General features: G+C 72.8%; 101 protein-coding genes (2 of these 101 cut by a window edge). 25 read left to right on the top strand and 76 right to left on the bottom strand.

Features of this window, described 5'->3' with window-relative positions; genetic code table 11:
- The 14 genes from BM223_RS30000 to BM223_RS01010 form a co-directional block, all read right to left on the bottom strand.
- A protein-coding gene (locus tag BM223_RS30000) for a hypothetical protein (RefSeq protein ID WP_038682286.1) crosses the window boundary here: on the bottom strand, positions 1–2,689 show its 5' portion. It extends 1,778 nt beyond the left edge of the window; the window shows 2,689 of its 4,467 coding nt (coding positions 1–2,689); it begins with the start codon at positions 2,687–2,689; its stop codon lies beyond the left edge, outside the window.
- Between the two features lie 138 nt (positions 2,690–2,827).
- Complete coding sequence (locus BM223_RS01070; protein WP_038682288.1) at positions 2,828–3,892, bottom strand: PLP-dependent cysteine synthase family protein; 1,065 nt, start codon at positions 3,890–3,892, stop codon at positions 2,828–2,830.
- Positions 3,885–4,622 (bottom strand): VOC family protein, encoded by a 738-nt coding sequence (locus BM223_RS01065; protein ID WP_038682290.1) that lies wholly within the window; start codon positions 4,620–4,622, stop codon positions 3,885–3,887. Before BM223_RS01065 ends, BM223_RS01070 begins: the two co-directional genes overlap by 8 nt.
- Positions 4,619–5,629 (bottom strand): zinc-binding dehydrogenase, encoded by a 1,011-nt coding sequence (locus BM223_RS01060; RefSeq protein ID WP_038682293.1) that lies wholly within the window; start codon positions 5,627–5,629, stop codon positions 4,619–4,621. Before BM223_RS01060 ends, BM223_RS01065 begins: the two co-directional genes overlap by 4 nt.
- 58 nt (positions 5,630–5,687) lie before the next feature.
- On the bottom strand, positions 5,688–6,119 hold the full coding sequence (locus BM223_RS01055; RefSeq protein WP_038682295.1) for a PaaI family thioesterase: 432 nt from the start codon (positions 6,117–6,119) through the stop codon (positions 5,688–5,690).
- Positions 6,116–7,651, bottom strand: a complete 1,536-nt coding sequence (locus tag BM223_RS01050; RefSeq protein ID WP_038682297.1) for a class I adenylate-forming enzyme family protein — start codon at positions 7,649–7,651, stop codon at positions 6,116–6,118. The genes BM223_RS01055 and BM223_RS01050 overlap by 4 nt, the downstream gene beginning before the upstream one ends.
- Before the next feature lie 82 nt (positions 7,652–7,733).
- Entirely contained in the window at positions 7,734–9,320 is a 1,587-nt protein-coding gene (locus BM223_RS01045) for an ABC transporter substrate-binding protein (RefSeq protein ID WP_082003832.1), read from the bottom strand.
- On the bottom strand, positions 9,317–11,179 hold the full coding sequence (locus tag BM223_RS01040; protein ID WP_052139099.1) for a dipeptide ABC transporter ATP-binding protein: 1,863 nt from the start codon (positions 11,177–11,179) through the stop codon (positions 9,317–9,319). The genes BM223_RS01045 and BM223_RS01040 overlap by 4 nt, the downstream gene beginning before the upstream one ends.
- Positions 11,172–12,059 carry an ABC transporter permease gene (locus BM223_RS01035; RefSeq protein WP_052139100.1) on the bottom strand — a complete coding sequence of 296 codons (888 nt, stop codon included), beginning with the start codon at positions 12,057–12,059 and terminating at the stop codon, positions 11,172–11,174. Before BM223_RS01035 ends, BM223_RS01040 begins: the two co-directional genes overlap by 8 nt.
- Positions 12,056–13,021, bottom strand: a complete 966-nt coding sequence (locus BM223_RS01030) for an ABC transporter permease (RefSeq protein ID WP_038682302.1) — start codon at positions 13,019–13,021, stop codon at positions 12,056–12,058. The genes BM223_RS01035 and BM223_RS01030 overlap by 4 nt, the downstream gene beginning before the upstream one ends.
- Before the next feature lie 353 nt (positions 13,022–13,374).
- Complete coding sequence (locus BM223_RS01025) at positions 13,375–14,136, bottom strand: GntR family transcriptional regulator (protein ID WP_082003833.1); 762 nt, start codon at positions 14,134–14,136, stop codon at positions 13,375–13,377.
- A gap of 40 nt (positions 14,137–14,176) precedes the next feature.
- Positions 14,177–15,427 carry an acyl-CoA thioester hydrolase/BAAT C-terminal domain-containing protein gene (locus BM223_RS01020; protein ID WP_052139101.1) on the bottom strand — a complete coding sequence of 417 codons (1,251 nt, stop codon included), beginning with the start codon at positions 15,425–15,427 and terminating at the stop codon, positions 14,177–14,179.
- Complete coding sequence (locus BM223_RS01015; protein WP_052139102.1) at positions 15,424–17,349, bottom strand: S9 family peptidase; 1,926 nt, start codon at positions 17,347–17,349, stop codon at positions 15,424–15,426. Before BM223_RS01015 ends, BM223_RS01020 begins: the two co-directional genes overlap by 4 nt.
- A gap of 36 nt (positions 17,350–17,385) precedes the next feature.
- Positions 17,386–18,774, bottom strand: coding sequence for a M20 family metallopeptidase (locus BM223_RS01010; RefSeq protein ID WP_038682306.1), 1,389 nt, complete (start codon positions 18,772–18,774; stop codon positions 17,386–17,388).
- 97 nt (positions 18,775–18,871) lie between these two features.
- Here BM223_RS01010 and BM223_RS01005 point away from each other — a divergent pair, with 97 nt between their 5' ends.
- On the top strand, positions 18,872–19,777 hold the full coding sequence (locus BM223_RS01005) for a LysR family transcriptional regulator (protein ID WP_038682308.1): 906 nt from the start codon (positions 18,872–18,874) through the stop codon (positions 19,775–19,777).
- A gap of 31 nt (positions 19,778–19,808) precedes the next feature.
- Positions 19,809–20,357, top strand: a complete 549-nt coding sequence (locus tag BM223_RS01000; protein WP_038682310.1) for a DEAD/DEAH box helicase family protein — start codon at positions 19,809–19,811, stop codon at positions 20,355–20,357.
- Between the two features lie 268 nt (positions 20,358–20,625).
- Here the strand turns inward: BM223_RS01000 and BM223_RS00995 are convergent, their stop codons facing one another.
- The 5 genes from BM223_RS00995 to BM223_RS00975 all read right to left on the bottom strand — a co-directional run bounded on the left by BM223_RS00995 (position 20,626) and on the right by BM223_RS00975 (position 25,294).
- On the bottom strand, positions 20,626–21,774 hold the full coding sequence (locus tag BM223_RS00995; RefSeq protein ID WP_141267608.1) for a metallopeptidase domain-containing protein: 1,149 nt from the start codon (positions 21,772–21,774) through the stop codon (positions 20,626–20,628).
- Positions 21,771–22,400 carry a 2OG-Fe(II) oxygenase gene (locus tag BM223_RS00990; protein ID WP_052139103.1) on the bottom strand — a complete coding sequence of 210 codons (630 nt, stop codon included), beginning with the start codon at positions 22,398–22,400 and terminating at the stop codon, positions 21,771–21,773. Before BM223_RS00990 ends, BM223_RS00995 begins: the two co-directional genes overlap by 4 nt.
- Complete coding sequence (locus tag BM223_RS27740; RefSeq protein WP_052139104.1) at positions 22,397–22,996, bottom strand: LPXTG cell wall anchor domain-containing protein; 600 nt, start codon at positions 22,994–22,996, stop codon at positions 22,397–22,399. Before BM223_RS27740 ends, BM223_RS00990 begins: the two co-directional genes overlap by 4 nt.
- A 704-nt stretch (positions 22,997–23,700) precedes the next feature.
- Positions 23,701–24,954 (bottom strand): low temperature requirement protein A, encoded by a 1,254-nt coding sequence (locus BM223_RS00980; protein ID WP_038682315.1) that lies wholly within the window; start codon positions 24,952–24,954, stop codon positions 23,701–23,703.
- A 4-nt stretch (positions 24,955–24,958) separates the two neighbouring features.
- Positions 24,959–25,294, bottom strand: coding sequence for a nuclear transport factor 2 family protein (locus BM223_RS00975; protein ID WP_038682318.1), 336 nt, complete (start codon positions 25,292–25,294; stop codon positions 24,959–24,961).
- 268 nt (positions 25,295–25,562) lie between these two features.
- Between BM223_RS00975 and BM223_RS00970 the strand changes: the two genes are divergently transcribed.
- From BM223_RS00970 to BM223_RS00960, 3 genes are read left to right on the top strand one after another with little or no spacing between them, the layout of a single operon-like run.
- A complete protein-coding gene (locus BM223_RS00970) occupies positions 25,563–26,600 on the top strand; it encodes a CARDB domain-containing protein (protein WP_038682320.1) in 1,038 nt (345 codons plus the stop codon).
- 27 nt (positions 26,601–26,627) lie between these two features.
- Positions 26,628–27,755, top strand: coding sequence for a sensor histidine kinase (locus tag BM223_RS00965; protein WP_052139105.1), 1,128 nt, complete (start codon positions 26,628–26,630; stop codon positions 27,753–27,755).
- Positions 27,752–28,408 carry a response regulator gene (locus BM223_RS00960; RefSeq protein ID WP_038682322.1) on the top strand — a complete coding sequence of 219 codons (657 nt, stop codon included), beginning with the start codon at positions 27,752–27,754 and terminating at the stop codon, positions 28,406–28,408. Before BM223_RS00965 ends, BM223_RS00960 begins: the two co-directional genes overlap by 4 nt.
- A 7-nt stretch (positions 28,409–28,415) precedes the next feature.
- Here the strand turns inward: BM223_RS00960 and BM223_RS00955 are convergent, their stop codons facing one another.
- The 7 genes from BM223_RS00955 to BM223_RS00925 form a co-directional block, all read right to left on the bottom strand.
- Positions 28,416–29,732, bottom strand: a complete 1,317-nt coding sequence (locus BM223_RS00955) for an alpha/beta fold hydrolase (RefSeq protein ID WP_052139106.1) — start codon at positions 29,730–29,732, stop codon at positions 28,416–28,418.
- Between the two features lie 95 nt (positions 29,733–29,827).
- Complete coding sequence (locus BM223_RS00950; RefSeq protein WP_038682324.1) at positions 29,828–30,835, bottom strand: Ig-like domain-containing protein; 1,008 nt, start codon at positions 30,833–30,835, stop codon at positions 29,828–29,830.
- 10 nt (positions 30,836–30,845) lie between these two features.
- Complete coding sequence (locus BM223_RS00945; protein WP_075018435.1) at positions 30,846–32,303, bottom strand: sensor histidine kinase; 1,458 nt, start codon at positions 32,301–32,303, stop codon at positions 30,846–30,848.
- A complete protein-coding gene (locus BM223_RS00940) occupies positions 32,300–32,980 on the bottom strand; it encodes a response regulator transcription factor (protein WP_038682326.1) in 681 nt (226 codons plus the stop codon). The genes BM223_RS00945 and BM223_RS00940 overlap by 4 nt, the downstream gene beginning before the upstream one ends.
- On the bottom strand, positions 32,977–33,522 hold the full coding sequence (locus BM223_RS00935; RefSeq protein ID WP_038682328.1) for a DedA family protein: 546 nt from the start codon (positions 33,520–33,522) through the stop codon (positions 32,977–32,979). The genes BM223_RS00940 and BM223_RS00935 overlap by 4 nt, the downstream gene beginning before the upstream one ends.
- Before the next feature lie 67 nt (positions 33,523–33,589).
- Positions 33,590–34,861 (bottom strand): dihydrolipoamide acetyltransferase family protein, encoded by a 1,272-nt coding sequence (locus tag BM223_RS00930; protein ID WP_038682330.1) that lies wholly within the window; start codon positions 34,859–34,861, stop codon positions 33,590–33,592.
- Between the two features lie 43 nt (positions 34,862–34,904).
- Positions 34,905–37,088, bottom strand: coding sequence for an alpha-ketoacid dehydrogenase subunit alpha/beta (locus BM223_RS00925; protein ID WP_038682332.1), 2,184 nt, complete (start codon positions 37,086–37,088; stop codon positions 34,905–34,907).
- A gap of 124 nt (positions 37,089–37,212) precedes the next feature.
- On the opposite strand from BM223_RS00925, the gene BM223_RS00920 reads away from it, so the two are divergent.
- Entirely contained in the window at positions 37,213–37,740 is a 528-nt protein-coding gene (locus tag BM223_RS00920) for a VOC family protein (RefSeq protein ID WP_038682334.1), read from the top strand.
- Between the two features lie 11 nt (positions 37,741–37,751).
- Positions 37,752–38,468, top strand: a complete 717-nt coding sequence (locus tag BM223_RS00915) for a GntR family transcriptional regulator (RefSeq protein ID WP_075018434.1) — start codon at positions 37,752–37,754, stop codon at positions 38,466–38,468.
- On the opposite strand, the gene BM223_RS00910 is transcribed toward BM223_RS00915, so the two are convergent.
- The 8 genes from BM223_RS00910 to BM223_RS00875 form a co-directional block, all read right to left on the bottom strand.
- On the bottom strand, positions 38,429–39,463 hold the full coding sequence (locus tag BM223_RS00910; protein WP_038682337.1) for a ketopantoate reductase family protein: 1,035 nt from the start codon (positions 39,461–39,463) through the stop codon (positions 38,429–38,431). The two genes, BM223_RS00915 and BM223_RS00910, sit on opposite strands and share 40 nt — an antisense overlap.
- Entirely contained in the window at positions 39,460–40,392 is a 933-nt protein-coding gene (locus tag BM223_RS00905) for an NAD(P)-dependent oxidoreductase (protein WP_200887029.1), read from the bottom strand. The genes BM223_RS00910 and BM223_RS00905 overlap by 4 nt, the downstream gene beginning before the upstream one ends.
- Positions 40,389–41,771 carry a M24 family metallopeptidase gene (locus tag BM223_RS00900; protein ID WP_038682338.1) on the bottom strand — a complete coding sequence of 461 codons (1,383 nt, stop codon included), beginning with the start codon at positions 41,769–41,771 and terminating at the stop codon, positions 40,389–40,391. The genes BM223_RS00905 and BM223_RS00900 overlap by 4 nt, the downstream gene beginning before the upstream one ends.
- A gap of 50 nt (positions 41,772–41,821) precedes the next feature.
- Complete coding sequence (locus tag BM223_RS00895; protein WP_052139108.1) at positions 41,822–42,142, bottom strand: Dabb family protein; 321 nt, start codon at positions 42,140–42,142, stop codon at positions 41,822–41,824.
- Entirely contained in the window at positions 42,139–44,676 is a 2,538-nt protein-coding gene (locus BM223_RS00890) for an ATP-binding cassette domain-containing protein (protein ID WP_052139109.1), read from the bottom strand. The genes BM223_RS00895 and BM223_RS00890 overlap by 4 nt, the downstream gene beginning before the upstream one ends.
- Positions 44,673–45,848 carry a substrate-binding domain-containing protein gene (locus BM223_RS00885; protein ID WP_052139110.1) on the bottom strand — a complete coding sequence of 392 codons (1,176 nt, stop codon included), beginning with the start codon at positions 45,846–45,848 and terminating at the stop codon, positions 44,673–44,675. The genes BM223_RS00890 and BM223_RS00885 overlap by 4 nt, the downstream gene beginning before the upstream one ends.
- 122 nt (positions 45,849–45,970) lie before the next feature.
- Positions 45,971–47,026 carry an ABC transporter permease gene (locus BM223_RS00880; protein ID WP_052139111.1) on the bottom strand — a complete coding sequence of 352 codons (1,056 nt, stop codon included), beginning with the start codon at positions 47,024–47,026 and terminating at the stop codon, positions 45,971–45,973.
- A complete protein-coding gene (locus BM223_RS00875) occupies positions 47,023–48,390 on the bottom strand; it encodes an amidohydrolase family protein (protein WP_158510238.1) in 1,368 nt (455 codons plus the stop codon). The genes BM223_RS00880 and BM223_RS00875 overlap by 4 nt, the downstream gene beginning before the upstream one ends.
- A gap of 238 nt (positions 48,391–48,628) precedes the next feature.
- Here BM223_RS00875 and BM223_RS00870 point away from each other — a divergent pair, with 238 nt between their 5' ends.
- On the top strand, positions 48,629–49,390 hold the full coding sequence (locus BM223_RS00870) for a helix-turn-helix domain-containing protein (protein WP_052139112.1): 762 nt from the start codon (positions 48,629–48,631) through the stop codon (positions 49,388–49,390).
- A 46-nt stretch (positions 49,391–49,436) separates the two neighbouring features.
- Here BM223_RS00870 and BM223_RS00865 read toward each other — a convergent pair whose 3' ends face one another.
- From BM223_RS00865 to BM223_RS00850, 4 genes are read right to left on the bottom strand one after another with little or no spacing between them, the layout of a single operon-like run.
- A complete protein-coding gene (locus BM223_RS00865; protein ID WP_052139113.1) occupies positions 49,437–50,636 on the bottom strand; it encodes a M24 family metallopeptidase in 1,200 nt (399 codons plus the stop codon).
- Between the two features lie 19 nt (positions 50,637–50,655).
- Positions 50,656–52,278: an amidohydrolase gene (locus BM223_RS00860; protein WP_038682344.1), complete on the bottom strand. Its 1,623-nt coding sequence runs from the start codon at positions 52,276–52,278 to the stop codon at positions 50,656–50,658.
- Complete coding sequence (locus BM223_RS00855; RefSeq protein ID WP_052139114.1) at positions 52,275–52,862, bottom strand: TetR/AcrR family transcriptional regulator; 588 nt, start codon at positions 52,860–52,862, stop codon at positions 52,275–52,277. Before BM223_RS00855 ends, BM223_RS00860 begins: the two co-directional genes overlap by 4 nt.
- A gap of 17 nt (positions 52,863–52,879) precedes the next feature.
- Positions 52,880–54,391, bottom strand: a complete 1,512-nt coding sequence (locus BM223_RS00850; RefSeq protein ID WP_075018433.1) for an APC family permease — start codon at positions 54,389–54,391, stop codon at positions 52,880–52,882.
- Positions 54,392–54,507: 116 nt separating this feature from the next.
- Here BM223_RS00850 and BM223_RS00845 point away from each other — a divergent pair, with 116 nt between their 5' ends.
- Complete coding sequence (locus tag BM223_RS00845) at positions 54,508–54,963, top strand: GNAT family N-acetyltransferase (protein WP_038682346.1); 456 nt, start codon at positions 54,508–54,510, stop codon at positions 54,961–54,963.
- Here BM223_RS00845 and BM223_RS00840 read toward each other — a convergent pair.
- On the bottom strand, positions 54,950–55,873 hold the full coding sequence (locus BM223_RS00840; protein WP_235319069.1) for a helix-turn-helix domain-containing protein: 924 nt from the start codon (positions 55,871–55,873) through the stop codon (positions 54,950–54,952). The two genes, BM223_RS00845 and BM223_RS00840, sit on opposite strands and share 14 nt — an antisense overlap.
- A 117-nt stretch (positions 55,874–55,990) precedes the next feature.
- On the opposite strand from BM223_RS00840, the gene BM223_RS00835 reads away from it, so the two are divergent.
- Genes BM223_RS00835 through BM223_RS00825 form a run of 3 tightly spaced genes read left to right on the top strand, consistent with a single transcriptional unit; the run spans position 55,991 to position 59,720 of the window.
- Positions 55,991–57,787, top strand: a complete 1,797-nt coding sequence (locus BM223_RS00835) for an FAD-dependent oxidoreductase (RefSeq protein WP_038682350.1) — start codon at positions 55,991–55,993, stop codon at positions 57,785–57,787.
- Entirely contained in the window at positions 57,784–58,839 is a 1,056-nt protein-coding gene (locus tag BM223_RS00830; RefSeq protein WP_038682352.1) for a maleylacetate reductase, read from the top strand. Before BM223_RS00835 ends, BM223_RS00830 begins: the two co-directional genes overlap by 4 nt.
- Entirely contained in the window at positions 58,836–59,720 is an 885-nt protein-coding gene (locus BM223_RS00825) for a dioxygenase family protein (RefSeq protein WP_038682354.1), read from the top strand. The genes BM223_RS00830 and BM223_RS00825 overlap by 4 nt, the downstream gene beginning before the upstream one ends.
- A gap of 3 nt (positions 59,721–59,723) precedes the next feature.
- On the opposite strand, the gene BM223_RS00820 is transcribed toward BM223_RS00825, so the two are convergent.
- Positions 59,724–60,911, bottom strand: a complete 1,188-nt coding sequence (locus BM223_RS00820) for an ROK family transcriptional regulator (protein WP_235319070.1) — start codon at positions 60,909–60,911, stop codon at positions 59,724–59,726.
- 86 nt (positions 60,912–60,997) lie between these two features.
- On the opposite strand from BM223_RS00820, the gene zwf reads away from it, so the two are divergent.
- The 3 genes from zwf to eda are packed head-to-tail and all read left to right on the top strand — an operon-like array spanning position 60,998 to position 64,939.
- Complete coding sequence (gene zwf / locus BM223_RS00815) at positions 60,998–62,464, top strand: glucose-6-phosphate dehydrogenase (protein WP_235319071.1); 1,467 nt, start codon at positions 60,998–61,000, stop codon at positions 62,462–62,464.
- Positions 62,461–64,314, top strand: a complete 1,854-nt coding sequence (gene edd / locus BM223_RS00810; RefSeq protein ID WP_038682356.1) for a phosphogluconate dehydratase — start codon at positions 62,461–62,463, stop codon at positions 64,312–64,314. Before zwf ends, edd begins: the two co-directional genes overlap by 4 nt.
- Positions 64,301–64,939: a bifunctional 4-hydroxy-2-oxoglutarate aldolase/2-dehydro-3-deoxy-phosphogluconate aldolase gene (eda, locus tag BM223_RS00805; RefSeq protein ID WP_038682358.1), complete on the top strand. Its 639-nt coding sequence runs from the start codon at positions 64,301–64,303 to the stop codon at positions 64,937–64,939. Before edd ends, eda begins: the two co-directional genes overlap by 14 nt.
- Before the next feature lie 3 nt (positions 64,940–64,942).
- On the opposite strand, the gene BM223_RS00800 is transcribed toward eda, so the two are convergent.
- The 26 genes from BM223_RS00800 to BM223_RS00675 all read right to left on the bottom strand — a co-directional run bounded on the left by BM223_RS00800 (position 64,943) and on the right by BM223_RS00675 (position 92,284).
- Positions 64,943–65,305, bottom strand: coding sequence for a cupin domain-containing protein (locus BM223_RS00800; protein WP_038682360.1), 363 nt, complete (start codon positions 65,303–65,305; stop codon positions 64,943–64,945).
- Positions 65,306–65,383: 78 nt separating this feature from the next.
- Entirely contained in the window at positions 65,384–65,647 is a 264-nt protein-coding gene (locus BM223_RS00795; protein ID WP_038682362.1) for a hypothetical protein, read from the bottom strand.
- Positions 65,644–66,753 carry an S-(hydroxymethyl)mycothiol dehydrogenase gene (locus BM223_RS00790; RefSeq protein ID WP_038682364.1) on the bottom strand — a complete coding sequence of 370 codons (1,110 nt, stop codon included), beginning with the start codon at positions 66,751–66,753 and terminating at the stop codon, positions 65,644–65,646. The genes BM223_RS00795 and BM223_RS00790 overlap by 4 nt, the downstream gene beginning before the upstream one ends.
- A gap of 17 nt (positions 66,754–66,770) precedes the next feature.
- Positions 66,771–68,066 carry an NAD(P)/FAD-dependent oxidoreductase gene (locus tag BM223_RS00785; protein WP_038682366.1) on the bottom strand — a complete coding sequence of 432 codons (1,296 nt, stop codon included), beginning with the start codon at positions 68,064–68,066 and terminating at the stop codon, positions 66,771–66,773.
- A gap of 130 nt (positions 68,067–68,196) precedes the next feature.
- Entirely contained in the window at positions 68,197–69,606 is a 1,410-nt protein-coding gene (locus BM223_RS00780; protein WP_038685488.1) for an FAD-binding oxidoreductase, read from the bottom strand.
- Positions 69,606–70,520 carry an alpha/beta hydrolase gene (locus tag BM223_RS00775; protein WP_218030683.1) on the bottom strand — a complete coding sequence of 305 codons (915 nt, stop codon included), beginning with the start codon at positions 70,518–70,520 and terminating at the stop codon, positions 69,606–69,608. Before BM223_RS00775 ends, BM223_RS00780 begins: the two co-directional genes overlap by 1 nt.
- Positions 70,521–70,606: 86 nt before the next feature.
- On the bottom strand, positions 70,607–71,848 hold the full coding sequence (locus BM223_RS00770) for a metal-dependent hydrolase family protein (protein ID WP_038682368.1): 1,242 nt from the start codon (positions 71,846–71,848) through the stop codon (positions 70,607–70,609).
- Complete coding sequence (locus BM223_RS00765) at positions 71,845–73,155, bottom strand: MFS transporter (RefSeq protein ID WP_158510239.1); 1,311 nt, start codon at positions 73,153–73,155, stop codon at positions 71,845–71,847. The genes BM223_RS00770 and BM223_RS00765 overlap by 4 nt, the downstream gene beginning before the upstream one ends.
- Before the next feature lie 148 nt (positions 73,156–73,303).
- Positions 73,304–74,083 carry an ABC transporter ATP-binding protein gene (locus tag BM223_RS00760; protein WP_052139117.1) on the bottom strand — a complete coding sequence of 260 codons (780 nt, stop codon included), beginning with the start codon at positions 74,081–74,083 and terminating at the stop codon, positions 73,304–73,306.
- Positions 74,080–75,981, bottom strand: coding sequence for a dipeptide/oligopeptide/nickel ABC transporter permease/ATP-binding protein (locus BM223_RS00755; RefSeq protein ID WP_038682371.1), 1,902 nt, complete (start codon positions 75,979–75,981; stop codon positions 74,080–74,082). The genes BM223_RS00760 and BM223_RS00755 overlap by 4 nt, the downstream gene beginning before the upstream one ends.
- Positions 75,981–76,955, bottom strand: a complete 975-nt coding sequence (locus tag BM223_RS00750; RefSeq protein WP_038685496.1) for an ABC transporter permease — start codon at positions 76,953–76,955, stop codon at positions 75,981–75,983. Before BM223_RS00750 ends, BM223_RS00755 begins: the two co-directional genes overlap by 1 nt.
- Before the next feature lie 10 nt (positions 76,956–76,965).
- Complete coding sequence (locus BM223_RS00745; protein WP_038682373.1) at positions 76,966–78,546, bottom strand: ABC transporter substrate-binding protein; 1,581 nt, start codon at positions 78,544–78,546, stop codon at positions 76,966–76,968.
- 202 nt (positions 78,547–78,748) lie between these two features.
- Entirely contained in the window at positions 78,749–79,981 is a 1,233-nt protein-coding gene (locus BM223_RS00740; protein WP_038682375.1) for a PucR family transcriptional regulator, read from the bottom strand.
- 56 nt (positions 79,982–80,037) lie between these two features.
- Positions 80,038–80,562, bottom strand: a complete 525-nt coding sequence (locus BM223_RS00735; RefSeq protein ID WP_038682377.1) for a flavin reductase family protein — start codon at positions 80,560–80,562, stop codon at positions 80,038–80,040.
- On the bottom strand, positions 80,559–81,056 hold the full coding sequence (locus tag BM223_RS00730; protein ID WP_038682379.1) for an NAD(P)H-dependent oxidoreductase: 498 nt from the start codon (positions 81,054–81,056) through the stop codon (positions 80,559–80,561). Before BM223_RS00730 ends, BM223_RS00735 begins: the two co-directional genes overlap by 4 nt.
- Positions 81,053–81,778 (bottom strand): alpha/beta hydrolase, encoded by a 726-nt coding sequence (locus BM223_RS00725; RefSeq protein WP_038682381.1) that lies wholly within the window; start codon positions 81,776–81,778, stop codon positions 81,053–81,055. The genes BM223_RS00730 and BM223_RS00725 overlap by 4 nt, the downstream gene beginning before the upstream one ends.
- Positions 81,779–81,791: 13 nt before the next feature.
- Complete coding sequence (locus BM223_RS00720; protein WP_082003839.1) at positions 81,792–82,373, bottom strand: cysteine dioxygenase family protein; 582 nt, start codon at positions 82,371–82,373, stop codon at positions 81,792–81,794.
- Positions 82,370–82,981, bottom strand: coding sequence for an enoyl-CoA hydratase/isomerase family protein (locus BM223_RS00715; protein WP_075018498.1), 612 nt, complete (start codon positions 82,979–82,981; stop codon positions 82,370–82,372). Before BM223_RS00715 ends, BM223_RS00720 begins: the two co-directional genes overlap by 4 nt.
- The gene (locus tag BM223_RS00710) at positions 82,978–84,129 is read right to left on the bottom strand and encodes a CaiB/BaiF CoA transferase family protein (protein WP_038682383.1); all 1,152 of its coding nucleotides are present in this window, start codon (positions 84,127–84,129) and stop codon (positions 82,978–82,980) included. Before BM223_RS00710 ends, BM223_RS00715 begins: the two co-directional genes overlap by 4 nt.
- Before the next feature lie 3 nt (positions 84,130–84,132).
- The gene (locus tag BM223_RS00705; RefSeq protein ID WP_038682384.1) at positions 84,133–85,278 is read right to left on the bottom strand and encodes an LLM class flavin-dependent oxidoreductase; all 1,146 of its coding nucleotides are present in this window, start codon (positions 85,276–85,278) and stop codon (positions 84,133–84,135) included.
- Entirely contained in the window at positions 85,275–86,369 is a 1,095-nt protein-coding gene (locus BM223_RS00700) for an ABC transporter ATP-binding protein (RefSeq protein WP_082003840.1), read from the bottom strand. Before BM223_RS00700 ends, BM223_RS00705 begins: the two co-directional genes overlap by 4 nt.
- Entirely contained in the window at positions 86,366–87,364 is a 999-nt protein-coding gene (locus tag BM223_RS00695; protein ID WP_038682386.1) for an ABC transporter ATP-binding protein, read from the bottom strand. Before BM223_RS00695 ends, BM223_RS00700 begins: the two co-directional genes overlap by 4 nt.
- Positions 87,348–88,232 carry an ABC transporter permease gene (locus BM223_RS00690; protein WP_038682388.1) on the bottom strand — a complete coding sequence of 295 codons (885 nt, stop codon included), beginning with the start codon at positions 88,230–88,232 and terminating at the stop codon, positions 87,348–87,350. The genes BM223_RS00695 and BM223_RS00690 overlap by 17 nt, the downstream gene beginning before the upstream one ends.
- On the bottom strand, positions 88,229–89,287 hold the full coding sequence (locus BM223_RS00685) for an ABC transporter permease (protein ID WP_038682390.1): 1,059 nt from the start codon (positions 89,285–89,287) through the stop codon (positions 88,229–88,231). The genes BM223_RS00690 and BM223_RS00685 overlap by 4 nt, the downstream gene beginning before the upstream one ends.
- On the bottom strand, positions 89,284–90,840 hold the full coding sequence (locus tag BM223_RS00680) for an ABC transporter substrate-binding protein (protein WP_038682391.1): 1,557 nt from the start codon (positions 90,838–90,840) through the stop codon (positions 89,284–89,286). Before BM223_RS00680 ends, BM223_RS00685 begins: the two co-directional genes overlap by 4 nt.
- Positions 90,841–90,925: 85 nt before the next feature.
- Positions 90,926–92,284, bottom strand: a complete 1,359-nt coding sequence (locus BM223_RS00675; RefSeq protein WP_038682393.1) for an LLM class flavin-dependent oxidoreductase — start codon at positions 92,282–92,284, stop codon at positions 90,926–90,928.
- A 133-nt stretch (positions 92,285–92,417) separates the two neighbouring features.
- Between BM223_RS00675 and BM223_RS00670 the strand changes: the two genes are divergently transcribed.
- On the top strand, positions 92,418–93,275 hold the full coding sequence (locus tag BM223_RS00670) for a LysR family transcriptional regulator (RefSeq protein ID WP_038682395.1): 858 nt from the start codon (positions 92,418–92,420) through the stop codon (positions 93,273–93,275).
- A 9-nt stretch (positions 93,276–93,284) separates the two neighbouring features.
- Here the strand turns inward: BM223_RS00670 and BM223_RS00665 are convergent, their stop codons facing one another.
- From BM223_RS00665 to BM223_RS00655, 3 genes are all read right to left on the bottom strand, one after another.
- On the bottom strand, positions 93,285–94,463 hold the full coding sequence (locus tag BM223_RS00665; protein WP_038682396.1) for a GGDEF domain-containing protein: 1,179 nt from the start codon (positions 94,461–94,463) through the stop codon (positions 93,285–93,287).
- A 169-nt stretch (positions 94,464–94,632) separates the two neighbouring features.
- A complete protein-coding gene (locus BM223_RS00660) occupies positions 94,633–95,076 on the bottom strand; it encodes a hypothetical protein (protein ID WP_038682398.1) in 444 nt (147 codons plus the stop codon).
- Between the two features lie 142 nt (positions 95,077–95,218).
- Positions 95,219–96,445 carry a PucR family transcriptional regulator gene (locus tag BM223_RS00655; protein WP_200887030.1) on the bottom strand — a complete coding sequence of 409 codons (1,227 nt, stop codon included), beginning with the start codon at positions 96,443–96,445 and terminating at the stop codon, positions 95,219–95,221.
- A gap of 114 nt (positions 96,446–96,559) precedes the next feature.
- Between BM223_RS00655 and BM223_RS00650 the strand changes: the two genes are divergently transcribed.
- Positions 96,560–98,095, top strand: a complete 1,536-nt coding sequence (locus tag BM223_RS00650; RefSeq protein ID WP_052139120.1) for a flavin-containing monooxygenase — start codon at positions 96,560–96,562, stop codon at positions 98,093–98,095.
- Positions 98,096–98,232: 137 nt separating this feature from the next.
- Positions 98,233–100,464, top strand: a complete 2,232-nt coding sequence (locus BM223_RS28160; protein WP_038682403.1) for an ATP-binding protein — start codon at positions 98,233–98,235, stop codon at positions 100,462–100,464.
- A gap of 19 nt (positions 100,465–100,483) precedes the next feature.
- Here BM223_RS28160 and BM223_RS00640 read toward each other — a convergent pair whose 3' ends face one another.
- A complete protein-coding gene (locus tag BM223_RS00640; RefSeq protein WP_038682405.1) occupies positions 100,484–101,224 on the bottom strand; it encodes an SDR family NAD(P)-dependent oxidoreductase in 741 nt (246 codons plus the stop codon).
- A 108-nt stretch (positions 101,225–101,332) separates the two neighbouring features.
- Here BM223_RS00640 and BM223_RS00635 point away from each other — a divergent pair, with 108 nt between their 5' ends.
- On the top strand, positions 101,333–102,268 hold the full coding sequence (locus BM223_RS00635) for an AraC family transcriptional regulator (protein ID WP_038682406.1): 936 nt from the start codon (positions 101,333–101,335) through the stop codon (positions 102,266–102,268).
- A gap of 103 nt (positions 102,269–102,371) precedes the next feature.
- Positions 102,372–103,634 carry a hypothetical protein gene (locus tag BM223_RS00630; protein WP_075018431.1) on the top strand — a complete coding sequence of 421 codons (1,263 nt, stop codon included), beginning with the start codon at positions 102,372–102,374 and terminating at the stop codon, positions 103,632–103,634.
- Positions 103,635–103,852: 218 nt separating this feature from the next.
- Here the strand turns inward: BM223_RS00630 and BM223_RS00625 are convergent, their stop codons facing one another.
- The 3 genes from BM223_RS00625 to BM223_RS00615 all read right to left on the bottom strand — a co-directional run bounded on the left by BM223_RS00625 (position 103,853) and on the right by BM223_RS00615 (position 107,491).
- Entirely contained in the window at positions 103,853–104,347 is a 495-nt protein-coding gene (locus tag BM223_RS00625; RefSeq protein WP_143128538.1) for a hypothetical protein, read from the bottom strand.
- A 354-nt stretch (positions 104,348–104,701) separates the two neighbouring features.
- The gene (locus BM223_RS00620) at positions 104,702–106,192 is read right to left on the bottom strand and encodes an aldehyde dehydrogenase family protein (protein ID WP_038682412.1); all 1,491 of its coding nucleotides are present in this window, start codon (positions 106,190–106,192) and stop codon (positions 104,702–104,704) included.
- Positions 106,193–106,237: 45 nt separating this feature from the next.
- Positions 106,238–107,491 carry an acyl-CoA dehydrogenase family protein gene (locus tag BM223_RS00615; protein WP_038682414.1) on the bottom strand — a complete coding sequence of 418 codons (1,254 nt, stop codon included), beginning with the start codon at positions 107,489–107,491 and terminating at the stop codon, positions 106,238–106,240.
- Between the two features lie 283 nt (positions 107,492–107,774).
- Here BM223_RS00615 and BM223_RS00610 point away from each other — a divergent pair, with 283 nt between their 5' ends.
- Positions 107,775–108,767, top strand: a complete 993-nt coding sequence (locus BM223_RS00610; protein WP_082003841.1) for a helix-turn-helix domain-containing protein — start codon at positions 107,775–107,777, stop codon at positions 108,765–108,767.
- 12 nt (positions 108,768–108,779) lie between these two features.
- On the opposite strand, the gene BM223_RS00605 is transcribed toward BM223_RS00610, so the two are convergent.
- Together BM223_RS00605 and BM223_RS00600 are read right to left on the bottom strand one after the other, a co-directional pair.
- Positions 108,780–110,381 (bottom strand): sensor histidine kinase, encoded by a 1,602-nt coding sequence (locus BM223_RS00605; protein ID WP_141267551.1) that lies wholly within the window; start codon positions 110,379–110,381, stop codon positions 108,780–108,782.
- 50 nt (positions 110,382–110,431) lie between these two features.
- Positions 110,432–111,118, bottom strand: coding sequence for a response regulator transcription factor (locus tag BM223_RS00600; protein ID WP_038682420.1), 687 nt, complete (start codon positions 111,116–111,118; stop codon positions 110,432–110,434).
- 79 nt (positions 111,119–111,197) lie between these two features.
- Here BM223_RS00600 and BM223_RS00595 point away from each other — a divergent pair, with 79 nt between their 5' ends.
- From BM223_RS00595 to BM223_RS00580, 4 genes are read left to right on the top strand one after another with little or no spacing between them, the layout of a single operon-like run.
- The gene (locus BM223_RS00595) at positions 111,198–111,872 is read left to right on the top strand and encodes a hypothetical protein (protein ID WP_075018430.1); all 675 of its coding nucleotides are present in this window, start codon (positions 111,198–111,200) and stop codon (positions 111,870–111,872) included.
- Positions 111,869–112,945, top strand: coding sequence for a peptidoglycan-binding domain-containing protein (locus BM223_RS00590; RefSeq protein WP_038682424.1), 1,077 nt, complete (start codon positions 111,869–111,871; stop codon positions 112,943–112,945). The genes BM223_RS00595 and BM223_RS00590 overlap by 4 nt, the downstream gene beginning before the upstream one ends.
- A 44-nt stretch (positions 112,946–112,989) precedes the next feature.
- The gene (locus tag BM223_RS00585; RefSeq protein ID WP_307723168.1) at positions 112,990–113,601 is read left to right on the top strand and encodes an ABC transporter ATP-binding protein; all 612 of its coding nucleotides are present in this window, start codon (positions 112,990–112,992) and stop codon (positions 113,599–113,601) included.
- The gene (locus BM223_RS00580) at positions 113,598–114,755 is read left to right on the top strand and encodes an ABC transporter permease (RefSeq protein WP_038682427.1); all 1,158 of its coding nucleotides are present in this window, start codon (positions 113,598–113,600) and stop codon (positions 114,753–114,755) included. Before BM223_RS00585 ends, BM223_RS00580 begins: the two co-directional genes overlap by 4 nt.
- Positions 114,756–114,882: 127 nt before the next feature.
- Here the strand turns inward: BM223_RS00580 and BM223_RS00575 are convergent, their stop codons facing one another.
- On the bottom strand, positions 114,883–115,343 hold the 3' portion of the coding sequence (locus tag BM223_RS00575) for a zinc-binding dehydrogenase (protein ID WP_082003842.1). It continues 100 nt past the right edge of the window; the window shows 461 of its 561 coding nt (coding positions 101–561); its start codon lies off the right edge, out of view — the gene reads right to left on this strand; its stop codon occupies positions 114,883–114,885.

Here is a 115,343-nt window from a genome sequence, read left to right as displayed (position 1 = left end):
GGTCGGCGTTGCCGGCCTGGAACCAGCGGTAGGTGAAGGCGTCCGGGGCCGGGGCCCAGGTGCCGTCACCCGCGGTGACGGTCGAGCCGACCTTGAGGTCGCCGGAGATCGTCGGCTTCGCGCTGTTGGCGAGACCGCCGGGGGCGACCGCGGCCGACGGGTCCGAGCTGGCGACGCCGTCGGTGAAGCCGGCGCGCTTGGCCGTCACCTCGACGGTGAGCGCCTTTCCGGCCGCGCCGGCCGGGACGACCAGCTCCTTGCCGGTGCCGATCGAGGCGGCGGTGCCGGCCTGGAACCACCGGTAGGTGTAGGCGTCCGGGGTCGCCGACCAGGTGCCCTCGAGCGCCTGGACGGTGCTGCCCACGGTGACCGCGCCGGAGATCGTCGGCTTAGCGGTGCTGGTCAGCACGCCCTGGGCGACGGCGTCCGACGGCGCGGACGTCGCGACGCCGTCGGCGTGCGCGGCCTTCTTGGCCGTCACCTCGACGACGAGCTTCTTGCCCAGCGCACCCGCCGGGACGACGAGGTCGCGCTCGGTGCCGATCGTGGTCAGCGTGCCGGCCTGGAACCACCGGTAGCTGTAGGCGTCGGGCGTGACCGACCAGGTGCCGTTGCCGGCGGTGATCGTCTCGCCCACCTGCGGGTCGGCGTCCGGGATCGTCGGCACGGCCGTGTTGACGACCTGCAGCCCGAGGGTGGCGTCGATGCCGGGCACGTCCGCGCCGCCGACGGCGATCGTGTCGGCACCGGCCAGGGTCAGGCTGTCGTCGTAGAACTCCTCGGTGAACCGGGCGTCGGCGTCGGAGAAACCGACGCGGACGTCGCCGTCGGGCACGAGGACGGCGTACTTGCCGTCGGCGCCGGACGTGACGCTGGCCAGGGGCTTCCAGGCGCCCGCCTGCTGGCGGTACGCGGTGACCTTGGCGCCGGCGACGGCGGCGTCCGCCTTCCCGGTGAGCTTGCCGGAGATCAGCGAGCCGGAGGCCAGCGCGGCGTCGATGCCGGGCGTGGTGGCGCCGGCCGCGGTGACGGTGACGCCGGTGGCCGCCTCGATGGTGGCCGCGTCGTCGTAGAACTCGCCGAGGTAGCGGCAGGCCGCGCCCGAGCAGGTCTGCGAGAACTCGATCTTGTGCGTGCCGGGCGCGGCGGGCAGCGTGTAGTGCCCGTCGGCGTCGGTGGTCGCGCGGCCGACCGTCACCCACTCGGTGCGGGTCTGGCCGCCGGACTGGTAGGTCCGCTGGTCACGGGCGACCACGGCGATGCCGCGCAGCGGCGCACCACCCGTCTGCGCCGTGACGGTGCCGGTGATCAGGCCGTTCTTCGCCAGCGAGCCGTTGCGCTCGCCGAAGGTGCCCGAGCCGGCCACCACCACGTTGGCGGCGCTCTCGACGTCGGTCGCGTTGTTCCAGTACTCGGTCTGGTAGACGTCGGCGCACGCCGTCGCGTCGCACGGGTCGTCGAACGACACCCGGTAGGTGCCGGCCGGCACGGCGAGCTGGTAGGCACCGGCCGCGTCGGCCTTGGCCCACGCCACGGCCTCCCAGACCGTGCGGGTCTCGCCGCCGACCTGCTTCGTCACCTGGCGCAGCGCGGCGACCTGGGCGCCGGCGATGGGCGCGCCGCCGGCCTCGGCGGTGACCGTGCCGGTGATCTTGGCGTTGCGCGTGAGCAGCGGGCTGATGCCCGCCACGGTGGCGCCGTTGGCGACCGTCACGTCGGTCGCCGTCGCCACGGAGTCCTTGCCGTTCCAGAACGTCGCCTGGTACGTCGAGCCGGCGTCGAAGCCGAGCCGGTAGGTGCCGTTGTCGAGGTAGATCTCGTAGCTGCCGGCGGCGTCGGTGGTCGTCGTCCGCGTCTGCTGCCAGGTCGAGCCGGTGCCGTTCGCGACGAGCTCGTGGACCCGGACCTGGGCGCCGGGGATGGCCGCGTTGGTGCCCTGGACCCGGACCGTGCCGGTGACCTTGCCGTTGCCGACCATCTTCACGTTGATGCCGGTGCGCCCGGCGCTGGTCAGCGCCAGGTTGGTGGCCGTCTCGACCGTCGCGGCATTGGGGTAGAAGACCTCGCGCAGGCGGTTGTCCGGGACCGAGAAGCCGACCCGGTAGGCGGCGCCCGGCTTCGCCCAGAGCGTGTAGGTGCCGTCGCTGCGCGTGGTGGCGCCGGTGACGCACATCCACGTCGAGGTCGCCCCGGTGGTGACCTTCTCGTAGAGGCACACGTCGACGTTCGGCACGGCCGCGTTCAGCAGGCCCTGGCCGACCCGGCCCTTGACCGTGGCGTTGGGCGCCATGGCCAGGTCGATGTCGGTCGCGGGCGGCACGACGTCGGCCGCGTCGGCCTTCGTCGTACCGCCGAAGAACGCCGGTGCGTACTGGTTGTCAGTGCTCGACGCCCCGATCCGGAAGGTCCCGGCGGGCAGGTCGAGCGTGTACGCCCCACCCGCCCCGCTGGTCGTCTCCTCGCACTGCGTCCAGCCCGCGCCCTCGTCGCAGTAGGCCACCACGGACATGCCCACGAGGGGCGCCCCCGTGCCGGCCACCGTGACCTTGCCCTTGACGGTCCCCGCCGCCGCCTGCGCGGACGGCGCGGCGGCCGTGGACAGCGCCACCAGCCCCGCCAAGGTGAGCGCGGTGGTCAGCACCGCGGTGAGCAGGCGGACCAGTGGTCCGCGGGCGTGCGTCAGCATCATGCGAGTCCCCATCGTCGTGCGCCGTCCGAGGTGGAGCAGACGACTGCTCGCGGAGGCTAACCCTGCAACGAGCGTGGCTGTCCGAGGTTCCGGGCAATTGGCAGAGGGGTCGTCAAGAACAGTTGGTCGCGTGCCCGCTCAGCGGGCGTCGAACCCCGCCAGGAACCCCTGGTACGGCGCCAGGTCCAGTCCCTGCTCCCGCAACCACTCGTCGTTGTAGTACGTGTGCGCGTACCGCTCGCCGCCGTCGCAGAGCAGCGTGACGATGCTGCCGGTCTGGCCGGCGGCGCGCATGCGCTCCACCACCTGGAGGCTCGCCCAGACGTTGGTGCCGGTGGAGCCGCCGACCTTGCGGCCGAGGACGCCGGAGATCCAGCGGGCGGCGGCGACGGAGGCAGCGTCGGGGACGCGGACCATGTCGTCGACGACGCCGCCGACGAAGGACGGCTCGACGCGCATCCGGCCGATGCCCTCGATCCGCGAGGGCACCGAGGTCGTCGCGTCGGAGGTGTCGCGGGTCCAGCCGTCGAGGAACGCGGAGTTCTCCGGGTCGGCCACGAGGACCTGGGTGTCGAAGCCGCGGTAGCGGACGAAGCGGCCGATGGTGGCGGAGGTGCCGCCGGTGCCCGCGCCGACGACGATCCAGGACGGGCACGGGTGCGGCTCGGCGCGCATCTGCTCGAAGATCGACTCGGCGATGTTGTTGTTGCCGCGCCAGTCGGTGGCCCGCTCGGCGTAGGTGAACTGGTCGAGGTAGTGGCCGCCGGTCTCGGTCGCGAGCCGGCGCGCCTCGTCGTACACGGTGGCGGCGTCGGCGACGAGGTGGCAGCGGCCGCCGTAGAACTCGATCAGCGCGATCTTCTCGGGGCTCGTCGACCGCGGCATGACCGCGACGAACGGCAGCCCGATCAGCCGGGCGAAGTAGGCCTCGCTCACCGCCGTCGAGCCGCTGGACGCCTCGATGATGGTGCTGTCCGGACGGACCCACCCGTTGCACAGCGCGTAGAGGAACAGCGAGCGGGCGAGCCGGTGCTTGAGGCTGCCGGTGGGGTGGACCGACTCGTCCTTCAGGTAGAGGTCGATCCCCTCCACCCCCAGCGGTACGACGTGCAGATGGGTGTCCGCACTCCGGTTCGCGTCGGCGTCGAGACGCCGGACGGCCTCGGCGATCCAGGCGCGCTGCTCGCCGCTCCCCCTAGCCACGGGAGACCGAGGCCACGGGGTCGGGGTGCCAGCGGACGTTGCAGACGAGGCCGTCGAGGAGCACGTGGGGCTCCGGTGGGGCGATCGCCCAGTCGACGGCGACGACGCCGGCGCTCCCCTCGCGCAGGCGCACGGTGAGGTCGCCGTCAGTCACGGCCGGCGTGCCCGGCACGCTCTCGTCGCGCGTGAGCCCGCAGCGGACGAGGAGCTCCTGCAGCCAGGCCGGCTCGGGCACCTCCAGGTCCAGCGAGCTGATCACCGGGCCGCGGAGCGGGCCGCGCGGCATCCCCGACTTCCACCGGATCAGGAACGGGACGAACGGGTGGAGCGCGTGGCCCGCGATCTCGCACGTCTCCCAGACGTAGGTCTCGCCGTCGGGCGCGACCCGGCTGCTCTCGACGGGGTCGGCCGTCGCCAGGCCGAAGTCGAGGAGCCGCCGGCGGCAGGTCTCGAGGTCGGGGACGCTGATCGCCCAGGTGAGCGGGCCCGGGCGGTCCCGGACCGCCTGCGCCGTGGCGTGCGTCGACTCCTCGACGACGTCGATCAGCTCCAGGTAGGCATCGCGCGGGCCGCGGACGAGTGCGTTCGCCGTCCCGGTCGGATGGCTGCCGCCCGGGATGGCCGCCAGGCCCGCCCGGCTCCACCTGCTGATGGCGTCGTCGAGCCCGCGCACGGACACGACAACGTGGTCGACCTTGCTCTGCCGGCCCAGGGCATCCGTGGCGTTCACCGGTCCGGAGCCACGACGATCTTGCCGAGCACCTGCCGCTGCTCGAGCAGGTCGAAGGCGGTGCGGACCTCCGACAGGGGCAGCACCCGGTCGATGGGGGGACGCAGCCTGCCGACGCGCACGAGCTCGATCAGGGACTCCAGGTCCGCACGGAGCCAGCCGTCCGAGCCGCGGATGTCGAGCTCGTAGGACCACACGTAGCGGAGGTCGGTCTCGACAGCGAAGCCCGCGGTGGCGCCGCAGTTGAGCAGGCGGCCGCCCTTCTTCAGCGAGCGGAGCGACGGCGCCCAGGTGTCGCCGCCGGTGAAGTTGACGACGACGTCGAGGCCGCCCTTGCCGGAGACGCGCGGCTTGCCGTGCCGCTCGTGCACGACCCGCATGAAGTCGGCCTCGCGGTAGTTGATGCCCTCGTCGGCACCGAGCGCGGCCAGCTGCTCGAGCTTGGCGTCGGTCGACGCCGCCGCGATGACGTGGGCGCCGGCCAGGCTGGCGAGCTGCACGCAGCCCGTGCCCACGCCACCGGAGGCGCCGAGGACCAGCACCTTCTCGCCGGCGGCGACCGCACCGCGCGTCACCATCATCCGGTACGCCGTGCCGTAGGCCACCGGCAGCGCGGCCGCGGCGTCGTACGTGACGTCGTCCGGCAGCCGGATCAGCGTCCGCGCCGGGACGGCGACCAGCTCGGCGAGCCCGCCGTCGACGGTCTCGCCGATGAGCTTGTTCTCGACGGCGTCCCAGGGGTCGACGAGGACCCGGTCGCCGACCTGCCACCCCTCGACGTCCGCACCGATCTCGGCGATCTCGCCGGCGATGTCGATGCCCATGATGAGCGGGAACGGGATGGTGATCCCGGGCATCCCGCGCAGGGTGAACAGGTCGTGGTAGTTCAGGGCACAGGCCTTGACCCGGACGACGACCTCGCCGGTCCCGGCGACCGGGTCCGCCCAGTCGTCGTGGACCGTGATGAGGTCCGACGTGCCGTGCTCGGTGATGACTGCAGCCCTCACGCTGCTCTTCCTTCCGTCGGTGGTGCAGATGCGGTGGTCGTGCCTGCGGGTCGGCTGGTCAGCCGGTCGCGGTGCTCAGGGTCGCCCGGCCGATCGCGGTCAGCCGGCCCTGGTCGTCGGTGACGTCGACGTCGGCGACGCCGATGCTCCGGCCGGCCCGGCGCACGGTCGCGGTCGCGACGAGCAGCGTGCCGCTGGAGGGCCGCAGATAGTCGACGCGCAGGTTGACCGTCGGCGGGACGACGCCGCTGGCGAGGATCGTCGCGAACACGGCGGCGGTGTCGATCAGGGACGCGACAGGCCCGCCGTGGAACTGCGGCTCGCCGCCGATGCGCGCCAGCTCGGGGCGCAGCGGCATCTCGAGCACCAGCCGGCCCGCGTGCGCGTCGGCCGCGGTGCAGGTGAGACCCAGGAACTCGTTGTACGGCGAGGTGCGCAGCAGCGCGTTCAGCCCGGCGGTGCTGGTGTCCACGGTGTCGGTGCGGGTCATGCCACCCATCCTTCGTTGCTGGTCTCGAGGTGCTCCGCGAGCTCGTGGAGCCTGCGCTTGTCGATCTTGTTGGTGCCGGCCAGGGGCAGCTCGTCGACGACCGCGACCCGCCGGGGGTAGAGGTAGGCGGGCGCCTGGTCGATCACGAACGCCTTGACCGCGGCGGCCGTCAGGTCGGCGCCCGCGGTGGTGACGAGGAAGGCGACCGGGATCCGGCCGCGCTCGTCGTCCGGCAGCGAGACCACCGCGGCATGGGCCACGGCGGGGTGCCGCTCGAGGATCGTCTCGAGCTCGCCGGGGTAGATGTTCTCGCCCCCGCACACGAACATGTCGTCGGCGCGGCCGACGAAGTAGTAGAAGCCGTGCTCGTCGCGGCGCATGACGTCGCCGCTGGAGTACCACCCGTCGGTGAACGCCGCCTCCGTCAGGTGCGGCAGCCCGCGGTAGCCGTCGGTCACGGCGGGGTTGCGCATCACGAGCACGCCGTGGTCGGCGTCGGGGCCGTCGACGAGCCGGACCTCCGAACCGGGCAGCGGGTGGCCGAGGGCGAGCGGCGGCCGGGCGATCCCGTCGGGGTGCGCCCCGAAGATGGCCGGTCCGGTCTCGGTCGTGCCGTAGGAGACGACGACGTCGGCGTCGGGGATCGCGTCGGCGATCCGGGCCACCTGCTCCTCGGTGATCGGCGCCGAGCCGAGCGACAGCGCCCGCACGGAGCGCAGCCGGGTGCGGTCGTCGCCGACCACGCGCAGGACGCGGATCCACATCGTGGGGACCGCGGCCACGGCCGTCACCCCGTAGCGCTCGATCGCGTCGACGTACGCCGCCGCGTCGAACCGCGGGCAGAGCACGGTCGTGAAGCCCAGCAGGAGGCCCCGGCCGAGCGTGACCAGACCGTTCATGTGGAAGAGCGGCTGGGCGATGATCTGGGTCTCGATCCGGGCCGGTGGCACCGACGAGATCGTGCGCAACGCCCACAGCTGGCCCTCGTGCGTGAGGGGGACGCCCTTGGGCAGACCGCTCGAGCCCGACGTGTAGAGGATCTCGGCGAGCCCGTCGGCCGGCGGCGCGATCCCGGCGACGGCCGCGCGGGCCTCGTCGTGGGGGACGGCGGCCAGGTCCGCGAGGAGGGGCGTCTGCGGGTCGTCGAAGTCGATGCTGGGGGTGCGCCCGGCCAGCGCGTCACGGCCGGCCGCGTCGACGAACGTCAGCACCACGCCGGCGTCCGCGACCACGTGGTCGAGAACGTCGCTGCCGGCGCGCACATTGATCGGGACCGCCACGAGGCCGGCCTTCATGATGGCGAGGTACGCCACGACGTACTCGACGCGGTTGGCCGACATGATCCCGACCCGGTCGCCCGCGGCCCAGGGCCCGGCGGCGAGCCGGGCGGCGAGTGCCGTGACCAACCTGCTGAGCTCGGGATAGGTGTAGCCCTCCGGCGCGCCCGGGACCCGCAGGTCCACGAACGCCAGCCGGTCGGTCGATCCTGCGTGCACGTCGGCGAGATCGCCGAGGTTGGCAACCGTCTCCATCAACCCTCCTCCTGTGCTGGGTGACGTCGGTGTGCCGGTCCCCGCGCGGGGACCGGCACACCGACGCTGCTGCTGCGATGCGCTACTTGACGTAGAGCGGGTACGGCGAGCCCATCGCGTACTGCGAGAAGCCGTCGAACGAGAGCTTCGGGTCGTGCGCGAACACTGCCTGCTGCGTGTAGATCGGGATGTACGCGGCCTGCGAGGCGTTGGCCTTGAGGGCCCCCACGACCGCCTCGAGCTGCTCCTTGCTCTGCGCCTTCGCGGTGCTCGCGGACCGGACGAAGCCGTCGAGGCCGGGGGCGTCGAGGTTGGCGTAGTTCGACCCACCGACGGGGATGCCGTCGGCACGCATCAGCGTGTTCGGGTAGAAGTTCGGGTCCGGCGACAGGCTCGAGTACGTCGACACGGTCATCTCCGTCGTGTGGTTGCTCGAGTTGGTCAGCCACTCGGCACCGGGCAGGCCCTTGATCTCGATCTCGAGACCGATCTTGGCAGCCTCCTCCTTGAGGATCTCGGTGGCCCGCACGAACGACGGGTAGGTCGAGATGACCTCGGCGACGATCTTCTCGCCGTTGTACTCCGACTGCTCCAGCTCGGCCTTCGCAGCGTCGACGTCGTAGTCCAGGTTCTCGATCTGGTCGTAGGCGGCGGCGACCTCGTCCTCGGGCAGGTCGGTCCAGACCCGCTCGGAGACCATCTGGGTGGCCGGGTCGCCGAAGCCCTTCAGCGCCGACTTGATGATCGCCTCGCGGTCGACCAGGTGGGCCAGGGCGCGGCGCACGTGCACGTCGGCCAGGGGGCCCTTGTCGGTCAGCAGGGTGAGGTAGCCGAGCGTCTCGGTCGGGGCCTTGGTGAGCTTGACGCTCGAGCCCGACGAGAACGCGGTGCCGTCACCGCCGACGACGCCGTCGACGTCGCCCGCCCGGACGGCGGCCGCACCGGGGACGGCCGCGGCGAAGACCAGCTTGACCGTCTTCCACGACTCCTTGAAGTCGTCACCGGCCTCGGGGGCGCCCCACCAGGCGTCGTTCTTGACGAACGTCATGCCGGCGCTGGAGTTGAAGTCCTTCGGCTGCCACGGGCCGGTGCCCATGGTCAGCACACCGGGACCGCCGAGGTCCTTGTCGTGCTCCTCGGCGAACTTCTTCTCGACGATCTGGCCGGCGTAGGCCGGGGTGTACTGCCACGACGAGTCGGCCTGCTTGAGCGTGACGGTGACCTCCATCGGTCCCGTCGCCTTGATCGTGTCGACCGAGGCGTACTTGCTCGCGGTCTGCGCGGTCTCGTCCTGGTAGCGGGTCAGCGAGTAGACGACGTCGTCGGTGGTGACCTCGGCGCCGTTCCAGAACTTCACGCCCTCACGCAGGGTGTAGACGTAGGTGAGGGGGTCGGGGTTGTCGACCTTCGTGGCGAGCGCGGGCTGCACCTTGCCGGTGCTGTCGAGCTTGATCAGGCCCTCGAGTGCGAGCCCGTTGACCCACAGGGCCGGCTGGTCGTACTGACGAGCGGGGTCCATGCTGCGGATACCGCTGGTGGCGATCGTCAGGGTGCTGTCGGAGTGGTCTCCGCCGGGGCTGTCGTCCGAGGACGAGCCACAGGCACCAGCGATCAGGACGATCCCCAGGGCAGCGATGCCCATGCGGAGCGTGCGGACGGATTTCTTCATGACTTACCCATCTGTGAGCGCTTCCCCAGCCAGTCGGATGACGTTCGGGGCACTGCTTCGAGCAGCTGCTTCGTGTATCCCGAGGTCGGAGAATCCAGAATCTCCGCGGACCCCGTCTCCACGACCCGGCCCTTTTCGAGCACGTAGACGGTGTCCGCAACCTGGCGCACCACGGCCAGGTCGTGCGTGATGAAGAGCAGGGCGATGCCTGTCTCCCGGCGGATGTCGTTGAGCAGGTTGAGCACCTGCGCCTGGACCGACACGTCCAGGGCGGAGACCGGCTCGTCGCAGATCAGCAGCTCGGGGTTGAGCGCCAGCGCACGGCCGATGGCGACCCGCTGCCGCTCGCCGCCCGAGAGCGCGGACGGACGCCGCGCGGCGTACTGCGGCCGGAGCCCGACGCGTTCGAGCACCTCCTCGACCGACAGCACGCGGGTGTCGCCGAAGAGGGCGGCCTGGCGGCCGGCCTCGGCCAGCGTCTGCCCGATCGTCATCCGTGGGTTGAGCGAGGAGTAGGGGTCCTGGAAGACGTACTGCACCTTCGAGCGCCAGGCCCGCACGTCCGTGCGCGGCAGCCTCGACCCCTGCGTGATGTCGATCCCGAAGACCTCGGCCGCGCCCTGGGTGACGGACTCGAGCCCGACCAGGCACCGCCCGAGCGTCGTCTTGCCCGAGCCCGACTCACCCACCAGCGCGACGGCCTGGCCCTGCCGGATCGTCAGCGAGACGTCCGCGAGCGCGGTCACCGCGCCGCTGCCGTGGCCGTACTGCTTGGACACGCCGTCGAGCGAGACGATCACCGGTGCCGAGAGGTCCTGGAGCGCGGGCTCCTCCGCGCCGTGCTCGACCGTCTCGAAGCGGGCCGCCAGGTCGCTCCCGATCTCGTCGACCCGGAGGCACGCCGAGGCGCGGTCGTCGCCGATCGGCGCCAGCCGGACGGTCTCCTCGGAGCAGGCCGGGACGGCCCACTCGCAGCGGTCCGCGAACCGGCAGCCGACCTCGCGCGCCCGCACGCTCGGCAGCTCGCCCTTGATGACGGGCAGCCGGGCGAGCCGGCGGTCGAGCGGCGGCTCCGAGGCCAGCAGGCCCAGCGTGTAGGGGTGCCGCGGCGAGCGGGAGAGCTCGTCGGACGGACCGGCCTCCATCATCGCGCCGGCGTACATGACGTAGACCCGGTCGCAGGCCGCGAACGCGACCCGCAGGTCGTGGGTGATCATGATCATCGACATGTGCCGCTGCCGCTGGATCGAGATCAGCAGCTCGAGGATCTCCTGCTGCGTCACGGCGTCCAGCGCCGTCGTCGGCTCGTCGGCGATGATCAGGGCCGGGTCGGTCGCCAGCGTCGCGGCGATGCCGACCCGCTGGCGCATGCCGCCGGAGAGCTGGAACGGGTAGCGCCGGGCGACGCTGGGATCGGTGATGCCGACCTCCTCCAGGCGGCGCAGCACCTCGGCCGCCCGCTCCGGCTTCGACATCGCGCGGTACTGCGGCTTCTCGCGCAGCACCTCCTCGAGGTGCCGACCGACCCGCATGAGCGGGTTCAGCATGGTGAAGGGGTCCTGCAGGATCATGCTGGCCTGCCGGCCGCGCACCCGGCGCATGTCGCGCTCCGACGCGGTCAGCACGTTGACCCCGCTGAGCTGGGCGGCACCCGTCGCGGTGAACCCGGCCGGGAGGAGCTGCAGCAGCGACCGCACCGACAGCGACTTGCCGCTGCCGGACTCGCCGACGATCCCGATCGTCTCGCCGAGGTCGAGGTGCAGGTCGACGCCGTCGACGAGGACCCGCTCCTCCCCGCCGGCGCGGAGGCCGATGGTGAGGCCGGCAACGTCGAGGAGCCGGGTGGCGTGCTCAGTCATTGCGGCCTTCCTTCGTGGACAGCCGGTCGAAGACGTAGTCGCCCAGGACGTTCACGCTGACGGCGGCGAAGATGATCGCGAGCGCCGGACCGATCGCGATGAGCGGGTTGTCGAGCAGGCTCGCCTGGCTCTCGGCCAGCATCGTTCCCCAGTCCGCGCTGCCCGGCGTCGAGCCGAGCCCCAGGAACGACAGGGCCGACAGGTTGATGAGCGCGAAGGCGAAGCTCAGGAACGCCTGCGAGACAGCCAGCGGGAGGACGTTGGGCAGCAGGTGCCGGAACATCACGCGGGACCGGGACATCCCGAGGGTGCGCGCCGCCTCGACGTACGGGCGGCCCTTCTGCTCGATGGTGACCGCGCGGACGAGCCGGGTGTCATAGGGGGCCGAGAGAATCATGATCACCGCGACGGCGACCCAGTAGCCGCCTCCCAGGACGCCGATCGCGACGATCGCGACGAGGACGCCGGGCAGCGCGTACATGAGGTCGACCCAGCGCATGATGATCCCGCCCGGGATCCCGCCGACGTAGCCGGCGGTGAGACCCAGCACGCAGCCGATGACGAACGCGCCGAGCGCGATGAGGAGCGGCCCGTACAGCGCCGTCCTCGCGCCGAGGACGACCCGTTCGAAGATGTCGCGACCGAGGTCGTCGGTCCCCAGCCAGTGCTGGGAGGACATCCCCTGCAGCCCGTCGGTGAGCGACTGCACGTTGGCGTGCGGCACCAGTAGCGGACCGAAGACGCCCGCGACGACGATGCACGCCAGGTAGGCGATGCTCAGCAGGACGGCGATCGACGGGAGCCGCCGGCGGCGGCGCCGCGCGGCCCGGAAGGCGAGGGGGGCCGGCGCCTCGGTGCCGGCGGTGGTCTCGATGCTCATCGGCTCGCTCCGTCCACCGCGATCCGCGGGTCGACCGCGAGGTAGGCGAGGTCGGTGACCAGGTTGATCAGGAAGACGGTCGCCGCGATCACGAGCGTGACTCCCTGCACGATCGGGAGGTCCTTCTGCTGGACCGCGCTGACGAGCAGGCTGCCCAGGCCCGGCAGGGCGAAGGTGGCCTCGACCACGACCGCCCCGACCATCACGAAGCTCAGCACCACACCGGCCGCCGTGATGACCGGCACCAGGGAGTTGCGCAGGACGTAGTTGAAGAGCAGCCGCGACGGCTTCACCCCGCGCGCCCGGGCCGCGATGATGTAGTCCTGCCCGGCGACCTCGATGACGGCGGTCCGGGTGTAGCGGACCACCAGCGCGATCGTGGCGGTGCTCAGCGCCACGGCCGGCAGGACGAGGTGCCGGAACCGGTCGGCCCCACCCTCACCCGCCCCGATCGACGGCAGCCAGTTGAGCTGGCCGGCGAACACGATGATCAGCAGGATGCCGACGGCGAAGGACGGCGCGCTCACCGAGAACATCGCGAGCTGCGAGACGAGGCGGTCCGCGAACCGGCCGCGCCGCAGCCCGGCCAGCATGCCGAGCGGGATGCCCAGCCCCATCGTGATGAGGAAGGTCAGCAGACCCAACTGCACGGTGACCCCGGCGCGCTCCATGATCGCCGACGAGACGTCCTGCCCGGTGAGGACCGACTGGCCCAGGTCGAGGTGCAGCGCGTCGGTCAGCCAGTTCCAGTACTGGACGAAGAAGGGGTCGTCCAGGTTGTAGCGCGCGCGGATGGCGTCCATCGTCTCCGGGGTCGCGGGGAGGTTGCCCAGCAGCAGCCGCACCGGATCGCCGGGCGCGAGCGCCAGCAGCGAGTAGATCCCGAACGAGTAGACGACCAGCAGCACGGCCGCGCCGGCGAGACGTCCGAGGACGTACCGGAGCGTGGAGCGCAGGGTCATGGGTCGATCGCTCTCTTCCGTGGTGGCAGGGGGGCTCGCCGGTCTTCGGCGTGGTGTGAACGTACTAGCATGTTTATGAACATGTCAACGGATTCCGAGCTGTCGTTCACGGCGAATTGGGGCACGCTGACCCGCCTCGCCGATCACCCCGGAGCAGGGGTCGGTGGCAGGGGTCGGTAGCAGGGCGCACCGGCCCCTCAGGCCGGGCGCGCCGGGCGTGCGCGCCGAGGTGGGGTAACACGCTGTCCGCCGCACTACGCGCCGCTTGTCGTCGCTACCACGCCGTTACAGACCGCCGTCCGGGACGACGAGCGCCGACCAGTGCGGTGGACAGCGTGTTACCCCGCGGGGAGCTAGCCGCCCTGCTGAGCCCAGCGCGGGTCGTCGGCGACGTCGGCGAGCGGGTCGACCGAGGGGTCGATGGGCGGCTCGTCCGGGAACAGCGCGTCGAACAGGTTGTGCAGGTTGTCGCGCAGGTGCCGGACGACGGACGCGCGGGCGCGGTGGGCGTCCTTGGCCGCGATGGCGTCGTACGTCTCCTGGTGCTCGGGGTCGTTGAAGAAGACGTAGGACTGGCTGAGGTAACCCGGCACCAGGGCCCAGAACCGCTGCATCTCGTCCTGGAGCGTGCCGATCATCGTGGTCAGCCGGCGGTTGCCGGACATGGCCGCGACCATCTGGTGGAACTGCCGGTGCAGCCCGCTCATCGTCTCGACGACCTCGGGGTCGTTCGGCGAGCGGCCCTCGAGCCGCTTCACCTCGGCCATCGCGTTGGCGTGGGCGAGCTCGAACGCCGACGCGTGCGCCGGCGTGAAGGACGCCGCCGCCAGCTCGGCGGCCAGGCACTCGAGCCGGACCCGGATCTGGAAGAGGTCGCGGATCTCGTCGAGGTTGATCGGGGTGACGGTGTAGCCGATGCGCGGCTGGGCCACGAGGTAGCCCTCGGCGACCAGCCGCTTGAGCGCCTCGTGCGCGGGCGTGCGGCTGACCTCCATCTCCTGCGCGATCTGGTGGGCGGCCAGGACGTCGCCGGGGCGGACCTGGCCGGTCAGGATGCGGGCCTTGATATCGGCGTAGACCATGGCCGCCAGGCCACCGTGCGCGGCGTCCCTCATCGTGCCTTCTCCCACCACTTCCGACGTACGAGCGGGCCCATCATGACAGCGACCTCTCCAGGAAGTCGATCAACGCCGCCCACGCCTCGGCCCGGGCGCGCGCCGTCCCCGGGCGGGTCCCGCCGTAGGCATAGGCGACGCCGTTGACCGGGTGGACGGACGTCGTCACGACCGGCGTGAACGGCAGTCCGAGGTTGTGGCCGGCGTCCGGGAAGACGAGCCGGCAGGTCTCCGCGGCGGTGCCCGCCGCCTGCCGGCGGCGCAGCAGGACGTCGCTCAGCTCGACCGAGTCCCACATCAGGTCGTCGCCCCCGCAGAGGAGGAGCACCGGCCCGGCGAACCGCTCGACCGGGATGGTCGCCCGCTCGAGGTCGGCCTCCGGGGTGGCCGCGACGGCGGCCCGGAAGCCCGGTGCGGCGGCGACCCCGCGTGCCGTCGCCTCGGAGCGACGGCCGACCAGGCCGTCGTCCCGCACGGTCGGCACCGGCTCGCCGTGCAGCGTCCACGCCGCACCGTCGCGCCCGTCCGAGGTGAACGATCCCCAGGCGTAGCCGGACGGGACGACGGCCGCCACGGCGCGGACGCCCGGGACGTGCGCCGCGACCAGCAGGCTGAGCTCGGCGCCGCGGGACTGACCCTTGACCGCGATCGCTCCCGGCCGCACGTCGTCGCGGGCCGCGAGCCAGGCGACCGCCTCCGCGACCTGCTCGACCGGCAGCTCGAACAGGTCGTCCGGACGGCCCGGGTAGTTGAAGCACGCCAGCGCCAGGCAGACGAAGCCGTGGCTGGCGAGCAGCTCGGCCTCCTCGTGGTTGAGGCCGCCGCCCGAGCCGGACAGGGTGATCACGGCGGGCCGCGGACCGGGCTCGGCCGGGAGGTAGAGCCGACCGGCCAGGGGCGCGGCCAGCTCGTGGACGCGGACGCCGGGCGCTCGGTGCTCGCGGACGTACCGCGCCGCGGCGGTCCGGTCGTCCTGGCGCACCTCGAGGCTCCAGACGAGGGCGCTGTCCGGACGCACCGGACCGGCCGCCGGGCCGGGACGCGCGTCCAGGGCCCAGAGGAGGGCGGTCGGATCGGGCTCGGCGAAGCCGTCGAGCGCCGTCGTCGCGAGGTCGACCACGCCGTGCTCGTCGGCGACCGCCGTGAACCGGCCGGCCCAGTCGGCGCCCTGGTGGCCCGCGAGCTCGACGGCGAAGGTGACGGGTGCGTGCGGCACCGCACCCGTGACCCGGACGCCGAAGGGGGTGTCCGCCAGCGAACGCTCGGGCGGGCCCTCGATGGTGAGGCTCACGGCGCATCGCTCCGCTCGCCGTCGCGGGGCGGCATGGTCGCGTCGAACCAGTCGATGATCGCGTCGAGCCGGAGCTTGCGGTGGCTGGGCAGCCCGCTGTCGTGGAACAGGTGGCTCGCGCCCGGGAACGACAGCAGCTCCGCGTGCCGGCCCGCGCGCAGCAGCGCCGAGAAGAACCGGCGTCCCTGTGCCGGGGGACAGCGGAGGTCCTGCTCGGCCACCACCACCAGCACGGGGATCGTCACGTCCTCGGCGTAGGTCAACGGGGACTTGGCCCGCAGCGTCTCCGGATCGGTGCCGAGGTAGAGGTGCGTGTAGTCGACGTCGTCGTCGATGTCGGCGTCGTCCCACTCGACGGTGGCGCGGTCGACGATCGCGGACGCGAACCGGTCGGAGGTCGCCGCCAGCCAGGCCGCCATGAAGCCGCCGTAGGACGCGCCGACGACGCCGATCCGGTCGGGGTCGCCGTCGAAGTCGGCGACCGCGATGTCGACGAGCGCCGTCAGGTCGAGGACGTCGACCTCGCCGAACGAGTGGCGCACCGCCCGGCCGTGCGCGGCGCCGTAGCCGGACGAGCCCCGCGGGTTGCCCATCACCACGACGTAGCCGGCCTCGACGCACGCCTGGGCCTGGTCGAGCAGCCGCCAGCCGAAGGCGCGGTGCGGGCCGCCGTGCACGGCGAGGATCACGGGGAACGGGCCCGCGCCGGGGGGCCGCAGGACCCACCCGTGCACGGGATGCCCGTCGGCAGCGGTGCCCGTCACCTCGTGCATCGGCGCCACCGGTCCGGCCGCGGCGAGCGCCGCGCCGAACGTGGTGAGGCGCCGCGGCCCGGCGGGGGTGACGTCGTACAGCTCGCCGGGCTGGGTGTCGCTCGCGACCGCGGCGACGATCCGTCCGCCCGCGACGTCGTACCCGAGGACCTGGGTGGGCCCGGACAGCACGTCCACGACGGCACCGCTCGGCTCGACCCGGACGAGGTCGACGGCACCGCGGCGCCCGGCCAGCCCGAGGACGCCGTCGTCGGTCGCCACGAGCGGCGGGGCCAGGTCGATGGTGTCGCCGTCGGTGAGGCGGGTCGCCGGTCGCGCGCCGGAGAGCTCCGCGACCCAGAGCGACGTCGGGTTCAGGTAGGTCTCGTTGCAGGGCCCACCGATCTCGGTGCCGAGGAAGTAGACCCGGTCGCCGTCGGCGCCGAAGACCGGGTGGCTCGCCCGCAGGCTCGTCCCCGTCACGGCCGTGGTCCGGCCGTCGCCCAGCGACAGCACGAAGACGTCGCGCGCGGGCACGGTGTCGCGGTCCGGATGGCGCGCGGCGACGAACGCGAGGCGGGTGCCGTCGGGGCTCCACGCGGGGCCGTCGTGGTCGGCGTCCCCCGTGGTGCGCTGGACGGTCGTGCCGTCGGCGACGACCACGGTGAAGACCTGCTTGCGGCGGTCGTTCGTGTAGCCGACGCCGTCCTCGCGGTAGCGCAGCCCGGTGATCCGGCGCGGGGGCTCGGTGGCGGCCGTCTGCGCGACCGGCGCGACGTAGCGCCCCTCCTCGGGCACCCGGGCGACGTAGGCGAGCGTCGTCGAGTCGGGCGACCAGCGCGGCGCGGAGACGCCCAGGGGGTGGCGGGTGAGCACCCGCGGCTCGCCGCCGCCGGAGGGGAGCAGGTGCAGCTGGGGGCCGGAGCCCGGCACCGAGCGGGTGAACGCGAGCCAGCGGCCGTCGGGCGACCAGCACGGCTCGCGGTCGAGCCCTCCGGACGTCAGCTGCGTCGGGGGGATCGCGTCGTCGAGCGGGACCAGCCAGAGGTCCGCGTAGTAGCGGTCCGAGGCGAGGTCCGCCCGCTCCGCCGCGACCACCGCGCGCTGCCCGTCCGGGGACAGGGCCGGCGAGCCGAGCACCTGGATCAGCCCGAGGTCGGCTGCCTTCATCGTGCGACTCCCTTGCTTGCCATGTTGATGAACATGTTAGCGCAGCGAGGTGGCCGGCTCCCCGAGGTCCCAGAACAGCCCGGCCATGATCCCGAGGGCCTCCTTCGCCAGGCTCGCCAGCAGGTGCTCGTCGGGGGCGTGCTGCGAGCAGCCCGGGTAGGAGTGCGGGACCCAGACGGTCGGGATGCCCAGGACGTCGGCGAAGCAGTCGTTGGGGAACGTGCCGCCCAGGTTCGGCAGGACCGTCGGCACCTTGCCCGTCGTCCGCTCGACCGAGGCCGCCGCCCACGCGACCCACGCGTCGTCGTGGTCGAGGCGGGTGGCCGCGGTGCCCTCGGCCACCTCGACGTCGATGCTCCCGAAGCCGTGCGTAGCCAGGTGGGTGCGCACCGTCTGCTCGAGCGTGGTCCAGTCGGTGCCGACGACGAACCGCAGCTGGCACCGCGCGGACGCCGTGCCGGGGATCGCGTTCTGCGGGCCGGTCGGCGAGCCGGCGTCCAGGGCCAGGACCTCGAGCGTGTTCCAGCCGTAGAGCCGCTCCGCCGGGCTCAGCCCCGGCTCGCCCCAGTCCTCGACCGGCGGCGCCGAGGGTCCGCCGTCGATCTCGATCCGGCCCAGGATCTCCCGCACCGGCGCGGGGATCTCCGGCGGACGCAGCCCCGCGACCAGGATCCGGCCGCGCTCGTCGACCATCGTCGCGAGCGCGTTCGCCAGCAGGACGGCGGGATTGGCGAGCAGGCCGCCCCAGTTGCCCGAGTGGTATCCCCGAGGACGCAGGCCGGCCCGCAGCGTGAAGGACACCTCGCCCCGCGTGCCGAGCACGAGCGTGGGGCTCTCCTGGGAGACCCGGGTCCCGTCCGAGGCCAGCAGCAGGTCGGCGGCGAGCTCGTCGCCGGCCAGCTCCGTGCAGACCTCGCGCAGCCCGGGCGAGCCGATCTCCTCCCCCATGTCCATCAGGACGGTGACGTTGAAGCCCAGCCGCCCCTCGCGTGCGACGAGCACCTGCTCGAGCGCGGCGAGGTTGATGGCGTGCTGGCCCTTGTTGTCGCACGAGCCGCGGCCGTACCAGCGGTCGCCGTCCACCACGAGCTGCCAGGGCGACCACGGCGCGGTCCAGCGCGCGGCGTCCCCGAGGACGACGTCGCCGTGGCCGTAGACGAGCACCGTCCGCAGCGCCGGGTCCTCGACCCGGCGGGCCAGCAGGTACGGCGGCCGCCCCGCCGCGGGGTTCTCGACGAGCCGCCAGGTGAACCCGCAGCGCCGCAGCACCGGCACGATCTCGTCCGTCAGGTAGTCGACGTGCACGTCGGCGCGCTCGTCCGACTCGCTCTCGGTCGGGTAGGCGACCTTGCGCTGGAGCTCCCGCAGCAGACCTCCCGACTCCAGGTAGTCCTCCGCCAGCTCGATCGCACGCGCACGCGTCATGACAGCCTCCACCGCTCCAGCCAAGCGGAGCCGGCGGCCCGCGACCATCACCGATTCCGCACGCCCCCGTTGCCGGGGCGAGAACTACTGTGTGCGCGTGCACCTCGTCAGCGACTCGCTCCGGTACTTCCTCGAGGTGGCCCGGACCGGCTCGATCGCGGAGGCCTCCGAGAACCTCCACATCGCCGCGTCCGCGATCAGCCGGCACATCGCCCGCCTGGAGCAGTCGACCGGCGCCCAGCTGTTCGACCGGCACCCCCGCGGCATGGTCCCGACCGAGGCCGGCCGGCTGCTGGCCGACCACGCCCGCCGCAACCTCCTCGAGGAGGACGACCTCCTCGAGCGGCTCCGCGACCTCCACCGGTCGGGCCGCTCGCTGATCAAGGTCGCCTGCACCGAGGGCTTCGCCGAGGACTTCCTCCCGGTCGAGATCGCCCGCTTCCGGGACACCCACCCGGCCGCCCGCGTCCAGCTCACCGTCACCGACCCCGCCGCCGCCACCCAGGCCGTCGTCACCGGCGCGTCCGACGTCGCCCTCACCTTCAGCCTCGCCCCCGCCGCCGGCATCCGCATCGCCTACTCCTGCCAGGAGCCCATCGTCGCGCTCGTGCCCGAGGGCCATCCCCTCCTCGACCTGGACGCCGTCTCCCTCGCCGACCTCCGCGACCACCCCCTCGCCCTGATGGCCGGCGGGAGCACGCTGCGCGAGCTCGTCGACATCTGCTGCTCCGCCGAGGGCCTCCACCTCGAACCCGCACTGACGAGCAACTCGTCGGCCGCGCTCATCGCACTCGCCCGTCGTACCGGCATGGTCACGCTGACCGGGCTCCTGAGCTCCCGCCACCTCGTCCAGGACGGCTTCCGCACCGTCGCCCTGACCAACCCCGAGCTGCACCGCCGCAACCTCCAGGTCCACACGATGGCCCAGCGCGCGCTGCCCGAGCCGGTCGGCGCGTTCGTCGACCAGGTCGTCGCGGCGCTCGGGGCCAGCGGGCTCGGCTGAGGCCGCAGCGGCGAGCCCCTAGAGTCGCGCCATGCTCATCGTGGTGTCGGGCACGCACGCCAGCGGGAAGACCTCGCTGGTCGACGCGTTCACGTCCGCCCACCCGGGCTTCGAGGTCCTGCCCGACCCCGTCGAGGAGCTCGGCGAGCACCCCACGGACCCCGGCGCCGGCGTCTTCTTCCAACAGCTCCAGGTCGCCGCGGCCCGCCTGCTCGGCCCCCTCGCCGCGGCGGTCATCGCCGAGCGCGGGCCGCTCGACTTCCTCGCCTACCTCGAGGCCGCCGACCAGCTCGGCCGTCCGGTCCCCTCGGCGGACCACCTCCACCGCGGCACCGAGCTCTGCGTCGCCGCGATGCGACGGGTCGACCTGCTCGTGCTGCTCCCCCTCGACGCCACCTCGCCCATCGGCGTCCCGCCCGACGAGGACCCGGTGCTGCGCGAGGTGATGAACGAGGTGCTCCTCGAGCTGGCCGACGACGCGGACCTCACGGGCGGTGCGGAGGTCGTCGAGCTGACCGGGGACGGCGACGTCCGGCTCGCCGCGCTGGAGCAGGTGGCGGCGACGGCCGGCCACAGCTAGGCAGCGGCCGGGGGCCCGTCGTCTGCGGACGGACCCCCGACTGCCTTGCTCCGCACAAGGGACCAGCACGGAGCTCATCTGTGACGCCCCGGAGGGGCGGGTCGTCACATGTCCTGGGCGGGCGAGGCGGCCCGCTGAACCTCGGTCGTGAAGGGGGCTCGCCTTCCCCCCACCGCATCCTGCAGTGCGGGCGCCCCGTGCGGTCGCCGGTTCCGGGTGTGGTCCCCGAATTGCCCTCCGTTCGGGGGTCCTGGCGTTTTCTGGACGATCACCGGGCGGGGTCGCCGACGTGGGTGACCGTGACGACGGCCGCACCGTCCCGGACCTCGTCCACCCGCACCTGCCAGCCGTCGCCGACCCAGGCGGGCTCGGTCGCCTGCAGCAGGTCGGTGAAGGGCGGCCGCCCGTGCAGCTCGCGCTGGCGGCGCCGCAACGGGTCGCAGGGCACGCCGCACGCGGCGGCCGACGCGTCGACCGAGGTGAGGGCGATGCCCGCCTCCGGGAGGTGCGCATCGACTCCTTCGGGCACCAGGAGCTCGACGGTGATCGCTCTCCTCGGTCCGAGGGGCAGCACGAGGAGGCGGGTTCCCGAGGCCGACGCCGAGGGCCGCAGGACGTACGTCGACCCGGTGCCGTCGGCCGGCGCCACCCGCACGTCGCCGGCCGGGATCCACCCCGCCGCGAGGCGGTTGATCCCCAGGGTCCCGCCCGCGTCGCGCTGCTCGGGCCGGACGGCGCGCGGCGCGGCGCTGTCGCTCATGACGTCGAGCGCGCTGTCGTACTGCCCGGCGCTGCCGAAGGAGTGCGGCCAGCCCAGGGTGTGCCCGAGCTCGTGCTCCACCAGGTCGAGGGCCGGCACCGGGCCCCAGTCCGGGTGGAAGTCGCTGCCTCCGACGTACGCCCCGCGACCGGAGACGCGTGCCGGGCAGGGCCGCGGCGCCGTCGCGCAGATCTCTCCCGGCGTGCCCAGCCCGCCGTGCGCGTCGGCCCGGTGCTCGGCGTCGGCGACGACGAGCACCGCGGTCGCCGACGCCACCGACCGGTCGAGCGCCGCACGGAGGCACGCACGCGGGCCGCCGCCGTCGTCCATCCGCACGACCCCACCCGCGACGAAGCGCGGCTGGTACCGGCCGTTCGACAGCGCGTCGAAGTAGCGCCGGACGGGCTCGTCCAGCAGCCCGGCGATCCGGGCGGGGTCGATCGCGATGCGCAGCGGGGACGGCTGGTAGACGCGGGCGTGGGTCGTGAGCGGGATCCGGCAGGCCCAGACCTCGATCACCTCGTGACCGGCGTACGGGCCGAAGCGCGACGCCGGCTCGGTCGCCCGCTGATCGGGGGACGCCGGCCGGAGCACGAGGAGCGCCCCGGCCAGCAGCACCGCGGCGCCGAGAACCGCGCCCCGCCGTCCGGCTCTCACCGCAGCGGCGGGCCGACCATCCACCCCACCAGGGCGTAGCGCACACCCGCCGTCACGGGGGTGACCTGGTGCCCGACGGTCGACGGGAACACCACCACGGAGCCCTGCTCGCGCAGCTGCGGCTGCGCCAGCAGCTGACCGGTGCTGTTCATGAACTCCAGGTCCCCGCCCTCGTACGACGTCGGGCTCGAGAGGTTCACGGTGACGCTGAGCTTGCGCTCCAGCCCCTCACCCAGCGCCCCGTAGTCCGTCGTGTCGTACGTGAGCGCGTCGACGTGCCAGGCGAACCTGCCGGACTCCTCGTAGCGCAGGATGCTCAGCGTGCCCAGGCCGCTCACGTCGAAACGCCACAGCAGGTTCGCCAGGTGCGCGAAGTGGGACACCAGGCTGCCCGTCCAGTGGCCGGGATCGACGAAGGTGTGGCGGGTCTTGCGGGTGTCCGAGAGCACCTCGACCGGACGGTCGCTGAGCTGCACGGTGGCGTCGTAGAGCTCCTCCTCGTCGAACGCGCCGATGACCGCGTCGCACACCGCCGCCGGAATCGCTCCGTTCCACAGGCGGTAGACGATGCTGCGCGGCGACGGCGTCGCCGGCGCGTCCGGCGCCGGCGACGTCGTCTCGATCACGCGCCCTGCTCCTCGCTGCGGCCGTGGCCGCGGCTGCGCCGGACCACGACGACACCGGCGGCCGTCATCACGCTGCCCAGCGTCAGCATCCCCAGCGTGGACGCGGCCGAGCCCGTCGCCGGCAGCGCCGAGCCGCCACCGGAGGAGTCGTCCACGGCCCCGACCGTGCCGTCGCCGGACCCGTCGGAGCCGTCGGAGCCGTCGGTCTCGCCGCCGACCGCGCCGTCGTCCGGCGCGCAGGACGACGGGAAGGTCTCGACCGTGCCGCTCGTCGCGGCGAGCGCGTGGACCACGCGGCTCGGACCGGCTCCGGGCGGCCCGGGCTCCCCCGGCGCTCCCGGCGCTCCGGCCGGACCGGTCTCGCCCTCCGGACCGCTGGGGCCGTCCTCACCGTCGGCTCCCGGCACGCCGCGGGGACCGGCCGCACCCGTGGGTCCCGCCGGACCTGCCGCGCCGGCCGGCCCCGTCGCCCCCGGCGCACCCGGGGCACCGGGCGCACCCACGACGGTCGCGACGCAGGCAGGGTCGAAGCCGGCACAGTCGTCGGCCACCACGGCGTGCACCACCCGCGACGGGCCGGCTCCCGGCGGGCCCATCGGTCCCGGCGGACCCATCGGTCCGGGAGCACCGGGTGCGCCAGGAGCACCGTCGGTCCCGTCGACTCCCGCCTCGCCCCGGGGCCCCGGCGGTCCCACCGCTCCCTGGGGGCCCTGCGGTCCCGGCAGCCCCTGCACACCGGGGAGGCCGGCCACGCCGTCAGCGCCCGGAACGACCATCACGCAGACATCGGGGACGTCCGCGCAGTCGATCGGTCCCGGTGCGGCGTGCACGGCCCGGCCCGGGCCCCCACCCGGCGGTCCGGGCGGTCCCGGCTCCCCGGGAGGGCCTTGCGCGCCGGGCTCTCCGGGCGCACCCGCCGCGCCGGGGGCACCGTTCGCCCCCGCCGGCCCCTGGGGACCGTCCGGGCCCGCGGCACCGGGAGGGCCCGGATCGCCGGCGGCACCGTCGGCACCGTCGGGACCGGACTGTCCCTGCGGCGCCTCCGGCAGAACACAGGTCACCCCCTCGTCGGCCGGCGACGCCGGCGCGGCGTAGGTGGGACCGACAGCAAGCATGCTGAGCGTCATGACCCCCGAGAAGGTGGCCAGGTAGCCCAATTCCGAACGTGGCGGCATGAGGTGCCTCTCCGTGGATTCCATCGCGGACCGGAAGGAGGGACGTGTGGTGCCCGGACATCTCCCCCGTCAGGAAGTCTGCTGCGAGAACCGGGACGATCGTCCCGATCCGGCCGGACGGACCGTCAAATGGCCCCTGTTCGGAGGTCGTCGAGCACGCCGCGGACGTGCCGGTGACCGACCGTCTCGTAGCCGACGACCGACACCCACGGCGCCAACGCCAGCACGAGCAGGCACCCGGTCAGGTCGGCGCCGGCGCTCGCCATCAGCACCGGGACGACGAGCGTGACCGCCGTGAGCAGCAGCAGGACGAGGTGGAAGCCCCCGAGGGTCCGGGTCAGCCACCAGTAGCCGGCGTAGAACACGGCGACGAACAGCGCCACCGGGACGACGACCGCGACCGCCGTCGCCGTGCGGTCGAGCTTCGACGCCCCCTCGAGGTAGTAGGCCGCGACGTGCAGCCCCGCACCGATGGCGACGATGCTGCCGAAGAGTCCCATCGCGCCGTACCCGAAGCCGAAGGAGCGCTCCCGCCGCGCGTGCAGGATCTCCCCCACCGGGACGACGAAGTAGCACCACCAGATGCCGAACGTGAGTGCCGTCCCCGCGAGTGCGAACAGCGCGATGCGCCACGTCAGGCCGTCGACGGCGAGGGCGTTGATCGCCGCCATCGTGCCGATCATCCCCTCGCCGAGCGTGATGATGACCATCAGGCTGTAGCGCTCGGCGATGTGGTGGGCGTGCCAGGGCGTCCCACCCCGCCGGGTCTCCGCGTACGCCGGGCCGCCGATCTCGACGAGGAACGGGATCACCATGAGCGCGAACGTCGTCCCCACGGGGAGGTCGACGAGGGCCAGGACGCACCACAGGACCTGGGCGATCGCGATCGAGACGATGTAGGTCCGGCACACGTCGCGCCGGCTCTCGTCCTGCCGGGCAGCGCGCCACCACTGCAGGATCATCGCCACGCGCATCACGACGTACCCCGCCACCATGACGTCGTTGTCCAACGTCTCGCCGTGCTCGGTGACGGACGTGAACATGGGGTGCAGCCCGATCGCGAAGATCAGCACGCCCACCATCTGCAGCATCGTGGTGAGCCGGTAGATCCAGTCGTCGGTGTCGTAGGCAGACGCGAACCAGGTGAAGTTGATCCACGCCCAGGTGACGCCGAAGGTCGCGAAGCCGAACGCGACGATGCCGCCGGCGACGTGGTCCGCGGAGAGCGCGTGGGCCAGCTCGTTGGCGGCGGTGCCGAAGGCGACGACGAACGTCAGGTCGAAGAGCAGCTCGAGCGGCGTTGCCACCCGGTGCTCCTCGTGCGGGTCGCGGCCGAGCATCCGGCGGGAGCGGTGGCGCAGGGAACCGCTCTCGTCCACCGGCTCAGGCCTCGCCGTCGCGGATGGTCATCGAGGTGACCTCACCGCCGGCCACCTCGAACTCGAAGCGGCTGACGCCGTTGGCATGGGTGCTGCGCCAGTCGCCGACGACGACCACGTTCCCGGTCTCGGTGGTCGCCACCGACCAGATGGACAGGGTGCCGTGGGCACCGATCAGCTCCTTGCTGCTCCACCCGTCGATCGCCGTGCGGCCGCGGAACACGCGGCCCCAGTCGTCGACGTAGCCGTCCTCGGCGAAGCACGCCAGGAAGGCATCCTCGTCGTGGGCGTTCACGGCGTCGACCAGTGTGGCGACGGGCTCGGGCATCTGCGTGGTCATGGCTTTCCCCCCTTGTTGCGGCCCCACGAACGGCACGCCGCTCGAGGTTCCTCCCTGGTACCTCGACAACCCCAGCATCCTGCCGGAGCCCGGCCCGTCCGGCGGCCTGGCAGCCGGACGACCGGTCGATTGCCCTCCTTTCGGGGGTCGGCAGCGCGCGCCCGGAGCGGTGTCCGGGACATCCGGGACGCCTGGCCCTGCCGCCCGGGCCGCCCGGACCTGCATCGTCGCCCCGACAACTGACGGACGGCAGAAGAGGACGAGAAGCATGCAGGCTCGACGGACGGCGGCCGCGGCTGCCCTCACGGTGCTCGGCGCATCACTGGTGACGGTCGGAACCGGACCGGACGCCGGCGCGGCCGCGCCGCGCGCCGACCTCGTCGTCTCCGCGGTGGGCTCGCCGCCGGCGAAGGTGCGGCACGGCAGCCGCTTCAACCTCGGCGCGACCGTCGCCAACAAGGGCCGGGCGGCGGCGAAGCCGAGCTCGCTGCGCTTCTACCTCTCCAAGGACCGGCTCCGCGGCGCCGGCGACATCAGCGCCGGCACGGTGCCCGTGCCCAAGGTCAAGGCCCGCAAGAAGCGGGCGGTCAGCGGCCGGGTCGACGTCCCGTGGGGGACCGCCGACGGGAAGTACTGGGTGATCGCCTGCGCGGACGCGACCCAACGGGTGAAGGAGACCAAGGAGGGCAACAACTGCCAGGCCGCGAAGACCCAAGTGGAGGTCGACACGGCACTGCACGCGGCCCTGGTCGGCCGGCTCACGTTCGTCGACCAGGGACAGCGCACCGATCCGGCCACCGGACGGGTCGAGACCTGGCGGCACACGGCGACGGCGTCGATCTCCATGAAGATCGACGGCCCGCGCGCCAACCCGCGGTTCGCCAGCACCGGCAGCACGTACGCGCGCAACGGGTCGGTGGTCGGGCGCGAGGTGACGCCGTCGTGCGTGTACGACCGGGAGCGTGATGAGGCCGGCGGTGGGACGCTGCGCTACACCGGCGACCGCTTCACCGACGACATCTTCGGGCACTTCACGCGCACAGATCTGAGCGGCGTCCGGGTCGGCCTGTTCATGCGCGCCGACTGGACCGAGACCAGCAAGCAGACCGGGCAGGGCGAGTTCCCGTGCGACAACACCTCCCGGACCACCACCGGCACCGGGCTCGACGTGAGCGACATCGAGCTCAAGCAGGTGGCCAGCACGACGCACGCGATCACCTACCGCGTGGTCGGCTGGGTCGCGGAGCAGGGGACGACGTCCGACTGGGACAAGGTCGAGGGGACGCTGACGCTCACCTTGCGCTGATCATGGCGCCCTAGACTCGGGCGCACCATGACCACCTCGCCGCGCCACCGCCGGGGCGATCTGCTGCTCGCGCTGGCGATCTGGCTGCTGGGCCTGGCCACCCTGCTCGGGCACCCGGCGAGCGGTCGCGACCAGCTCGCGGCAGCGGTGTTCGGCCTGGCGTGCGCCGTCCCGCTGGTGGGACGGCGGCGGTACGCCGTGCCGGCGATGGTGCTGATCGGGCTGCTCGGTCTCGTCGGTCAGCTGACCCCGATCGCGGCACTGCTGGACGGCCCGTTCCTGCTGGCGTTCGCGACCGCCGTCGGCATCGTCGGGGCGCTGGAGCGGCCCTGGCGGGCGGCGGGGTGGGCGGTGGCGGCAGGTGTCCCGGCCTTCGCGGCAGCGTGGTGGAAGGCGGACGAGCCGGGTGGCGTGATCTCCACGATCGGCTGGCTCGCGCTGGCGTTCGCCGTCGGCCGCGCGATCGGCATCCGCCGGTCGCTGCTGCAGGCGCGGGCGGACGCCGACCACGCCGCGCACCAGGCGGCGATCGAGCGCCGGGTGGCCGACGAGCGGGCCGCGATCGCGCGGGACCTGCACGACGTGATCGCGCAGTCGATCGAGTCGGTGTCGATGCAGGCGACCGTCGGCCTGCACCTGTACGACGACCGGCCGGCGGCGGCCCGCGAGGCACTGGAGCAGATCCGCACCGCGAGCGTCGGTGCGTCACGCGAGATCCGCGAGCTGCTGGGCCTGCTGCGCAGCTCCGAGCGCGAGCCGGCCCGGCCCGCGAGCCTCGACGACCTCGCCGCACTGGTCGCGGCCAGCGCCGTCGACGGACCGGTGGCCACGCTCGAGATCACCGGCACACCGGGCGGCTACGACCCGCTGGCCGGGCTTACCCTCGTGCGGGTGACCCAGGAGGCGCTCACCAATGCCCGCCGGCACGCCCAGGCCGACCACGTGCGGGTCGTGCTCGACTGGCAGCCGGACCGGCTGACGCTCAGCGTCGCCGACGACGGCGCCGGGCCGCCGGCCGGCGGACCGGTCGAGGGCTACGGGCTGCGCGGCATGCGCGAGCGCCTCGACCTGGTCGGCGGCACGCTCGACGTGGGCACCGGCCCCGGCGGCGGCCTCCGGCTCACCGCCACCGTGCCGCGCGAGGACCGCCCGTGATCAGCGTGCTCGTGGTCGACGACCACCAGCTGGCCCGGTCCGGGCTGCGGTCGCTGATCGAGGCCGAGCCGGACCTCGAGGTGGCCGGCGAGGCCGGGGACGGCCCGGCCGCCGTCCGGCTGGCAGGACAGCTGCGGCCGGACGTCGTCCTGATGGACCTCAAGATGCCCGGTGGCGACGGCCTGGCCGCGACCCGGACGATCGCCGCCGACCCCGACCTCGCCGCCACCCGGATCATCGTGCTCACGAGCTACGACAGCGACGACTCGGTGCTGGCCGCGCTGAGGTACGGCGCCAGCGGCTACCTGCTGAAGGACTTCGAGGCGCCCGCGCTGCTGCAGGGCATCCGCACCGTGGCGGCCGGCGAGGCGCTGCTGGCGCCGGCCATCGCCCGCCGGATCGCCGCGACCTGGACGCCGCCCGCGGCCCCCGTCACGCCGGACCCGGCCCTGGACCGGCTGACCGAGCGCGAGCGGGAGATCCTGGTCAAGGTCGCCGAGGGCCGCAGCAACGCCGAGCTGGCCGCCGACCTTCACATCAGCCACGCCACCGCCAAGACCCACGTCAGCCGGATCCTCACCAAGCTCGGCGCCCGGGACCGGGTCCAGCTGGTCATCATCGGCTACCGGTCCGGACTGGTCCGCCCCGGCTGACCCGTGCTCACCGGGCCGGGTCGCCGGCTCCGGTGTAGCCGGCCAGCCGGTCGCCGTCCAGGAAGGCCAGGATCGCCCGCAGGTACGCCGGTCCGGCCTCCCCCGTGATGCCGTGCCCGGCGCCGGGGACGTAGACGAGCGTCGCCTCCGGCAGGGTGTCGCGGTACTCGCGGGTGTCGATCCACGGCACGTAGTCGCACTCGGCGCGCAGCACCAGCGCGGGGGTGCGGATCTCGCGGAGCACCGGGCGCGGGTCCGCGATGGTGTCGAAGTCGGCGTTGGTGAGCTGGTTCGTGTAGAAGCCCTGGGGGTTCTGGTGCACCTCGCCCTCACCCGGCGGGCCGCCCGGGCAGCCGCCGAGGTCGCGACCGGTCACGGCGATCTCGTGCATCCGCGCGTCGGACTCGGCGTCGCCGACGAGGCGGTGCGCCGCCTGCGGGTTGCTCGACAGCAGGAGCGCCTGCAGGAGGAAGCGGGGGCTGGACACCAGCTCGTCGTACCGCTCCCGGTTGGCGCCGGTCAGCTCGCCCCAGGGCGAGACCTCCGTGTCCGGGTGCGCCTCCGGCCAGATCTCGCCGGGCGAGGTGAACGCCACCTTCGCCACCCGGTCCGGGTGCGCGGCCAGGTACTGGGCGGCCAGGGACCCGCCCCAGGACTGGCCGATCAGCACCATCTGGTCGGCACCGACCTGCTTCCGCACCGCCTCGAGGTCGGCGACGTTGCGCGCCACCGTGTAGCCGGTGACGTCGTCGAGCCGGGTGGACCGTCCGGCCCCGATCTGGTCGTAGCTGTAGACGTCGTACCCGGCCGCGTTGAGCTCGGCCGTCCCGAACGGCAGGCCCTCGCCCGGCGTGCCCGGCCCACCGTGCAGGAAGACCACCGGCGTCGGCTTGCGGACGGCCGTCGTGGCCGGGCTGGCGACGTAGGCCAGCCGGCTGCCGTCGTCCAGCTTCCAGAACCGGACGCCGGCCGGCACCGGCTGGTGCGCCATCTCCGGGAACGGCCGCAGGAACAGCAGGCCGAACGCCACGCCGACGAGCAGCGTCCACGCGACACCGCTGACCAGAGCGGGCCGCCAGCCGCGGCGCCGGCCACCGCCGACCACCAGCGCCAGCCGGACCACCAGCGCCGAGACCACGAGCAGGGTCACGGCACCGGCGCCGAGGAAGACCACGGGCAGCGGCACGACGGACGCCGCCAGCGCGATCATCAGGCCGCCGGCGGCGAGGCCGGCGACCACGCCGAGCACGATCACCAGCACGGCAGCGGCACGGCGGAGCAGGGAGACAGAGGCCGTCGGGGCCGGGGGCGAGGTCGTCGTCACGTCGAACGACGCTAGGGCGCCGGGCGGCGCCGATCATCCGCCGCGGGACCGGTCCTCCGTACATCCCGGGATGTACGGAGGACCGGTCCGGGCGCTCAGCGCAGCCGGATCGACTTCGCGGCGGAGGCCGACGGCTTCACGGTCGACGAGCCGGCGTACTGGGCGACGAGGCGGTGCTTGCCCTTGCCGAGCTTGGCCACGACGACGCGGACGACGCCGCGGTGGCCGGCGGTGAGCGTGGCCCGGGCGACGATGCGGCCCCGGCGCGCGAGGTCCCGGACGACGACCTGCCCGGTAGGCGTCTTGCCCGCCCGGACGGTGATGGTCGCCCTGCCCTTCTTGCGGGCCGCCACCTGGTAGCTCGCGCTGGTGGTCGAGGCGACCTTCGCCACGACACCGCCACCCGTCCCACCGGTGGCGGCCGCGAAGAGCGGCACGTACGGCGTCACGTAGGTCTTGTTGCCGCCGTGCCCGTTCACCTTGAACGCGACCTGCAGGTGGTCACCGGAGCTCGCGACCGCGCACGGCCGGGTGCCGGCGGTCCGCTCCGGGCAGCTGGGCGCGGGCGTCGCCGTCCCCTTGAGGGCGCGCTTGGCGACGACCGGGACCTGGAACTCGAAGATCTGACCGCGCTCCAGCGTGATCGCCCGGCCGTTCACCGAGGCGATCGCGATGCCGCCGTTCGGGCCCCGGGTCAGCTGGACCGGGTCGGTCGAGAAGGTGGGCGTCGGGTCGTCGATCTCGTTGATGCCCCACTTGACCGGCTCGTCGGGGTAGCCGAACGCCGTCTCGTCGAAGAGCAGCTCGGGCAGGACGGCCACCCCGCTGCTGCACGGCAGCCCGACCAGCCCGATGTAGCCGTGCAGGAGGAACGGCTCACCGACCTTGGGGACCTGGCCGGTCGGCGACCACCAGCCGGTGTTCGCGGTGACACCGGTGGCGGGGAGGCGGGTCGCGCAGTCGAGGATCGTGTCGGACTGGCTGCTGCCGTCCTGCCACTCCCCCGCGGCGTGCGCGGGGGACGCGAAGGCCACCAGGAAGGCGGTGAGGAGGGACGCCGCGACGGCGAGGGGGGAGATTCTGCGTCGGTCTCGTGAGGTCATGCGGCGGACGCTAGGAGGCCGTCCGTCCCGGCACCGACGGCCGTTGTCCCTCGTCGTGTCCCTGCGATGTCCCGGTTCTGTCCTGGGCCGGCAGCAGGACGGTCGCCGTCATCCGGTCGTCGTGCGTGCAGGCCACCGGCTGGGGGTGTCCGTACGCGTGGTGGACCCCGTCGTGGCAGAGCCGCAGCTCGCCGCCGGCCCGGGTCACGACGGCTTCGACGAGGGCGAGGCCCAGTCCGGCTCCAGGCCGGGAGCGGGCCTCCTCGGCGCGGGCGAAGCGCTTCGTCGCGGTGCCCAGGAGGTCGGCGGGCATGCCGGAGCCGGTGTCCGCGACCGTGATGCGGGCGAGGCCGGGCGCCGGCCGGTCGACGACGACCTCGACCGGAGGGCTTCCGTGCGCGTCGGCGTTCGCGAGGAGGTTGGTGACGAGACGCTCGATGTCGAGCTCGTCGAGCATGACCGGCACTCCGGTGGCGGGGACCTCCAGGACGAGGTCACCGGCCCGCGCCGGCTCGACGAGCCGCCGCCGGTCGACGAGCCGGGAGGTCACCGCGGCCAGGTCTCCGCTCGCCGCACCTGCCTGGGCGGCGGCGCCGAGCGCCAGCAGCTGGTCGGCGAGCCGGGCCAGCCGGGCCAGGTCGATCTCCAGCTCGGCGAGCACGTGCTCGTGCTCCTCGGGAGTGCGGCGACGGCGGCGGGCGAGCTGGATCCGCCCGGTCAGCAAGGTGATCGGCGTGCGCAGCTCGTGGCTCGCCTCGTTGACGAACTGCCGCTCCCGGTCGAGCGCGCGCTCGAGGGCGGCGAGCATGTCGTTGAAGGTGTGCCCGAGCCGGGTGACCTCGTCGTCGCGCCCCGGAGGGACGTCGAGGCGCAGGTCGGTGGCGCCGGCCGCGATCGCCGCGGCCTGCTGCCGGTAGCGCTCGACCGGCCGCAGTGCGGCCCGCGCGAGCCGGTCACCGACGAAGGCGGTGACGAGCAGCGTGCCGAGACCGGCGAGGACCAGCTGCAGCACCAGCTCCCGCAGCGCCTCGTCCCGGTGGTCGCGGCGTGCGCCGACGAGGAGGTGGGCGCCCTGCGGACCCGCGGCGACGATGCGCACGCGGTAGGGCTGGCGGGCCGCCGGCAGGAGGTCGCCGACGTTGACGGTGCGCGCCGTCGTACCGCGCCCGGGGTCGACCATCGGCTCGGCTCCGGCCGGTCCGCCGCGGTCGAGGACGGCGCCGTCGGCGCCGACCACCTGCCAGGCCACCCCGGTCGCCTCGGCCGTCTCGCGGTTCGTCACCGCCCCCGAGGCGCCGATGAGCGGGTCGATGGTGCCCACCGCCTGCGCGAGCTCGGCGTCGAGATCGGCATCGAGGGCGTACTCCACCCGCCAGTAGACGAAGGCGCCGGCCGCGAGCAGCACGACGAACGTGGCGACCGAGAAGCCCGCGACCAGGCGCACGCGGAGCGGGAGCCCGGTGGTCACGGCGGGGCCGGGTCGAGCCGGTAGCCGACACCGCGCAGGGTGCTGATCGTCTGGGTGCCGAACGGCCGGTCGATCTTCGACCGGATCGCTGCCAGGTGCACGTCGATCACGTTGCTGCGCAGGTCGGTCTCGCCGTCCCAGACCTCGTCGAGGATGGTCAGCCGGGTGACGACCTGACCGGCATGCCCGGCGAGCAGGTGCAGGATGTCGAACTCGCGGGCCGAGAGCGCGATCTCCTGGCCGCTCCGGGTCACCCGTCGGGCGACCGGGTCGACGACGAGGTCGCCGACCTGGACCGGCACCGCGCCGGCGAAGGTGCTGCGGCGGTAGAGCGCACGCAGGCGGGCCAGCAGCTCGTCGAGGTCGAACGGCTTCGGGAGGTAGTCGTCGGCGCCGGCGTCGAGCCCGTCGATGCGGTCGCGGACGTCGCTGCGCGCGGTCAGCATCAGGATCGGCGTCGCCAGGCCGATCCCGCGCAGCTGGCGCGCGACGCTGACGCCGTCCTTGCCGGGCAGCATCCAGTCGAGCAGCGCGACGTCGTAGGTCGTGCCGGCGAGCAGCCGGGCGTAGGCGGTCTGCCCGTCGTGGACGACGTCGACCTGCCACCCCGCCTCGGCCAGGGACTCGCGCAGCAGGTCGGCCAACCGCACGTCGTCCTCCGCGACGAGGATCCTCACGCGTCCACCGTAGTCCTGCGTCGCCGGCCCCGGAGGGCGTGCCACGCCAGCAGCAGGACGACCACGGCCGCGGTGGCGACGAGGCCGGCGGTCGAGACGAGGTGCGCCACGTGCTGCCAGCTCGCACCGGCGAGGTAGCCGGCGGCGACCATCGCTCCGCCCCACAGCACGGCGCCGAGGACGTTGAAGAGAGCGAAGCGGCGGTACGGCATCCGGCCCATGCCGGCCAGGCCGGGCACCAGGACGCGGAGGGCCACGGTGAACCGGCCGAGCAGGACGGTCCAGCCACCACGGGTGGACAACGCGTGCTCGGCCCGGTCGAGCCGGACGGGCCGGACGAAGCGGCCGAGCACGGAGTCGAGGATCCGCCGACCCCAGCGACGCCCGACGACGTACCCGATCGCGTCGCCGCTGATCGCGCCGCCGATGCCGGCCGCGGCGACGGCCACCACCGGCAGGTGACCCTGACCCGCGACCACGCCCCCGAGGAGCAGCGCGAGCCAGCCCGGGACGGACAGCAGGTGCTCGACGAACGTGGTCATGGTCCCGACGCTAGGCAGGCGCGGATGAAGGGCTGGTGAAGGGCGGCCTCACGGCACCGCCCCCACCTCACACCAGCAGCGTCATCGGTCGCTCGAGCGCCTCCACCAGGGACGCCATCCAGCGAGCGGCGAGGGCGCCGTCGATCGCCCGGTGGTCGACCGAGAGGACCAGCCGCAGCACGGTGCGGATCTCGATCCGCTGCTCCCCGGGCTCGCCCTCCACGACCGGCTCGGGGCGCGCGGCGCCGACGGCGAGGATCGCGGAGTGGGGCGGGTTGATGATCGCGGAGAACTCCTCGACGCCGTACATGCCGAGGTTGGTCACCGTGATCGTGCCGCCTTCGAGGTCACGCTGCTGCAGGCGGCCCGCGTTGGCCTGCCCGACGTAGTCGCCCACCTGGCGCGCGAGGCCCGACAGGGAGAGCTGGTCGACCCCGCGCACGACCGGCGTGACCAGGCCGCGCTCGGACGCCACCGCGACGGCCACGTCCACCGACGTGTGCTGCACCATCCCCTCCTCGGACCACACGACGTTGGCCTCGGGCACCGCGCGGTGGGCCACCGCGACGGCGCGGAGCACGAGGTCGTTGACCGACACCCGGACCGGTGCGTGCTCGTTGACCTGCGCCCGGAGGGCGAGGAGGTCGTCGATCCGGGCGCTCCGGGTGAGGTAGAAGTGGGGGATCTCCTGCTTGGCCTGCGTGAGCCGCGCGGCCACGGACCGGCGGAGCCGGCTGTGCGGCTCGATCGACAGCCCGGACGCGGGCGCCGCCGGTGCCACCGCCGCTGCTGCCGGTGCCGGTGCCGGTGCCGGTACGGGCGCGGAGGTCGTGGTCGCTGCCGGAGCCGGAGCCGGAGCCCGGTCGGCGAGCGCGCGCTCGACGTCGCGCTTGCGGACCCGGCCGCGCGGACCGGTCCCGGTGATGTCGGCCAGGTCGAGGCCGGCCTCCTCGATCAGGCGCCGGGCCAGCGGGCTGGCGAACCGGCGGGCGCTCTCCGCCGCGGGCTCCACCACCGGTTCCGCCGGCGCCGCGGGCTCCGCGGCGGGCGCGGACACCCCCACCTCCGCGAGCAGCGCGGCCAGCTCCCGGTCGAGGTCGGCCCCGGTCCCCACCAGCATCAGCGGGGCGCCGACGTCGACCCTCTCGCCGACCTGGGCGAGCAGTCCCACCACCACGCCGTCGAACTCGGCCTCGACCTCGACCACGGCCTTGTCGGTCTCCGCCACGGCGATGACGTCGCCGCGGCTCACCTCGGCCCCGGTCGCGACGCTCCACTCGGCCAGCAGCACCTCGGACGCACCTGCCGCCACCTCGGGCACCGACATCAACTGCACCATCTCGAACCTCTCGTCCTTCCTCGTCCGGCCGTCCTGGGCCCGGTCACTCCGCCGCGATGTCGTTCAGTGCTGCCGTCACCTCTTCGGTGCGGGCGATCGCCGCCCGCTCGAGCACCTTGCTGATGCTCGGAGAGGCCTCCGACCCGTGCACCCGCCGCACGGGGGCATCGAGCCAGTCGAAGAGCCGGCGCTGGATCTCGTCCGCGAGCCAGCCGCCGTACGACGTGCCGGCGGCGCCCTGCTCGACGATGAGCACCTGGTTCGTCTTGCGGACGCTCGCCTCGATGGTGTCCCAGTCGAGCGAGGCCCGGTCGAGCCAGCGCAGGTCGATCAGGTCCGCCGAGATCCGGTCGCCGACCTCGTCGAGCGCCTCGAGGCAGTGGCCGACCATGCTGAGGTAGCTGATGATCGTGAGGTCGTCGCCGGTCCGCCGCAGCGCCGCCTTGCCGACCGGGAGGCGGTAGTCGAGGTCGTCCACGGGCCCGGTCCCGGAGGACGCGTAGAGGTCGACGTGCTCGAGCACCACGACCGGGTCGTCGCAGGCCAGCGCCGTGTTCATCAGGCCGACGTAGTCGAACGGGTTGGACGGCGCCACGATGCGCAGCCCGGGGGCCGTGGCGAGCACGCCCGCGGGATCCATCGAGTGCTGGGAGCCGTAGCCGGTGCCCGCGGCGAGCTTGCTGCGCAGCACGAACGGGACGGCGGCCTCGCCCCCGAACATGTGCCGGGCCTTGGCGACCTGGTTGAAGAGCTGGTCGGCCGCGACCCACATGAAGTCGGCGTACATGAACTCCACCACCGGCCGGACCCGGCCGTCGAGCGCCATGCCCCCGGCCAGGCCGGCGAAGGCGTTCTCGCTGATCGGCGTGCCCAGCACGCGGTCCGGGTACGCCGACAGCGCGGCGCGCGTCGCCCCGTTGGTGCCGCCCTTCAGCCCGTCGACGTCCTCACCCAGGACGACGACCGACGGGTCGGTCTCCATCCGGCGGGCCATCACCTCGCTGACGACGTCGATGAACCGCCGCTCCGCGAGCTCGCCGGAGAAGCTCTCCTCCTCCTCGTAGCGGGACCCGGCCAGCTCGCTCAGGTCACCGCGGATGCCGACGTCGACGAAGCCCGGGTCGGGCCAGGCGCTGGCGATGATCCGGCGCTGGCCGGGCTTGCCCTCGGGGTCGGCCTCGAGGAACTGCTCGCCGAGCTCGCGCATCACGGAGCCGACCTCGTCGGCCTGCGCGTCGAGCTCGTCCTGGGTGACCAGCTCGCGACGCAGCACCTCGGCCCGCAGCTGGGCGATCGGGTCCCGCTCGCGCCAGGCCGCCTCCTCCGCCTTGTCGCGGTAGCCGAAGGCGGAGCCCGGGAACGGGCCGTTCTGGTGGAAGTAGCGGTAGACCTCGGCCTCGATGATCGTCGGGCCGTTCCCCGCTCGCATGTGCTCCAGCGCCTCGGTCATCGCGACGTGCACCGCGAGCGGATCCATCCCGTCGACGCGCCACGACGGGATGTTGAACCCGAGCCCGCGACCCGACAGCCGCGGCTCGGCGGTCGCGGCGTCGACGTGGGTCGAGACGGCGTAGAGGTTGTTCTCGATGAAGAAGCAGACGGGCAGCTTCCAGGCGGCGGCGAGGTTGAAGGTCTCGAGGACCGACCCGATGTTGACCGCGCCGTCGCCGAAGTAGGTGACGCTGACGGCGTCGGTGCCGGCGTTGCGCATGGCCCAGCCGAAGCCGGCCGCCTGCGGGACGCCGCCTCCGACGATGGCGTTGGTGCCCATCGCGCCGGCCTCGCGCCACTGGAGGTGCATCGAGCCGCCGCGGCCCCGGCAGAAGCCGTCGGCCAGGCCGCAGATCTCGGCCAGCGTGCGGCGCAGCACCTCGCGCACCTCGCCGGTGACGCGCGGCAGCCCGGTGCCGCCGGCGGGGAGGACGTGCCCGAACGCCTTGGCCAGGAACTGGTGGTGGCCGCGGTGCGAGCCGTTGATCATGTCGTCCGAGCGCAGCGGGAGGATCGAGCCGAGCGCACCGCCCTCCTGGCCGATGCTGGAGTGCGCCGGGCCGTGCACGAGCCCCTGCCCGGCGAGCTCGAGGACGTACTCCTCGAACGTCCGCACCCACTGCATCCGGCCGAGCAGGTCGAGCAGCAGCTGCGGCTCGGCGGCGTCACGGTCGCGCTGGTCGAGCGTCACCTCGACCCACGGTGCGGCCGGCTGGAGACTGACGTGCTTCGGCATGCTGCTGGTTCCCCTCGTCGCGAAAGTGCCTGAATGGATACATTAGAGGAAGAGATTCGGGAATCGCAACGATCTCTAGCGGGGAACTGTCGCGATCGGTCGAGTATATGGATACATTGAACGCATGAGCTCCTCACCTGTGCTGACCGGGCTGCGCCGCGCCGACCACGTCGGCCTGACCGTGCCGGACCTCGACCAGGCGCACCGGTTCCTGGTCGACGTCCTGGGCGCGACCTACCGCTACGCACTCCCCCGGCGTGAGGGCACCGGGGACTGGATGAGCACCCACCTGGGCGTCGACGACCGCGCCGCCATCGCGGAGATCCGCTTCTTCGAGCTCGGCGGGCTGATCCTCGAGGTGTTCGCGTGGGAGGCGCCGGAGCAGCAGCTCGTCCCGCCCCGCAACAGCGACGTGGGCGGTCACCACCTCGCGCTCTACGTCGACGACCTCGATCGCGCCGTCGACGACCTCCGAGCGGCCGGCGTCGAGGTGATGGGCGCCCCCACGGCGAGTGTCGGCGCCCACGAGGGGCAGCGGTGGGTCTACCTGCGCGCACCGTGGGGGCTTCAGCTCGAGCTGGTCTCGTACCCCGCCGGGCGCGCCGTGGACGCCGATCCCGCGCGCTACCGTGCCGACGTCACCCGGCCGTAGTCTCACCTCCCGTGAGCACGACGAGCCAGGTCGCCAGCCAGCGCATCGCCGACGTCCTGGCCGCGCGCATCCTCGACGGCACGCTCGCGCCCGGGAGCCGGATCAAGCAGGACCAGCTCGCCGACGAGCTGTCGACCAGCCGGATCCCGGTCCGCGAGGCGCTCCGCATCCTCGAGACCCGCGGACTGGTCACCCTGCGCGCCAACAGCGGCGCCTGGGTGATGTCGCTGAGCCTGCCGGACCTGGAGATGTCGTACGAGATCCGGGAGCGGATCGAGCCGCTGCTCCTGGCCGACAGCATCCCGCGGCTCACGGACGAGCACGTGGCGCGGATGCGCGAGCTCCAGGCCGAGATCGTCGCCAACGACGACGTCGAGCGGTTCCTGGTCCTCGACCGGGAGTTCCACGAGGTCTCCTACGCGGGCAGCGAGGCCACCCACCTGGCGGGGATGGTCCGCGGCCTGTGGGACACCACGCAGCCCTACCGGCGCGCGTTCGTCCGGCAGGCCGGCACCCAGGAGTCGTGGGTGATCGCGGCCGAGCACGACCTGATCCTCGACGCCGTCGCGCGGCGCGACGTCGACATCGCCACCCGGATGCTGACCGTGCACATCCGCCGCACCCGGCTGGCCCTGCTCGAGCACCCCGAGGTGATCGAGCAGAGCATGGCACCGGCCGGCGGTGCCCCTCAGTCGGTCGAGAGTGCCGCGAGCAGCCGCGGCAGGTGATGCTCGCCGGGGGTCTCGGTGCCGGCCTCGATCCCCAGCGCGATCTCCCGCAGGACGGCGTTCGCCGGCGCGCTCCTGCCCTTCCGGGCCCGTTCGCGCACGACGAGGCCGTTGATCTCCTCGACCTCGCTGCGCCGGCCCTTGACCCAGTCCTGGTGCACGGTGGTGAGCGTCGTCGGGATGGCGTAGTGCTCGTAGACCGCGTCGATCAGCGCGTTGACGTAGGCCTGCGGCCCGTCCTCCGCGCCACCGGTCAGCCCGAACATCGGCAGCGCCCGGTGGCCGAGGTCGAGCGCCGCCTCGAGCGCCTCGACGCCGGCCTCGACCATGAACGCGCGCATCCCGGGCAGGTCGGCGGCCTCGACCATCGGCAGGTCCACGACACCGGCGCTGACCAGCTCGGTGGCGTTGACGACCAGCTTCATCCACTTCGCCGACAGGATGTCGTCGACGACCTCGACGTTGCCGGCCGCGCGGAGGATCTCGGCGACCTCCTCGGCCCGGTCCTGCGGACCGCCGTCGAGGGCGCCGAGCGCGAACCAGGCCGTCTCCTTGGGGGTGTCCCGGTTCACGACGCCGGGCTCGAACATGTTCGACGCCATCTCGATGACGGCGCCGAGCGTGCGCTCCACACCGACGATCGAGGCGATGTCGTCGGCCATCATGCCGTTCTGCAGGCCCACGAGGATGCCGTCCGGCGCGAGCCGCGGCTTGATCAGCTCGGCGGCCCAGCGGGCGTCGTACGCCTTGACCAGCATGAAGACCAGGTCGAAGTCCTCGCGCATCTCGGCGACCTCGCAGAGGTGGTGCGCGCGCACGTCGGTCACCGTCTTCTCGCCCTGGCTCACGACGGTGAGCCCGTTCGCCCGGATCGCCTCGACGTGGGCCGGCCACTGCTCGATGTAGGTGACGTCGTACCCGGCGCGGACGAGGTCGGCGCCGATGCTGGCGCCGTTCGCTCCGGTCCCGAGGACGGCGATGCGTTCGATGCTCATGGGTTCTCCTCCAGCTCGGTGGTGGTCCGGCGCTCGCGCGCCGGGTGATCGGGTTGCCGGGTGACCTCGGCGATCGCGGCCCAGTCGAGGCTCGCCGCCTCGGGGTGCTCGAGAGCCGCGGCGAAGACCTGCTGCAGCACCGGCAGGGACGGGAGGGTCACCCCGGCGTCCTCGGCGACCTCGGCGGCGAGCCCGAGGTCCTTGGCGCCGAGGGGGACGGTGAACCCGGCGGGCTGGTACGCCCGCCGGGCGATCAGCTGCCCGTAGGTGCGGTGCACGACACCGCCGAACAGCGTCGCGCCGAGCAGCTCGGCGAGGTCGTCGGCCGCGACGTCGTGCGCCTCGACGAGCGCGATCGACTCCGCCAGCGCCTGGAGGGCGTGGATGATCTGCAGGTTGACCGCGATCTTCACGACGTTGGCCACCTCGGGCCGGTCCGCGATCGGCCACACCCGCGAGCCGATCGCCTCCAGCATCGGGCGGACCCGCGCCACGACCTCGGGACGGCCGCCGGCGAGGACCTGGAGCCCTCCCGCGGCCGCGACCTCCGGCCGGCCGAGCACTGGTGCCGCCAGGAAGTCCAGGCCGGCCTCGGTGCACCGCCGGTGCAGCTCCCGGCTCGACGACGGGCTGAGCGACGCCATCGAGACGTGCACGCGGCCGGCGGCGCCGGCGAGCGCGCCGGGGGTCAGCACCGCCCGGGCCGCCGCGTCGTCGGCGAGCATCGAGAAGGAGACGTCGGCGGCGAGCGCGGTCGCGGCGTCGGGCGCGACCTCCGCACCCTGGGCCGCCAGCCGGTCGCCGGCCGCCGGGCTGCGGTTCCAGACCCGCACCCGGTAGCCCGCGGCGAGCAGCCGCCCGGCCATCGCCGAGCCCATCGAGCCGAGACCGAGGAAGCCGACCACCCGAGGGTCGCGCTCGGCACTCACGCCTGCGCGCTCCCCCACGGCGTGTTGAGGTGGGACTGCGAGTCGCGCAGGGTCCCGAGCTCGCCACCGACGGTGTAGTACTTGCGCCCGGCGACGATCAGGTCCTCGGCGGGGAACTTCGTGATCACCTGGCAGCCGTCGCGGGTGACCACGACCTCCTCCTCGATGCGTGCGGCCCCGATGCCGTCGGCCGAGGGCCAGTAGGTCTCGAGCGCGAACACCATGCCCTCCTCGAGCACCTCGGGGTGGTCGAGGGAGACCAGGCGCGAGAAGATCGGCTTCTCCCAGATCGAGAGACCGACGCCGTGGCCGTACTGCAGCGCGAAGGCCGCCTCCTCGTCGGGGAAGCCGAACTCCTGGGCGGTCGGCCAGACGCTGACGATGTCCGCCGTCGTCGCACCCGGGCGGACCAGCGCGATCGCGCGGTCCATGTACTCCCGGGCCCGGGTGTAGGCGTCGCGCTGGGCACGGCTGGCCGAGCCGACCGCGAACGTGCGGTAGTAGCAGGTGCGGTAGCCGTTGAAGCTGTGCAGGATGTCGAAGAACGCCGGGTCGCCGGGCCGGATGAGCCGGTCGGAGAACACGTGCGGGTGCGGCGAGCACCGCTCGCCCGAGATCGCGTTGACACCTTCGACGTACTCGGAGCCGAGGTCGTAGAGCGTCTTGGCCACCAGGCCGACGCACTCGTTCTCCCGCACGCCGGGCCGCAGGAAGCGGTAGAGCTCCTCGTAGGCGGCGTCGACCATGGACGCCGCGTGGGTGAGCAGCCCGATCTCGTCGTCGGTCTTGACCCGGCGCGCCTCCATGAAGACCTGCTGGCCGTCGACGACGTCGATGCCCTGCTGCTGCAGGGCGAACAGGATCGGCAGCTCGATGACGTCGACGCCGAGCGGCTGGTCGGCGACCCCGAACTTCTCGAGCTCGCGCTTGATCTTGCGGGCGACGTCCTCGGCCACGCCGGCGTCGGGCGTGAAGGCCCCGCGGAGCGTGGAGATCCCGGCCCGGGCACCCGACTCCAGACGCGGCCGGACGGCGCCGTGGTGGGGCGCGTGCGGGTCGGCGTCGGCCTCGGCGGTCGTGGTGTTCAGCCACGGGTTGTAGAGCGCGTGGTGCTTGGCAGCGGAGCCGAAGTCCCACGAGATCGGGTCGGTCTCGCGGGTGAGCAGCGAGAACCGGATCAGCTTGTCCATCGCCCAGGTGCCGATGTGGGTCGACGTCATGTAGCGGATGTTGGAGAAGTCGAAGGCGAGGATCGCGCCGCAGTCCGACTTCTCGAGCTGCGCCTTCAGCCGCGCGAGCCGCTCGGTGCGCAACCGGTCGAAGTCGATCCGGGCCTCCCAATCGACCGCATTGCTGCCGGTGGTGGCGGTGTTCGACATGAGTTTCCTCCTCGGCCGGTCCGGCCTGTGGGTAGTGGGTGGGTGGCGCGTCAGCGCGCGTCGCGGACGACGGTGAACGGCATGGGCAGCTGCGCGGCGGACCGGGCCGCCGTCATCCGGGTGAGCCACCGCTCCTGGACGGCCTGGTGCAGCGGGTGCGTCAGGTAGGCGCGCAGGCCGTCCTCGTCCCGCACGGCCGCGGCGACGACGAAGTCCGCGGTGCTCGGCGTGATGCCGAGGTTCGGTCCGCAGGCGTACTGCTCGATCGAGTCGAGCTGGTCGGCCATGGCGTGCAGGTCGGCGGTGAGGCCGGTGACGTCGTCCGCGGTGACGTCGCCGGTCCAGGTGAAGAGCGCGAGGTGCAGGATCATGCCGCCGCCCTCCGCGTCCGCGACCGCCGCGCGAGCATCGGCAGCACCGCCGCGACGATCACGAAGATGCCCTGCACCCAGTACTGCCAGGCGATGCTCCACGACAGGAAGGCGAGCGCGTTGGTGATCACCTGCAGCAGCAGGGCCGCCGCGGCCACGCTGATCGCGGAGCCGGAGCCGCCGAAGATGCTGACGCCGGCGATCACGATCACCGTGACCGAGGCCAGGGTGAGCGACTGACCGCTGTTGGCGTCGCCGATGCCCGTCTGCGCGAAGAGCGCGATGCCGGCCCCCGCGCCGAGGGCACCCGAGAGCGCCATCGCGATCACCCGGGTGCGCGCGACGGGGACGCCCATCCGGTTCGCCTTCACCGGGTCCGCGCCGACGGCACGCAGCCCGCGGCCGAGCGCGGTGCGTTGGAGGACGTGCGCCACGGCCGCGGTGACGATGAGGCCGAGCACGAGCAGCATCGGCACGGAGGCCACGGTCGCGCCCAGGAGGTTGAGCGCATCGAGGCCGGCCGCACCGCCCGGCTGGGGCCGCATCACCTGCGCGAGGCCGAGGACCGCGACCGACGACACCAGGGTCGCGATCACCGCCGGCACCTCGAGCCGCGTGACGAGCAGCCCGTTGACGACGCCGACGGCGGCGCCGGCGGCGAGCGCCAGGACGATGCCGAGGCCCAGGGAGCCTGCGCTCCCGGCGAAGAAGGACACCACGACGCCGGAGAGCGCCACGACCGATCCGACGCTGAGGTCGATGCCGCCGGTGATGACGACGACCAGCTGGGCCAGGCCCACCAGGATCAGGACGGACGACGCCAGCAGCAGCTGGCTGATGTTGAGCGGTTCGAGGAACGACGAGTCCCGGCCCGCCGTCGCGAGGACGACGACCACGGTCAGCGCCAGCAGCGCCGCGGGCTGGAGGGCCGCACCGCGCCACCGGCGGCGGGGCGCCACCGGCTGCGGCGTGTCGGCCTCCGGAACGCCCGCCGGAGCTGCGTGATCGGCGTGATCGGCGTGATCGGCGAGCAGGGCACCGCCGACGATGGCGCGCTCGGTGATCTCGGTGCCGTGCAGGTCGGCGGCGATGGCCCCCCGCGACAGGACGAGGACCCGGTCGCACAGACCTTCGAGCTCGACGGCGTCAGTCGACAGCACGACCACCGCGACGCCGGCCTCGGCCAGTGCCCGGAGGCACGCGTAGATCTCCACGCGCGCGCCGGCATCGACGCCCTGGGTCGGGTCCTCGACCAGCAGCACCCGGGGGTCGCCCAGCCGGGCACGGGCGAGCAGCACCTTCTGCTGGCTGCCGCCGGACAGGGAGACGACCGCGCTCTCGAGCGTGGCGGTCTTGACCGCGAACTCGTCGATGGCGCTTCGGGTGAGCTCGTACTCGCGAGCCCGGCGGGTCCACCCTCCGGGCATCGCGTCGCCGAGCGCGGAGGCGACCACGTTCTCGCGGATCGAGAGGTTGCCGAACATCGCGGTGCCGAGCCGGTCGCCCGGGAGCAGCACGATCCCGGCGGCCGCGGCCGAGCGGTGGCTGCGGATCGAGACCGCCTCACCCGCCACCCGGACCTCGCCGTGCGCGCCGCCCGCGCCGCCGAGGGCGTGGAGCAGCTCGCGCTGCCCGTTGCCCTCGACGCCCGCCAGGCCGATGACCTGGCCGCGGCCCACCTCGAACGAGACGTCGCGGAAGGCGGCACCGGAGAGCCCCTCGACCGTGAGCACCGGAGGTCCGGCCTCGGCGGGCTTCTCGGGGAAGGTCGTCTCGAGAGAGCGACCGACGATCATGGTCACGATCTCGTCCGCGGTGAAGTCCGCGACCTCGCCGCGACCGACCACGCGGCCGTCGCGCAGGACCGTCAGGTCCTGCGCGATCGCCATCACCTCGGGGATCCGGTGGGTGATGTAGGCGATGGCCGTGCCGCGGTCCTGGAGCTCGGCAATCTTGCCGAAGAGCCACGAGGTCTCCTCCGCGCCGAGCGCCTCGGTCGGCTCGTCCAGCACCAGCACCTCGGGCTCGCACGCGAGCGCCGCGGCGATCTCGATGAGGTGCGCCTCCCGCTGGCTGAGGTCGCCGACGACCGCCTGCGGGTCGATCGCGAGGCCGAGGGTCGCGAAGTGCTCGGTCAGCCAGCCGATCGCGCGGCCACGGGCCGGCTTCCGGTCGGCCGGCAGCAGGGTGAGCACGGCGTCCACGACGGTGAGCGTCGGCGCGAGCGCCGGCGTCTGGTAGACGATCGCCAGCCCCTGGGCCCGGGCCTGGCCGGGCTGGAGCGAGCGGTGCGCCTGGCCGCCGAGCCCGATGGTCCCCTCGTCGGGAGTCACCGAGCCCGCCGCGACGCCGACGAGGGTCGACTTGCCCGCGCCGTTCTCGCCGAGGATGGCGTGGACCCGCCCCGGGAGCAGCTCGAGGCTGACGCCGTCGAGGGCCCGGACGCCCGGGTAGCTCTTGCCGATCCCGTCGAGGCGCAGCACCGCGGACCGCTCGGTCGGCGTGGGGGTGGTGGCCGTGGTCACCAGGCTCACCCGAAGAGCTTCGCGAACTCGTCCGCCGTCAGGAGCGACGACGGCGAGGCGTCGGACGGCGCTCCGGAGAGGCAGGCGTCGGCCGGGGCCACGCTGCCGTCAGCGGCGCCGGTGGAGTCCTCGAAGAGGGAGAGCTGGTAGATCGACGGCTCGGCGTCGTCGCGGCCGGCACCGGAGGCGAGGGCCTTGCGCAGCGCCACGCGGCCGACCCAGGTGCGGCTCGACACCGTGGCGAGCTCGTACGCCGGGTTCTTCGCCTTGAGGCTCGCGTAGCCGCAGCTCAGCGCGTTGTCGTCGGTGCTGGCCACCAGGGGCAGCTTCTTGCCGGCGCTCTCGTAGGCCCGGATCACGCCGCCCGCGGCGGTTCCGTAGTCCACGATCACCGCGTCGATGTCGTCGTAGCGGGAGAGCAGGCCGGACATCGCCTGCTGCGCGACGGCCGGGTCCCAGTTGGTGACGACGGGCTCGTCGTTGAGCAGCTTGACCTTCGGGTTGGCCGCGAGGACCTCCTTGATGCCGGTCAGCTCCTGCGCGGTGACGCTGGCGCCCGCCGGCCCGCCGAGGAAGACGACGTTGCCGCCGTCGTCGCCGAGGTTGTCGACCACCCACTGCGCCCAGACCTTGCCGCTGTTGGCCGGCTGCCAGTCGGTGTAGTCGAGGTAGTCCGCGCCGGGGCTGCCCGTCGGGTCGGACGCGAACGCGACGACGGTGGAGCCGGACGTCGTGGCCCGCCGCAGCGCCGGGAGGTGGGCCTCGCCCGGGCCGGCGTCCGGGATGACCAGGATGATGTCGGTCTTCTTGGCGGCCATGCTGACGATCGCCTGGTTGGTCGCCTGGACGTCGCCGCGGCCGGCGGCGTAGTCGACCGAGGTGATCGCGTCGCACTTCGCGGCCTCGCTCTCGATCTCCGCCTTCACGGTCTTCGACCACGAGTTGGTGCCGAAGCCGTCGACGATGCCGACGCTCACGTCCTTGCCGCCGCAGACGTCGGCGATGTCGGCGAACTCGTCCGTGCTGCCGACCTTGCCGACGGAGATGTCGGCGTCGCTCGTGGAGGAGTCCTTCGACGCGGTGTCGTTGACCGACGAGCACGCGCTGAGACCCAGGACGGTGACCGCCGAGGCGGCCAGGAAGGCACGCGAGACGCGACGGTGAGAGGTGGTGAGGTTCATCAGGCTTCCTTTGGCTGGAGCTCGGACACCGCGTCCGGGCAGGGCTGATCGCGGCGACCGCCGAACGGTGCCGTTGCTGGGGAGAGGGCAGGGACGAGGACGTCAGCGGGTGACGCCGTGACTCAGGTCGAGGCGGGTCTGCTGCGACCGGGCCGGAACAGGCCGAGGAGCCGTGCGGGCGAGCGTCCCAGGCGGAGCTGGAGGACGATGCCGATGCCGATGATCAGCGCGGTGACGACGTTCTGGACGGCGGTCAGCGACGTGAAGGTCTGCACCAGCTGGGTGAGCTGGGCGAGGAACACCGCGCCGAGCGCCGTCCCCACGAGGCTTCCGCGACCGCCGGTCAGGGCCGTGCCGCCGAGGACGACCGCGGCGATCGACGGCAGGAGGTAGCTGTCGCCGGCGGTGAGGGTGGGCGAGCGGAGCAGCCCGGCGAGCAGCACGCCCGCGGTGCCGGCCAGCAGCGCCGAGAACCAGTACGCGGCGACGCCGTACCCGAGGGTGAGGACGCCCAGGACGTCGGCCGCCCGGCGGCTCTCGCCCACCAGCTCGAACCGACGGCCGGTGCGGGTCAGCTTCAGCAGGACCTGGGCCGCGACGACCACCGCCCCGGCGATCCACACCAGGACCGGGATCCCGAGGAAGCGGCCCAGCGCGAAGTCGCTCAGCCGGGGGTCGGCCTGCGCCCCGAAGCCGCCCGAGACGACCTGGACCACGCCGATGAGCAGCGCGTTGGTGGCGATGGTGACGACGAGCGGCGGCAGCCGGAAGGCGGTCACCACCACGCCGCTGAGCAGGCCGAAGAGCGAGGTCCCGAGGATGGCGACCAGGACGGCGGTCGGCAGGCCCCAGGACTGGTCGCCGCCGTACTTGGCGACGATGAGCGCACCGAGGGTGACGGCACCGGGCACCGAGAGGTCGAGCCCGCCCTGCTGGATGACCAGGGTCTGGCCGACCGCCACGAGCGTGGTGATCGCCGCGAACGGCAGCATCGAGTAGAGGGCGGTGCTGCTGACGCTGCCGGACGCGACCAGGGGACTGATCGCCAGCAGGGCGGCCACCGCGAGGAGGGCCCGGGTGGCCGGCCAGGCCAGGACCTGACCGGTGCGCGGGACGTTGTCGGGGACCCGGCGCCGCGCCGGCGCGGCCGGCACGACGGCGGGCGGGACGGTGGTCATCCGAGCTCCGGGTGCCAGCCACCACCGAGGGCGGCCTCGGGGTAGGCCTCGACGACGTGGTCGCGGGTGCGCTCGGCGAGCGCCCGCACCGCGGCGACGTCGACGCCGACGAGACGGCCGTCCTCCTTGACCCGGCGCCCGTCGACCCAGACGTCCTGGACCAGCCCGGGGTGGGCGTTGTAGACGACCGCGCCGATCGGGTTGTTCATCGGCAGCATCGCCAGCGAGTCGCCGCGGAGGGCGACGATGTCGGCCGCCTTGCCGACCTCGATCGAGCCGGTGCGCTCGCCCAGGCCGGCCGCCACGGCGCCGTCCCGGGTGGCGAACATCAGCACCTCGCTGCAGGTCAGGCCGATCCGCTCGATGACCTCGCCGGTCTCGACCGCGGGGGCGTTGTCGAGGGCGCGCTGCACGCCGATCGCCGAGCGCATCGTCCCGAACATGTCGCCGCCGTTGCTGCTGCAGACGTCGATCGAGAAGCTCGGCCGCACGCCCGCCCGGATCAGCCGGCCGGTGGCCGGGAAGCCGTGGCCCATCTGCATCTCGACGTCGGGCGCGACGGAGGCCTTGCCGCCGGAGTCGGCGATCATGCGGAGCTCGTCGTCGCCGAGCGTGCAGCAGTGGACGTAGGTGGTGCGCTCCGAGAGCAGCCCGTCGCGCTCGAGGGCGCGCACCGGGCCCGACTTGCCCCAGTAGCCGTCACCGACGTGCACCGTGACGTCGAGGTCGAGCTCCTTGGCGAGCGCGAAGTCGTGCAGGTTGACCTCGGGCGTCGTGAACTGGGGGCCGCGCAGGGCCAGCGCCATCGTCACGAGGCCGGCGTCGGAGCTGAAGTGCTCGTCGCGGACCCGGCGGGCGTCGTCCGGGTGCGGGACGGCGGACGGCAGCGGGGCACCCCACTGCTGGGCGCCGCCGCCGTGGGCGAAGACCGCCCGCAGGCCGGCGTCGCGCAGGGCCTGGATCGCCGCGTCGGCGTGCTCCGGGGTGAACAGGTTGTGGGACCAGTCGACCAGGGTGGTGATGCCGGCGTCGAGCGCCTCCAGCGCACCGAGGTAGTTGCCCGCGTAGGTGTCCTCGGCGCGGTAGTGCCGGCTCAGCCCGGTGTGCAGCCCGGCCAGGTACTCCGTCAGCGACCAGTCCGAGGCGATGTTGCGGACCACCGACTGCCAGGTGTGCCGGTGCGTGTCGACGAACCCCGGGAGCACCACGCGGCCGGTCAGGTCGACCACCTCCGCGTCCCCGGCGGTGAGGTCGCGGCCGATGGCCGCGATCCGTCCGTCCTCGACCAGGACGTCGGTCCCGGTCAGCACCTCACCCGCTGCCCGCGAAGTGATCACGTCGCCCCCACGGAGGAGTGTGCGCACGGTCGTCATCCTCGAACCAGCCCTTCAGTCGTCGTGGCCTGCATCACGCCGGAACTGTATGTCCAGTCACACTGAACGTCAAGTGAGGATTACGCAATGTTTATTCTGAGTGAACTCTCCTGCGCTGCCTCAGGCGCGAGACGTGGACAGGAGTTCAGTGAACGGCGCTGAACACCTACACTGAACACGTCGCGCCACCGGGCCCGGCCACGCCTGAGCACCAGGGAGACGATCTCGGATGACCGCCGCGCACGGGGACCCCGACCTCCCCTCGGCCGACCAGCTGGGGAGCCGCGTCCGGGCCGCGCGCACCGCGCGCGGGATGTCGCTGCGCGACCTGGCCCGCCGGGTCGGCGTCTCGCCGAGCTTCGTCTCCCAGCTCGAGAACAACAAGGTCAACGCCAGCGTCGGCACGCTCTACAAGCTCGTCAACGCGCTCGAGGTCTCCCTCGACGAGCTGATGAGCCCCACCCCCGACGCCACCGCCGAGCCCGAGCCGGGGCGCGTCGAGCGGGCACCGCGGCCCAGCGTGCACGACCTCGACGCCCTCCCCCCGATGGCCTGGGACCCCGAGGAGCCGGTCTGGCCCCGGGTGCAGCGCAACGTCCAGCGCGGCGCCTCCCGCGCCCAGATCCGCTTCCCCGGCGTCACCTGGGAGCGGCTCACCCGCGAGGCCGACCCCTTCGTCGACTTCCTCCACGTCACCTACGACCCGGGCAGCGCGAGCTGCCCGGAGGACGACATGATGCGCCACGGCGGGCGCGAGTACGGGTTCGTGCTCGAGGGCCGCCTCGACGTCCAGGTAGGCTTCGACACCCACACCCTCGAGCCCGGCGACTCCATCACCTTCGACGCGATGACGCCGCACCGCCTCTCGAACCCCCACGACGGCGTGTGCCGCGCCATCTGGTTCGTCGTCGCGCGCCGCAACGACGACCGCTCGGCCGCGCTCGACGACCCGTCGCCGCACGTCACCCACCTGCCGGCGCTGCAGGACTGACCGGCGCTCCCGCGTCGCGGGAGCGCCGGACCTCAGGTGCGCGGGTCTACCACCAGATCATGGGGGTGTCGTCGAGCAGCTCGACGCCGCGCTCGGTCACCAGCCCGGTCCGCTCGAAGGTCGCCATGCCGACCCCGGCGTGGCGCAGGAAGATCTCCACGGTGACGGCCATCCCGACGTCGTAGGTGTCCACCAGTCCCGCGTACGAGCCGTGGGCGGGGATGGCCGGGGGCAGGTAGAAGTCCTTGCCGACGCCGTGCCCGTACAGCTCCCAGTAGTCGCCCTCGGCCTCGTTGCCGGCGGCCGCCATCAGCTCGTCGCCCAGCAGGCCGACGTCGGCGCTGCTGACGCCGGGGCGGATGGCGTCGAGGAGGCGCTCGACCACGTCGTTGCCGGCCTCGAGCAGGGTCCGCTGGGCGGCGGTGGGCTTGTTGCCCACGACAGCCGTGCGGCCGGGGTCGAGCCAGTAGCCGCCGTAGATCGGGCCGTAGACCCACCCCCGCACCAGGTCGCCCGTCGCCGGCGTCTCGTCCGAGTAGCCGTACATCGAGGAGCTCCAGAAGACCCGCTCGGAGCGGGCTCCGTGGGCCACGCCGATCCGCTGGAAGCCGCCACCACCGCGGACGATCGCGGCCGCCGCGGCGGCCGAGGCCTCACGCTCGGACTGCCCGGACATCAGGCCGCTCATGAGTGCGGTGAGCGCACTGCTGGCGACGCGCCCGGCCTCGCGCATGACGTCGTGCTCGGCCGGCGACTTGATCCGGTGCGCGCGGTAGATGAGGTGGTCGTCGTGCTCGAAGGTGATGCCCGGCGCCGCTGCCGCGAGCTCGCGACCGAACAGGATCGGCAGGAAGTCGTCGGCGTTGTGGAGCACCGTGCCCTCGACCCCGAGGCCGGCCAGCTGGGCGCCCACCCCGGCGGGGAGGTTGTCGTGGGAGTGGATCGCGAGCGGCGCGATCTCGGTCTCGTCGACGAGCTCGACCGGCTCGGCGATGTGCAGGGTCGGCTCCTGGCGGTCGTGGAAGACCAGCGCCGCGAAGCCCCGGCCGATGCCGGGCCAGGTCGCGACCGACGGCTCCTGCCCCGAGGCGAGCGAGGCGTAGTTGCACAGCCAGTGCAGGTCGCCGGCGCGGTCGTACCCGCCGGCGGAGCGTTGCCACACCACCGCGGTGCGGGCGCCCGCCGCCTCGATGCTGTCGTACAGCCGGTTCCAGCGACCGTGGTACTCGTCCTTGTCGAAGAGCATGTGCTTCCTTCTCGTCCTTCTAGTGGGGGAGGTCGGCGTGCCGGTGGGTCGGCACGCCGCCGACGTAGGTCGCCAGCACCGGGCAGGTGAGGAGCTCGCCCGGCGGGAGCTCCAGGGGGTCGGCGGCGAAGACAGTGAGATCGGCCCGGGCTCCCGGGGCCAGGACGCCGAGCTCGGCGGCCAGGCCGTCCGCGGCGGCCGCGTGGGTGGTGTAGCCCTCGAGCGCCATCCGGGCGGTCAGCCGCTGCTCGGGGCCGACCGGCGCGGCGTCCGGAAGCTCGGCAGGACGGCGCTCCTGCGCGTCCGCCATGACTTGGCGCGGGTCGTAGTGCGCGATCGGCCAGTCGGACCCCAGGGCGACGATCGCCCCGAGGTCGCGGAGGTCGCGGGTGCGCCACGCCTGCCGGGCCTGGTGCTCGGGCAGCCGCGCCGACCAGTTGTCGGAGCCGTCGGCGGCGACGTAGCGGGTGCAGTGGGTCGGCTGCATGCAGGCCGCCGCGCCGACCTCGGCGAAGCGCGGCAGCAGGTGGTCCGGCGCGGTCTCGATGTGCTCGATCCGGTGCACCAGCGTGGATCCCGCGCGCCGCAGGTCACCGATGACGTCGAGGGCACAGCCCACCGAGGCGTCGCCGATGGCGTGGGTCGCGGTGGCCACGCCGTGCCGGTCGAAGAAGGCCAGCGCGGCGGCGTACCGCTCCCGGTCGGGCCACAGGCTGACGTCGGACTGCCCCCACCGGTCGGGCCGCGAGAGCCACGCCGTCCCGTGGTCGATGGTGCCGTCGAGGAACAGCTTGACGCCGCGGACCGCCCAGCGTTCACCCGACCGCCGCTGCAGGTCGACGAGCGCGCGCCAGCCGTCGACGTCGAGGTCCGGGCCGCACCAGGGCGACAGCAGCAGCCGGACCGGCAGCCGGCCGCGCGCCTCGGCCGCGGCGAGGACCGCCAGGGCATCGCCCTCCAGGTCCAGTGCGTGCACGGTGGTCAGGCCGGTCGCGGCCATGGCGGCGAGCAGCGCGTGCAGTCGCGCGGCCTCGTCCGCGACGTCGGCCGGCGCGATCACGGCGTCGAGGTGGGCCAGCCCCGCCGGCTCCCGCACGACGCCGGTCAGGCCCTGGGCGTCGCGCCCGACCAGCCCCGGACCCAGGACGTCGGCGAGGCCGGCCGTCCCGGCGAGCTCCAGCGCCCGGGTGCTGGCGACCACGGCGTGGCCGTCGAAGAAGCGCACCAGCGCGGGCCGGTCGCCGACGATCGCGTCGAGCCAGGACCGGTGCGGCCCAGGAGCGGGCCAGGCGTCGGGCTTCAGGCCCCAGGCCTGGATCCACGCACCGGAGGGGGTGGCCGCTGCGGCCGTGGCCAGGGCGGACCGCAGCTCGTCGGGCGACGTCACGCCCGTGAGGTCGGCGCCGGCCGTCATCCGCAGACCCAGGACCGGGTGGCTGTGCGCGTCGACGAGCCCCGGCGTGATCACGCCGGAACCGTGATCGGTGACCGTCGTCCCCGGCCCGATCCACGCGCGCGCCTGCGCCCGGGACCCGACGGCCTCGATCCGGTCGCCGCGGACGGCGACCGCCTCGGCCACGCCGGCGTCGGGCGCCATCGGGTGCACCCGACAGGCGAGGACGACCTGGTCGGCGTACGTCACGAGGCGCCGGACGCCGCGACGACGTCGGCACGCACGGCGAGCTCCTCGAAGGCCAGGCCGATCCGCTCCCGGTCGCCCGTGATCCAGTAGTCCAGGCACAGCCCGAGCAGGCCGCCGTGCAGGAAGGTGGCCTCGGTCAGCGCGGCCTCGGAGGGCACGCCCGCACTGCGGAGCCGCTCGGCGAAGAGGTCGATCCAGCCCACCCAGAACCGCGCCCCCTCGGAGGCTTCGCCGGCCGGGTCGACCGAGCGCCGCTCGAGGACCTGCCACTCGACCGAGATGCCGAGCAGCGTCGCGGCGCGGGGCTCCTCCAGCGTCCACCGCCAGAACGCGCGCAGAGCGGCACCGACGCCCTCGGCGACGTGCTCCTCCGCGACCCCCCGCATCCGGCGCTCGGCCTCGGCGACGACGGCGGCGACGAGCTCGTCGCGGGTGCCGAACTGGTAGACGAGCACCGGCCCGCTGACCCCGCAGAACTCGGCCGCGCTGCGGATCCGGAGATCGCTGAGGCGGTGGTCCTCGAGGTAGTCGATGATCTGCTGCAGCAGCTGGGGGCGCCGGGTCGGGTCCTCGGGTCGGGCCATGGCGTCGTCCTCTCTCCTCAGGCCGCGTCGGGGGCGGCGGTGTCGTCGGGGTCGTCGGAGTCGTCGGGGTCCTGGCCCACCCGGCGCAGCGCGTCGGGCCGGAACCGGGCGACGGCGGCCACGCCGACGACCGTCACCACGACGAACCCGGCCAGCACCGTCAGGATGGTGGCGTTCTGCTCGGGCCCGCTCGCCGAGAGCAGCTCGAACTGCGTGAGCAGCTCGTAGCCGGCGACCGCGAGCAGGCCGATGGCCACGAGCGCGCACACGATGCCGCGCACCCGGCCCGGGACGTCCGCCCGGCGACCGAGGAAGACCACCACGGCCACGCAGGTCAGCACCTGGAGCAGCAGGATCAGGACCACGGCGAGCGACAGCAGCCACACCGACATCTCGAAGTACGGGTCCCAGCCGAGCAGCGCCGCGACCGCCACCCCGACGAGCGAGACCACCGTCGCGAACGCCCCGGCCACCCAGGGCGCGCCGGTCCGGCGACCGACGACCGCGAGCCGGCGCGGCAGGACGCCGTCGCGGGACAGGGCGTGGAGGTAGCGGTTGCCGGCGTTGTGGAACGCGAGCTGCGCGGCGAGCAGGCTGGTGATGATGAGCCACTGCATCGTCGTCGCCGCCCACCCGCCGACGTACTGGTCGGCGGCGACGAAGAACAGGTCGGCGCCGTGCTGCTCGGCCGCGCCCTGCACCTCATCGGTGCCGAAGGCCTGGACGACCGCCCAGGTGACGAGGATGTAGAACACCGCCATCGAGCCGACGGCGAGCGCCCCGGCACGACGGATGGTGCGGTCCGGGTCGCGCGCCTCGGAGCGGTAGAGCGCGATGCCCTCGATGCCGAGGAAGCCGACGAACGTCAGCGCCAGGGCGGCACCCATGCCCGGCGCGGTGGCCCGGTCGAGCCCGAACGCGTCGAGGCTGAGCCCGTGCGCGCCGCCGTCCAGCAGGACCGCGACGACGACCACGAGGATGATCGCGGTCTCGGCGATCAGCAGCACCCCGAGGAAGCGCGCGCCGAGGTCGATGCCCGCGGCGGCGATAGCGAAGACCGTCAGCGTGGCGGCGACGGCCACCACCGGCCACGGCACGGCTCCACCCACGAGGTCGTCGACGTGGGGCACCAGGTAGGTCGCGATGGCGCCCAGCGCTCCGACCAGCGCCAGGTTGTAGGCGACCACGGCGAAGACCGCCGCGACGGTGCCCACGGCACGCCCGAGGCCGGCCCGCACGTAGGCGTAGAAGGCGCCGGGGCTCTTCACGTACGGAGTCATCGTCGTGAACGCGCCGAGGAAGGCGGCCAGGGCGAGTCCTCCGAGCACGAAGCTGGCGGCGGCACCGGGGCCGCCGATGAGCAGGGCGAGCGGGCCGTAGCCCGCCAGGTAGCCCAGGGGTGCCGCCGCGGACACGATCAGGAACGCCACCGAGAACGTCCCCAACGCCCCGCTCTTCAACGTCGTCGTGCCACTGCCCTTGCCGTCACTGCCGGTCCCCGAGTCCCGTTCCACCGCCACACCAGCCATCACGGACCTCCGCGTGCGAGTTAACTGAACAAGCGTTAAATTAACTCCTCAGCCGTCGTCCGCGCTACCCCCGATTTCGGAGGTAGGGGCGGAGGGCCCGACGAGATGATGGAGACATGACCCCAGCGACCCTGGTGCGCGAGGCGCGGCCCGACGACGCGGCCGGCCTGAGCGTCCTGCTCGACGCCTACCGGCAGTTCTACGCGTGCGCGCCCGACCTCCCCCGCGCCCGTGCCTTCATCGACGACCGGCTGCGCCGGCAGGACTCGGTGCTCCTCGTCGCCGAGCGCGACGGCGACCTCGCCGGCTTCACCCAGCTCTACCCGACCCTGTGCACGGTCGAGGCCGCGCCCATCTACGTGCTCTACGACCTCTTCGTGCACCCCGGCAGCCGCGAGCACGGCGTCGGCCGGACGCTGCTCCGCGCCGCTGCCGAGCGCGGCCGGCGCGACGGCGTCGTCCGGATGGATCTGTCGACCGCGACGACCAACACCACCGCGCAGGCGCTCTACGCCTCAGAGGGCTGGCTGCGCGACGACGAGTTCCACCACTACTCGCTCACCCTGCGGTAGCCGCGGCCCGCCGCACCTCGCCCGCACCGCGGCCGAAACGGCGCCGGAACGCCTGCGAGAAGTACGACGCCGAGGCGAACCCGCACCGCGCCGCGACGTCGGCCGTCCGCTCCGCCGCGCCCGCGGCGAGCAGGGCGTGCGCCAGGTCGAGGCGCCGGGCGAGGATCTGTCGCGGCACCGACGTGCCGGCGTCGGCGAAGACGCGGGAGAGCTGGCGCTCGCTGATGCCCGCCCCCGCCGCCACCGACGATGCGGACAGCGTCGGGTCGGTGAGGTGCTCGTCGATGTGGGCGCGGGCGGCGGCCCGGTGCGCCAGGGTGACGGAGCCGCGCGGTCCGGTGGCGAGGACGGAGACCAGCTCGAGGAGGGCGATCTCCTCGGCCGGCAGGCGGACGCCGGCCGCCACCGTCCGGCCGACCAGCCGGACGAGGGCACGGGCGAAGGGATCGGCCCCGGCGTCGACGACGAGCGGCGCCGCGAGCGAGGTCAGCCCGGTGGCCTCGGCGAACAGCGCGCGCGGGACCTTCACCGCGAGCTCCTCGAGACCGTGCCCGAAGTCCCGCAGGAAGGGGCGGTCGACGTCGCAGAGCAGCACCCGCCCGGGCCGGATGACGTGTCGTCGCCCAGAGGACTCGAGCAGCGCCTCGCCCCGGAGCGTGGCGTACACGGCGATGGCGTCCGCCGGCCGGGCGTCGACGAGGGCCGGCCCGCGGGTGACCGTGTGCGGCGTCCCGGCGACGTGGGCGACACCCATCCGGTCCACCTGCACGTTGACCTCCCGGGCCCGGAAGGCCGTGGCCGGCAGGGAGCAGGCGAGCTCGATCAACGCCTCGGCGTTGTGCCGCTCCCAGTCGGCCACGCCGTCAGCGTCGCCGACCTCGAAGCACTGCACCTGCGGGACAGGTCTCACGGGAGTAGGATGACACGTCAACCAATTTGGTGCCAGGGTGCGCGCGGAGGTGCGCATTTCCGCCATCCCACGGCAAGAGTGTGGCGGTCGCCACAGCCGGGGCCCAGGCTCGGAGCCATGGCTGAGTTCAACGACGGGATCGCCGACACCGAGCTGCCCGCGGTCGAGGACGTGGTCGAGACCGACGTGCTGGTCGTCGGCTCGGGCCCCGGCGGCGCCGCGGCGGCGCTGTTCCTGAGCACCCTCGGGGTCTCCACCATCATGATCACCAAGTACCGGTGGACGGCGAACACTCCCCGCGCCCACATCACCAACCAGCGCGCGATGGAGATCTTCCGCGACCTGGGCATCGAGCAGCAGGTGCTCGCCGACGCGACGCCCCACGAGCTGTGCGGCGACACCGTCTTCTGCACGAGCATCGCCGGTGAGGAGATCGGCCGGATCCACACGTGGGGCACCCGCCCCGACCGCGAGGCCGACTACCAGCTCGCGTCGCCGTGCCTCACCGTCGACATCCCGCAGACGTACCTCGAGCCGATCCTGGTCCGCAACGCCACCGAGCGCGGCGCCCAGACCCGGTTCTCGACCGAGTACCTCTCCCACACCCAGGACGACGCGAAGGTCGACGTCCGGGTGCGCGACCGGCTCACCGGGCGCGAGTACACGATCCGCTGCCGCTACCTGATCGGCGCGGACGGCGCCCGCTCGAAGGTGGCCGCCGACCTCGACCTGCCGTTCGAGGGCGCGATGGACATCGCCGGATCGATGAACATCACGTTCAAGGCCGACATCAGCGCGTACGTCGGGCACCGGCCGTCGGTGCTCTACTGGGTGATCCAGCCGGGCTCCAACGTCGGCGGCATCGGGACGGGCCTGGTCCGGATGGTCCGCCCCTGGGACGAGTGGCTCATCGTGTGGGGCTACGACATCGACGAGCCGCCGCCCCACCTCGACGACGAGGAGGCCGCCCGGATCGTCCGCGACCTGCTCGGCATGCCGGACCTCGAACCGGAGATCACCGGCTACTCGCTGTGGGGCGTCAACGAGATGTACGCGACGCATCTCCAGCGGGGACGGGTGTTCTGCGTCGGCGATGCGATCCACCGGCACCCACCGAGCAACGGTCTCGGCTCCAACACCTCGGTCCAGGACTCGTACAACCTCGCCTGGAAGCTGGCCGCCGTCCTGGCCGGCCAGGCCGCCCCGAGCCTGCTGGAGAGCTACTCCGAGGAGCGGGCGCCGGTGGCGAAGCGGATCGTCACGCGGGCCAACCGGAGCGCCCGGGAGTTCGCGGAGATCTTCGACGCCCTCGGCATCACCGGGCTCACCGACGCCGCCGAGATGGCCGCCGCCATCGAGCAGCGCAAGGACAACACACCGGAGGGCGCGGCCCGCCGGGCAGCACTGGTGACCGCGATGGACCGCAAGAACTACGAGTTCAACGCGCACGGCGTCGAGCTCGGGCAGTTCTACGAGTCGCGCGCGATCGTCTCCGACGGAACCCGGCCGGCACCGAGCCGCGACGAGGACCTCTACCACGTCATGTCGACCTCCCCCGGCGCTCACCTGCCGCACGCGTGGGTCGGCGACCAGGTCACGAAGCAGGCGACGATGGACCTCGCCCCCTACCGCGGCTGGACGCTGATCACCGGCGTCGCCGGCGAGACGTGGGAGCCGGCCGCGGCGCAGGTCGCCGCCGACCTCGGCATCCCGCTCACCACCGTGGTCATCGGCCCCGGCCGCGCGGTCACCGACCTCTACTACGACTGGGCGAAGATCCGCGAGGTCGACGAGAGCGGCGCGCTCCTCGTGCGGCCCGACAAGCACATCGCCTGGCGCGCGCCGTTCCTTCCCGACGCCCCCGAGGCCGCCCTCCGGGACGCGCTGACGCGGTTGCTGGGGAGGGACGCATGAGGTTCGTCCACGACACCCTGCCCCAGCGCGTGCGGCTCGCCACGGGCGAGGCGGCCGCGGCCGTCGCCGAGGAGGTCGCCGCGCTGGGCGCGCGCCGGGTCATGGTGGTGGCGTCCGAGCGGGAGGCCTCGCTCGCGGCGTCGGTGACCGAGGGGCTGCCCGTCGTCCTCACCTACGACGAGGTGGTCATGCACGTCCCCGTCGAGGTCGCCGGCCGCGCCCGGGCCGCCGCCACGGAGGCCGCGGCCGACGTGATCGTCACCGTCGGGGGCGGCTCGACCACCGGCCTCGGCAAGGCGGTCGCCCTGACCACGGGCATCCCCGTCGTCGCCGTGCCGACGACGTATGCCGGCTCCGAGGCCACCGACGTCTGGGGCCTCACCGAGGACGGGGCGAAGACCACGGGCGCCGACCCCCGGGTGCTCCCCCGCGCCGTCGTGTACGACGCCACGCTGATGACCGGCCTTCCGGTGGACCTGTCGGTGGCGAGCGGCCTCAACGCACTCGCCCACTGCGTCGACTCGCTCTGGGCACCGCGCGCCGACCCGATCAACGCGGCGCTCGCCACCGAGGGCGCCCGCGCGCTGTGCGCCGGACTGCCCGCGGTCGTCACCGACCCCCACGCGATCGACGGCCGGGAGCGGACTGTCTACGGCGCCTACCTCGCCGCGGTGGCGTTCGCGTCCGCGGGCTCGGGGCTGCACCACAAGATCTGCCACGTGCTCGGCGGTCGCTACGACCTCCCCCATGCGCAGACCCATGCCACCGTGCTGCCGCAGGTGCTCGCGCTCAACGCCCCGAACGCGCCCGAGGCGGACGCCCGGCTGGCCGGCGCCTTCGGCGCCCCCTCGGCGCTCGCCGGGCTCGAGGAGCTCCGCAGGACCGTCGGCGCCCCACGGGCGCTGCGCGACCACGGCTTCCGCGAGGACCAGATCCCCGGTGCGGTGGCGGCGATCCTGCCCGTCGTCCCACCATCGAACCCGACGCCGGTCACCACCGAGAACCTCACCGCGCTCCTCCGCGCGGTCTGGGAAGGAGCCGATCCCGCATGAGCACGCCCGTCCCCGCCGAGCAGCAGGCCCGCGAGCAGGACCTGGTCGAGCGCGTGCTGCGCTCCTTCGACGCCACCGCCGACCCGCGCCTCAAGCTGGTGATGCAGGCGCTGACCCGGCACCTCCACGCCTTCCTGCGCGAGGTCCGGCTGACCGAGGCCGAGTGGGAGGCCGGCATCGGCTTCCTCACCGACGCCGGCCGCATCACCGACGAGCGGCGCCAGGAGTTCATCCTTCTCTCCGACGTGCTCGGCGCGTCCATGCAGACGATCGCGATGAACAACGAGGCGCACGGCGACGCCACCGAGGCCACCGTCTTCGGGCCGTTCTTCGTCGAGGGATCGCCGCGGATCGAGTCCGGCGGCGACATCGCCGGCGGCGCGGCCGGCGAGCCGTGCTGGGTCGAGGGCACGGTCACCGACACCGAGGGCAACCCGGTGCCGGACGCTCGGATCGAGGTGTGGGAGGCCGACGACGACGGCTTCTACGACGTCCAGTACGCCGACGACCGGACCGCCGCGCGGGCCCACCTGCACAGCGGCCCGGACGGGAGCTATGCGTTCTGGGCGATCACGCCCACGCCGTACCCGATCCCGCACGACGGGCCGGTCGGCCGGATGCTCGCCGCCACGGGCCGCTCACCCATGCGCGCCTCGCACCTGCACTTCATGGTCACTGCACCGGGGCTGCGGACCCTGGTCACCCACATCTTCGTCGAGGGCGACGAGCTGCTCGACCGGGACTCGGTGTTCGGCGTGAAGGACTCGCTGGTCAAGAGGTTCGAGCAGCAGCCGCCCGGGACACCCGCGCCCGGCGGCCGCGAGATCGACGGGACCTGGTCGCGGGCGCGGTTCGACATCGTGCTCGCACCGCGCACCTGAGGCTCACCCGGCCGCCCGCCGCAGCCGCGCGTCGACCGCGGCGGGGCTGAGCACCTCGTCGAGCGCGAGGGCCGCGCAGCCGACCAGGCCGGCCCGGTCGCCGTACGTCGCGGGAAGGAACTGCAGCTCGCGGGTCGCCAGCGCCGTCGACCGGGCGTAGACGGCCTCGCGGACGCCGGCCGCGTAGACGTCGAAGGCCGCCGCCATGTCGCCACCGAGCACGACGGCGCGGGGGTTGAGCAGGTTGATCGCGACGGCGAGGAGCTCGCCGACCATCCGGCCGCTCTCGCGCAGCAGCTGCTTGGCCTCCGGGTCACCGGCGAGCGCGTGCGCGACCAGGTCGCGGACGTGCTCGACCTCGCGGCCGCTCTCGCGGAGCCGGGCGACCAGCGCCCAGCCGGCGGCGATGGTCTCGAGGCAGCCGACGTCGCCGCAGCGGCACGGGCGGCCCGAGGCCTCGGGGACCTTCGTGTGGCCGAGCTCGCCGGCCGCGCCGAGGGCGCCGGCGACGATCCGGCCGCCGGCGAGAACGCCCAGCCCGATGCCGGTCGAGGCCTTGACGACGAGCAGGTCGCGCATCCGCGCGGCGTGGCCGAGGTACTCCGAGCGGGCGAGCGTGTCGGCGTCGTTGGCGACGAGCAGCGGCGCCTCGGTCACGCCGGCGAGGTAGGGCGCGAGGGGGACGCCGTCCCACCCGGCCATCACGGGCGTCTCGACACTGACGCCGCGCTCGGCGTCGACGGCGCCGGGCAGCGACAGCCCGATGCCGAGGACCGGCGGGGTGCCGGGGACGAGCAGGCCGGCCAGCTGGTCGGCGACCGAGGGCATCACGGCGTCGGGTCCCGCGCCGATCTCGTGGTCGACCGCGGAGGCGGCGAGCTCGGCGCCGGCCAGGTCGTGGACGGCCACCTGGGATCGCGAGCGCCCGATCGCGACGGCGAGGACCGTGCCGGCGTCGGTGGCGACCTCGAGCCGGCCGGGCGGGCGGCCGCCGGTGGAGGCGAGATCGGCGCCGACCCGCAGCAGCCCGGACTCGCCGAGGGCGCCGACCCGGGCCACGACCGCGGTCCGGGAGAGCCCGGTGAGCCGGCCCAGGTCGGCGCGGGTGGCCGCCCGTCCGGCACGGACCAGGGCGAACAGGTCGCCGGCCGTGGCCGTGTCCCGACCGCCCGGCGGCCGCATCTCCGTCATGGGGCGAGTCTAAGCGTCACCTCTTTGTTCGCTAAAAGTCATAAGTGCGCTTCCGGAGAACAGGGGTTACCCACTACCGTGGCAGGGTGATCGCTCCTGACCTCACCCTCCCGCCGTGCGACTTCACCGTCTTCGGCGGCACCGGCGACCTCGCCCTGCGCAAGCTGCTGCCCGGCCTCTACGAGCAGGAGCGCCGGGGCCAGCTCCCCGCCGGCACCCGGATCATCGGCGTCTCGCGCAGCCCGCTCGACGACGCCCGCTACCGCGACCTGGTCTCCCAGGCCCTCTTCGACCACGTGGCCGAGGACCACCTCGAGGCCGGCGCCCTGCACCGGCTGATGACCCGGGTGCACCACCTCACGCTCGACGCCGGGTCCGCCGAGGGCTGGGACGCCCTGCACGGGCTGCTCAAGCGGGACGGCGAGGAGGTGGTCCGGGTGTACTACCTCGCCGTGGCCTCCGACCTGTTCGGGCCGATCTGCGACCGGCTCGACGACCTCGGGCTCGTGACGCCGCAGTGCCGGGTCGTGCTGGAGAAGCCGATCGGCTCCGACCTCGCGTCGTCGCGCCGGGTCAACGACGCCGTCGGCCACGTCTTCGAGGAGCGACAGGTCTTCCGGATCGATCACTACCTCGGCAAGGAGAGCGTCCAGAACCTCCTCGTCACCCGGTTCGCCAACGTCTTCCTCGAGCCGATCTGGAACTCCCGCTGGGTCGACCACGTGCAGATCACCGTGTCCGAGACGGTCGGGGTCGGTGGGCGGGGCGAGTACTACGACAAGGCCGGCGCCTTGCGCGACATGGTGCAGAACCACCTGCTGCAGCTGCTCTGCCTGGTCGCGATGGAGCCGCCCACCCATGTCGGCGGGGCGGTGGGCACCGCCGAGGACGCCGTGCGCGACGAGAAGCTCAAGGTGCTGCGGGCGCTCGTGCCGCTCACCGGGCCGGACGTCGACCGCGCCACCGTGCGCGGCCAGTACTCGTCATACGGCGAGGAGCTCGGGCACCCCAGCACCACCGAGACGTTCGTGGCGCTGCGTGCCGAGGTGCAGAACTGGCGCTGGGCCGGCGTCCCCTTCTACCTGCGCACGGGCAAGCGGCTCGGGCGCAAGGAGTCGACGATCGACGTGGCGTTCAAGGAGCCGCCGCACGCCATGTTCCCCGACAGCGAGGGCGTGAGCACCCCCAACCGGCTGACGATCCGGATGCAGCCCGACGAGGGCATGCAGCTGCACCTGACCGCCAAGCACCCCGGCCCCGGGGGGATCCGGCTGCACCCCGCCTCGCTCGGCCTGACCTACGCGGACACCTTCGACGAGCGCAGCCCCGAGCCCTACGAGCGGCTGCTGATGGACGTCATGCGCGGCATCCCCACCTTGTTCATGCGGCGCGACGAGGTCGAGGCCGCGTGGGGCTGGATCGAGCCGGTGCTCGAGCGGTGGCAGGACACCGCGGTCGAGCCCGTCCGCTACCACCCGGGCACCGCGGGTCCCGCCGCCGCCGACCGGCTGCTCGCCCGCGAGGGCCGCGCGTGGCACGGGAGCGAGCGATGAGCGCCGCCGTCCGGCACCCCGTGCTGGCCGAGGTCACCGCGCGGCTCGTCGAGCGCAGCCGGGCCACCCGGTCGGCGTACCTCGACCGGGTGCGCGGCGCCGCCGTGCGCGGGCCCGCCCGCGGCCGGCTCGCCTGCGCCAACCTCGCGCACGCCTTCGCGGCCGCCGAGGGCGGCGCGAAGACCGAGCTCGCCCGCGGGCAGAAGCCCAACCTCGCCGTCGTCACCAGCTACAACGACATGCTCTCCGCGCACCAGCCGTACGGTGCCTACCCGCCGGTGCTCAAGGACGCGGTGATCCGCGCGGGCGGGCTGGCCCAGGTCGCGGGCGGCGTCCCTGCCATGTGCGACGGCATCACCCAGGGGCGCGACGGCATGCAGCTCTCGCTCTACAGCCGCGACGTGATCGCCATGTCGACGGCGATCGCGCTGTCGCACGACATGTTCGACGCCACGCTGCTGCTCGGCGTCTGCGACAAGATCGTGCCGGGCCTGCTGATCGGCGCACTCTCGTTCGGCCACCTGCCCACCGTCTTCGTCCCCGCCGGGCCGATGGCCTCCGGGCTGCCGAACGGCGAGAAGGCCCGGGTGCGCCAGGCGTACGCCGAGGGGAAGGCCGGGCGCGACGAGCTCCTCGAGGCCGAGGCGGCGTCGTACCACTCGCGGGGGACGTGCACGTTCTACGGCACCGCCAACTCCAACCAGCTGCTGATGGAGGTGATGGGCCTGCACCTGCCGGGCTCGTCCTTCGTCAACCCGGACCAGTCGCTGCGGGAGGCGCTCACCCGCGAGGCCGCGGCGGTGGCCGTGCGCCGCGCCGCCGACGGCGCCCCGGGGATCGGCGAGATGGTCGACGAGAAGGTCGTGCTCAACGCCTGCGTGGCGCTCCTGGCCAGCGGTGGCTCGACCAACCACACGCTGCACCTGGTCGCCATCGCCCGCGCCGCCGGCATCCTGCTCACCTGGGACGACCTCGCCGACCTCTCGGCCGTCGTCCCCCTGCTGGCCCGGGTCTACCCCAACGGCGCCGCCGACGTGAACCACTTCCACGCCGCCGGTGGCATCGGCTTCCTGGTCCGGACGCTGCTCGACGCGGGGCTGCTGCACGAGGACGTCGAGACGATCGTCGGCCCCGGGCTGCGGCGCTACCTCGACGAGCCGGTGCTGGCCGACGGCACGCTGACCTGGCGGCCCGGGCCGGCCACGAGCCTCGACCTCGACGTGCTCCGTCCCGTGACCGCCCCGTTCTCCCCGGACGGCGGCGTGAAGGTGGTGCGGGGGCCGCTCGGCACCGGCGTCGTCAAGACGTCCGCCGTGGCGCCCGAGCACCGCCGGGTGTCCGCGCCGGCCCGCGTCTTCGACGACCAGCACGACTTCCTGGAGGCGTTCGCCGCCGGCGAGCTCGACGGCCACGACCTGGTCGCGGTGATCCGGTACCAGGGGCCGGCCGCCAACGGCATGCCCGAGCTGCACAAGCTCACGCCGGCACTCGGCGTCCTCCAGGACCGCGGGCAGCGGGTCGCGATCGTCACCGACGGCCGCATGTCGGGCGCCTCCGGCAAGGTCCCCGCCGCCATCCACCTCACCCCCGAGGCCGCCCTCGGCGGCCCGCTCTCCCGGGTGCGCGACGGCGACCTGGTGACCCTCGACGCCGACGCCGGCGTGCTGACCGTTGCCGCCGACCTCGCCCACCGTCCCCCGTCCGGCGCGCCGCCGGCCGACGGCACCTGGGCGGGCACGGGTCGCGAGCTGTTCGCGGCCTTCCGCGCGAGCGTCGGCCCTGCCGACGAGGGCGCGTCCGTCTTCCCCGCTCCTGCCCGCACCCCGGAGGTCTCCCTTGTCCGCTCCTGAGCCGGCGGCCGGCTCCGTCCTGTCCCTGGTCCCGGTGCTGCCGGTGGTTGTCATCGACGAGCTCGCGGCAGCGGTGCCCCTCGCCCGCGCCCTGGTCGCGGGCGGCCTGTCCGCCATCGAGCTCACCCTGCGCACACCGGTGGCACTCGACGCGATCCGCGCCATCACCACGGAAGTCCCCGAGATCACCGTCGGAGCGGGCACCGTCGTCACGCCGGCGCAGGCGGCAGCCGCGGTCGGCGCCGGCGCCGCGTTCCTCGTGTCGCCCGGCTGCACGCCGGCGCTGCTCGACGGGATTCTGGCGACCGGGGTGCCCGCCCTGCCCGGGACCTCCACCGTCTCGGAGGTGCTCACGGTGCTCGAGGCCGGGCTCACCGAGATGAAGTTCTTCCCGGCTGCGGCATCGGGCGGGGCGCCGTACCTCCGTGCGCTGGCGGGGCCGCTCCCCCAGGCCCGGTTCTGCCCCACGGGCGGGATCACCCAGGAGTCCGCGCCGTCGTACCTCGGCCTGCCCAACGTCGGCTGCGTCGGCGGCACCTGGCTCGCCCCCGCCGACGTCATCGCCGCGGGCGACTGGGACGAGGTGGCGCGCCGGGCCGCGGCGGCGGTGTCCCTCGGCGGCTGACGGTCAGCCGCGGTAGACCACGAAGAACTTGCGGATCTGCTCGGTGATCTCCCAGGTGCCGACCCAGCCGACCGGGAACACGGCCGCGGTGCCGGCGGTCAGCACGAGGGGCTCGCCGTCGTCCGGGGTCACGACCATCCGGCCCGCGAGCACGAGGATGACCTCGCCCCGGTCGAGGAACTCCCAGCGCGAGACACCGGGGTCGGCCTCCCAGACACCGGACAGCACGCGCCCGTCGTCGGACGTGAAGGGCACGGCCGAGCGGACCGGGATCTCGCCCGCGAGGACGACGGCACTCGGCGGGCCGAGAAGGGCCTCGTCCAGGACTCCGTGGAAGAGGTCGGCGGGAGGGAACGTGATCGCCATGGAATGGTCCTTCGGTAGGGGGATCGGATCGGGTCGGATCGGGTCGGGTCGGAGGGAGTCCGGGGACTCGGGTCGTGCTCAGCGCCGCGGGGTCGACCGGACGACGTGCCAGCAGTCCCGGCAGGGCTCGGCCCCGGGCATGGGGAAGTCCTCCGCCCAGAACTTGAACCAGCTGTCCGACCGCTGCCCGCAGGCCGTGGTCAAGGTGCCCATCTCCTTGGCATGGATGGTCGACGTGGGCACGAGCATCGTGTACTCGGTCGAGCGGTCGTAGCGGGCGAACGGGGCGACGACGTGCCACGCCGACCGCTCGGAGGGCGGCGCAGGGGGCTTCCTGCTCACGGCGCCCCCTCCAGGACGACGACCGAGCGCAGGACGTCGCCGTGGTGCATCCGCTCGAACGCGGCCTCGATGTCGTCGATCCCGATCTCCTCGGTCACGAACGCATCCAGGTCCAGCCGGCCCTGCTGGTACAGGTCGACCAGCATCGGGAAGTCGCGGCTCGGCAGGCAGTCGCCGTACCACGACGACTTCAGCGCACCCCCACGACCGAACACGTCGATCAACGGCAGGTCGGGGACCTTCATGTCCGGCGTCGGGACGCCGACCAGGACCACCGTGCCGGCCAGGTCACGGGCGTAGAACGCCTGCTTCCACGTCTCCGGACGGCCGACTGCGTCGATGACCACGTCGGCACCGAACCCACCGGTCAGGTCGCGGATGCCGGTCACCGGATCGGCGCTGCTCGCATCCACCGTGTGCGTGGCACCGAGCGCCGAGGCGGCCCCGAGCTTCTTCGCGTCGATGTCGACCGCGATGATCGGCGACGCACCCGCCAGCGCCGCACCCGCGATCGCAGCCACACCCACACCGCCGCAGCCGATCACCGCGATCGACTTCCCGCGCGTGATCGCACCCGTGTTGATCGCCGCACCGATACCCGCCATCACACCACAGCCCAGCAGCCCCACGGCGGCCGGACGAGCCGACGCGTCGACCTTCGTGCACTGACCCGCCGCGACCAGGGTCTTCTCCGCGAACGCGCCGATGCCCAGCGCCGGCGACAGCTCGGTCCCGGCGTCCGGCCCATCAGCCAGCGTCATCTTCTGCTTGGCGTTGTGAGTGGCGAAGCAGTACTGCGCCTCACCCCGCTTGCACGCACGACACTCCCCGCACACCGCCCGCCAGTTCAGCACCACGAAGTCACCCACGGCCACCGACGTCACGTCGGGACCGACGGCCTCCACGACCCCCGAGGCCTCATGGCCCAGCAGGAACGGGAAGTCGTCGTTGATCCCACCCTCGCGGTAGTGCAGATCGGTGTGGCACACCCCGCACGACAAGACCTTCACCACCGCCTCGCCCGGACCGGCGTCCGGCACGTTGATCGTCACGACCTCGACCGGGGCGCCCTTCACACGGGCGATGACGCCCTTGACCTGCTGCATGGTGGTCTCCTGGTGGTTCAGCCGAGCACGGTCCCGGACGACGCCGCATTGGGCGGGCGTCGTCGCGAGAAGGCGCCGAGGTCGATGACGTGGCCGGTGTGGGGGGCCGTGTAGGTCAGGGGCTGCGCGTCGTGGTCGGCGCCGTTGGCGATGCCGTCGATGAGGGTCGTCATCAGGGAGCCGATCAGCGGGGCGTTCTTGAACTGGTTGCCGCTGGTGCCCATCGCGACGTAGTAGCCGTCGGCCTCGGTCCGGTCGTAGACCGGCGTCCAGTCGTCGCTGGCGTCGTACACGCCGGCGATCCCCCGGGGCCGGTTGGGGACGGCGAGGTCGGGGAGCCGGCGGGCACCGCGGAACACCTGCGCCTCGAAGCGCTCGGTCGTGGGGTGCGGGTTGGCGGCATCGGGGTCGTCGATCCACTCCAACGGGTCGCACGCGGGCTCGGTGCCGCCGATCAGCAGGTTGCCGCCGGACTCGCCACGGATGTAGATGCCGAGGTCGGCGTCCGCGACGACGGGGAAGCCGGCCGGCAGCGACGACGGTGCGGGGACGTGGTGCACCTCCTGGCGCACGGGAGCCACCTTGACCGTGAAGTCCGCGCCGATCCCCGCGAGCCGGTTGAGCCCGGTCGACCAGGGCCCGGCCGCGTTGACGACGACAGCACCTTCGAGGACGTCGCCGTCGTCGAGCGTCACCGCCCACGACCGCGCCCGCTGCTCGACGGCCGTGACGGTCCTCCGGTAGCGGAACGTCGCGCCGAGGTGGGCGGCCGCGGCCGCGAGGTTGGCCGCCGCGAGCTGGGGATCGTCGACGTAGCCGGCGTCCGGCGTGTAGATGGCGCCGAGGACGCCCGTCGGGGCGTCGAAGAACTCGTCGGAGGTGACCGGCTTCGGGGGGAAGTAGCGGCCGGCGTCGACATGGGGGAAGGCCGCAGCGAGCTCGGCCGGTCCCCACTCCTCGAACGGGATGCCGGCCTCGACGAACATCTTCGCCATCCGGTCGCGCGGCATGATGTCGACGTCGAGGAAGGCCAGGCCGCACCGCTTGAACGACGCCAGCCCGGTCGGGTCGACGTGGCCCAGGTGGTCGGCCCAGGCCTCCCAGCGGAACTTCGACTCCCACGCGGCGGCCATGCCGTCCCAGGTCGAGTAGTTGAAGCGGACAACGGCGCTCGACGCGCTCGTGGAGCCGAAGCCGGGCCCTCCCGCCTTGTCGACGACGAGCACGGAGTAGCCGGCTCGGGTCAGCTCCAGCGCGGTGGAGGCGCCCACCACGCCCGCCCCGACGATGATGGCGTCGGCGGTCCTGCTCATGTGTTACCTCCGGAGTCGGTGGTGTGCTGCTCGGTCGCGGCTGCCGAGGGGCATGCCGAGGAGAGGCATGCCCGCCGTAGGGGCATGCCGAGGGTGTGTGTCGAGGTCGTGGGTCCTGGTGTCCGGGACGTCAGCCTCGGTCGGCCGGGCCCGGCGCGCCTCCGTCGGCCGGGGCGGCGATCACCTTGCCGGGGTTGAGGATGCCGTGCGGATCGAGCGCCGCCTTCACCGCGCGGTGCAGGTCGAGCACCGCCGCCGGCAGCTCCTGGACGAGTCCGTCCCTCTTGAGCAGGCCGATGCCGTGCTCCCCCGTGACCGTGCCGCCCAGCGCGATGGCCTCGTCGATGATCTCCTCGAAGGCGCGCTGCGCACGCACCCGGGCCGCGTCGTCGCCGCGCGGGGTGATCAGGAGGGGGTGCAGGTTGCCGTCGCCGGCGTGGGCGATGTTGGCGATCAGGGTCGCGTGCCGCTTCCCGATCGCCTCGATCCGGGCGAGCATCTCCGGCACCGCCGCCTTGGGGACGCAGACGTCCTCGGTCAGCACGGGTCCCAGGCGCTCGAGGGCCGGGTACGCCAGGCGCCGGGCCGCGAACAGCGCGTCGGCCTCGTCCTGGTCGGTCGAGCGGGCGGCCCAGGTGGCCCCCGCCTGCTCGAAGCAGTCGCGGATCGCGTCGGCCTCGTCGTCGCCGGCCGCGCCGGGGACGTCGCACCGCGCCAGCAGGATGACCTCGGCCTCGACCGCCAGGTCCATCTTCTTCCACTGGTCGACGGCCTCGAGGCAGTGCCGGTCGACGAGCTCCAACGCCGACGGAACGATGCCCGCCGCACCCACGGCCGTGACGGCGCGCCCGGCGTCCACGACCGACGAGAAGTACCCGGCGACGGTGCGCTCCGGCGGACGCTGGGGACGCAGCCGGAGGGTGACCTCGGTGATGACGCCGAGCGTCCCCTCGGAACCGACCAGCAGCCGGGCGAGGTCGTACCCCGCGACGCCCTTCGCCGTACGACGGCCGAGCCGGACCAGCTCACCGGTGCCGGTGACGACCTGCAGCCCGAGCACGTAGTCGGCGGTGACGCCGTACTTCACGCAGCACAGCCCGCCCGCATTGGTCGCGACGTTGCCGCCGATCGTCGACCAGGGGGACGACGCGGGGTCGGGCGGGTACCAGAGGCCGTGCTCGGCGCACGCGCTCCGCAGGTGGTCGTTGACGACACCGGGCTGCACCACGGCCAGCCGCTCGACGGGGTCGATCTCCGCGATCGACGTCATCGCCTCGGTCGACAGGACGACGCACCCGTCGATCGCGTTCGCACCACCGGACAGCCCGGTCCCCGCACCCCGGGGGACGACGGGCACGCCGTGCTCGATGCACGCGCGCACGACCTCCTGGACCTCCTCGGCAGTGCGCGGCCGGACGAGGACGAGCGGCGTCCCGTGCGGCGCCCACTCCGCCTCGTCGTGGGCATAGCTCGCCGTCACCGCGGGATCGAGCTGCAGGCGGTCGGCCGGGATCCGCTCCTGCAGGCGTTCGAGGAGCATCACGCAGGACTCGACCAGCAGGTGCGCATGAAGCTGAGGAATGCGGGCTGGAGGCCGGTCAGGTGGGTCTCGCCGAGCACCTGCGTGGTCAGCGCGAGCCCCGAGTCGGCCGAGCGCAGGGAGTCGACGAGCGCGGTGAAGCCGCGCCCGATCGTGCGGTAGATGGCCAGCTCCCCCGTCATCTCGGGCCCGTTGATCGTCAGGTGGAGGCGCTTGCCCGACAGGTCGAGGGGCTTCTCGGCGAGCGCGAGCGCCGTGCTCTCGAGCGAGGCGACGCCGGGGCTCCCGGCGCCGTAGGCAGTGAACAGGGAGCACCCGGTGAGCAGGGTGTACAGGGAGAACAGCCCGCCGTAGGAGTAGCCGAACAGCCCGTGACCCTCGGCCGAGACCCGGTAGCGACGGCTGATCTCCGGGTGCAGCTCGTCGGTGATGAAGGCGAGGAAGGCGTCGGCCCGGGTGTTCGCCAGGTCGGCGAGGTAGGCGTCGGCGTCCTCCTGGGTCATCAGCCCCTTCTCGACCGCGAGGTCCAGCGAGCCCCGCATCGCCGGCGGGACGGGCTCGCCCGGCGGCACGAGGTCGCGGTTGCGCACCCGGGACCAGTCCTGGGCGTCCGCACCGGCGTAGCCCACGGTCACCTGCAGGTAGGGAGCGATCGGGAGCGCCGGGTCACCCTGCATCACGGCCAGCGGCGCGGTCTGGCCGACGCTGTAGTTGCCGTCGGTCACGTAGAGGGCCGGGTAGGTCACCTGCTCGTCCTGGGCGTACGTCGGCGAGGTGGTCACCCAGATCGCGAACCGGGCGCCCACGGACGCCGACTCCAGCTCGAAGTACTCCGTCGCGCCGAACACCTGCTCGGGGGTCATCGCGGGAGCGGTCCCGCTCCCCCGCTGGCCGTTCTCGATGTTCTCGGTCATGCTTCCTCCTCAGTCGTTGGGTACGCCGAACCGCGGGCCGGCGTCGATCGGCCGGCCGGACCGGCTCAGGTCAGGTCAGCGCCGGGTCAGCTCAGCCGGTTGGTGACGATCTCCCCGCCGCGCATGACGAGGTCGAGGTTCCGGGCCCCCGCGGAGAGGAGGCCGATGTCCGCCAGCGGGTCGCCGTCGACGACGAGCAGGTCGGCGTGCGCGCCCGGCTTCACGCAGCCCAGCCGGTCGGTCTGCATGAGGACCTCGGCGCCGACCGAGGTCGCCTGGCGCAGCAGCTCGAGCGGTGTGAAGACCTCGCGACGGAGCTCGAACTCCCGGCTCTGCTGGGGGTAGAAGCCGGCCAGCAGGTCGGTGCCGAAGCCGAGCTTGACCCCGGCGCTCCGCATCACGTCCAGGCCGGACATCGACTGCTCGTAGATGGTGCGGAGATCGCCCATCCGGTCGCTCGGCAGCCCCATCTCCAGGCCCTGCTCGACGAGCGAGAAGAGGCAGACCATCGTGGGGACGACGTAGGCGCCGCGCTCCGCGACGAAGGCGGCCGTCTCGGCGTCGATGATCGCCGCGTGCTCGATGCAGCGCACCCCGAACTCGACCGACCGGCGTGCCGACTCGCTCGTCAGGCAGTGCGCCGCGACATAGGTGCGCCGCTCGGCGCACTCCTGGACGATGGCGCGGATCTCGTCCTCGCGGAACTGGTTCATCCAGATCGGGTCGCTCGGCGACATCACGCCACCGGACGCCACGATCTTGATGCAGTGGGCGCCGCGGCGCAGCTCCTCGCGCGTCGCCTTGATGCACTCGTCGACGCCGTCGGCGATCACGCCTGCCCAGTTCATCGAGGCGCACGAGCAGTAGCCGTGGGTGTGGTGCTTCTCGTTGGGCGTGCGGTAGTCGACGTGGCCGCCGGTCATCGACAGGACCTTGCCGGCGTAGAAGAAGCGCGGTGCCCTGATCAGTCCGTCCGCGATGGCCGCGGCCAGGGGATAGTCGCCGCCGCCGATGTCGCGCACGGTCGTGAACCCGCTGTCGAGCGCGTGGCCGAGCTTCCGGATCGCGTAGGCGGTCCGGTAGGGCGCGTCGCGGTCGTTGAGGACGCGCGGGTCGAGGTCGGAGAAGTAGGAGTGCACGTGCAGGTCGATCAGGCCCGGCATGAGCGTCTTGCCGGCGACGTCGACCCGCCGCGCGTCGTCCGAGCGGATCGGCCGGTCGGAGACCTCGCGGATCGTCCCGTCCTCGACGAGGACCGTCATGCCCTCGGGGCACTCGTCGGAGACTCCGTCGAAGATGCGGGCGTTCTCGAGAATGATCTGCGTCATCGTCGCGACTCATTTCCCAGCTGGGTCGATGCCTGATCAGCCGCCGGCTCACGGTACCAAACCAGCACCACGGCGAGCGCCACGACCGCTGTCGTCGCGACGAAGGCGGGGAAGGCCAGGTGGGAGCCCGTCGCGTCCGTGAGCCAGACGGCGACGAAGGGCATGAAGCCACCGATGATGACCGTCAGGTTGTAGGCCGCGGCACCGGCGGTGACCCGGACCTTCGCGGGGAAGAGCTCCACCACGTTGATGACCGCCGGCGTGATGAACACCGACAGCGGGAGCGCGAAGATCAGTGCCCCCAGCAGGCCCAGCGCGAACGTGCCGGTCGAGCCCAGCAGGAAGGTCGGGACGACGCCGACCGCCATGGCGCCGGCCCCGGCGACCAGGATCGGCTTCCTCCCCACGCGATCGGCCAGACCGCCCGTGAGCAGGATGCCGGCGATGATCGCGAGCCCGGCGACGGTGTTGATCGTCAGCGCCTCCTTCTCCGAGAAGCCGTTGGCGAGCATGAACGCCAGGTACGCGGCGACGCTGACGTAGACCGCGATCGAGTAGAACGTCCCGAACCCCAGGTACAGCAGGATCGCGCGGCCGTTCTCCCGCATGGCCCGCCAGAAGCTCTCCGGGACCGGCGCGACCGGGGTCGTGTCCCGCTGCTCGTGCAGCTGCTGGAACTCGGGCGTCTCCTGGAGGGAGCGCCTGATGTAGAGACCGATGAAGCCGAGCGGCAGGGCCGTCGCGAAGACCACGCGCCATCCCCACGACTGCATCTCCGCGGCCGGCAGGACGACGGTCAGCAGGGTGCCCAGCAGCGACCCCAGGACGATGGAGCAGAACGTGCTCACCCCGAGGAAGCTGACCATCCGGGCCCGGCGATCCGCCGGTGCGTGCTCGTAGAGGAAGGCGGCGGCGCCGGCCAGCTCGCCTCCCGCGGCGATGCCCTGCGCGATGCGGGCACTGATCAGCAGCAGCGGCGCGGCGATCCCGATCGTCGCGTACGACGGGATCAGGGCGACGCAGAAGGTCGCGACCGACATCAGCGTGATCGTGACGTAGAGGATGTGGCGCCGGCCGTAGCGGTCGCCGAGACGCGCCAGGATCACCCCGCCGACCGGGCGCACCAGGAACGAGACGCCGTACGCCGCCCAGGTGTTGAGCATGGCGGCGGTGGGGTCGTCGGTGGGGAACATCGCCTTCGAGATGTAGGCGGCGACCACGCCGTACACGGCGAACTCGTACCACTCCACGAAGTTGCCGACCGAGGCCGCGACCACCGTGCGGCGCAGGCTGGGCTCGTCCGCCACCGCCACCGCCGTCGGAGGCCGGTCTACCTTCTGAACACTCACGGGGCTTTCCCTTCGCTCACCCTGTCGGCCATGGCCCGTCTGATCTCGCCGTTGCTCGGTGCCTGGTCGTCGCAACCTTGCCCGCCTCGGCCCTGGAGAGCAGTAGTCAGTTGTCGTGATTCGCACCGGACTCGGGCGACCTCTGTCGCACGTCGCCACCGGCCGGGCCGGGGATGGACGCGAGCAGCTCCCGCGTGTAGTCGGAGGCAGGGCCGGAGAAGACCTCGGCGGTCGGTCCCTGCTCGACGATGCGCCCGCCGGCCATCACCGCGACATGGGTCGCGACGTAGCGCACCACGGCGAGGTTGTGGGAGATGAAGAGAACGGTGAGGCCGGTCTCCCGCTGCATCTCCCGGACCAGGTTCAGGATGGCGCCCTGCACGGACACGTCCAGCGCCGACGTGATCTCGTCGGCGAGGACGACGTCCGGTCGCCCGGCCAGCGCGCGGGCGATGGCCACCCGCTGGCGCTGTCCGCCGGAGAGGCGCCCCGGCGAGTCGGCAGCCCGGCCGGGATCCAGGTGGACGAGCTCGAGGAGGCGTGCGATCTCGGCCCGTTGCGGCGCTCGGCGGAGGCGCTCGGGCAGCGCCTCGGCGATGCTCCGGCCGATGCTCATCCGCGGGTCGAGCGACGAGAACGGGTCCTGGAAGACCATCTGGATGGGCCGGCGACGTCCCTGGTGCCGGACCGGCTGCCCGTCGAGCAGGACCCGCCCGCTCGCCAGGGGCGCCAGCCCCACCGCCGCCCGGGCGAGCGTGGACTTCCCGGAGCCGGACTCGCCGACCAGTCCCATGATCTGGTGCGCGGGCACGCTCAGGCTCACGCCGTCGAGGACGGTGTGGTGCCCGTAGCGGACCGTGACGTCCTCGAAGTCGAGCCGGCTCATCCGACCGCCACCTCCTCGGTCTCGGCAGGGATGGGATCGTCGACGTGCCAGCACGCCACCGCGCCGACCGGGCCGGCCTGCAGCGTGGGCTCCTCCTGCCGGCACCGGTCGGTCACCAGGGGGCAGCGGGCGGCGAACGCACACCCGTCGGGCACGTGCCGAGGGTCCACCGGTTGCCCGGCGATGGTGGCCAGCGGGGCGTCCAGGTCGGTCGTCATGTCGGGGACCGCTCCGATCAGGGCGCGGGTGTAGGGGTGCCGGGCCTGGGTGTGCAGGTCCGCGGAGGGCAGGTCCTCGACGATCCGGCCGGCGTACATGACGAGCACGCGGTCGCAGACGCTCGAGACGACCGAGACGTCGTGGCTGATCAGCAGCAGTGCGGTGCCGTGCTCGCGGCGGACCTCCTGGAGCACGTCGAGCACCTGCCGCTGCACGGTCATGTCGAGCGCTGTCGTCGGCTCGTCGGCGACGATCAGCCGTGGCGTGCCCATCAGCCCCATCGCGATCATGGCGCGCTGGCGCATGCCGCCCGAGAACTCGTGCGGGTACTGGCGAAGACGACGCTCGGGCTCGGCCAGGTGGACGGCGCGGAGCCGGTCGGCGGCACGCGCGGACGCCTGCCGCCGGGTGAGTCCCTGGTGCCGGCGCGCGGCCTCGCCGAGCTGGGTCCCGACCCGCAGCACGGGGTTGAGGGAGGTCATCGGGTCCTGGAAGACGACCGCGAGGGAGGTCCCGAGCAGCGCGTCGTGGGCGGCGCGCCGACCGGAGCGGAGATCGGTCGCGCAGAAGGCCAGGCGCTCGGCGGTGACCCGGCCGGGCTCCTCGACGAGCTGCGCGACGGCCAGTGCCGTCATCGACTTCCCGGAGCCGGACTCCCCCACCACGCCGACCGCCTCGCCAGCCCGCAGGGCGATCGAGACCCCGCGCACCGGCGGGATCGGGCCGTCCGGCCCCGGGAAGGTGACCGCGAGGTCGCGGACGTCGAGCACGAGGCCGTCGCGGTCGGCGGCGAGGTCGGCGTCGTCCCGGGTGCCGGGTCGCGGCGACGCCGGCGCCGGCCACCGCATCCTGCTGCGCGACTTCGCGCCGAAGGTGCCGGCCGCGGCCTCGCCGGTCAGGTTGAACGCCAGCCCCGTCAGCACGAAGGCGATCCCGGGGGCGAGCGCGGCGAGCGGGTTGTCGTAGATGATCGCGAGCCCGTCCTGCATGAGGCGGCCCCAGTCGTACTGGGGCGCCTGCACGCCGATGCCGAGGAACGACAGCCCGCCGAAGGCGAGGAGCACGCTGCTCGCCGTCACGGTCGCGTTGACCACCAGCGGCTCGGCGACATTGGGCAGCACGTGCCGCACCATGATGCGCGCCGGGGGGACGCCGGCGATGCGTGCCGCCGCGACGAAGTCCCGCTCGGTCACCCCGGCACCGAGCGCGTGGACGAGCCGGGCGAAGGGCGGCGCGATCGCGATCCCGATGGCGAGGAGGGCGCTCGTCGTGCTGACCCCGAGGATGACCGCGAGGAAGAGCACCATCAGCAGGCTCGGGAAGCCGAGGAGCACGTTGACGAACGCGACGACGAGCCGGCCCAGTCGCTGCGGGAGGAGCAGCGGGGCCAGGCCGAGCAGGAGACCGAGGCCGACCCCGAGGGTCGTGGCGACCAGGGTGAGGACGAGGGACAGCCGGGTCGCCACGAGCGTGCGGAAGAGGATGTCGCGACCGAGGTTGTCGGTGCCCGCCCAGTGCTCCGGCGACGGCCCCGCGAGCATGTTGCCGGTGTTGGTCGCGGTCGCGCGGTCGCCCCAGAGCAGGGGCGCGAGGACGGCGAGCAGCACCAGGACGGTCAGCAGGGTCACCCCCACGATGCCGACGGGGGTGCGCAGCACCTCGGGCCGGTGACGGCGCATCAGGAGTCTCCGATCATGGAGCGCGGGTCGATCGCGGCGATGCCCACGTCGACGAGGGTGTTGACCGTGAGCGCGATGGCGCCGTAGACGAGGACGGCGCCCTGCACCAGCGGGTAGTCCCGGCTCTGGATCGACGAGACGATGGTGCCGCCCAGCCCGGGCCAGGCGAAGACGTTCTCGACCAGCACCGTGCCGGCGACCATGGTCGCGAGCATCAGGCCGCTCAGGGTGAGCGTGGCGGTCACGGCGTTGGGCAGCGCGTGGCGCAGGTGGATCCGCAGCGCGCTCAGCCGCTGGGCACGAGCGGTCCGGATGTAGTCGGCGTCCAGCACCGCCAGCATCTCGACCCGGACGATCCGGGCCAGCACCGCGGCCGGTCCGATCGCGAGCGCCAGCACCGGCAGCACGTAGGAGTCGATGCCGCTCCGGCCGGCGGCCGGGACCAGTCCCAGGTTCACCGCGAACACCGCGACCAGTGCGACGCAGACGACGAACTCGGGGATCGAGGCCAGCACGATGCTGGTCCCGACGAACGTGAGCTCGGCGCGGCGCCGCCGTCCCCGCCGGGTCACGACCGCCATCGCGACGCCGACCGGGACGGCGATCGCGAAGGTGAGCACGAAGGCCGGCAGCGCCAGCGAGAGCGTGGCCAGCAGCCGCTGCCCGATCGTCTCGGCCACCGAGAGCTGGGTGAGGATGGACTCCCCCAGATCGCCGGTGAACAGGTTCCGGACATAGGTCAGGTACTGGTCGAGCAGGGAGTCGTCGAGCCCGAGCTGCGCTCTCCTCGTCGCGACGAGCTCGGCCGGCGCACTGGTGCCCAGCGCCGCCCGGACCGGATCGCCGGGCACGAGCTGGATCATCAGGAACGACGCCGTCACCAGGATCCACAGCGAGACCAGCAGCCGCCGCACCCGCCGGAGAGCGAACCTCCCCCAGCGCCCGCGCGTGCGGTGCGCCGATGCGTGAGCCACCGCCACCGGATCAGCCCAGCATCCTGATGCTCGTCGGCACCAGGAGGTTGCCGGCGCGCTCGAGGTCGGCGCCCTTGTGGAAGGTCAGCACGGTGACGTTGGCGAACGGCACGACGTCGGCGCTCTGGAAGAGCGCAGCCTCGGCGGCCTCCCACTCCGAGCAGCTGTCGTTGCCGACCTTGGTCAGCGCCGCCTGCGCGTGGGAGTCGTAGGCGGGATTGGCGACGGACCCGAAGTTGTTGCCGCCCCGGGCCGGCGAGGGGCCGGAGACGAAGGGCATGAGCACCAGGGGGTTCGGGGCCTTCGGCGACGACCAGGTGACGTCCCAGTCGCCGGTCTGGAAGAGCGCCGCGGTGTGCTCGGTGATGTCCAGCGCCCGCGCGTCGACCTCGACGCCCAGCTTCTCCCAGGCCGCGACCACGAGCTCGGCGGCCGCGGTCTGGCCGGGGCCCTGGCTGCTGTAGACGAACGTGAGCGACAGCTTCCTGCCGTCCTTGGTGAGCACGCCGTCGTCGTCCTTGGTCCAGCCGTCCGCGGCCAGCGCCTCGGCGGCCGCGGCCGGATCGGTGCCCGGCAGGTTGCCGTCGACCGTGTTGCCGCTGCAGACGCCGGTGTCGTAGACGGCCAGCGCGGTGGGGGTCGAGCCCCGGCCGGACGTGATCACGCGCTGCAGCTCGGCCAGGTCGAGCGCCTGGGTGAGCGCCTTGCGGACCACCGGGTCGCTGCCGACCCGGTCGGGCGCCTGGTTGTACCACTGGTGGGCGTACGCGCTCTGGGTCTTCACGGCGTCGATGCCCTGCTTCTCGAGCCGGTCGCCGTCGCGCCCCAGGAAGGACGCCGCATTGGCCTGCCCGCTGAGGATCAGGTTGGTGGCCGTGGCCTCGCTGGCCACCACCTTGAAGACGACGGACGAGGGGGTGCCGGCCGCGGAGGTCGTCGCGCCGTCCGGACCCCATGCGTAGTCCTTCCGGACGGCGAGCGTGTAGTGGTCGCCCGGCACGGACTCGGTCACCGTGAAGGGTCCGGTGCCCGCGGTGCCGGCCTTGAGGCTGTCCCGGTCCTTCATCCCCGACTGGCACACCATCGGCAGGTGGGCGAAGCCCTCGAGGACGAACGGGGCGGGCGAGGTGAGCGCGACGGTGACCGTCGAGCCGGACGCGGTGGCCCGGGCGTCGGCCGGCACGTAGACGCCGTGGAAGGGGCTCGCGTTGGCGACGTCTGCGACGTAGTCGATGTTGTCGACCACCGTCTGCGCGTCGAACGCCGAGCCGTCCGAGCAGGTGACGTCGTCGCGGAGCTCGAAGCTGACCGCCTCGGCAGTGACCTTCCACGACGAGGCGAGCTGCGGCTGGATGGTCCCGCGCGGGTCGACGCCCACGAGGGTGTCGTACGCGAAGCTGCCGATCTCGGTCGCGACGAACGAGGCCTGCGGGTCGAGGTTTCCCGGATCGGCCAGCGTGGCCAGGGTGAACGTCTTTCCGTCGACGTAGTCGCCGGAGCCGGTGGAGTCGGGGGAGCCACCGCACGCGGCGAGGCCGGTGGCGGCGAGGAGTAGGGGCAGTACGCGAACAGCCTGGTCACGGATGGACATGATCAGCGGCCCTCGATTCGGCGATGGTGGGGCGGGCGACGGGACACGCGAGAGCCGACGCGATGATCCGGACCGGCTGCGATCGAACCAGTATTGGGGCCCGCGAGCGACCCCTCATAGCGTCGCCTGTCGCTGTTCCGAGGGCTCTTCGGCGACAATCGTCGCTAGCGCCCGGGCCGGGTCGGCCGCCCCGAGCGGGCGGTCAGCCGGCGGTGTCCGCGTTGAGGCGGAAGGCGATCGCGAGGGCGCGCAGCTTGAGGCCGAGGTGGAGGGCCAGGCGGTCGTCGCCGCTCTGCAGGCTACGACCGGTGACCTGCTCGATCCGCCGCAGGCGCTGGTAGAGCGTCGCGCGATGGATGCACAGCGCCTCGGCCGCCTCCTGGGCGCTGCCGCCGTGGTCGAAGAAGGCGGTGAGACTGGCGATCAGGACGCCGTGCACGTCGGCGTCCTCGAGGGCGACGAGGTCCGGCGTCCGGGCGGCCTCGGCCAGGTCGTCGGGAGCGAGGGTGACCAGCAGCTCGTAGGGTCCGAGCTCACCCCAGCGCGCAGTGCTGCCGACACCGGGCACGAGGACCGCCGTCCGCGCGGCGCGCACCGCCTTGCGGTACGCGTCGGCCACCTCGTCGAGACGCTCGACCGTGGGGCCCAGGCCGAAGACGAGGGTGGACCTGCCCCGGGTGAGGTGCTTGAACCGGATCGTGATCCGGTCGGTGATCGTGTCGACGAGGTCGCGGCTCGGCGGCCGTCGCAGGGCGAGCAGGAGCCAGGCCCGGGACCGGTTCGTGGCGAGCAGCGCGACGTCGTCGGTGACCGCGCGGCTGCCCTCCTCGACCGCCGCCTCGAGCTCGACCCCCCGCTCGGCGTGCGTCTCGTCGTCGGCCAGGCACTGCACGGCCAGCACGGTGAGGTGGAGCGGGCTCTCGGGGAACAGCTCCTCCGCGCGCAGGTCGTCGATCGCCTGCGAGCGGATCATCGTGTCGGGCGAGACCAGGTCGCGCAGGATGGCCTCGTGCCGGGCCTGGGAGCGCTGCCGCACCAGCAGGCGCCGGTAGAGCACCGTGCCGGCCCGGTCCGCGGCCTCACCGGCCGCGGCCACCTCGGCATCGCTGAGCGTGCCGCCGTGGTCGAGCAGCCACAGGTAGCCGAGCAGCTGGCCCTGGCAGCGCACGGGGGCGCACAGCCGCGGCGTGGCGTCGAGCATCCCGAGCTCGAGCCGCCCGGGCTCGGTCCACTGCGCCACCCCGTGGGTGAGGATCAGCTCGACGACCTCGGCCGGGACCGTCCGGTTGAGCACCGAACCGATCCGCACCGGGTCCTCGTCGCCGAAGTGCCGGCTCGCCGCCAGGAGCCGGATGCCGGGATCGTCGATCGCCACCGAGCGCTCGAGCCGCTCCGCGAGGTCGTCCACGATGACCTGCAGCTCGTCCTCGGCCATGGCACGCTCCCCTCCGGTGTGGCGACGTGCACATCGTAGGCGTCCCGGGAGCCGGGTCAGGCGCGTGCGTCCAGCCGGCCGAACCCGCTGCGGTGGAACACCAGAGGCGCCAGCACCTCCGTCTGCTCGATGTGGTCGACGGCGTGGAGCTCGAGCAGGACGAGAACGTGGTCGCCGGCCTCGACCTCGCGGTAGACGGTGCAGTCGAAGCGGGCGAGGCCGTCGTCCAGCAGCACCGCCCCCTCGTCGGTGACGCTGTAGGCGACGTCGTCGAAGCGGTGCTCGACGGCGCCCGCGAGCTGGCGGCAGACGTCGGCGTGGTGGTCGGCGAGGATGGTGACGCCGAGGCGCGGCGCGCGCTGGAGGTCCGGCCAGGTCTTCGAGCTGGTGGCCAGGTTGATCGAGACCAAGGGCGGGTCGAGGCTCACGGAGGTGAACGAGCTCGCGGCCAGCCCGACCGGGCGGCCGTCGATCTCGGCGGCGACGGCCACCACGCCGCTCGGGAAGAACCCGAACGCCTTCCGGAGCAGTGCCGGGTCGAGGTCCTGGTTGGTGGCGAAGCGGCCCGCGAGCACGGTCATGCGGCCCTGCCTTTCAGGTAGGAGGAGACGAACGGGCGCACGGCGTCGAGCCAGTCCTGGTACGACGCGGCGTCGTCGTGCGCGCTGTCGAGGACGTAGAGCGCCCGGCCCGGCACGGTTCCGCCGAGCTCGGTGAGGATCGGCCGCAGGCTGTGCTCGGGCGCGAGCGCATGGGCCGGGCCGCCACCGAGCATCAGCGGGACGGCGAGGCCGGAGAGCCCGGTGCCGGCCGCGAAGCGGTCGAGGAACAGCTTGAGCAGCCCCGTGTACGACGTCTTGTACGTCGGGCTCGCGACGACCACCAGGTCGGCGGCACCCACCTGGGCCACCAGGTCGCCGACGCCGGGGTCCGACCAGTCCAGGAGGGCCGGCCCGACGGTGGCGAGGTCGACGACGAGGTCGGGCTCGCCGGCGAGCTCGCGGGCGACGTGCCGGGCGGCCGCGAGGGTGCGGCTGGCCGGCTTCGGGTTGCCGACGACGACGGCGACGCTCATCGGTGCCCGGCCCCCTCGGGCTCGCGGACCACCGCGGGCAGGTCCGCGCCGAGGCGCAAGGACTCGAGGAACAGCACGGTGGTGGCGGCGACCGAGCGGTGCGACGCGTCGTTGAGCACGTCGTGGCGACCGCCCTCGACCAGCCGGACCACGGCGTCGGGCAGGGCGTCGTACGCCGTGAGGGCGGCGCCGACCGGGGTGACCGTGTCGGCGGTCCCGTGCAGCACGAGGACCGGCTTACCGGGCGCGACCAGGCGGACCGAGCGCCACGGCAGCGGCTGGTCGAGCGCGCCGCGGGCGAACCCCTCGTCCTCGGCGATCACCCGGCGGTGCACGGGGCACGCGGTGCGGGCCTCGACCTCCTCCTCCCAGGTCTCCCACGTCGGCGCGCCACCGGCGCGCGGCAGCGCGAGGCCGGCGAGGACGACGCCGTCGACCGGCAGGGTGGGCGCGAGCAGCGCCGCCAGGGTCGCGCCGGTGTCGGTGCCGACGAGCACCTTCGGGGCCGGCAGCGCCTCGTCGGCGAGCACCTTCTCGACGTGCTCACGGGTCGCGTCGAGGTCGTCGAGGTCGACGGGAACGAGCCGGACCCGCCAGGCGTCGCCGGACAGCCGGCGTCCGAACCGCTCGTACGAGACCGGCGTCTCTCCGCGGCCCGGCAGCACGACCAGCGTGCCGCGCGGCGTCCCTCCGGCGGGCTCGTCCCAGGAAGTCACGGTCATCGGCTCTCTCCTCTCAACGCGCCCACGTGGACGTGAACCAGTGCACGGCCCCGGTGTCGGGGTCGTAGGAACGGCGCGGCAGGGTGCCGATGTCCGCGCCGTAGACATGAATGCCGACGACCGGCTCGTCCCCGCCGCACCGGACCTGGTGGACGTCGTCGTCGGTGGTGCAGCACACGGTGACCTGGCCGGCCCCCCACTCGTCGGTGCCCTCGGCGACCAGCGGCACGTCGGGGACGGCCGGCTTGGCGTACCGGGTCTCGACCTCGACGCCGCGGTGGATGCCCACGACTCCCCAGGTCTCGTGCCCGTGCACGGGGGTTCCCTGGCCGACGTCCCACACCGCGCTGGCGATCGAGAACGATCCGTCGGCGGCGACGTGCAGGGGGTACATCACGTAGCGCTCCGGGTCCGGCCGGGTCTTGTCGGCAGGCAGCGTGAAGCCGGCGGCGAGGGTCGCCTCCAGGTCGTCGCGCACGGCGGCCGTCAGCGCGCGCTCGTCGAGGCCGTCCGCGATGAGCGCGGCGACCCGGCCGGCGAACGCCGCGAGCTCGGGGACGTCGGTGTCGACCGGGACGATCTGCTGCTGGGTCATGCGTTCTCCTTCGTCAGGGCCGCTCGGTAGGCGGCGATCCGGTCCCGCAGTCCGGGGACGGCGACCGAGCGGGTCAGCGCCGCGAGCTCGGCGTCGCTGTCGTGGGGCGGGCGGGGCGACGACGGCGCGGCCAGCACGGCCGGCAGCTCCGCCGGCACGCCCGTGGTCAGGGCCGGGCCGAGCTCGGTCCGGCGCACGGTGCCGAGCGCGACCCCGAACGCCGAGCCGGGGAAGCGCAGGGTCACCGCGGGATCCACCAGGCGGTGGTCGCAGGCGAGGACGAGGTCGGCCCCGGCACCGACGGCGGCGCCCCGGGCGACCGCGACCGTGCGGTAGGGGGCCGCGATCAGCCGCTCCAGCAGCAGCCCGATCCGCAGGAACCGGTGCACCAGCGACGCATCGGTCTCGTCCGCGAGACCGGCCAGGTCGAAGCCGGCCGCGAAGTGCCGGTCGTTGCCGCGCAGGACGAGGGCCTCCGGCCTCGCCGCCTCGGCCTGGTCGAGCACGTCGTGGAGGGCCTCGACGAGGCCGGCGGAGAGCGCGTTGGCCCGCTCGGGCCGGTCCAGGGTGACCGTCCAGACGTCACCCCGCGCGACCTGGAGGGTCATCGGGCCGCCGTCCACTCGTCGTGGACGCCGGCGTCGGCGCCGAGCCGCGGCGCACCGCGCTCGAGCCGCGGCGCGAGGCCCTCGACCCGGACCGGGAACACCACGCTCGGCGTGGGCCCGGCGACCGGGACGTCGACCGGTGCGACCAGCGCGGTCGCCTCGACGTGCGGGTCGGCGAGGATCTCGCCGAAGGTGTTGACCGGGCCGCACGGCACCCCGCGCGCCCGCAGCTCGGAGAGCCAGTGCTCCCGCTTCTCCTCGGCGAAGCGCCCCTGCAGCAGGGCCTCCAGCTCCTGCTGGTGGCGCACCCGGTCGAGCTGGGTCCGGAAGCGCGGGTCGTCCACCAGGTCGGGCAGCCCGACCACCGCGGCCACCGCCGCCCACAGCCGGTCGTTGCCGGCGGCGACCGTGAACGGCGCGTCCGCCGCGGTGAACCCCTGGTAGGGCGCGTTGCGCGGGTGCGCGGTGCCGAGCCGGCGCGGCTCGGCGCCGGATCCCCAGTACTCGCTGGTCTGCAGCGCCGAGACGCCGAGCAGGCAGTCGAGCATCGGGCAGTCGACCCGCACCGAGGTGCCGCTCGCACGCACCTGGGGCAGCAGCGCGGCGATCGTGTACGCCGCGTAGAGCCCGGCGGTGAAGTCGCCGACGGGCACGCCGGCCTTGACCGGGCCGCCGTCCGGCTCGCCGGTCACGCTCATCAGGCCCGACATCCCCTGGATGACGACGTCGTACGCGCCGTCGTTGACGTACGGGCTGGTCAGGCCGTAGCCCGAGATCGAGCAGTACACGAGGCCGCGGTGACCCTCGCGGACGGTCGCGTAGCCGAGCCCGAGCCGGTCGAGCACGCCCGGCCGGTAGTTCTCGACCACGACGTCGGCCGCGGCCACGAGCTCGCGCACCCTGGCCAGGTCGGCCGGGTCCTTCAGGTCGGCGACGACCGACCGCTTGTTGCGGTTGACCGAGGCGAAGTTGTGGCTGAACCGCTCGGTCCCGTCGTCGGCGAACGGCGGCCACGCGCGCATCTGGTCGCCGGTCGGCGGCTCCACCTTCACGACGTCGGCACCGAGGTCCGCGAGCAGCATGCCCGCGAACGGCCCGGCGGCGACGTGCGCGAGCTCGACGACCCGCACTCCTTCGAGGGGATACATGGGTCAGACGGCTGCCTTCTCCGTGCGGCGGGTCGCGGCCCGGTGGGCCAGCTCCTGGCGCACCAGCGGCAGCAGGTCGCGGCCGTAGTCGACGGCGTCCTGGAGCGGGTCGTAGCCGCGGATGAGCACGGTGTCGACGCCGATCTCGACGTAGTCGAGGATCGCGGCGGCGACCGTCTCGGGCGAGCCCACCAGGGCGGTGGAGTTGCCGCCGCCCCCGACCGCCTGCGTGGTCGGCGTCCACAGGCAGCGGTCGTGCAGCTCGCCCTTCTCGGCGACGGCCAGCAGCCGCTGCGAGCCGGCGTTCTCGGGCGCACGGCCCTGCGGGTGCATCTGGCCGACCTTCTGCTTGAACTGCGCGCCGACCGCGCCGTTGATGGTGTCGAGGATGCCGTGCGCCCGCTCCCAGGCGGCCTCGTCGGTCGCGCCGAGGATCGGCCGGAACGACACCGAGACACGCGGCCGCTGCCCGCGCCCGGCCTCCGCGGCGCGCGCCGCGACGGTCGCGATCTGCTCGCCGGTCTCCTTCAGCGGCTCGCCCCAGAGCATGTAGGTGTCCGCACGCTTCGCCCCCACGACGTACGCCGCCGGCGAGCTGCCGCCGAAGAACAGCTCGAGGTGCCGGTCCTGGTAGGGGAAGACCTGCGGGGTCGCGCCGTCGAAGCGGTAGTAGCGGCCCTCGAAGTCGTGCGGCCCACGGGAGTCCCAGAGGGCCCGCAGCACCTGGAGGTACTCGTCGGTGCGGTCGTAGCGCTCGTCGTGGGGCAGGTAGTCGCCCTCGCGACGCTGCTCCGCGTCGGTGCTGCCGGTCACGATGTTGAGCGCGACGCGCCCCTTGCTGAACTGGTCGAGCGTGGTGAACGTGCGCGCCGCCAGGGTCGGGTGCACGACACCGGGGCGGTGCGCGATGAGCAGGCCCAGCCGCTCGGTCTGGGCGGCGGCGTACGCCGCGACCTGCGTCCCCTCGGCCCAGCCGGACCCGTAGCCGATGAGGACCCGGTCGAAACCGCCGTCCTCGTGGGCCTTCGCGAACCGCGCCGTGTAGTCGGGGTCGACGACGGCCGCGTTGCCGGGGCGGATCTCCGAGGCGTCGGCGGTGCCGATCATGCCGAGGATCTCGACCTCGTCGTAGGGGGAAGCGGTGCTCATGCTGACTCCTTCTGGGGGTGGGGTGGGTCGAGGCGCTCCCGCCAGACGACGGCGTCGTGGCAGGCGCTCTGCCGCTGGGGAGCGTGCGGGAGCGGGGCGGAGCGCGGCTGCTCGGCGCAGGCGTCGTGCGCGAACGGGCAGCGGTGGGCGAACACGCAGCCGAGGTCGGCCGGCCAGGCCGGCCGGTCCGGGTCCGGGCGCAGCCGGTCCGGGGTGAGCCGGTCCTCGTGCCCGAGCGCGATGGTCGGCGCCGAGGCGGTGAGCAGCGCGGTGTAGGGGTGGGCCGGCTCCTCGAGAACCGCGCGGATCGGGCCCTGCTCGACGATCCGGCCGCGGTAGAAGACCGCCACCCGGTCGGCGATCCCGGCCAGCGAGCTGAGGTCGTGGGCGATGATCACGACGGCCAGGTCGAGCTCGGTGCGCAGCTGGTCGAGCAGGTTGAGGATCAGGTTGCGGTTGGACACGTCCAGCGCCGAGACGGGCTCGTCGCAGAACAGCAGCCGGGGTCGCGTGCTGATGGCGCGAGCGAGCGAGACCCGCTGGCGCTGGCCCCCGGAGAGCTGGCGGGGCCGGCGGTCCGCGACCGCCTCGGGGTCGAGGCCGACCAGCCGCAGCGACTCCGCGACCCGCTGCCCGCGCTCGGCACGGGACAGCGTGCCGGCGATGTCGAGCGGCTCGCGGACCAGCTCGGTCACCGTGAGGTCGGGGTCGAGCGAGCGCAGCGGGTCCTGGAAAACCAGCTGCACCTGGCCGGAGCGCCGGAAGGCGCGCCGGGCCCGGCGGCGCAGCCCGCCGATGTCCTCGCCCGCGAACTCGATCTCGCCGGCCGCGGGCGCGACCAGGCCGACGGTGGCCCGGGCCAGGGTGGTCTTGCCGGAGCCGGTCTCACCGACGATGCCGACGATCTCCCCGGGGCGCACCTCGAGGTCGGCGTCGCGCAGCGCGGCGCCGGTGCCGAGGTGGGTGCCCTTGCGCGGCGGCGTGTACGACACCGACAGCCCGCGGACCCGCAGCAGCGGGGCCGGCGTCGGCGGGAGCGACGCCGCCAGCCGGACGTCGTGGGGGGCGCGGGTCGGGTGGGTCGTGCTCATGCGGGCACCGCCTCGTCGAGGATGGATCGGACGCACCGGGTGGTGCGCCCGCCACCGAGGTCGGTGACGGGGACCGGGCCGGCCGTGCACGCGGCACTCGCCACCGGGCACCGCGGCGCGAACCGGCAGCCGGGCATCTCCTCGCCCGCGGCCGGCGGCTGCCCGGGGATGACGTCGAGCCGCCGGCGCCCCCAGTCGCCGATCGTCGCGACGGCCATCAGAGCGCGCGTGTAGGGGTGCTGCGGGTCGCCGAGCACCTGCGCGGTCGGACCGCTCTCGACGATCTGGCCGCCGTACATCACCAGGACCCGCTCGCAGCTCTCGGCGACCACGGCCAGGTCGTGGGTGACCAGGAGCAGCGACAGGGCGTGGGTCTCGCGCAGCCGGCGCAGCAGCGCGAGGATCTCGGCCTGGATGACGACGTCGAGCGCGGTCGTGGCCTCGTCGGCGATGAGCAGCTCGGGCTCGCAGGAGATCGCGATCGCGATCAGGACCCGCTGGAGCATCCCGCCGGACAGCTGGTGGGGGTACTGGTGGAAGACCGCGGCCGGGTCGTGCAGGCCGACCTCGGCGAAGAGCTCCACCGCGCGGTCGTGCGCGGCGCGCCGCCGCAGGCCGCGCTTGACGCGCAGCTGCTCGGCGAGCTGGTGGCCGACCGTCAGCGACGGGTTGAGGTACGACGCGGGGTCCTGGAACACCGCGCCGATCCGGCCCGCGCGGACGCCGTCCCAGGTCGAGCGGCGCGCGCCGACCAGCTCGACGGCCTGCGGGCCCTCGCCGAGCACGATCCGGCCGCCGTCGACCCGTCCGGTGGTGGGCAGCAGCCCGAGCGCGGCCCGGCAGGTCAGGGTCTTCCCGCTGCCCGACTCGCCGACCAGGCCGACCGACTCGCCGCGCCCGATCTCGAAGGACACGTCCTGGACGGCCACCAGGCCGTCGCCGACGGACACCTGCAGGTCGGTGACCGCCAGGGTTCTCTCACGCGGGGACGCCATCGCGTCGCTCCTCTCGGACGGGCGGGGTGGGCCGGCGCCGGCGTGGAGCCTCCGTCGCACCGGTCGCGTCGCGGATGGCGTCGGCGAGCAGGTTGAGCGAGCCGACGGTCGCCATCATCAGCAGGGCCGGGAAGATCGGGGCCCACGGCTGCTGGGCCAGGTAGCCGAGGTCGGAGGAGAGCATGCCTCCCCAGGTCGGCGCGGGCGGCGTCACGCCGAGCCCGAGGAACGCGAGCGAGGCGACCACCAGCAGGGCGGCGCCGGTGGCGTGCGCCGCGGTGACCGCGACGTTCGGCAGCACCTTGGTCCAGATGTGCCGGCGCAGGGTCCACCACTCGGTCGCGCCCATCAGCTCGGCGGCCTCGACGTACTGCACCTTGCGCAGGCCCAGCGCCGCCGCCCGGGTGACCCGGAAGAAGATCGGGCTGATCAGGATGCCGATCGCGATCATCGCCTGCTGCAGCCCGTTGCCGAGCGTGCCGGCGACGGCGATCGCGAAGACGGTGAACGGGAGGATCACCAGGGTGTCGCTGACCCGCAGGGTGAGCCACTCCAGCCGCGGGCCCAGCCAGGCCGACGCAAGACCGGTGGGGACGCCGAGCACGGCGCCGATCAGCACCGCCTCGACAGCGCCGACGACGGACAGGCGGGTGCCCTCCATCAGCCGGCTCAGCACGTCCCGGCCGACGTAGTCGGTGCCCAGCAGGTGCGTGCTGCTCGGGCCCTGGAGCACGTCGTCGGTGTACTGGTGGAGCGGGTCGTGGGGGGCCAGGGTGCCGCCGAGCACGGCGAGCAGGGCCACGCCCAGCAGGACGACGAGCGCCAGCCGGGCGCTGGGGATCCGCCAGAGTGCGCGCAGGGTCCTCATCGGGCGGCTCCCGTCGCGCCGCTGCCGCGCCGGGCGACCGGGTTGAGCAGCACCTGGAGCAGGTTGACCACGAGGCTCGCGACGACCACGACCACGGCGGTCACCAGCAGCGTGCCGAGGACGACGGGCACGTCGCCCTTCTCGGCGGCCTGCAGCGAGAGCTGGGCGACGCCGGGCAGGCCGAACAGCTTCTCGGTCATCACGGCGCCGCCGATGATGAGCGGGATGGCGAGGCCGATCACCGCGAGCGTCGGCCCGGCGGCATTGCGCAGCACGTGGCCGAAGAGCACGCGGCGGCGCCCGAAGCCGCGCATCGCCGCACCCACGGCGTAGTTCTCGCGCAGCTCGCCGACCAGCGAGGTCCGCAGCTGGCGTGCGATGGACGCCGCGACGTCCAGGCTCAGCGCGAGGGCCGGGAGGATCGCGAAGCGCAGCCACTCCAGCGGGTCCGTCTGGACCGGGACGTAGCCTCCCGCCGGCAGCAGCTGGAGCTTCACGGCGAACACCACGATCAGCGCCATGCCGATGACGAACGGCGGCAGCGTGCCGAGCAGCGAGCAGACCAGCGTCACGGCCCGGTCGACGACACCGCCGTTGCTGAGCGCCGCGCCGATGCCGGCGCCGCCGCCGATCAGGATCGCCAGCACGAGCGCCAGCGCGGCGATCGACAGGTCGACCGGCAGGGCGGTGCGGATGCTGTCGGCGACCGGGATCGTGGTGAACCACGACCGGCCGAGGTCCCCGGTGACGGCGTTGCCGACCCAGGTGGCGTACTGCTCGACGAGCGGGCGGTCGAGGCCGAACTCGTGGTCGAGCCGGGCGATGTCCTCGGCGGTGGCGGTCTCGCCCAGCGCCGCGGCGGCCGGGTTGCTGTCGCTGAGCGCGCCGAGCGCGAAGGTCACGACCGACGCGAGGAAGAGCACCGTCACCGTGACCGCAACGACGCCGGCCAGCGAGCGCAGGGCCGGCAGCGCCCGGCGCAGCGCGGCGGCGGCCCGCCCGGAGGCCTCGGCCGCCGACGGGACCGCCCCCGGTGCGGGGGCGACCACGGTCATGACGTCGTCACCCCCTCGAACCGGCGCAGGCTCGGCGACGCGGGCAGCGCCGAGACGCCCTTGCGCGCGACGATCGACGGCGTCAGGTAGAGGAAGACGTTCGGGAAGGTGGTGACCGCGATCCGGGTCGCCTCCTGGAGCAGCCCCGGGTACGCCGGGTCGTCGGTCGGCGTCTCCTTGACCTTCTTCAGCTGGGCCTCGAGCTGGGGGCTCGACGTGCGGCTGGGGTTCATCAGGCCCTCGGAGCCGAACAGCACCTGGAACGCCTGCACCGGCGACTCGCGGCCCGCGAAGCCGTCGTACGTCAGCGCCTTGGAGCGCTCGATGTAGACGAGCTGGGTGTGCTGGGTCTGCGGGATCGTGTCGATCTTGGCGTCGATCCCGACGTCCTTGAGCTGGGCCTGGATCAGCTCGACCGCGGCGGGGGCGAAGCCCGACGAGGTGAACACGGCGGGGACCGGGTCGGTGTAGCCGGCGTCGGCGAGGAGCTGGCGGGCCTTGTCGGGGTCGTAGGCGTAGACGTCGCCGAGGTCGGGGTCGAAGCCGACGTAGCCCGGCGGGAAGGGCTGGTAGTTGACGTCGCCGATGCCGAAGTTGGCGACCTTCTTGATCTTCTCCCGGTCGATCGCGAACTTGAGGGCCTCGACGACAGCCGGGTCGTCGAACGGCGCCATCCCGGTGTGCACGTCGAGCACGCTGACGAACATCGAGTCGAGCACCTGCACCTCGAGCCCGGCGTCCTTGGCCTGCTGCACCTGGGCGCCGCCGAGCCGGGCCACGTTGTACTGCCCGGACTGGACCGCCGCCACGACGGTCGCCGGGTCGGCCTGCGGGTAGAGGTCGAAGGCGGAGACCTTGATCTCGCCGGCCGCGAAGAAGTGGTCGTTCTTCTTCAGCGAGGCGTGGTCGTTCTGGACGTACTTCGTGACCACGAACGGCCCGGAGCCGGCCGGCTGGGTGGCGAGCGCCGCGGCGTCCTTCTGGAACGCGGCCGGGTTGACGACCATGCCGGTCTTGCCGGCGAACAGCAGCGGGTACTGGTAGTCGACCTCGCTGAGCTCGATCACGACGTCGCGCGCGCCCGAGGCCGAGACCTTCTTGATGGTCTTCATCTGCGGCGCGATCAGCGAGCCCTGCTGGGTGCGGCCGCGCTCGATCGACTTCGCCACGGCGGCCGCGTCGAGCGGGCTGCCGTCGCTGAACGCCAGGCCGGTGCGCAGGGTGAAGGTGACCTGCTTGCCGGACGCGTCGTACTTCCAGGACTCGGCCAGCCACGGGATCGCGTTGCCCTGCTCGTCGAGCGCGGTGATCGGGTCGTAGGCCAGGGCGAGCATCTGCACGTCGGAGCCGGCCGACGAGGTGACCGGGTCCCAGGTGGTGGGGAGCTGCCAGGCCCACTTGATGGTGCCGCCGGCGCCGCTGCCCCCGCTGCTCGTCGACGTGCCGCCGCAGGCCTCCAGCGCGAGGATCAGCCCGGCGCCCAGGCTGGCGCCGAGGAAGGTCCGGCGGTTGAGGTGGGTCGGCTGGGCCGGCTTGCTGGTGCGGAGAGGCATCGAGGTCTCTTTCGGGGGTCTCGGGGGATGGAGCTGCGGAGGTGGTGACCGGGCGCCCGGCGGGTGCGGCCGGGCGCCCGGAGCTCTAGGGGGTGGTCGCCGCCGCCGCGCGCGCGGCGGTGTGGCGGTTGACCGGGACGGGCAGCCCGAGATGCCCGCGCAGGGTGGTGGCGTCGTACTGGGCGCGGAAGACGCCGCGCTCCTGGAGGATCGGCACGACCTCTTCGACGAAGCGCCGGAAGCCGGCCGGGTGGTCGACGCCCACGTTGAAGCCGTCGCAGGCCCGGGCCTCCCACCACTCGACGAGCTTGTCGGCGACCGTCGCCGGGGAGCCGACGAACTCGCTCTTGCGGAAGTACCGGGTCGCCTCGACGGTCTGCCGCAGCGTCCAGCCGTTCTCGACCGCCCGCTCGGTGACCGCCTTGGCCTGGGTGAAGAACGAGCGGCGTCCGTGCTCGAGGGTCTCGGCGGGGAACGGCGCGTCGAGGTCGTACTGCGTGAAGTCGTGCCAGCCGAAGGGGCGGCCGAACTCGGCGAGCGCGGCGGCGAAGGTGTGGTCGCGGTCGTTGTTGAACGCCTCGAGCTCGCGCGCCTCCTCGTCGGTGTCGCCGACGACGACCTTGATCCCCGGCATGATCACCAGCTCGTCGGGGTCGCGCCCGAACTTCGTCTGCGCGCGGGTCTTGAGGTCGTCGTAGAAGGCCTGTCCCGCCGGGATGTCCGGGGCGTGGGTGAAGATCCCCTCCCCCACGCTGGCTCCCAGGTCGCGGCCCTGGTCGGAGTCGCCGGCCTGGAAGACGACCGGGTGCCCCTGGGGCGAGCGGACCAGGTTGAGCGGGCCGCGCACCTTGAAGTGCTCGCCCTCGTGGTCGAGCACGTGCTGCTTGGTGCGGTCGAGGAAGACGCCGCTCGCGCGGTCGCGGACGAAGGCGTCGTCCTCGTAGGAGTCCCACAGGGCCCGGGCCAGCTCGACGAACTCCTGCGCCCGGCCGTAGCGGGTGTCGTAGTCGTAGTGCTCGTCGAGCCCGTAGTTGGTCGCGGTGCCGGCGTCCCCCGTGGTGACGACGTTCCACCCCGCGCGGCCGCCGCTGATCAGGTCGAGCGAGCCGAGCCGCCGGACCAGGTTGAACGGGCTGTTGAAGCTCGTCGTCGCGGTGCCGACCAGGCCGATCCGGCTGGTCTGCGTGGCGAGCGCGCTCAGCAGGGTGAGCGGCTCGAGCCGGTTGAGGTAGTGGGGCGGCGAGTAGGGGGTGATGAACTGGCTGTCCACGACGAAGAGCAGGTCGAAGCAGCCGCGCTCCGCGAGCCGCGCGATCTCGGTGAACCACGCGATGCTCACGCTCGCGTCACCCGGGATCTCGGGGTCCAGCCACAACGTGTGGCTGCCCGGGCCGCCGGTGCCGTAGGGCACCGCACCCAGGTGGATCTGCCGCTTCGAGGCCATGCTCCGGCTCGCTTCCCACACTCATTGGCGATGTTTGTCTACAAAATTACTCGCCTTTGAGAGCGGGGTCCAACGAGGCTTCATGATCCGAACCGATCACGAGGCGTGATGGATCAGGGATTACTCTTGTTTCATGAGCAAGATTCTGGACATTGCCCCGCTGCGCAGCCTCGTCGCCGTCGCGGACTGCGGCGGTTTCCAGCGCGCGGCCGACCACCTGCACCTGAGCCAGGGCGCGGTCAGCCAGCACGTCCGGCGCCTCGAGGGCGTCGTCGGCACCAAGCTCGTCGAGAAGCACGGCCGCGGCTCCCGCTTCACCGCCGGCGGCGAGCGCCTCGTGCACCACGCGCGCCAGATCCTGGCCGCCCACGACGACACCCTGCGCTCGTTCGCGGTCACCCAGGTCAGCGAGTTCACGCTCGGCTCGACCGAGCACGCCGCCGCCCAGCTGCTCCCCTCGCTCGCCGCCGCGCTCGAGCAGGCCGACTCCGGCCACCGCTTCCGCTTCCGCATCGACCGCGGCAACCGGCTCCGCGAGGGACTGGCCTCCGGCTCCATCGACCTCGCCCTGGTCCTCAACGCCGACGACCCGGACGCCGTCCCCGTCGGTGAGCTCGAGCTCGCCTGGTACTCCTCACCCGCCTGGTCGCCGCCGTCCGCGCCCCAGCCGGTGCCCCTCGTCGCCTTCGACAGCCCCTGCAGCCTGCGCAGCCGCGCCCTCGAGACCCTCGCCGCCCACGCCATCCCCGCCGTCATCGGCGCCGAGGCCATCCAGCTCGCCGGCGTCCAGGCCGCCGTCGGCGCGGGCCTCGGCGTGGCCCTCATGGCCACCCTCGGCAGCACCCCCGAGGGTCTCGTCCGCCGCGACGACCTGCCCCTCCCCGAGCCGCTCCGGCTGTCCGTCTGCGCGCGCCCGGCGCTCGACGCGGACGTCGTCCGGCTGGTCGCTCAGGCGCTGACGCCGCTGCTCACCTCGGGAGCGAGCGCCTGAGCGGGTAGGTCAGGCGGTGCGGCGTCCACCGACGAGGAACGCGGGCCGGTCGTCGTGACGGATGGCCTGAGCGCGGCCCGCGGCCTTGGCGCGGTACAGGGCGTGGTCGGCGCGGGCGAGGCCGAGGGCGACGTCGTCGCCCGGCAGGACGGAGGCGATGCCGAAGCTGACCGTGGGTGTCCCGTCGGCCTCGGCGTAGCGGTGCGCGATGGTCGCGGTGAGATCCTCGGCCGTGCCGTGGACGGTGAGGATGACGAACTCGTCGCCGCCGAGACGTCCGACGATCCCGCGGGGTCCGATGACCTCGCGGCAGGCGTCGGCGAACGCGGTCAGGGCGTCGTCGCCGGCGGCATGACCGGCGTCGTCGTTGATGTCCTTGAACCGGTCGAGGTCGGCGAGCACGAGCGCGGCATCGGTGCCGAACCGGCCGCGATCGAGGATGACCTGGCCCTCGCGGTAGAACTCCGCACGGTTGAGGAGCCCGGTGAGTGAGTCCCGGGTGGCGCGGCGACGCAGCTCGGCGATCTGCTGGTCCGCGGCCAAGGCGGACATGCCGAACGTGGCGACGACGAGCAGGATCATGGTGAGCAGCGTGGTGACCTGGCCACCGAACGCGTTCTGGAACACCGGGTGCTGCGGGCCGACGGTGACGAACGCCGTCGCGCGGGCCAGGTAGTAGGCGCCGAGGAGACTCGAGACCACCGCCATCGCCACGAGAGCGAAGCGGTTCTGCGCCGGCGAGTCGACCCCCACGTCCGTCTGACGCAGCAGGAGCACGAGCTCCAGGGTCGAGCGGCCGATGAGGAGCGCCATGCCGGTCAGGAACGCCGCGCCACCCGACCAGGAGTCGACAGTCGGGTCGCCCAGGGCCGACGCGACCGCGACGACTGCGGGCACCGCCGCCAGCTGCCAGCGGGGCACGGGCACGGCGCGCAGGGAGCGCGCGCTGGCCCACACACAGCCGGCACCCAGCACCCCCATCATGTTCCCGGCGGGGTTGCCCACCACCTGGAGCGCGGTGCCGTCGAAGAGGAACAGGGTGGCGCTGAGGATGAAGCAGCCGATCGACACGCACCACCACCCGCTGTAGGCCGAGCGGGTCGTGCGGAACGTGACGCCGTAGACGAGGACCAGGACGCTCAGGGCCACGAGCCCGAAGGCGATGCGCAGGGTGACCAGGTCCAGCATGCTCCCAGGCTAGGTGCATCGGGTTGCCGCGGCAGCCGCCGCGGGTGGGCGAGGCGGAAACATGACCGAGCGTTCTGACGTCCTAGTCATTCGGGGTCGCCACGCAGCTCGACCACCGGGGACCAAGGTCCCCGGTGGTCGACGGCCCCCTTCGTTCAGCTCCGCCGGGTCAGCACTTGCCGACGCGGGCGATGTCGATCGGGCCGCCGTTGCCCATGTTGCCGCCGCCGATGCCGCCGGCGAGCGTGAAGCCCGCCTTCTTGGGCAGCCGCACCGAGCCGACCTTCGAGTAGGTGCCCTTCTTGACCATCGGCGAGCGCCAGGACGACGTCGGGTCGTCGACGCCCTCCTTGAACACGTAGAGGGTGGCGCTGAACTTCCCGGCGCGCACCTTGCGGGTGTCGAGCCGGCCGTACACGCGCCAGGCGGCGCCCTTGCTCACGGAGACCTTGCAGACGCCGAGCTTGGCCTTCTGCATCGTCTGGACGACGGTGAACTGCTTGCCGCTGGGCTTGGCGGCGACCGGGGCCGCCGAGGCGGCCGAGGCGCCGACCGGAGCGATCACGGCGACGGCCATGGCCACACTGGCGATGGAACGGGTCAGGGTCTTCACGTTTCTTCCTCCTGGTTCGCGGCCCGGCCACGGTGGCCGGCCCTTGCGCGCGTGCAGAGATCGCGCGGACTCGTGGCCGCCCGAGCCGCCTCTCCCCACGTCGGCACCGAACCGGCGGAACGTAGACATCCAGGTGATCGGATCAGCTGCCGCCCCGCCACTGGAGGACCGTGAGCGCGGCCGCGACGTCGACCGGGTGCTCGGCCAGGGGCCGCGGCAACAGCTCGTCGGCCCGGGCGAGGCGCCGGATGACCGTGTTGCGGTGGGCGTGGAGCCGTCGCGCGGTCCGGGAGGTGTTGAACTGCTCCTGCACGAAGGCGAGGACGACGTCGCGGGTCTCGGGGTCGGCGGTCGCGAGGTCGCCGAGCACCTCGGCGACGTACTCGTCGGCACTGGCGGGCTCGGTGGTCATGAGGGCGACGAGCTGGATGTCCTGGTAGCGGGCGATGCGCTGGGGCGAGGCGAGGCGCGTCATCATCCGCTGGGTGGTGGAGGCGTCGAGGTGGCTGCGGCGGAACCCCTCGATGTCGCGGCCCGGCCGCCCGACCGCGATGCTCACGCCGGGGTGCCCCACGAGCCTGGTGGCGAGCTCGTGGGCGGTGGGCGCCGTGGCGACGGGCAGCCACACCCAGTGGGACGCCGAGCTCGCGACGACGGTGAGCCGGCGGGTGGCGCCGCTCGCCTGGACGAGGGCCTCGGCGGCGGCGTCGAGCTCGGTGGTGCTCGCCTCGACCGCCGTCCAGACGACGGCCGCGACGTGCGGTCCGGTCAGGGGGTAGCCGAGCTGCGCCTCGGCCCGGGCACGGCTGAGGGGAGCACGCTCGAGGATGAGGGAGACGGCGGCGCGGCGCTCGGCGTGGCTGCCGCTCTTGAGCTGGTCGCGCTCGGCCTCGATGACCGAGGCGACGGCGTCGATGGTGTCGTCGATGAACGTGGAGATCGACAGCAGCGACACGTCGAGGAGCTCGTGGAGGAGGTCGGGGTCCTGGGTGAGCTCGAAGCAGATCGTCATCCACCGCCGCGACGCCCTGCTCTGACCGGTGCGGTAGCTGTCCAGCGCACTGCGGTCGAGGCCGCGCCGGGCGAGGTCGCGTGCGGTCTCCAGGTTGTCCGGGTCGAGGTTCGGGGGCACCCGGAGCCCCGGTGCCTGCACGTTCGCGGCGGCCCAGTGCCGCAGGTTGGCCAGGGTGTTGCGACGGATGCCCTCGGCCAGCACCGGGTCCGCGGCGATCGCCTCCATGCCGGGACTGGCCAGCGCGGCGGAGTCGATCTCGGCCACCCACTCCGGACGCAGGCGGAGCGCGATCTCGGCGCCCTGCCGGATGAGCTCGCGCACCTGCGGCGAGGACGACGGCCAGGACCCGGTCACTGCAGCATTCTGCACCACACGCCGAACGAGCTGAGACGGATTGTCCTGGCGAGCTGGGGCAGAGCCGTCGCACATTGGGTTCGGCCCGGATCGTCCACCCCCTCAGGAGAGAACATGTCCCACCGTCACGCCCGGACCGGTCCGCCGTCGTCCCTCGAGGACGTCGAGCAGGTCGACGTCCTCATCGTCGGCGCCGGCCTCTCCGGCATCGGCGCAGGTCGCTACCTGCGGACCGAGCTCCCCCACAAGAGCTTCGTCATCCTCGAGGGCCGGGCGGCGTCCGGAGGCACCTGGGACCTGTTCCGCTACCCCGGCATCCGCTCGGACTCCGACCTGACCACCTTCGGGTACGAGTTCAAGCCGTGGCGCGAGAAGGAGGCCATCGCCGACGCCGCGCAGATCGTGGGCTACCTGCGCGAGACCGCCACCGAGAACGGGCTGGACGAGCACATCCGGTACCACCACCGGGTGCAGCGCGCGTCGTGGTCCTCGGAGACGGCCCGCTGGCTGGTCGAGGTGGAGCAGACCGACACCGGCGAACGGCGCTACTTCAGCGCCGGCTGGCTGTTCTGCGCCGGCGGCTACTACGACTACGACGAGGGCTACACGCCCGTCTTCGAGGGCCGGGACCGCTTCCGGGGGCAGGTGGTGCACCCGCAGCACTGGCCCGAGGACCTCGACTACACGGGCAAGAAGGTCGTCGTCATCGGCAGCGGCGCCACCGCGGTCACGCTGGTGCCGTCGATGGCCGACGACGCCGCCCACGTCACGATGCTGCAGCGCACCCCGACGTACGTGATGCCCATCCCGCGCGTGGACAAGCTGGCGAACAACCTGCGCCGCTGGTTCGGCGACGACCGCGGCCACGCCCTGGCCCGGCAGAAGAACATCGCCAAGCAGCGCGCCATCTGGCTGTTCGCGCAGAGGTTCCCCGGCAAGGCCCGCCAGGTCATCCGGCGCTTCAACGAGGAGCGGCTGCCCGCCGGCTTCCCCGTCGACGAGCACTTCAACCCGCCGTACAACCCCTGGGACCAGCGGCTGTGCGCCGTACCGGACGGCGACCTGTTCCGGTCGATCCGCAACGGCGACGCCTCCGTCGTCACCGACCGCATCACTACCTTCACCGAAGACGGCATCCTCCTGGAGTCGGGACGCGAGCTCGAGGCGGACATCATCGTCACGGCGACGGGCCTCAACATCAAGCTGCTCGGCGGCATCGACCTGGTCGTCGACGGCCGCGCCGTCGACGTCAGCCAGAGCGTCGCGTACCGCGGCGTGATGCTCAGCGGCATCCCGAACCTCGCCATGGCGATCGGCTACACGAACTCGTCGTGGACCCTGAAGATCGGCCTCCTCTGCGACTACTTCTGCCGCCTCCTCGCCCACCTCGACGAGCACGGCCACGACGCCGTGTGGCCCGTCGCCGACCCCGACATGGAGACCCGCCCGCTCCTCGACTTCGGCGCCGGCTACGTCCAGCGTGCTCTCGACACCCTGCCCAAGCAGGGCGTGGCCGCGCCGTGGCTGATGTCGATGAACTACTACAACGACGCGAAGGTCCTGCGCCGCGGCGCCGTCGTCGACGAGCACCTCGCGTTCGCCAGCGCGACGGCTCCGGTCACCCGGGAGCGTGCCGTGCTGGCCCCCTGACCGCGTCCCTGGGTCCCGGCGGTCCACGTCTCGCTACGCTGCTGCCGCGGGTCGGAGGGCCCGGGGGATCTGGGAGGACGATCTTGGCCCGGACGGGCACGCCGGAGCGTGGGGCACCGGACGAACGCGGGTGGGCGATGGCCAGCTTCCGCGACGCTGTCCGCTGGGCGTTCTTCGCCGGCATGGTGGTGTGGATGCCGCTGGTGGTCGCGGCGTACTTCGTCGGCCCGGAGCGCCATCACGACGGCATGTTGGTGGTGGGGGTCAACGGCGCCCTGCTGGTCGTGGCGGCGGTGGCCTGCGCGAAGCCGGAGTTCCCCGCGTGGCTGGTGTTCTTGCTCCAGTACGCGGTGTTCGTCTTCGACTGGATGCACACCGCCGGCCCGTCCACGCCGTTCGCGGTAGCGACGTTCCACCTCTTCATCATCACGGCGGTCGCCCAGGGTCTGGTGCTGCGACGCCGGATCGACCTGGTCCTCTCGTTGGCGTGCTGCGTGGCGGTCGCCGTGCTGATCTACCTCGCGGACCCGGAGCAGGGGACGCGGTTTCCGCTGTTCCTCCTGGCGAACGGGCCGCTCGCGATCGTGGTCGGCCGGCCGGGGCTGGTGCCGCTGCTGCGGTTCGCCAGATCTCTCGACACCAACCACCACGAAGCGGTGCGCGCGAGGACGCGCCTGGACGTGCAGACGGCGGCCATGCGCCGGGCGGCCGAGGAGCAGCGCCAGGTCCACGACACGGCGATCAACACCCTCGCGGCCGTCGCTCGTGGCGGGTCCGCCGTCTCGGATCTGGGCGCGGTGCGAGCTCGCTGCCACGCGGACACCCAGGTGCTGGAGCACCTGATGAGCTCCTCCGGGCTGGACCTGACGGCCCACGAGTCGCCCGAGGCGCCGCTCGCGCGGCGCACGGTCACGGTGGACCTGACCGGGCTGTCGGGCCAACCGCTCGCCGACCTCTGGGCCGGCATGCCGCTGGGGGTCCGGGCGGCCCTGGGCGGCGCGACAGGTGAGCTGGTGACCAACGCCGAGAAGCACGCGGGAGTGGCGCGGGTGAGCGTCGACATCCGGGCCGACGGCGCCGGCGGTGGCGGTGTTCGCGTGGTCGTCAGTGACCAGGGCAGGGGCTTCGCGCCCGAGGACGTGGCAGAGCGGGGGCTCGCTTCGTCGGTACGCGCGCGGCTGGCCGAGGAGGGCATCGCCTTCGACCTGCGCACTGCCCCGGGGGCCGGGGTGCGCGCCGCCATGTCGTGGCGCGCCGACGGCGATCAGGGTGCGGGCGAGGCCGCGGACTTCCGGGTCGGCGTCGACCGGGTCAGCATGGTGGGCGCGCTCCTGATCAGCGCGCTGCTGGCCGGAGGAGGCATCTTCCTCGGCGCGGCCAACCACCCGGGCGAGCTCACCCCGGACTACCTGCTGGCGGCGCTGGTCATCACGACGACGCTCCTTGCGTGGCGGAGCTGGCGCCGCCACGACCGGCTCACCGGAGCGATGACCGCGGTGCTGGTGGTCACCGCGCCGATCGCCTTCCTGGTCTCCGGCAGCGGCGTGGACTTCGGGCAGGGCTACGTCCTCGCCTGGCAGTGCATCGCGCCCGCGATGCTGCTCTTCATCGTCGTGGCCGGGACCCGCTCCGCGCGCGTCGTCGCGATCGGGACGGCGGCCTACGCAGCGGTCGGCGCGGCGGCCGCGTTCGCCCTCACCGCGACGCCCGCAGCGGGGGCGGTCACCTTCGTCATGCTGGCGACCGGACTCGTGTGGGTCGGTGGCTGGGTCCTGTTCAACCTCCGGCTGCGCCGGATGGCAGCACGCGCGATCCGCGAGCACGAGGCGGCGGTGCGCGCCGACGAGGCCGCCGAGGCCCAGGCCACCGCCGCGCAGGTGAGGGCCCGCTGGCGGTTGGCCGGCATCGAGAGCGCCGCCGACCTGCTGCGGGCCCTCGGCAGCACCCTCGACCCCGCCTCCCCCGAGGCCCGCCACCGCAGCGGCCTCGAGGAGACGTACCTGCGCCAGGTCGTCCTGCTCCCGCCCGAGCTGGTCAACATCGGCGCCTGGTTCTGCCAAGCCCTCTCGACCGCCCGGGAACGCGACGTGAACCTCCAGGTGCGCTCCGGCCCGCACGACATCGCCCCCGGGACCGCCGACCTGCTCGGACAGTACGTCGTCGACGCCACCACCGTGGTCGACCCCGGCACCGATCTGGTCGTCTCCCTCCTCGAGGGGAGGGACGGCCTGCAGCTGCGCCTGGTCGCCACCGACAGCCGGATCGCCGAGCTCGCCCGGGAACGCGACTGGGATTCCGGCCTGGAGCTCGAGATCCAGCAGTATGCCCAGCAGGTGCTCGTCCGCGTCGGCCCGCGGGCCGCCGCCTGAACGAGAGACCCAGAGCCCGTCAGCGCACCTGGGCGAGTGCGACGGCGTCGGGGCCGGCCGGGAACCGCAGCGTCCCCGTGGTGTCGTGGACGGCGCGCCAGACGGCCTCGGCCACGTCGAGGGGGGTGGTGGTGTTGCCCTGCACGCTGAAGGCATCCAGGATCGGGTCCGCGAAGGAGGCGTAGGTCGAGGGGATCATCGCGCTGATGTCACCGCCGTTGGCCGTGAACCGGGTCGTGGGGCAGTAGCCCGGCTGGACGAGCTTGGCCTGGACTCCGAACGCCGCCAGCTCGAGGGCGATCGACGCCGTGAAGCCCTCGGTGGCCATCTTGCTCGCCTTGTACATCGCCGTCAGCGGCATGGCGCCGAGGACGACACTGGAGCTGATGTTGACCACGACCCCCGAGCCGCGCTCGCGGAACTGGGGGATGACGGCCTTGGTCGTGGCCATGACGCCGAACGTGTTGGTCTCGAACAGCTCGCGGGCCTTGTCCATCGGGGTCGCCTCGACGACACCGATCCCGCCGATGCCCGCGTTGTTGACCAGGACGTCGATGGGGCCGGCCGCGGCGAACGCCGCCTCGATGCTGGCGGCGTCCGTCACGTCGAGCTGCAGGACGGTGATGCGGTCGGAGTCGGGGAGGACATCCCTCCGAGGTGTTCGCATCGCGGCGATGACGTTCCACCCCTGCTCGTGGAAGTAGCGGGCAGTCTCGAGGCCGTACCCGGAGGATGCCCCGGTGATCATGATGGTTTCCATGCGGTTGACTCTAGGCACCGGAATCCGGACGATCTATAGTTCAGAATCCGGGTTACATTATCGATAGTCCGGTCATTCCTCGACGATCCCGCCTCACCAGGAGTCTCGATGCCTGACCCGCTCTCCGAGGTCGTCCAGATGCTGCGTCCTCGCGACGTGTTCTCCAAGCGCATCTCCGGAGCCGGGGCCTGGGGCGTCAGGTACACCGCCTTCGGTCAACCCGGGTTCTCCGTGGTGCTCGAGGGCAGCTGCCGGCTGGCCGTGGAGAACGCCCCGGAGATCATCCTCGAGCCGGGCGATTTCGTGCTCCTGCCGAGCACTCCCGAGTTCGAGCTGACGGGCTTCACCCCGGTGGAGCCCGTCGACCTGGACCCCCGGAAGATGGCCGCCGACGACCTGGACGCGGACCACACCAACGGACTGCCCCCGGACGTGCGCCTGCTGGGCGGCACCTTCGTGTTCGACTCGCCGGACGCGGCACTGCTGAGCTCCTTGCTGCCCCCGGTCGTGCACGTGCGCGGCGTCGAGCACTTCCAACCCCTGGTGTCGCTGGTCGCCGACGAGGCGCTGGCCGACAAGCCGGGACGAGAGCTCGTGCTGAGACGCCTCGTCGAGATACTCCTCGTCGAGGCGCTCCGGAGCGACGTCACGCCGCAGTCGCCGCCCGGACTTCTGCGCGGCCTCGCAGACCGCAAGCTCGCTCCCGCCGTCCAGCAGATGCACGAGCACCTGGCCCGCCCGTGGACCGTCTCGCAGCTGGCCGACGCAGCCGCACTGTCGCGATCGGCCTTCTTCGACCGGTTCACCAAGCAGGTCGGGATGCCGCCCATGGAGTACCTGACGGCATGGCGGATGGCCGTGGCCCGCGACCTGCTCCGCCACGAGGACCTCGGGATGCAGGAGGTCGGCCGCCGCACCGGCTACAGCTCGGCCAGCGCCTTCAGCACCGCCTTCACCCGGTACTCGGGTGAGACTCCGAGCCAGTACGCTCGCCGGTCGGCTGCTGGCCAGGCGTCACACGTGCGGTCGGCTGCCGGCACCTGACCGCGGATCGGCGTCCTGTCGTGCCGGATCGGGGCGCGACTCGATCTACGCTCGCGGAATGGGCCTTGATGACGACCCGGGTCGAGATTCTCGGCAGGCGAGGGTGACCTACAACCTCACCGCCTTCAAGCGCGGCTTTCACGGCGGCCAGCAACCGCTGCTTCTCGACACCGCCGCTGACGACACAGCCGCACTCGCCGCCCTGCGCGACACGCTCTCCGAGTGCCGGTCGCACTGGCAGGCCGACGCGACACACGGCCATCCACGACCCTGGGTATCGGGCGCCATCGCGACTCCACACGGACCGATCTGCCGAGTCGGGCACTCCGAACCCAAAGACGCGTTCGAACCGATCCTCGCCGACATCGCCGAGGGCCTCGCGCAACGCGGAATCACCGGAATCCTCAAGCCCGCGCCGCTCGAGCTCCATCCCGTGTTCGGTGGCGGCAAGCCGAACAGCGCGTACACGACCCTGAGCGCAGTCCTGGTCCTCCCCCAGGACCTCGAGGTCCTCTACGCGAACACAGATCCCTACGGACGCCCCCGATACGACTGGTTCGTCGACCGCGACGTGACCCACCAGGTCTGGAAGGCAGCCATCACCTGGTGCCTCGATGCTCCGGGCGACGCCTACCTGTCACGCGCCGTCCAGACCACGCAGGTCTCCCCCGACCCGGACGATCTCCTCGGCGTCCTCACCGACGTTCCACCCACGCCCTGGGGCAGCCAGTTCGCCTTCGCGGTGATGCGGGCCAACCGCACCCGCATGCGCTACCTCAGCGTCGATCACGACGGGCTCGTGACCCTTCAAGACCTCGATACCGCGTCCGATCAAGGATCCGCCCTCACGGAGCTCGCCGCGGTCGCCAACACACTCTCGCCCCACGCCTCCATCACCAGCGTCCGCGAGACAGCCTCCGGTGTCGCTGGGTGGACCACATCACCGACGAGGCCCGATCACCGACCACCGATCGACCTCGTCGACGGGGGTATCGACTGGTGGCAGGTACTGCACCTCCTGCCCGACTACGTTCTCGACGCCCACGTCCATCAGGTCCTGATCGACAGCCAGCTGGCGAAGACCACGCTTCACCCCGACCGATGGACCGTGACGCCACTGGGCAACGGACGTCACGCAGTCACGGCCACCAACCCCCAACCCTGGCTGGATCACAGCGACCACACCCGCCCCGCAACGGCCGACAACCGCCCCACGGGCGTCGACGCAACGACCCTCGCCCGAGCACGCAACGACTTCGGCGACGCCATCCTCACTGCCGCAACCCTCGAGGCGAACCCGCCTCCCCTGCCTGCCGGGGCCTACAGCAGGTACCGCCAACACCATCCACGAGGCAGTCGCAGCTGACCCAGTACGACGACGGGGCCGGGTCTGCTGCAGGTACAGGTGACATCGGATCTGCGTCGATGTGTGCCGGCACTGGACGGATGTGCACCACGCCGAGACTCCCCCGAGATCAGCCGTGCCTCGTCACGGTAGACAGCACGGTAGGCAGTACGGCCCGTCGCGACCGCGGTGAGCGCCCTCGTGGTCGGTATCCCCAGCGCGCCCGCCCGAGCGACGCACTACGTGCCCTGAGGTCGGCTGTCCGGCAGGGAGCCCCAGATCTTCCAGGGGAGCAACCAGGTCAGGCTCAGGGCCCAGTTCAGACGCCAGCGGTCTCGGATGTCCACTCCGACGAAGATCACGGCCATCTCGTCGGCGGCGACCTGTCCGGCAGCTTCCACCGTGAGCGTCAACGAGATCGCGCCGGAGTCATCGGTGTAGGGGATCGTCGTCTCCGAACCGCTGCTTCCGCGTTGGACGACGACGGAGCCCCCCAGTTGCTCGCCGCGCCCCAGCGCGGCGATGCCTCGGTTCACGGCACGGGCGAGGCTCCAGGCATCCTCCATCTCTCCGGCGAGCCCCACCACCACGCCGGCGCAATGCACGACGGCGTGGCGCCCGTATCCGGCCAGGACCACCTCGCGCACCTCAGCCGCCAGAACTTCGATGTCGCGCAGACGCGCCAGCGGAGACGGACACGGAGAGTCACCCACCCACGACCAGGGATTGGCCATGACTGCGGTCGAGACCACGACAGGCGAACCGGTTGTGCCCTGGAGCGCACCACCAGCAGGTATGAGCGTGGAGGTCGACCTTCTGACGCGCATCATCACTGCCGTCGCTTTCAGGCGGGAGGACCGGGCGACTGGGCGCTTCACCGCCGGATCGCCCTCCAAGCGGTCCGAGGAGGCGAGAGGACGCACCCGCGGTTGACGGAGGTGACCACTCGGCCACGACCCCAGGGGTCTCGTGCCTCGCGAGCAGCGGCAGTGCCCTTCGTCATCGAAGATTCCTCTGGGTCGTGACCGATGGAGTCTCCCGTCCGGACAGCCATCGCCGCCCGGACGGGAGAGGTCAGTGGTGGCCGGTCAGGTGGTGGGAACGACGACCGTCTTGGTCTCGGTGTACGAGTCGAAGACAGCGGCGCCGTGCTCCCGGCCCCAACCCGACTGCTTGTAACCCCCGAAAGGCAGCGCCGGGTCGAACACGTTGTAGGAGTTCACCCACACCGTCCCCGCACGGAGCCGGTCGGCCACCGCGTGCGCGCGAGCGACGTTGGAGGTCCAGACGCCGCCGGCGAGGCCGTAGCACGACGAGTTCGCCGCGCGAACGACCTCGTCGACATCGTCGAAGCGCTGCACGGTGATGACGGGACCGAAGATCTCCTCGTCGACCACCTTCATGCCGGGTGCCGTGTCGGTGAGGACCGTCGGCTCGATGAAGTAGCCGGAGGCGCCGAGCTGGGATCCGCCGTAGGCGAAGGTCGCGCCCTGCTGCCGTCCGCTCTCGAGGTAGCCCATCACCGTCGAGAACTGCTGGTCGGAGACGACCGGACCCATCTGCGAGCTCGGGTCGAGGCTGTCGCCCACCTTGATCTGCGCGGCGAACTTGGCCACGCCCTCGACGACCTGGTCGTAGACGCCCGACTGGACGAACAGACGGCTGCCCGCCGTGCACGCCTCACCCTGGTTGAAGAAGACGGCGTTCGCCGCGCCAGCGGCGGCCGCCGCGATGTCGGCGTCGTCGAAGACGATGTTCGCCGACTTTCCGCCGAGCTCAAGGGTGACCTTCTTGAGGTTGCCGGCCGATGCCCGCACGATGTGGCGGCCGACCTCGGTGGATCCGGTGAACGAGACCTTGTCGACACCCGGGTGCGCGGTCAGAGCGGCGCCCACGGTCTCGCCGTAGCCCTGGACGATGTTGACGACGCCGTCGGGGAAGCCGGCGTCCCGGATGACCTCGCCCAGCAGGGCGGCGGTCAGCGGGGTCTGCTCGGCGGGCTTGAGGATCACGGTGTTGCCGGCCGCGAGCGCGGGGCTGAGCTTCCAGGCCGCGAGCATGAGCGGGAAGTTCCAGGCGATGATCGCGGCGACGACGCCGACCGGCTCCCGCTTGGTGTAGGCGAAGTAGTCGCCCGGGGTGGCGACGGCGGAGATCGGGATCGTCGATCCGACCAGCTTGGTCGGCCAGCCTGCCATGTAGCGGAACCAGTCGACCGTGAGGGGCAGGTCGACAAGTCGCGCGTAGGTGACGGGCTTGCCGGTGTCGAGGGCCTCGAGGTGGGCGAACTCCTCGGTACGGGCCTCGATGAGGTCAGCGAGACGCCACAGGATCTTCCCGCGCTCCGAGGGCGTCATCCGGCCCCACGGGCCATCGAGGGCAGCGCGGGCCGCGGCAACGGCCCGGTCGACGTCGGCCTCGGTGCCGGACGCGACCTGCGCCAGCACCTCCCCGTTGCACGGGTTGACCGTGGCGAAGAAGTCGTCCGCCGCGTCGATGCTCGCGCCGCCGATCAGGTGGCCGATCGGCCTCGACAGGATGTCCGCGGCAGCCGCCGGGGCGTCAATCGAGAGGGTCATCTTTCCTGCTCCTATGGGATGGGTGAAGGGATGGAGAACGGGAGGTCAGCCAGCGACGCGGCCCTCGGCCGACGCCATGCCGTCGTAGGTGTCGCGGGCGATCAGCTCGTGGAGCTGGCGGCGACGGACGCCCATGTTGCCGCCGTCGTAGACGGGGAAGCAGAGGACGTCGTTCATGATGGCGGCGATGGGCGTCTGGTCCCCGTAGCCGTCGACACCGACGAGCCGCATGGTGTCGTAGACGGCCTGGACGGAGAGCTCCGAGCAGAAGACCTTGGCCATGTGGCCGAGCTCCTCGTCCGCTCCGCCGGTCACGTCGTAGTGATGGCACGCCTTCCAGGTCAGGTAGCGCGCTGCCTCGATGCGGGTCTTGATGTCGACGAGCATGTAGCCCGCGTTCTGGTACTCGATGACCGGGACCGGGCCGTTGCGTCGCTCGGTCTTGGCCCAGTTGAGCGCGAACTCGAAGGCCGCGCGCATCCGGCCGACACAGGCGGCGCCGATCAGGGAAGCAGTCCAGTTGAACGCCATCCGACAGATCTCCATTCCGTCGCCCGGCTTGCCGAGGATGTTGCCGGCCGGGACGCGCACGTCGGTGAAGGTGAGCTTCGGCGAGATCGTCGCGCGGTGGCCCACCGTGTCGATGAGGCCAGAGACCTCGAGCCCCGGGGTGTTGCCGGGTACGACGATCACCGCGAGGGACTCGTGCGGCGGCTTGGTCATGTCGGTACGGCACACGAGGGTGATGAGGTCGGGCCCCTTGCCCTCCCAACCGGTGCCGTTGGTGGTGTAGTGCTTGGTGCCGTTGATGACCCACTCGTCGCCCTCGAGACGCGCGTGCGTGCGGACGCCGACGGACGGGTCCTTCGAGTCGAAGTTCGCCCCGCCGCCGGCCTCGGTGAAACCGAAGGCGGCGAGAAGCGCGTCGGTCCCGGTGAAGGGACGCAGCCACCGCTCCTTCTGCTCATCGGTGCCGAAGTGGATGATCGCCTGCAGGCCCAGACCCGTGGCCAGCAGTGCCGTCGGCACGTTGACGTCGACGGAGGTGAGCTCCTCGGCCGCGATCGAGAAGTCGACGGAGCTCATCTTCTGCCCACCCTGAGCGTCCGGGATGAGCGCCTTGACGAAACCGGCGTCCACCATCTCCTGGTAGAACGGACGCAGGGCGTAGAACCGCAGGTCCGGCGTGGGCAGACCGGCAATGGCCGCCTCGACATCGACCAGGCGCTTGTGGGCGAAGGTACGCGCCGCCTCCTGCAGCTGGCGCTGGCCCTCCGTGAGGGTGAAATCGATAGCCATGACGTCCTCCTTCGGAGGCAGACGGTCGGTCCGCCGGCCACCCCTGAAGTGTCGGAAGTCACACGGGTCATTGGCGTGGAGATCCCTGCAGATCCGCTTGGACGACCGTGCACGATGTCGGCGTCAGCCCGCTCGGCCCAGGGGGAGGGGCTCCACCGTGAACCTGTCCGGTGAGGAGGGCACTCCCCCGAATGCCCCTCGAAAGTGGGTGACGTCCGGGACGCGGAGGCGGACAATCAAGGTTGAGATCGACGCGGGAGTCGGCTAGGGAAGGAGGCGGATCGTGCACGTCTGGGACACGGCGACGCTTCCTGCTACCGACCAGATGTCCTACTGGGCAGACGTCGTGTGCGAGGCATTCACTCCCCTTGCTCCCACTCGGACCCGTGATCACCTGGGCAGAAGCAAGTCGACAGAAGGGTTGTACGGCTGGGTCCGGTCGGCGCGTCTGGCGAGCAGCAACTCCGCCGAGATCGCTTCCTGCACGCAACGCCTCTCCCACGGCGCGGCGGAAGTGCGGCGGTCTCCCAGCGAGGAGATCTTCGTCAATCTTCAGCTAGCGGGCAGCTGCCGCGGCGAGCAGGACGGTCGTCAGTGCGTCGTGCGTCCCGGTGAGTTCGCCCTCTTCGACACCACCCACCCGTACACGCTCGAGTTCGAGGAATCCGGAGCCGGACGCCCGTGGCACGTCCTCTCGTTCCGCATCCCGCGTGACCGCATCGTCGACCTGATTCCCACCAACACGCGGTTCACGGCCCGCACGATTGCGGATGTCTCCGGCCCGGGCGCCGTCGCCGCTTCCATGATGAAGAGTCTCTGGGCCTCGAACCAGGACCTCGGGCCGTCCACCAGGACCACGCTCGACAATGCGTGCACCCAGGTTGTCGCTGATGCGCTCTCCATGTTCGCTCCGTCGGCCCCGGTGGACAGGGCGGGAGCCGACGACGCACTCCGTGTCGCGGCTCGCCGCTTCATCGTCGAGAACCTGAGTTCAGGAAGCATCCCGGCCGACCTGGCCGCACGCCACGTCGGCGTCTCCGTGCGACGGCTGCATCAGCTCTTCGCGGCCGAGGGAACCACCTTCGGTTCCGTCGTCAGGGAGACGCGGCTACGTGAAGTGGCGCGCAGCCTCACCAACCGGGCCGACACCAGGGCCATCGCCGACATCGCCGCAGCCTGGGGCTTCTACGACGGCCCCCACCTGAGCCGGCTCTTCCGCGAACGCTTCAGCTGCACGCCGAGCGAGTACCGCGCCTCCCACGGCCGCGCCGACTGAGCTGGACGACCATCAGGACGAAACCCCGCACGGGAGGGCAGGGAAGGTCAGGGTCACTGTCGTGCCTTCCCCCGGGGACGAAGTGATGACAGCGTTGCCGCCGTGCGCTTCCATGATCTGGCGCACGATGGCCAGGCCGAGACCGGTGCCCCCGGTGGCTCGGGTGCGTGAGCGGTCGACCCGGTGGAAGCGGTCGAACACGAAGGGCAGCTCTGCCTCGGGGATTCCCTCGCCGGTGTCGGTGACGGTGATGCTTCTCGGCGTCGCTGCCAGGACGACCGAGCCGGTCGGCGGGGTGTGGCGCAGTGCGTTGGCGACGAGGTTGACCAGAGCCTGGCGCAGCCGGACGGGGTCGGCCTCGATGACCACCGACGGAGCACAGGAGACGGCGAGGATGGGCGAGGCAAAGGACTCCGCGACCTGGCTGAGCAGGTCCTGGACCACGACCGGCGCGGGCGCGAGCCGGAGCTCGCCGGCGTCACCGAGAGCCAGGTCGTGCAGGTCGTCGACGAGGCGTTCGAGGTGAAGGGCCTCCTCGTGCACTGACGACAGTAGCTGCGCGTCCAGCGGTGCGATGCCGTCCTGTGCTGCCTCCACCCACCCCCGCACGTTGGCGAGGGGAGTGCGCAGCTCGTGGGAGACGTCGGAGACCAGCTGCCGGCGTGCCGATTCGAGCTGCTCACGGCGGGAAGCCATGTCGTTGAAGGCGCGGGCGAGCTCACCGACCTCGTCGCTCCGGCGCGCCGGTGCCCGCGCGGACAGGTCGCCGGATCCCGCGCGGTCCACCGCCAGGGCCAGCGTCCTGAGTGGTCGCACGACGTAGGCGGTGAGGAGCGCGGAGAGGGCCAGGGTGAGCAGCAGGACGGCGCCCGCGAGGAGCGCGATGCGGCGCTGCGAGTCTCCCGAGAGGTCCCAGAACACCGAGGGCTGCGCTGGTTCGGATCCCACGTAGAGCAGGGCCTGTGGCGCGACGTACCTCGACAGCACCGCCCGGCGCGACCTGTCGACGCAACGCGCGACCTGGTCGCTGCTCTCCGGCGTCGACACGATCGCGGAGAAGTCCTGCCTCAGAGCCAGCACGGGCTCGAGGCCCGCTCTGATCACGCAGCGGTTCACCCGCTGCTCCAGTCGGAACCAGGCGCCACGGGCGAAAGGCTCCGCGAACGGACCCAGCGCACGCCGATCGATCCCCGCTCGGACAGGTACGACGAACTCTCGGCAGGCGGAGATTTCGGCGACCGCCTCGCACGCGACCGGAGCCGGCTCCGTAGCGGCGGAGGGGGCGGCCGAGGAGAGCAGGACCACGTCGACATCGAGGGGGTCGATCTCGGCGCGTGCTGCTGCCGGGGCGCGGGGCGAGCTGTTGCCGCTCGAGGAGTGCAGGACGCGCCCGGTCGGGTCGGTGACGGTGACCGATGAGCCTGTTGTCGCGGCCAGACGGTCGATCAGCGCGGAGGCCGAGGACCATGACGTGTGGGTGGCCGCGTAGGCGACGAGCGCGTCGTAGGTCGTGGCGTCGGCGTGCAGCGACTGTTCCTGTTCCTGCTGGACGGCCACTGTCGTCGAGCGCACCGTGGCCCAGGTGGCCGCCACGACCGCCACCACCGCGGTCATCGCCCCGAGGAGGAACAGCCGCACGAACAGGGAGCGGTGCCATGAGACCCTCACCGTGTCGTCACGTCGGCCAAGGCGTACCCGACACCGTAGACAGTGCGGATCAACGAAGGGTCGAGCTTCTTGCGGAGCTGCACCACGTGCACGTCGACGCTGCGCGGTGAGACGTACTCGCCCATTCCGTGAACCGCTCGGAGCAGCTGATCTCGGGTGAAGACTCGGCCGGGCTCGGAGGTCAGCGCTGCCAGAAGCGCGAACTCCCCCGGAGTGACCTCGACGTCGTCGCCGCGGAAGGTCACCGAGTGCGCCGCCGGCGACACCGTCAGCGCACCGACGACGACCGGCTGCGGTGAGGCGACGGAGGTGAGTCGGGACCGGCGCAGCAGCGAGCGTGCGCGAGCCATCAGCTCGCGCGGGGAGTAGGGCTTCGTCATGTAGTCGTCGGCGCCCAGGTCGAGTCCCAGCAGGAGGTCGTCCTCGCTGCGGCGTGCGGTCAGCATGAGGATCGGCACGTGCTCGGTGCCCGGCGAGCTCCGGAGGATCCGACACACGTCCATGCCGTCGACTCGCGGCATCATCACGTCGAGCACGAGCAGGTCGGGAGTGCGTCGGCGCACCTCGTCGAGGGCCGTCCGGCCGTCGCCGACAAGGGTGACCTCATGCCCCTCAGCGACGGCGTAGCGACGGATCAGCTCCGCCTGCTTGGGGTCGTCCTCGGCGACCACGATCCTGGACATCGCTCAAGAATAGAGATCCTGACGGCGGCCCAACATGGCCCTGACAGGTTCCTCACACTCTCCCGGCAGGGTCGGCGCCATGACACCCCTCAAGCTGACCTTCCCCGCCCTCGCAGTGCTGATCGGGCTAGTCCTGACCGGGTGCAGCGCAGAGGGCGACGACCCGAGCGTCGCCAGCCTTCCCTCCGGCTCCACGAGCCCGTCCGGCTCATCTGGCGGCACTGATCAAGGCGGGCAGGACGGCCGGAACGGCACTGCCGGTGCCGGGACCGACGACCGCGACGTCGCCGGTCCCGGCACCGACGAGTCCGGGCCGACCCAGGGACGGCCCCAGTTCCGCATGGACGACACCGTGCAGCGGCGCAGCAACCTCCAGGTGGCCTACAACAAGTGTCTGATCGACAACGGCGCGAAGGAGAACACCGGACGTGAGGGGGTCGATCTCGCCGTCGCCCCGGGCGAGGACGCCGATGGCAACCCGATCGGTCCCGTCGTCCTCGAACCCGTGCCCCCGGCGGCCCGGGCCGCCTGCCTCTCCAAGCTGCCCGTGATGCCTCCGGAGCTCAGCCCCGCCACCAACCCGGACTTCCACCGACAGTCCTTGGCGTACGTCGCGTGCATGCGTGACGGCGGCCTGTACGTCGAGCTGCTCAGCCACGACAACCTCGACTGGACCTACGCCGAGGGCCACTCGGTCCCGGAGAACAGCTACCAGCTCGAGGACGACTGTCTGGTCGAGGCGTTCGGCGGATGACACGCGGCAAGCTCGTGGCGACGCTCCTGGCCGTTCTCGCCCTCACGGCTGGTACCGGCGGGTGGCTGCTCACCGATCGCGACAGCGCACCCGCGGCCGAGCACCGCGCGACCCGCCCGACCGTCACCGTCGAGCAGGGCGCGCTGCGTCAGAGCATTCAGCTCACCGGCACCCTCGGATACGGTTCGCCGAGGACCGTGACCGGCACCGGGGACGGCATCGTCACCTGGCTGCCCAGCGCCGGCGTCACCGTGGCCCGCGGTCGGCAGCTCTACCGTGTCGACGATGCGCCGGTCGTCTTGTTCTACGGCGACCTTCCGCTCTACCGGGAGCTCGCGGAGCCTGCCCCGCCCGAGAAGCCGGCGGACGACGCTCCGCCGCCGCCCCCGGCGCAGCCCCAACACGGCAACGACGTCGACCTCGTCGCCCGCAACCTGGCAGAGCTCGGCTTCTACGACGGAGCGACGGAGGACGCGACGTACTCCGGCAGTCTCGTGTCCGCGGTGCGCGCCTGGCAGTCGGCTCAGGACGAGGAGCCCACCGGTGTGCTCGGTCCCGGCAACGTCCTGGTCAGCACCGGCGCGGTCCGCGTGGACAGCCTCACCGCGCAGGTGGGTGACCCCGCAGCCACTGCCGTCCTGTCGGTCACGACGACCGCGAGGGTGCTCACGCTCGACCTGGCCGAGACGGACACGACCGACGTCGTACCCGGAAGGAAGGTTCGGGTCACCCTGGGCGACGGAACGGTCGTGCGCACCAAGGTGCAGCACGTCGGGAAGCCCACGCCGTCCGACGACGGCAGACCGGCGACCGTCCCGGTGCTCGTCCGCCCCACGCGGGTCGGCTCGCTGGCGGGGGCAGAATCCGGGCCCGTCACCGCGGTGCTGGTGACCGCCGCCCGTCACGATGTCCGCTACGTGCCGGTGACCGCGCTGCTCGCTCTCGCCGGTGGTGGCTACGCCCTGGAGCGCCCCGACGGCACCCTCGTCCCGGTCGAGATCGGGATGGTCGCCGACGGCGAGGTCGAGGTCGACGGCATCGAGGCCGGCGCATCAGTGGTGGTCGCGCAATGAGCGTCCTCGAGCTGGCTGGCGCCGGCAAGGAGTACGCCGGCGGCGTGGTCGCACTGCGCGACGTCGATCTGACGATCGGTGCTGGCGAGGACCTGGCCATCGTCGGACCGTCGGGCTCGGGCAAGTCGACCCTGTTGCACCTGATGGGCACGCTCGACCGTCCGACGACCGGCAAGGTCCACATCGCGGGCGAGGACGCCACCGCGCTAGGAGATGACGCGTTGTCGCGGCTCAGGTCCCGTTGGCTGGGCTTCGTCTTCCAGCAGTCGTACCTCGCCGACCGGCTGACCGCGGTCGAGAACGTCGCCGTGGGTCTGTTGTACGCCGCAACGCCGCGTCGTCACCGCAGGAGACGCGCCGAGGACGCACTCGACCGCGTCGGCCTGGGGCATCGGCGCGACCACCTCCCGCACCAGCTCTCCGGAGGGGAACGGCAACGAGTCGGCATCGCCCGGGCTCTTGTCAACCAGCCTGCGCTGGTGCTCGCCGACGAACCGACCGGTGCTCTCGACCAGGACACCGGTCGACAGGTGCTCGCACTGTTCCGGGACCTGCACGCCCAGGGCACCACCATCGCCCTGATCACCCACGACCCGATCGTGGCGGACACGTTCAGCCGACGGGTCGAGATCCGCGACGGAAGGATCACGCCGTGACCGACGCACTGCATGAGGCCTGGCGCGGCGTCCGCGGCCGCCCCGGACGGGCCGTCATGAGCGGCATCGGGATCGCACTGGGCATGGCGACCCTGGTGCTGGTCACCGGCATCCCGGCCAGCGGGCAGGCAGATCTGGACCGCCGCCTCACCGCGCTGGGCACCGACATCCTGGTCGCGCAGCCCTCGGCGGCGAGCGAGGACGCGCCCGCACTGCCCGAGCATGCTGCGGCGATGGTGCGCCGGATCGGGCCGGTCGAGGCGGCCAGCGCGGTCGCGAGCCTCGACGCCCGGGTCCGGCGTACCCCTCTTGCCGACCCCAACGACACCGCCGGCATCGTGGCTCTGGCTGCTACCGGCGACCTGCTCAGGACCATCCGAGGTCGGCTCGCGAGTGGCGCCTTCCTCTCCTCCCCCGGTCTGCCGACCGTCGTCCTCGGCGCGCAATCGGCTCGCTGGCTGGGCATCACTCGCCTCGATCCCGCGCGCCCGGCGCAGATCACGGTCGGCGATACCCGACTCACGGTGGTCGGCATCCTCGCGCCGATGCCGCTGACGCCGGAGCTCGAGCAGTCCGTGCTGGTCGACTGGGACGCCGCACTCGCGCTCGGCTTCGACGGGCACCCGAGCGTCGTCTACCTGCGCACGGCCGAGAGCCAGGTCGAGTCAGTGCGCGACGTGCTGCCAGCCACCCTCAGCCCCGAGCTGCCCGGGCTGGTGGGCGTGAGCCGCCCGAGCGACGCCCTGGCCGCCAAACGCGCCAGCCAGGGCACCTTCTCCGCGCTGTTCCTCGGCCTCGCCGGCGTCGCCCTCGCGGTCGGCGGCATCGGTATCGCGAACACGATGATCGTGGGGATCCTGGAACGTCGACGTGAGATCGGGCTGCGCCGCGCACTGGGCGCCCGCCGCAAGGACATACGACGCCAGTTCCTCACCGAGGCGATGCTGCTGTCCGCGCTCGGCGGCATTGCCGGCGTCATCGGTGGCGTGGTCGGCACGTTCGGTTTCGCGACGACACGGGGATGGCCGCTGGTCGTGCCGCTGCCCGCGCTCGCCGGCGGGCTGGCCGGATCGGTGCTCGTCGGCGCCCTCGCCGGCCTCTACCCCGCCGTGCGCGCCGCGCGGCTCCCCCCGACCGAGGCTCTGGCGACGTGATTCCCCACGCCGGCGGACGTGCCAGGTCGTCACACGACGTGGTGCTGTTCAAGGAACAGGCAGGCGGCTCCGGCACCCCGTCTCCCTCAGCGTCTGGCACTGCGCCGCCCAGGTCTTCCCCGAGACGTCAGGGGGGCGTCGGAAAGGTGAGGACGGCCTTGGTGACCTTGGCGTCGTGGACGTCGTCGAGCGCGGTGTTGATCTCGTCGAACGGGTAGGTGGTGATCAGCTCGTCGAACGGGAACCTGCCTTGACGGTAGAGGTCGATCATCTGCGGCACGAACTCCTGTGGCACTGCGTCCCCCTCGATCACCCCGATCAGCGATCGCCCGAAGAGCAGATGTCCCTGGTCCAGGGTGATGTCGTTGGGGACTCCCTGGAAGCCGACCGACGCGCAGACCCCAGGAGTCTGCAGGCACTCGAGTGCGGACCGCACGACCGCGGGCAGGCCGATGCAGTCGACGCTGTACTCGACACCTCGCCCTCCAGTGATCGCGATGATCCTCTCGGCGGCGTCCTCCCCGCGGGAGTTGACCACATGCGTCGCTCCGAGCTCCGACGCGCGGGCGAGTCGAGCGTCGTCAACAT

Source organism: Pimelobacter simplex (assembly GCF_900114845.1).
Lineage (GTDB): Bacteria > Actinomycetota > Actinomycetes > Propionibacteriales > Nocardioidaceae > Nocardioides > Nocardioides simplex.
Note: the sequence above shows the minus strand (reverse complement) of the source record. Positions and strands in the feature narration are given on the sequence as shown.

Bases quoted from the DNA above. Each gene is read 5' to 3' on its own strand.
- BM223_RS00870 (WP_052139112.1), top strand. From the start codon at position 48,629: ATGACCGCCGCGCACGGGGACCCCGACCTCCCCTCGGCCGACCAGCTG.
- BM223_RS00970 (WP_038682320.1), top strand. From the start codon at position 25,563: ATGCAGGCTCGACGGACGGCGGCCGCGGCTGCCCTCACGGTGCTCGGC.
- BM223_RS00600 (WP_038682420.1), bottom strand. From the start codon at position 111,118: ATGTCCAGGATCGTGGTCGCCGAGGACGACCCCAAGCAGGCGGAGCTG.
- BM223_RS27740 (WP_052139104.1), bottom strand. From the start codon at position 22,996: ATGGGCCCGCCGGGAGCCGGCCCGTCGCGGGTGGTGCACGCCGTGGTG.
- BM223_RS00900 (WP_038682338.1), bottom strand. From the start codon at position 41,771: ATGTCGAACACCGCCACCACCGGCAGCAATGCGGTCGATTGGGAGGCC.
- BM223_RS00745 (WP_038682373.1), bottom strand. From the start codon at position 78,546: ATGTCCATCCGTGACCAGGCTGTTCGCGTACTGCCCCTACTCCTCGCC.
- BM223_RS00670 (WP_038682395.1), top strand. From the start codon at position 92,418: ATGAGCAAGATTCTGGACATTGCCCCGCTGCGCAGCCTCGTCGCCGTC.
- BM223_RS00705 (WP_038682384.1), bottom strand. From the start codon at position 85,278: ATGAGCACCGCTTCCCCCTACGACGAGGTCGAGATCCTCGGCATGATC.
- BM223_RS00780 (WP_038685488.1), bottom strand. From the start codon at position 69,606: ATGCTCCTCGAACGCCTGCAGGAGCGGATCCCGGCCGACCGCCTGCAG.
- BM223_RS00895 (WP_052139108.1), bottom strand. From the start codon at position 42,142: ATGATCCTGCACCTCGCGCTCTTCACCTGGACCGGCGACGTCACCGCG.
- BM223_RS00615 (WP_038682414.1), bottom strand. From the start codon at position 107,491: ATGGCTATCGATTTCACCCTCACGGAGGGCCAGCGCCAGCTGCAGGAG.
- BM223_RS00735 (WP_038682377.1), bottom strand. From the start codon at position 80,562: ATGACCGTGCTCGCGGGCCGCTTCGCCACCAACCAGGACCTCGACCCG.
- BM223_RS01000 (WP_038682310.1), top strand. From the start codon at position 19,809: ATGCTCATCGTGGTGTCGGGCACGCACGCCAGCGGGAAGACCTCGCTG.
- BM223_RS00760 (WP_052139117.1), bottom strand. From the start codon at position 74,083: ATGAGCCGGCTCGACTTCGAGGACGTCACGGTCCGCTACGGGCACCAC.
- BM223_RS00910 (WP_038682337.1), bottom strand. From the start codon at position 39,463: ATGAGCATCGAACGCATCGCCGTCCTCGGGACCGGAGCGAACGGCGCC.
- BM223_RS00850 (WP_075018433.1), bottom strand. From the start codon at position 54,391: ATGGCTGGTGTGGCGGTGGAACGGGACTCGGGGACCGGCAGTGACGGC.
- BM223_RS00640 (WP_038682405.1), bottom strand. From the start codon at position 101,224: ATGGAAACCATCATGATCACCGGGGCATCCTCCGGGTACGGCCTCGAG.
- BM223_RS00965 (WP_052139105.1), top strand. From the start codon at position 26,628: ATGACCACCTCGCCGCGCCACCGCCGGGGCGATCTGCTGCTCGCGCTG.
- BM223_RS00880 (WP_052139111.1), bottom strand. From the start codon at position 47,026: ATGACCACCGTCCCGCCCGCCGTCGTGCCGGCCGCGCCGGCGCGGCGC.
- BM223_RS00825 (WP_038682354.1), top strand. From the start codon at position 58,836: ATGAGCACGCCCGTCCCCGCCGAGCAGCAGGCCCGCGAGCAGGACCTG.
- BM223_RS00650 (WP_052139120.1), top strand. From the start codon at position 96,560: ATGTCCCACCGTCACGCCCGGACCGGTCCGCCGTCGTCCCTCGAGGAC.
- BM223_RS00830 (WP_038682352.1), top strand. From the start codon at position 57,784: ATGAGGTTCGTCCACGACACCCTGCCCCAGCGCGTGCGGCTCGCCACG.
- BM223_RS00700 (WP_082003840.1), bottom strand. From the start codon at position 86,369: ATGAGCACGACCCACCCGACCCGCGCCCCCCACGACGTCCGGCTGGCG.
- BM223_RS01055 (WP_038682295.1), bottom strand. From the start codon at position 6,119: ATGACCCGCACCGACACCGTGGACACCAGCACCGCCGGGCTGAACGCG.
- BM223_RS00790 (WP_038682364.1), bottom strand. From the start codon at position 66,753: ATGCAGCAGGTCAAGGGCGTCATCGCCCGTGTGAAGGGCGCCCCGGTC.
- BM223_RS00925 (WP_038682332.1), bottom strand. From the start codon at position 37,088: ATGCCGAAGCACGTCAGTCTCCAGCCGGCCGCACCGTGGGTCGAGGTG.
- BM223_RS01010 (WP_038682306.1), bottom strand. From the start codon at position 18,774: ATGACGCGTGCGCGTGCGATCGAGCTGGCGGAGGACTACCTGGAGTCG.
- BM223_RS00930 (WP_038682330.1), bottom strand. From the start codon at position 34,861: ATGGTGCAGTTGATGTCGGTGCCCGAGGTGGCGGCAGGTGCGTCCGAG.
- BM223_RS00820 (WP_235319070.1), bottom strand. From the start codon at position 60,911: ATGACGGAGATGCGGCCGCCGGGCGGTCGGGACACGGCCACGGCCGGC.
- BM223_RS00865 (WP_052139113.1), bottom strand. From the start codon at position 50,636: ATGCTCTTCGACAAGGACGAGTACCACGGTCGCTGGAACCGGCTGTAC.
- BM223_RS00695 (WP_038682386.1), bottom strand. From the start codon at position 87,364: ATGGCGTCCCCGCGTGAGAGAACCCTGGCGGTCACCGACCTGCAGGTG.
- BM223_RS00690 (WP_038682388.1), bottom strand. From the start codon at position 88,232: ATGAGGACCCTGCGCGCACTCTGGCGGATCCCCAGCGCCCGGCTGGCG.
- BM223_RS00775 (WP_218030683.1), bottom strand. From the start codon at position 70,520: ATGACCGAGAACATCGAGAACGGCCAGCGGGGGAGCGGGACCGCTCCC.
- BM223_RS00680 (WP_038682391.1), bottom strand. From the start codon at position 90,840: ATGCCTCTCCGCACCAGCAAGCCGGCCCAGCCGACCCACCTCAACCGC.
- BM223_RS00595 (WP_075018430.1), top strand. From the start codon at position 111,198: ATGACACCCCTCAAGCTGACCTTCCCCGCCCTCGCAGTGCTGATCGGG.
- BM223_RS00720 (WP_082003839.1), bottom strand. From the start codon at position 82,373: ATGACCCAGCAGCAGATCGTCCCGGTCGACACCGACGTCCCCGAGCTC.
- BM223_RS00665 (WP_038682396.1), bottom strand. From the start codon at position 94,463: ATGCTGGACCTGGTCACCCTGCGCATCGCCTTCGGGCTCGTGGCCCTG.
- BM223_RS00740 (WP_038682375.1), bottom strand. From the start codon at position 79,981: ATGGCCGAGGACGAGCTGCAGGTCATCGTGGACGACCTCGCGGAGCGG.
- BM223_RS01035 (WP_052139100.1), bottom strand. From the start codon at position 12,059: ATGAGCATCGAGACCACCGCCGGCACCGAGGCGCCGGCCCCCCTCGCC.
- BM223_RS00710 (WP_038682383.1), bottom strand. From the start codon at position 84,129: ATGTATCCCCTCGAAGGAGTGCGGGTCGTCGAGCTCGCGCACGTCGCC.
- BM223_RS00885 (WP_052139110.1), bottom strand. From the start codon at position 45,848: ATGAACCTCACCACCTCTCACCGTCGCGTCTCGCGTGCCTTCCTGGCC.
- BM223_RS00950 (WP_038682324.1), bottom strand. From the start codon at position 30,835: ATGACCTCACGAGACCGACGCAGAATCTCCCCCCTCGCCGTCGCGGCG.
- BM223_RS01025 (WP_082003833.1), bottom strand. From the start codon at position 14,136: ATGAGGGACGCCGCGCACGGTGGCCTGGCGGCCATGGTCTACGCCGAT.
- BM223_RS01040 (WP_052139099.1), bottom strand. From the start codon at position 11,179: ATGACTGAGCACGCCACCCGGCTCCTCGACGTTGCCGGCCTCACCATC.
- BM223_RS00975 (WP_038682318.1), bottom strand. From the start codon at position 25,294: ATGACCACGCAGATGCCCGAGCCCGTCGCCACACTGGTCGACGCCGTG.
- BM223_RS01045 (WP_082003832.1), bottom strand. From the start codon at position 9,320: ATGAAGAAATCCGTCCGCACGCTCCGCATGGGCATCGCTGCCCTGGGG.
- BM223_RS01030 (WP_038682302.1), bottom strand. From the start codon at position 13,021: ATGACCCTGCGCTCCACGCTCCGGTACGTCCTCGGACGTCTCGCCGGC.
- BM223_RS00605 (WP_141267551.1), bottom strand. From the start codon at position 110,381: ATGACCGCGGTGGTGGCGGTCGTGGCGGCCACCTGGGCCACGGTGCGC.
- BM223_RS00685 (WP_038682390.1), bottom strand. From the start codon at position 89,287: ATGACCGTGGTCGCCCCCGCACCGGGGGCGGTCCCGTCGGCGGCCGAG.
- BM223_RS00845 (WP_038682346.1), top strand. From the start codon at position 54,508: ATGACCCCAGCGACCCTGGTGCGCGAGGCGCGGCCCGACGACGCGGCC.
- BM223_RS00715 (WP_075018498.1), bottom strand. From the start codon at position 82,981: ATGACCCTCCAGGTCGCGCGGGGTGACGTCTGGACGGTCACCCTGGAC.
- edd (WP_038682356.1), top strand. From the start codon at position 62,461: ATGAGCGCCGCCGTCCGGCACCCCGTGCTGGCCGAGGTCACCGCGCGG.
- BM223_RS00725 (WP_038682381.1), bottom strand. From the start codon at position 81,778: ATGACCGTGACTTCCTGGGACGAGCCCGCCGGAGGGACGCCGCGCGGC.
- BM223_RS00625 (WP_143128538.1), bottom strand. From the start codon at position 104,347: ATGGCCAATCCCTGGTCGTGGGTGGGTGACTCTCCGTGTCCGTCTCCG.
- BM223_RS00785 (WP_038682366.1), bottom strand. From the start codon at position 68,066: ATGAGCAGGACCGCCGACGCCATCATCGTCGGGGCGGGCGTGGTGGGC.
- BM223_RS00835 (WP_038682350.1), top strand. From the start codon at position 55,991: ATGGCTGAGTTCAACGACGGGATCGCCGACACCGAGCTGCCCGCGGTC.
- BM223_RS28160 (WP_038682403.1), top strand. From the start codon at position 98,233: ATGGCCAGCTTCCGCGACGCTGTCCGCTGGGCGTTCTTCGCCGGCATG.
- BM223_RS00855 (WP_052139114.1), bottom strand. From the start codon at position 52,862: ATGGCCCGACCCGAGGACCCGACCCGGCGCCCCCAGCTGCTGCAGCAG.
- BM223_RS00730 (WP_038682379.1), bottom strand. From the start codon at position 81,056: ATGAGCGTCGCCGTCGTCGTCGGCAACCCGAAGCCGGCCAGCCGCACC.
- BM223_RS00920 (WP_038682334.1), top strand. From the start codon at position 37,213: ATGAGCTCCTCACCTGTGCTGACCGGGCTGCGCCGCGCCGACCACGTC.
- BM223_RS00620 (WP_038682412.1), bottom strand. From the start codon at position 106,192: ATGACCCTCTCGATTGACGCCCCGGCGGCTGCCGCGGACATCCTGTCG.
- BM223_RS01050 (WP_038682297.1), bottom strand. From the start codon at position 7,651: ATGGAGACGGTTGCCAACCTCGGCGATCTCGCCGACGTGCACGCAGGA.
- BM223_RS00800 (WP_038682360.1), bottom strand. From the start codon at position 65,305: ATGGCGATCACGTTCCCTCCCGCCGACCTCTTCCACGGAGTCCTGGAC.
- BM223_RS00770 (WP_038682368.1), bottom strand. From the start codon at position 71,848: ATGACGCAGATCATTCTCGAGAACGCCCGCATCTTCGACGGAGTCTCC.
- BM223_RS00755 (WP_038682371.1), bottom strand. From the start codon at position 75,981: ATGCGCCGTCACCGGCCCGAGGTGCTGCGCACCCCCGTCGGCATCGTG.
- BM223_RS00935 (WP_038682328.1), bottom strand. From the start codon at position 33,522: ATGACCACGTTCGTCGAGCACCTGCTGTCCGTCCCGGGCTGGCTCGCG.
- BM223_RS00590 (WP_038682424.1), top strand. From the start codon at position 111,869: ATGACACGCGGCAAGCTCGTGGCGACGCTCCTGGCCGTTCTCGCCCTC.
- BM223_RS00675 (WP_038682393.1), bottom strand. From the start codon at position 92,284: ATGGCCTCGAAGCGGCAGATCCACCTGGGTGCGGTGCCCTACGGCACC.
- BM223_RS00635 (WP_038682406.1), top strand. From the start codon at position 101,333: ATGCCTGACCCGCTCTCCGAGGTCGTCCAGATGCTGCGTCCTCGCGAC.
- BM223_RS01015 (WP_052139102.1), bottom strand. From the start codon at position 17,349: ATGAAGGCAGCCGACCTCGGGCTGATCCAGGTGCTCGGCTCGCCGGCC.